The 82651-nt window shown below is 64.5% G+C and carries 79 protein-coding genes and 2 tRNA genes; 9 read left to right on the top strand and 72 right to left on the bottom strand.

Translation table 11 applies throughout. The features are described from left to right. The coding region (locus HMPREF1316_RS08755) for an ISL3 family transposase (protein ID WP_021726604.1) at positions 1–679 on the top strand (679 nt) is incomplete at its 5' end. A gap of 39 nt (positions 680–718) precedes the next feature. Here the strand turns inward: HMPREF1316_RS08755 and holA are convergent. The 18 genes from holA to HMPREF1316_RS08665 form a co-directional block, all read right to left on the bottom strand. Further along, on the bottom strand, positions 719–1675 hold the full coding sequence (gene holA / locus HMPREF1316_RS08750) for a DNA polymerase III subunit delta (protein WP_021726583.1): 957 nt from the start codon (positions 1673–1675) through the stop codon (positions 719–721). A gap of 28 nt (positions 1676–1703) precedes the next feature. Beyond that, a complete protein-coding gene (locus HMPREF1316_RS08745; protein ID WP_040651954.1) occupies positions 1704–4094 on the bottom strand; it encodes a ComEC/Rec2 family competence protein in 2391 nt (796 codons plus the stop codon). A gap of 1 nt (position 4095) precedes the next feature. After that, entirely contained in the window at positions 4096–4737 is a 642-nt protein-coding gene (locus HMPREF1316_RS08740) for a helix-hairpin-helix domain-containing protein (protein ID WP_051332980.1), read from the bottom strand. A 110-nt stretch (positions 4738–4847) separates the two neighbouring features. After that, positions 4848–6125, bottom strand: a complete 1278-nt coding sequence (thiI, locus tag HMPREF1316_RS08735) for a tRNA uracil 4-sulfurtransferase ThiI (RefSeq protein ID WP_021726561.1) — start codon at positions 6123–6125, stop codon at positions 4848–4850. After that, positions 6125–6418: a DNA-directed RNA polymerase subunit omega gene (locus tag HMPREF1316_RS08730; protein ID WP_021726614.1), complete on the bottom strand. Its 294-nt coding sequence runs from the start codon at positions 6416–6418 to the stop codon at positions 6125–6127. Before HMPREF1316_RS08730 ends, thiI begins: the two co-directional genes overlap by 1 nt. A gap of 9 nt (positions 6419–6427) precedes the next feature. Continuing rightward, the gene (gene gmk / locus HMPREF1316_RS08725; RefSeq protein WP_021726599.1) at positions 6428–6991 is read right to left on the bottom strand and encodes a guanylate kinase; all 564 of its coding nucleotides are present in this window, start codon (positions 6989–6991) and stop codon (positions 6428–6430) included. Further along, positions 6992–7300, bottom strand: a complete 309-nt coding sequence (gene mihF, locus HMPREF1316_RS08720) for an integration host factor, actinobacterial type (protein WP_040651952.1) — start codon at positions 7298–7300, stop codon at positions 6992–6994. A 199-nt stretch (positions 7301–7499) separates the two neighbouring features. Next, positions 7500–8225 carry an orotidine-5'-phosphate decarboxylase gene (gene pyrF / locus HMPREF1316_RS08715; RefSeq protein ID WP_021726571.1) on the bottom strand — a complete coding sequence of 242 codons (726 nt, stop codon included), beginning with the start codon at positions 8223–8225 and terminating at the stop codon, positions 7500–7502. Next, complete coding sequence (locus HMPREF1316_RS08710) at positions 8219–9127, bottom strand: dihydroorotate dehydrogenase (protein ID WP_040651973.1); 909 nt, start codon at positions 9125–9127, stop codon at positions 8219–8221. The genes pyrF and HMPREF1316_RS08710 overlap by 7 nt, the downstream gene beginning before the upstream one ends. Positions 9128–9138: 11 nt before the next feature. Continuing rightward, on the bottom strand, positions 9139–9933 hold the full coding sequence (locus tag HMPREF1316_RS08705) for a dihydroorotate dehydrogenase electron transfer subunit (protein ID WP_021726624.1): 795 nt from the start codon (positions 9931–9933) through the stop codon (positions 9139–9141). Further along, positions 9927–11219: a dihydroorotase gene (locus HMPREF1316_RS08700; protein ID WP_021726632.1), complete on the bottom strand. Its 1293-nt coding sequence runs from the start codon at positions 11217–11219 to the stop codon at positions 9927–9929. The genes HMPREF1316_RS08705 and HMPREF1316_RS08700 overlap by 7 nt, the downstream gene beginning before the upstream one ends. Further along, the gene (locus tag HMPREF1316_RS08695; protein WP_021726595.1) at positions 11203–12138 is read right to left on the bottom strand and encodes an aspartate carbamoyltransferase catalytic subunit; all 936 of its coding nucleotides are present in this window, start codon (positions 12136–12138) and stop codon (positions 11203–11205) included. Before HMPREF1316_RS08695 ends, HMPREF1316_RS08700 begins: the two co-directional genes overlap by 17 nt. Before the next feature lies 1 nt (position 12139). After that, complete coding sequence (pyrR, locus tag HMPREF1316_RS08690) at positions 12140–12721, bottom strand: bifunctional pyr operon transcriptional regulator/uracil phosphoribosyltransferase PyrR (RefSeq protein ID WP_021726612.1); 582 nt, start codon at positions 12719–12721, stop codon at positions 12140–12142. A gap of 213 nt (positions 12722–12934) precedes the next feature. Next, positions 12935–14008 (bottom strand): glycosyltransferase family 2 protein, encoded by a 1074-nt coding sequence (locus tag HMPREF1316_RS13325; RefSeq protein WP_021726606.1) that lies wholly within the window; start codon positions 14006–14008, stop codon positions 12935–12937. Continuing rightward, entirely contained in the window at positions 14005–15075 is a 1071-nt protein-coding gene (locus HMPREF1316_RS08680; RefSeq protein ID WP_021726629.1) for a glycosyltransferase family 2 protein, read from the bottom strand. Before HMPREF1316_RS08680 ends, HMPREF1316_RS13325 begins: the two co-directional genes overlap by 4 nt. 3 nt (positions 15076–15078) lie before the next feature. Next, entirely contained in the window at positions 15079–15864 is a 786-nt protein-coding gene (locus tag HMPREF1316_RS08675) for an ABC transporter ATP-binding protein (protein ID WP_021726572.1), read from the bottom strand. A gap of 17 nt (positions 15865–15881) precedes the next feature. Beyond that, positions 15882–16694, bottom strand: a complete 813-nt coding sequence (locus tag HMPREF1316_RS08670) for an ABC transporter permease (protein WP_021726623.1) — start codon at positions 16692–16694, stop codon at positions 15882–15884. 108 nt (positions 16695–16802) lie between these two features. After that, positions 16803–17450: a hypothetical protein gene (locus HMPREF1316_RS08665; RefSeq protein ID WP_040651950.1), complete on the bottom strand. Its 648-nt coding sequence runs from the start codon at positions 17448–17450 to the stop codon at positions 16803–16805. 239 nt (positions 17451–17689) lie between these two features. Between HMPREF1316_RS08665 and HMPREF1316_RS08660 the strand changes: the two genes are divergently transcribed. Beyond that, a tRNA-Asn gene (locus HMPREF1316_RS08660) sits at positions 17690–17764 on the top strand. A gap of 239 nt (positions 17765–18003) precedes the next feature. Here HMPREF1316_RS08660 and rpoD read toward each other — a convergent pair. The 9 genes from rpoD to HMPREF1316_RS08615 form a co-directional block, all read right to left on the bottom strand. Next, on the bottom strand, positions 18004–19368 hold the full coding sequence (gene rpoD, locus HMPREF1316_RS08655) for an RNA polymerase sigma factor RpoD (RefSeq protein WP_021726586.1): 1365 nt from the start codon (positions 19366–19368) through the stop codon (positions 18004–18006). A gap of 52 nt (positions 19369–19420) precedes the next feature. Further along, positions 19421–21331: a DNA primase gene (gene dnaG, locus HMPREF1316_RS08650; protein ID WP_021726596.1), complete on the bottom strand. Its 1911-nt coding sequence runs from the start codon at positions 21329–21331 to the stop codon at positions 19421–19423. Then, positions 21328–22395 (bottom strand): riboflavin biosynthesis protein RibF, encoded by a 1068-nt coding sequence (ribF, locus tag HMPREF1316_RS08645; protein WP_021726635.1) that lies wholly within the window; start codon positions 22393–22395, stop codon positions 21328–21330. Before ribF ends, dnaG begins: the two co-directional genes overlap by 4 nt. 3 nt (positions 22396–22398) lie before the next feature. After that, positions 22399–23346: a tRNA pseudouridine(55) synthase TruB gene (gene truB, locus HMPREF1316_RS08640; RefSeq protein ID WP_232204492.1), complete on the bottom strand. Its 948-nt coding sequence runs from the start codon at positions 23344–23346 to the stop codon at positions 22399–22401. Then, positions 23324–24361, bottom strand: a complete 1038-nt coding sequence (locus tag HMPREF1316_RS08635) for a DHH family phosphoesterase (protein ID WP_021726577.1) — start codon at positions 24359–24361, stop codon at positions 23324–23326. Before HMPREF1316_RS08635 ends, truB begins: the two co-directional genes overlap by 23 nt. Further along, a complete protein-coding gene (gene rbfA / locus HMPREF1316_RS08630) occupies positions 24358–24807 on the bottom strand; it encodes a 30S ribosome-binding factor RbfA (RefSeq protein ID WP_021726584.1) in 450 nt (149 codons plus the stop codon). Before rbfA ends, HMPREF1316_RS08635 begins: the two co-directional genes overlap by 4 nt. A gap of 2 nt (positions 24808–24809) precedes the next feature. Then, positions 24810–27440 carry a translation initiation factor IF-2 gene (infB, locus tag HMPREF1316_RS08625; protein ID WP_021726582.1) on the bottom strand — a complete coding sequence of 877 codons (2631 nt, stop codon included), beginning with the start codon at positions 27438–27440 and terminating at the stop codon, positions 24810–24812. 49 nt (positions 27441–27489) lie between these two features. After that, positions 27490–28734: a transcription termination factor NusA gene (nusA, locus tag HMPREF1316_RS08620; protein ID WP_021726626.1), complete on the bottom strand. Its 1245-nt coding sequence runs from the start codon at positions 28732–28734 to the stop codon at positions 27490–27492. A 61-nt stretch (positions 28735–28795) separates the two neighbouring features. After that, positions 28796–29269 carry a ribosome maturation factor RimP gene (locus HMPREF1316_RS08615; RefSeq protein ID WP_021726617.1) on the bottom strand — a complete coding sequence of 158 codons (474 nt, stop codon included), beginning with the start codon at positions 29267–29269 and terminating at the stop codon, positions 28796–28798. 815 nt (positions 29270–30084) lie between these two features. Between HMPREF1316_RS08615 and HMPREF1316_RS08610 the strand changes: the two genes are divergently transcribed. After that, positions 30085–30321 (top strand): RDAC family protein, encoded by a 237-nt coding sequence (locus HMPREF1316_RS08610; protein WP_021726556.1) that lies wholly within the window; start codon positions 30085–30087, stop codon positions 30319–30321. Positions 30322–30358: 37 nt separating this feature from the next. Here the strand turns inward: HMPREF1316_RS08610 and HMPREF1316_RS08605 are convergent, their stop codons facing one another. The 3 genes from HMPREF1316_RS08605 to HMPREF1316_RS08595 all read right to left on the bottom strand — a co-directional run bounded on the left by HMPREF1316_RS08605 (position 30359) and on the right by HMPREF1316_RS08595 (position 32657). Continuing rightward, on the bottom strand, positions 30359–31264 hold the full coding sequence (locus HMPREF1316_RS08605; RefSeq protein WP_021726567.1) for a selenium metabolism-associated LysR family transcriptional regulator: 906 nt from the start codon (positions 31262–31264) through the stop codon (positions 30359–30361). Between the two features lie 153 nt (positions 31265–31417). Beyond that, on the bottom strand, positions 31418–32068 hold the full coding sequence (locus HMPREF1316_RS08600; protein WP_021726633.1) for a DUF3841 domain-containing protein: 651 nt from the start codon (positions 32066–32068) through the stop codon (positions 31418–31420). Further along, the gene (locus HMPREF1316_RS08595; protein WP_021726622.1) at positions 32046–32657 is read right to left on the bottom strand and encodes a DUF3841 domain-containing protein; all 612 of its coding nucleotides are present in this window, start codon (positions 32655–32657) and stop codon (positions 32046–32048) included. The genes HMPREF1316_RS08600 and HMPREF1316_RS08595 overlap by 23 nt, the downstream gene beginning before the upstream one ends. A gap of 266 nt (positions 32658–32923) precedes the next feature. Here HMPREF1316_RS08595 and HMPREF1316_RS08590 point away from each other — a divergent pair, with 266 nt between their 5' ends. After that, the gene (locus HMPREF1316_RS08590) at positions 32924–33598 is read left to right on the top strand and encodes a TetR/AcrR family transcriptional regulator (protein WP_021726598.1); all 675 of its coding nucleotides are present in this window, start codon (positions 32924–32926) and stop codon (positions 33596–33598) included. Positions 33599–33622: 24 nt separating this feature from the next. Here HMPREF1316_RS08590 and HMPREF1316_RS08585 read toward each other — a convergent pair whose 3' ends face one another. The 13 genes from HMPREF1316_RS08585 to HMPREF1316_RS08525 all read right to left on the bottom strand — a co-directional run bounded on the left by HMPREF1316_RS08585 (position 33623) and on the right by HMPREF1316_RS08525 (position 47332). Then, positions 33623–34768 (bottom strand): aminotransferase class V-fold PLP-dependent enzyme, encoded by a 1146-nt coding sequence (locus HMPREF1316_RS08585; protein ID WP_021726558.1) that lies wholly within the window; start codon positions 34766–34768, stop codon positions 33623–33625. A gap of 103 nt (positions 34769–34871) precedes the next feature. Further along, positions 34872–35111 carry a DUF3343 domain-containing protein gene (locus tag HMPREF1316_RS08580; protein ID WP_021726553.1) on the bottom strand — a complete coding sequence of 80 codons (240 nt, stop codon included), beginning with the start codon at positions 35109–35111 and terminating at the stop codon, positions 34872–34874. Between the two features lie 11 nt (positions 35112–35122). Next, positions 35123–35740, bottom strand: a complete 618-nt coding sequence (gene yedF, locus HMPREF1316_RS08575) for a sulfurtransferase-like selenium metabolism protein YedF (RefSeq protein WP_021726616.1) — start codon at positions 35738–35740, stop codon at positions 35123–35125. Positions 35741–35792: 52 nt separating this feature from the next. Next, complete coding sequence (gene selB / locus HMPREF1316_RS08570) at positions 35793–37688, bottom strand: selenocysteine-specific translation elongation factor (protein ID WP_021726631.1); 1896 nt, start codon at positions 37686–37688, stop codon at positions 35793–35795. Continuing rightward, positions 37685–39094, bottom strand: a complete 1410-nt coding sequence (gene selA, locus HMPREF1316_RS08565) for an L-seryl-tRNA(Sec) selenium transferase (RefSeq protein ID WP_021726628.1) — start codon at positions 39092–39094, stop codon at positions 37685–37687. Before selA ends, selB begins: the two co-directional genes overlap by 4 nt. An 84-nt stretch (positions 39095–39178) precedes the next feature. Further along, positions 39179–39273: transfer RNA gene (locus tag HMPREF1316_RS08560), tRNA-Sec, on the bottom strand. Between the two features lie 197 nt (positions 39274–39470). Then, positions 39471–40580, bottom strand: coding sequence for an ABC transporter substrate-binding protein (locus HMPREF1316_RS08555; protein ID WP_021726568.1), 1110 nt, complete (start codon positions 40578–40580; stop codon positions 39471–39473). Continuing rightward, on the bottom strand, positions 40570–41529 hold the full coding sequence (locus tag HMPREF1316_RS08550) for an ABC transporter ATP-binding protein (protein WP_021726564.1): 960 nt from the start codon (positions 41527–41529) through the stop codon (positions 40570–40572). The genes HMPREF1316_RS08555 and HMPREF1316_RS08550 overlap by 11 nt, the downstream gene beginning before the upstream one ends. 1 nt (position 41530) lies before the next feature. Then, on the bottom strand, positions 41531–43156 hold the full coding sequence (locus HMPREF1316_RS08545; RefSeq protein WP_021726559.1) for an ABC transporter permease: 1626 nt from the start codon (positions 43154–43156) through the stop codon (positions 41531–41533). After that, on the bottom strand, positions 43153–44394 hold the full coding sequence (locus HMPREF1316_RS08540) for a glycosyltransferase family 4 protein (RefSeq protein WP_021726578.1): 1242 nt from the start codon (positions 44392–44394) through the stop codon (positions 43153–43155). The genes HMPREF1316_RS08545 and HMPREF1316_RS08540 overlap by 4 nt, the downstream gene beginning before the upstream one ends. A gap of 7 nt (positions 44395–44401) precedes the next feature. After that, complete coding sequence (locus HMPREF1316_RS08535) at positions 44402–44872, bottom strand: HAD family hydrolase (RefSeq protein ID WP_021726562.1); 471 nt, start codon at positions 44870–44872, stop codon at positions 44402–44404. Positions 44873–44998: 126 nt separating this feature from the next. Next, a complete protein-coding gene (gene selD / locus HMPREF1316_RS08530) occupies positions 44999–46051 on the bottom strand; it encodes a selenide, water dikinase SelD (RefSeq protein ID WP_084620918.1) in 1053 nt (350 codons plus the stop codon). Between the two features lie 114 nt (positions 46052–46165). Next, complete coding sequence (locus HMPREF1316_RS08525) at positions 46166–47332, bottom strand: aminotransferase class V-fold PLP-dependent enzyme (RefSeq protein WP_021726613.1); 1167 nt, start codon at positions 47330–47332, stop codon at positions 46166–46168. 95 nt (positions 47333–47427) lie between these two features. On the opposite strand from HMPREF1316_RS08525, the gene yedE reads away from it, so the two are divergent. From yedE to HMPREF1316_RS08510, 3 genes are read left to right on the top strand one after another with little or no spacing between them, the layout of a single operon-like run. Then, complete coding sequence (gene yedE, locus HMPREF1316_RS08520; protein ID WP_332248194.1) at positions 47428–48543, top strand: YedE family putative selenium transporter; 1116 nt, start codon at positions 47428–47430, stop codon at positions 48541–48543. A 4-nt stretch (positions 48544–48547) separates the two neighbouring features. Beyond that, a complete protein-coding gene (locus HMPREF1316_RS08515; RefSeq protein WP_021726603.1) occupies positions 48548–48754 on the top strand; it encodes a sulfurtransferase TusA family protein in 207 nt (68 codons plus the stop codon). Between the two features lie 5 nt (positions 48755–48759). After that, the gene (locus tag HMPREF1316_RS08510; protein ID WP_021726607.1) at positions 48760–49002 is read left to right on the top strand and encodes a DUF3343 domain-containing protein; all 243 of its coding nucleotides are present in this window, start codon (positions 48760–48762) and stop codon (positions 49000–49002) included. A gap of 140 nt (positions 49003–49142) precedes the next feature. Here the strand turns inward: HMPREF1316_RS08510 and grdD are convergent, their stop codons facing one another. The 21 genes from grdD to HMPREF1316_RS08395 all read right to left on the bottom strand — a co-directional run bounded on the left by grdD (position 49143) and on the right by HMPREF1316_RS08395 (position 72323). Then, the gene (grdD, locus tag HMPREF1316_RS08505) at positions 49143–50294 is read right to left on the bottom strand and encodes a glycine/sarcosine/betaine reductase complex component C subunit alpha (protein WP_021726611.1); all 1152 of its coding nucleotides are present in this window, start codon (positions 50292–50294) and stop codon (positions 49143–49145) included. A gap of 8 nt (positions 50295–50302) precedes the next feature. Next, positions 50303–51850, bottom strand: a complete 1548-nt coding sequence (gene grdC / locus HMPREF1316_RS08500) for a glycine/sarcosine/betaine reductase complex component C subunit beta (RefSeq protein ID WP_021726590.1) — start codon at positions 51848–51850, stop codon at positions 50303–50305. A 215-nt stretch (positions 51851–52065) separates the two neighbouring features. Next, positions 52066–52545 carry a glycine/sarcosine/betaine reductase complex selenoprotein A gene (gene grdA / locus HMPREF1316_RS08495; RefSeq protein WP_084620917.1) on the bottom strand — a complete coding sequence of 160 codons (480 nt, stop codon included), beginning with the start codon at positions 52543–52545 and terminating at the stop codon, positions 52066–52068. A 283-nt stretch (positions 52546–52828) separates the two neighbouring features. Beyond that, positions 52829–54193 (bottom strand): alanine/glycine:cation symporter family protein, encoded by a 1365-nt coding sequence (locus HMPREF1316_RS08490; protein ID WP_021726593.1) that lies wholly within the window; start codon positions 54191–54193, stop codon positions 52829–52831. 128 nt (positions 54194–54321) lie between these two features. Continuing rightward, positions 54322–55635: a glycine reductase complex selenoprotein B gene (gene grdB, locus HMPREF1316_RS08480; protein ID WP_084620916.1), complete on the bottom strand. Its 1314-nt coding sequence runs from the start codon at positions 55633–55635 to the stop codon at positions 54322–54324. Positions 55636–55644: 9 nt separating this feature from the next. Continuing rightward, a complete protein-coding gene (locus HMPREF1316_RS08475; protein WP_021726581.1) occupies positions 55645–56925 on the bottom strand; it encodes a glycine/sarcosine/betaine reductase component B subunit in 1281 nt (426 codons plus the stop codon). A 105-nt stretch (positions 56926–57030) separates the two neighbouring features. Further along, a complete protein-coding gene (locus HMPREF1316_RS08470) occupies positions 57031–57408 on the bottom strand; it encodes a GrdX family protein (RefSeq protein WP_021726569.1) in 378 nt (125 codons plus the stop codon). A gap of 234 nt (positions 57409–57642) precedes the next feature. Next, positions 57643–58302, bottom strand: a complete 660-nt coding sequence (locus tag HMPREF1316_RS08465; RefSeq protein WP_021726621.1) for a V-type ATP synthase subunit D — start codon at positions 58300–58302, stop codon at positions 57643–57645. Positions 58303–58376: 74 nt separating this feature from the next. Continuing rightward, a complete protein-coding gene (locus tag HMPREF1316_RS08460) occupies positions 58377–59750 on the bottom strand; it encodes a V-type ATP synthase subunit B (RefSeq protein ID WP_021726627.1) in 1374 nt (457 codons plus the stop codon). A gap of 2 nt (positions 59751–59752) precedes the next feature. Further along, positions 59753–61525: a V-type ATP synthase subunit A gene (locus HMPREF1316_RS08455; RefSeq protein WP_021726579.1), complete on the bottom strand. Its 1773-nt coding sequence runs from the start codon at positions 61523–61525 to the stop codon at positions 59753–59755. Between the two features lie 18 nt (positions 61526–61543). After that, the gene (locus HMPREF1316_RS08450; protein ID WP_021726601.1) at positions 61544–61867 is read right to left on the bottom strand and encodes a V-type ATP synthase subunit F; all 324 of its coding nucleotides are present in this window, start codon (positions 61865–61867) and stop codon (positions 61544–61546) included. Then, positions 61860–62831: a V-type ATPase subunit gene (locus tag HMPREF1316_RS08445; RefSeq protein ID WP_021726634.1), complete on the bottom strand. Its 972-nt coding sequence runs from the start codon at positions 62829–62831 to the stop codon at positions 61860–61862. The genes HMPREF1316_RS08450 and HMPREF1316_RS08445 overlap by 8 nt, the downstream gene beginning before the upstream one ends. Before the next feature lie 4 nt (positions 62832–62835). Continuing rightward, the gene (locus HMPREF1316_RS08440) at positions 62836–63432 is read right to left on the bottom strand and encodes a V-type ATP synthase subunit E (protein WP_021726625.1); all 597 of its coding nucleotides are present in this window, start codon (positions 63430–63432) and stop codon (positions 62836–62838) included. An 80-nt stretch (positions 63433–63512) separates the two neighbouring features. After that, positions 63513–63986: a V-type ATP synthase subunit K gene (locus HMPREF1316_RS08435; protein ID WP_021726609.1), complete on the bottom strand. Its 474-nt coding sequence runs from the start codon at positions 63984–63986 to the stop codon at positions 63513–63515. Between the two features lies 1 nt (position 63987). Then, entirely contained in the window at positions 63988–66006 is a 2019-nt protein-coding gene (locus HMPREF1316_RS08430; protein ID WP_021726618.1) for a V-type ATP synthase subunit I, read from the bottom strand. A gap of 51 nt (positions 66007–66057) precedes the next feature. Further along, positions 66058–66369: a hypothetical protein gene (locus tag HMPREF1316_RS08425; RefSeq protein WP_040651948.1), complete on the bottom strand. Its 312-nt coding sequence runs from the start codon at positions 66367–66369 to the stop codon at positions 66058–66060. Between the two features lie 190 nt (positions 66370–66559). Continuing rightward, positions 66560–68185, bottom strand: coding sequence for a BCCT family transporter (locus HMPREF1316_RS08420; RefSeq protein ID WP_156901040.1), 1626 nt, complete (start codon positions 68183–68185; stop codon positions 66560–66562). Positions 68186–68330: 145 nt separating this feature from the next. After that, positions 68331–68651, bottom strand: coding sequence for a thioredoxin TrxA (gene trxA / locus HMPREF1316_RS08415; RefSeq protein WP_021726566.1), 321 nt, complete (start codon positions 68649–68651; stop codon positions 68331–68333). 11 nt (positions 68652–68662) lie between these two features. Then, the gene (gene trxB, locus HMPREF1316_RS08410; RefSeq protein WP_021726585.1) at positions 68663–69607 is read right to left on the bottom strand and encodes a thioredoxin-disulfide reductase; all 945 of its coding nucleotides are present in this window, start codon (positions 69605–69607) and stop codon (positions 68663–68665) included. Positions 69608–69635: 28 nt separating this feature from the next. Then, on the bottom strand, positions 69636–70964 hold the full coding sequence (grdH, locus tag HMPREF1316_RS08400) for a betaine reductase selenoprotein B (RefSeq protein ID WP_084620915.1): 1329 nt from the start codon (positions 70962–70964) through the stop codon (positions 69636–69638). A gap of 30 nt (positions 70965–70994) precedes the next feature. After that, entirely contained in the window at positions 70995–72323 is a 1329-nt protein-coding gene (locus HMPREF1316_RS08395; RefSeq protein ID WP_021726589.1) for a glycine/sarcosine/betaine reductase component B subunit, read from the bottom strand. Positions 72324–72759: 436 nt separating this feature from the next. Here HMPREF1316_RS08395 and HMPREF1316_RS08390 point away from each other — a divergent pair, with 436 nt between their 5' ends. Further along, positions 72760–73500, top strand: coding sequence for a DUF5714 domain-containing protein (locus HMPREF1316_RS08390; protein WP_021726630.1), 741 nt, complete (start codon positions 72760–72762; stop codon positions 73498–73500). Positions 73501–73547: 47 nt separating this feature from the next. Here the strand turns inward: HMPREF1316_RS08390 and HMPREF1316_RS08385 are convergent, their stop codons facing one another. After that, a complete protein-coding gene (locus HMPREF1316_RS08385) occupies positions 73548–74465 on the bottom strand; it encodes a TDT family transporter (RefSeq protein ID WP_021726565.1) in 918 nt (305 codons plus the stop codon). Between the two features lie 76 nt (positions 74466–74541). After that, positions 74542–75057, bottom strand: a complete 516-nt coding sequence (locus HMPREF1316_RS08380; RefSeq protein WP_021726560.1) for a C-GCAxxG-C-C family protein — start codon at positions 75055–75057, stop codon at positions 74542–74544. 188 nt (positions 75058–75245) lie between these two features. On the opposite strand from HMPREF1316_RS08380, the gene HMPREF1316_RS08375 reads away from it, so the two are divergent. Further along, positions 75246–76028 carry an acyl-CoA dehydratase activase gene (locus HMPREF1316_RS08375; RefSeq protein WP_021726575.1) on the top strand — a complete coding sequence of 261 codons (783 nt, stop codon included), beginning with the start codon at positions 75246–75248 and terminating at the stop codon, positions 76026–76028. Between the two features lie 109 nt (positions 76029–76137). Here HMPREF1316_RS08375 and HMPREF1316_RS08370 read toward each other — a convergent pair whose 3' ends face one another. The 6 genes from HMPREF1316_RS08370 to HMPREF1316_RS08340 all read right to left on the bottom strand — a co-directional run bounded on the left by HMPREF1316_RS08370 (position 76138) and on the right by HMPREF1316_RS08340 (position 82516). Then, positions 76138–76941 (bottom strand): 2Fe-2S iron-sulfur cluster-binding protein, encoded by an 804-nt coding sequence (locus HMPREF1316_RS08370; protein ID WP_021726580.1) that lies wholly within the window; start codon positions 76939–76941, stop codon positions 76138–76140. Positions 76942–77244: 303 nt separating this feature from the next. Further along, positions 77245–78405, bottom strand: a complete 1161-nt coding sequence (locus HMPREF1316_RS08360; protein ID WP_198009634.1) for a mandelate racemase/muconate lactonizing enzyme family protein — start codon at positions 78403–78405, stop codon at positions 77245–77247. A gap of 52 nt (positions 78406–78457) precedes the next feature. Continuing rightward, positions 78458–79219: an ABC transporter permease gene (locus HMPREF1316_RS08355; RefSeq protein WP_021726619.1), complete on the bottom strand. Its 762-nt coding sequence runs from the start codon at positions 79217–79219 to the stop codon at positions 78458–78460. Between the two features lie 36 nt (positions 79220–79255). Beyond that, the gene (locus tag HMPREF1316_RS08350) at positions 79256–80362 is read right to left on the bottom strand and encodes an ABC transporter substrate-binding protein (protein WP_021726563.1); all 1107 of its coding nucleotides are present in this window, start codon (positions 80360–80362) and stop codon (positions 79256–79258) included. Between the two features lie 81 nt (positions 80363–80443). Beyond that, entirely contained in the window at positions 80444–81226 is a 783-nt protein-coding gene (locus HMPREF1316_RS08345; protein WP_021726620.1) for an ABC transporter ATP-binding protein, read from the bottom strand. Positions 81227–81358: 132 nt separating this feature from the next. Beyond that, positions 81359–82516, bottom strand: coding sequence for a double-cubane-cluster-containing anaerobic reductase (locus tag HMPREF1316_RS08340; protein ID WP_021726594.1), 1158 nt, complete (start codon positions 82514–82516; stop codon positions 81359–81361). Positions 82517–82651 lie beyond the last annotated feature (135 nt).

The raw sequence follows: 82651 nt of genomic DNA, 5'->3' as shown, positions 1-82651 counted from the left end.
CCAGGCGGCGGGGTGCCCCGTGTGCCACGGGAGGTGCGGCGCCTGCGACACGTGCGAGAGGGCCTGGAGGCACCCCGGCGTCTGGCAGCACGGGACGATCGCGCGCCGCGCCGCGCCCCGGGCCGCCCAGGCCGCGGGCAGGTCCCACGCGGTGCAGCTCCCGAACAGGGCGATCGACCACGTGAGGTGCCAGGGGAGGCGCGAGTCCGCCGAGAGGCGCCGGCAGCTCGCGGGGACGAAGTGCGTCTGGCCCGAGCGGAGGGAGAGCCTCACGGAGCGCCAGCTCGCGACGGGGGAGGAGCCCGACCCCGCGAGGACCCGCCCCAGGACGGCGAGGGCCTGCCAGATGGGAGAGGCGCTGCAGGACGTCTACCCGTGCCCCGACAGGGGGTCGGCGGCCAGGGCCCTGGAGCGCCTCTGCTCGTGGATGATGCACTCCAATGTCCGAAAGATGAAGACCGTGGCGAGGACGCTCGGGAAGGAGCGCGAGGGCATCCCCGACTGGTGGAAGAGGGGCTCGACCGACTCGTTCCTGGAAGGCCTCAGTTTTGTCGTCCAGTCGGTCCGCAGCGCCGCCAGGGGCTTCAGGAGCATCGCCCACTTCAGGACGATGATCCTCCTCAGGCTGGGCCGTCTGGACCTCACGGCCCAGAAGAAGCTGGCATGTGCTACCCACTAGAAACCGTAAAGAGCCTCTTTTTAGTGTCGAGGAACGTCGTCAGGCACAGACGACTGCCATGAGCTCCAGGAAGGCCGTCTTCTGGTCGAGCCCCCCCTTGAGGCGCCGTTCGCAGGCGGCGCATGCGGCAAGCGCCTGCTCGAGCTCGCCGGCACCAAAGCGACGCGACCAACCAAGGTGGTGCTTCACCATCCAGGGCGCGCGGCCCAGGGCCGTTGCCAGCGAGCCGCCCTCGCCGCGCCGGTCCAGGCTCCGGGCGCATATCAGCTCGCGCAGGCGCCCCTCCACGAGTGAGGTGAGTGCGACCTCGGAGGGATTGTCCATGAGCCCGTAGAGCTCGAGGGCGCGGGGAAGGTCGCGCTGGGAGAGCGCATCCAGGAAGTCCCAGGGCTTGACCTCGGCCACGCGCGCCACGTGGGCGCGCACGTCCTCAAGCGTGATCTCGCCGGCATCCCCCTTGAGGGCTGCAAGGCTCCTCACCTGCGTGTCCAACAGGGTAGTGGACTCCCCCACCCTGCCCACGAGCTCGCCTGCCGCAGCCTCGCCCATCCGCATGCCATGTGCGCGGGCGAGGCTCTGCACCAGGGGGGCCAGCTCCCAGCGTCTCTTGGGCGTGCAGTCTATGATGGCCTGCCTGCCCACGGCCGCGACGGCCTTGTAGAGGCGCGTGTTCTTGGCAAGTTTCGAGGCCACCAGGCACAGCACGCAGCCCTCGTTGGGATTCTTCAGATACGCGACGAGCGCCTCGCTCACGGACTTGGAAAGCCGCTCCGCGCGCTCGATGACCACGAGGCGAAAGCCATCTCCCACAGGCAGCGTGTTGAGCGAGATGAGCACGGCCTGCGCCTCGAGGGTTCCCGAAGCCGCATGCTCGTCCAGGTTGAAGGCGGCAAGCCCCTCGTCGAGCCTGCCCTTGAGCCGCGTGAGGGCGGTGCGGCTCTTGAGCTCGTCCTCGCCCACGATGAGGTATGCGGGAAGCAACGTGAGCTGTGCCATGGATCTCTCCTCTCCTCTCACCCGTCCACTATGACACATCGCCGCCCCTCTCCGCACCTCGCTCCGTGCGCACGAGGCAGCCCCTCTCCCGAGGCAGGAGCGTGACCGTGCCCACATCCTTGGTGCAGTAGAAGCTCGCCCCAGCCCTCTTGAGCAACGAGACACAGGTGGGGTCGGGATGCCCATACTCGTTACCCTCCCCGGCCGATGCCACGGCGACGCCAGGTGAAAGGCGCGATGCCAGCTCCTGCGAGAGCGAGACGCGTGAGCCGTGGTGGCCCACCTTGAGGAAGTCCAAGCTGCCCAGGTGCGCCGCCTGCAGGGCTGCGGCCGTCTCGTCCCGTTCCGCGTCCCCCGTGAGGAGTCCCGTGAAATCGATGACGCCATCGCGGTCCGCATCGTATGAAAGCGCAAGCTCGAGAGAGTCCCGGTTCTCGTTGCCCGAGACCCGCCCCCGTGGCCAGATGGCCACGAGCGTGAACCGTCCCACGTGGATGGCATCCCCCCAAGACACCTCGACGGGGTCGGCACCGCTGACGACATGCACGGCCTCCCGCAGCTCAGCCCCCATGGAGGGTGCCACACCGCGGGCGACCAGAACCTCAGGCCTCCCAAGCGGCACCGCAAGCTCGTCCAGCCCTCCCACATGGTCATCGTGCAGGTGGGTGAGGAGCACGCCATCGAGCCTGAGGACGCCCAGCCTCGCAAGGCCATGGGCGGCCGAGGCGTCGGGTCCCGTATCCACCAGCAGCGCATGGGGGCCGTCCTGGATCAGGATGGCATCGCCCTGCCCCACGTCGAGCACACAGATGCGTGCGGGGGCCAACAGGCTGCCCTGCACCACGACGAACGTTGGGATGGCAAGCCCAAGCGCGAGTGCCCGAGCCACTGCGCGCCTCCTGACATGCGGCCAGGTGAGGTAGAGCCCCAATGCGCACGTCGCGACAACCACCGTGACTGCCAACGGATGAGGGGCCGCTGGGATGCTCGCACAGGGCATGCCCGCCAGCAGGCGTACGGCTCGCAGCACAGCCCGTGACACCCATCGCGCGGGAGCGAACGCCACCCCTTCCAGCGGGGGAACCGTCGCGGCGGCATATCCCAGGACGCCCGACCCGATCATGAGTGCAAAGGGTGGGCCCAGCACCAGGTTCGCAAGGGGCGCCACCAGCGAGACCTGGCCGAATGCCTGGATGGTGAGCGGCAGCGTGGCCACCTGGCAGCAGAGCGTCGCCGCCACCGTGTCACGCACGGCCTCGCCAGCTGTCGTGAGCGGAGCCCTCGCCGCACGGGGGAGATGGGCCACGGTTCGGCGCAACGCTCGGGGTACCAGCAGCTCCTCGAGCGCATAGGCCCCATAGCGCGCGAAGAGGCAGAGCGCGAGGACGGAGGCGAGCGACAGGAGGAAGGAGAGCTGGCCGGAGACGGCGGGGTCGAGCAGGGCGAGCGCCAGGCCCGCAAGGGCCGCGGCAGAGGTGCCATGCGACCTGCGTCCCACAAGCTGCGCCGCCCCGGCCACGCCACACATGGCCCAGGACCTCACCGCAGAGACGGGCAGCCCACAGAAGAGCACGAAGAGGCCGCAGGCAACCTGCAACAGCGCGATGCGCGGCGCAGGCTGCAGCCGGGTGTGCGAGAGCGCTGCCATGATCAGCCACGTGAGGATGACGAGATGACCGCCGGACACTGCAACAAGGTGCGATACGCCCGCACGGGCACAGTCCCCATCGATCCCAAAGGATGACAGTGCCGCAGCGTAGCCGCCCACGCTGCCCGCGACGAGCGCCCCCTCCCCACTCTCGCCTGCGCCCATCGCCCGCACCATCCGCTGCCTGAGACGCAGGATGAGGCCATAGGGTCCCGAGGGCATCTGGACGGATCGCACGCTCACGACGCGCACGCGGCCAATGATGCCCTGGGCTGCGGACGTCATGCCCCATGCGTCATCCTCATTGGGCGCAAAGCGTCCCACGCACGAGAGCGTGCTGCCACGCTGAGCCTCCTCGGGAAGGCCCAGCCACACGTCAGCGGTGGCGCCATCGGGCAGGTGCACCCTTCCGCGGGAGCTCAGGCCACCCGCGGCGCTGATGCGTGGGTCGCCGATGACCTCTATGCGACAGCTCGATATCGGAATGTCCCCAAGGCGCCTGGCCACCATGGCATCGGCCTCGGCCCGCATGCCGCCCAGCGCGCAGCCCATAACAAGAGCCCCCGTCAATGCGACCGCGCTGCGTGCCGTCCGCACCGCCGTCCCTCGGCGCCAGCCCCACAGCACGCATGCGCCGGCCGCCGGCAGCGCAAGGAGGCACAGCCCGAACGCAGGGACGACCATGTCCCGCAGCAGGAGCTGCTCGCCCGCGAGCACGCACGCGAGGGCTCCCAGGGCTGGTGGCACGGAGGGCCTGACGGGGCGTTCCATGCTAGACGCAGATGCGTGGACGGAGCTTCTCGAGCTTCTTCTGCCCTATGCCCGAGACGCGCATGAGATCATCGACGGATGCGAAGCGCCCGTGCTCCCGCCGATCCCTGACGATGGCCGCCGCCGTGGCATCCCCCACGCCGGGGAGCTGCTTGAGCTCCTCTTCGCCTGCCGTGTTGATGTTGATCGGGGCGGTCGAACCTGACGAGCCGGAGGGGGCGGCGTTCGTCCGGCCTGCAGTGTCCGTGGTCGGGCTCGCAGACGGCGCCTCCCCCATGCGGGGGACATGCACCTTCTGGCCATCCTGGAGCAGGGTCGCGAGGTTGAGCTGTGTGGTGTCCGCGTCCTCTGCCAGGCCCCCGGCGGCCGCTATCGCATCGCGCACGCGGGCTCCCTCGGCAGCAAGTTCGTAGACGCCGGGCGACATGACGGCACCATCAACATCAACCACCAGCGTGGCGGGATCCTGTGTGGCACCGTTGTCGGTGCCCACCGGTGCGTCACGTGGCACCGTCGCCGCTTCCGCGTCGTCGAAAGACGCCTCGGCCCGGTGCTCGACAAGCTCTGCGCCATCCGTCATGCCACCCGCACGCCAGATGACGACCGCACCCACTGCCACGGCGGCGGCTACGGCGAGTGCCACCCCCGCACGCCATCCCCTTCGACGTGACCTTCCTCGTGTCCTCTGGGCCATACGAACACCTCCTCACACCATGGTGAGGCGAGAACACATCGAGATTCTCAGGTGGCGGCTTAAAATCGGGCCGATTCTGCGCCAGTCTGCGGCGTTCTGCCCTGCCATGGGCGCGGCGCAAGCGCAGGGTGGCGCTCCTTGAGCTCCTGTGGTGGCTTGTAGCTGGGGCATTGGTCAAAGTCGACATACTCTGTGGAGGCCACCAGACCGTCGATCATAGCATCGTGATCGAAGGAGTCCCACGCCTCGTGCACCTCGCGCAGGCGCGCGTGCGTCTCGGGGCGACGCGGCATGAAGAGCGTGCAGCAGTCATCCACCGACTGCGAGCTCAGCTCAAAGGTCCCGATCTCCTGGGCACGGCGCATGATCTCCTGCTTGTCGGAGCCGATGAGCGGGCGGAGCACGGGCAGGGAGACCGTCTCGTTGACCGCGGCGATGTTGTCGAGCGTCTGCGAGGCGACCTGGCCCAACGACTCGCCCGTCACAAGTGCCTTTGCCCCCTCGAGCCGGGCGACGCGCTCGCCTACGGCAAACATCACGCGCCGATAGGTGATGATGCGCAGGCTCTGGGGCACGGCCAGGGATATCTGGCGCTGACGCTCGCCAAAGGGCACCACATAGAGACGACCGATCATACCGGAGGGCGCCAGTGCATTGATGATGTCCTGGCAGAGCCACTCACTCGTGTCGGGCGTCATGGGACGACCCGAGAAGTGGACGGGCACGCACACGGCGCCGCGGCGTCCCACCATCCAGGTGGCAACCGGAGAGTCGAAGCCACTGGAGAGCAGCGTGACCACCTTGCCGGCCGTGCCCACGGGAAGGCCGCCCACGCCCGGGCCGCTCGCGGCATATACGTACACGCTCGCGTTGATCACGTTCACGCAGACCGTGACGTCGGGCTTGTGCATCTGGACCCGCTTGGTGGGAAACTCCTGGCAGAGCACGTCTCCCACCAGTCGGTTGATCTCAAGCGTATGGCGGCCGTATGCGGTGGAGGAGCGACGGGCGTGGACCTTGAACGAGTCGAACTCCCCCGCCTCGTGCAGTGCCGTGACGGCCGCGGCGCAGTACTCCTCCTCGTCCAACGTGCATAGGTAGGCCAGAGAGACGCGCGCGACGCCGGGCACGCGGGATATCACGTGCGCCATCTCGGGCGTCGCCTGCCCCCCGTCGACGCTCACGAGCACATGGCCCGAGATGCGTCTGACGGCGCGTACAGGATGGTCTCTGAGCGCCCGGTGCAGGTTGGTGACGAGCCGACGCTCGAAGGTCGAACGGTTCTTTCCCTTGAGCCCGATCTCATGGTAGTGGACGAGGCAGACCCTGTCGCTCATCAGAGGTTGTGCTCGACACGCTCGTTGGAGCCCTTGATGTCACGGTCGAAGTCCTCGCGCACGAAGCTCAGCGTCCCCTCCTCGATCTCCTCCATGGCGACGGAGACGGTATCCTTGCCGGAGACGATCGGAGTGATGTCGTCGAATTCCTGAACGGCAGTCACCCGGAGGTGCTGGCCACGAATCATGCTGTTGATGTCACAGGCGCGCTTGGAGGCAATGGAGCAGAGAAGAAAGGGATTGTGCTCCGTATGCTCGAGAAGGTTGTCAATTTCAGGCTTGGTAACGGCCATGGGAGTCCCCTATCCTTCGTATGAGCGGATTATTTGAAGCAGCCTATCGGAGGCGGCATCGACGTCATCGTTCACGATACGTTCGTCGTACTTGTCGGCAAGCTCAAGCTCGCTGCGGGCGTTCCTGAGCCGAAGCCGCAGCTGGCCCTCGTCTTCGGTGCCGCGCTGGCGCAGCCGTCGCTCCAGCTCCTCGAGCGACGGCGGCTCGATGAAGATGAGGACCGCATCGGGCATGAGGCGCAGCACGTTGAGGGCGCCTTGGACATCGATCTCGAGGATGACCGACGTACCCGAGGCGAGCAGGGCGTCCACGTCGCCCTTGAGCGTACCATAGCGATGACCGTGCACGTTGGCCCACTCGAGGAACTCACCCGCGCGCACGCGACGGGAGAACTCCTCCTCGTCCAGGAAGTGGTACGAGACACCATCCACCTCGCCTGGGCGCGGCTCCCTCGTAGTAGCCGAAACCGCCAGGCCCAGGTTGGGATGACGCTTGCGCACGCGCGCAAGAAGCGTGCCCTTCCCGGCGCCTGACGGCCCAGAGATGACAAAGAGTCGAGGCGTCTGGCCCACTTACTTGGAGAGAACCCCAAGGAGCTGCTCGCGCTGGCGGGCGCCCAGACCCTTGACGCGACGCGTAGCAGAGATACCCAGCTCGTCCATGACCTTGGTGGCCTTGGCCTTGCCATAGCCAGGCAGGGACTCGATGAGGGCGGAAACCTTCATGCGGGCAGCAATGGGGTCATCGGAGTCGAGGACGTCCTCGAGGGAGGTCTCACCCTTCTTGATCTTCTCGCGAAGCTCAGCGCGAGCGTGACGCGCGGCCGCGGCCTTCTCGAGGGCTGCCTTACGCTGCTCATCAGTAAGCTGAGGTAGTGCCATGGTTCCTCCAAACATCGGGTTACACATACGCAGTTGCGCGTATCTGCCGTGACGAGAATAGCAGGTCAAGGCAGTACAAGCAAGCATTGTGCGTATTGACGGGCGCTTTTTCAATCGCCAGGCCCAAAAAGCCCGATGTGGGGCCCTAACTTCACAAAAATACCCTTAAAGTAAAATAAAAGGTCGGGACCTGAAGGTCCTATGCCACCCCCAGGAGCTCCTCGACGATGGCGCCAATGGCGCGGACGGGGTCCGCGCTCCGTGTGATGGGCCTGCCGATGACGAGCTTCGATGCCCCCGCCTCGATGGCGGCCGCCGGCGTCGCCACGCGCCGCTGGTCGCCCGTCGCAGCGCCCGCTGGCCTCACGCCCGGTGTCACGATGAGCGCCTCGGGGCCCAGGAGCGTGCGCATCGCCGCGGCCTCCTGCGGCGAGCAGACGATGCCATCGGACCCCGCCCCCACGGAGAGGCGTGCGAGACGTGCCACCTCCTCCTCGACCGAGCAGGCGATGCCTATCTCGGCCAGCGCCTGCGCACTCATGCTCGTGAGCACGGATATGGCCACGAGACGGGTGCGCTCCGCTCGCCCGGACGCCTCCTCCTCCACGCCCGCGCGCGCCTCGCTGACCATCGCAGGGCCGCCCAGGCCATGGATGGAGAGGAGGTCCGCGCCGGCACGCGAGGCGGCGCAGGCCGCACCATGGACCTGGAACGGGATGTCATGCAGCTTGAGGTCCAGGAAGACCTTGAACCCCACCTCGTGCAGGGCGGCGACGATGGAGGGCCCCTCGGCGTAGTAGAGGGTCATGCCCACCTTGACCCAGCCCACCCTGCCCGAAAGGCGCCCAGCGAGCTCTCGCGCCTCCTGGGCCCCACAATCAAGGGCGACGATGATGCTGTCGCGTGCCTGCCTCTCGTCTAGCATTCGAAGGCTCCAACCAGCTCGTTGATGTCACGGACGCCCTGCGAGGCCGCCCACTCCCTCAGCTCGTCCAGGATGCGGGGGGCGCACGTGGGGTCATAGAGGTTGGCGGTGCCCACCGAGACGGCCGTGGCGCCGGCCAGGATGAACTCGGCGGCATCCTCGCCCGACGCCACGCCACCGATGCCGCAGAGCGGTATGCTGACGGCACGGGAGGCCTCCCATACCATGCGCACGGCGATGGGGTGGACGCAGGGGCCCGAGAGCCCCGCCGTGGGACGTGCGAGCCTGCTTCTGCGCGTGTGGACGTCAATGGCCATGGCGGGGATGGTGTTGATGAGCGAGAGGGCGTCAGCACCGGCATCCTCGAGGGCACGGCCTATCTCGGCCACGTCGTGCGGGGCCATCTTGACGATGACGGGGCGTCTGGTGTGCGGCCGCACCGCGCGCATGGCCTCGGCCGCCGACCGGGGGGTCGACCCCATGGCGGCACCGCCCGCCGAGACGTTGGGACAGCTGATGTTGAGCTCGAGCGCACTGGCAAAGGGGGCGAACTCCTCGTACAGCTCCACAGCCCGCACATACTCCTCGATGGAGTGGCCGATCACCTGGCAGATGACCTGCGTGCCTCTGGAACGGAGCTCGGAGAGGTAGGCTGCGCCCTCGTGCGCGAGGGCCGCTATGCCGGGGTTGGCGAGGCCGACGGAGTTCATCATGCCGCTCGGCACCTCGGCGAGGCGAGGCGCGGGATTGCCCTCCCACGGTACGGCCGAGCATCCCTTGCAGGTGATGGCCCCCAGGCACGAGACATCATAGAACCCCTCGAACTGATTGCCGAAGCCATAGGTGCCCGAGGCCGTGTTGAGGGGGTTTTTCATCCTGACACCGCCCAGGTTGACGGCCATGCTCACCGCACTCACAGCACCACCTCCCGGGCATCGAAGACGGGGCCGTCCGTGCAGCACGACTTGTAGCCGCCGTGCGCCGCACGCACGTTGCAGCAGGCACAGACCCCAAAGCCACAGCCCATGAGCTGTTCGCAGGAGACCTGGCAGGCAATGTCATGCACTGCCGCCAACCGTGCAACGCCCGCCATCATGGGGGCAGGGCCGCAGGTGTAGACCTGGGCATACGTCCTGGCCGCCAGCAGCTGCGCCATGGCGTCGGTCGTGAGGCCCCTGAGCCCCGCGGTGCCATCATCGGTGGTTGTCGTCACGGTGCCGGCACCCAGCTCCAGCAGGCACTCCCGTCCCCAGAGCCTGGAGGCGCTCTGGGCGCCCAGGATGGCATCAAATGCCGCGCCCTCCTTGGCAAGCATGCCCGCCGCCGCCACGAGGGGCGGTGCGCCCACACCTCCGGCAACGAGCAGGGCGCGGCCTGAGGCGCCCCCGCGCCAGCCGGTGCCGGCAGGGCCGATGAGGTCGGAGCGCTTGCCTGCGCGCATGAGGGACAGGCGCCCCGTGCCCTCCCCCACGACGGCGTAGACCACCTCCACCGTTCCCGCCTGCGCGTCCGCATGGGAGAACGAGAGCGGGATGCGCAGGATGTGGGATGCGTCTCCCGGCACCCTGAGGTTCATGAACTGCCCCGGCACGATGGAGCGCGCCACATCCGGGGACCGAAGGACGAGACGGAACACGCCCTCGGCCACCTCGCCGTTGGAGACGACCTCGAAGCCGTGGAGGCCAACGGCCGCGCTCCCTACTAACATACGGCACCGTCCGCCAGCGTGCGCCTACCGTCCACGAAGACGTCCGTCGCAACACCCATGAGCTCCCGCCCCAGGAAGGCGGAGTTCTTGGACTTGCTCTGGAAGTAGCCCGCCGTGATCGTGACCTTCCTCGTGGGATCGATGAGCGTGAGGTCCGCAGCGGAGCCGCGCTGCGCCTTGACCTCGTCCAGACGCAGGATGCGACGGGGATTGACCGCCATGACCTCGATGAGACGCTGCCAGCTCATGCGCCTGGGACCCACGAGGTGCGTGAGCATGAGGGGCAGCGAGGTCTCCAGGCCGATGATGCCGAAGGAGGCGATCTCCCACTCGCACTCCTTCTCGTGGCGGGCATGGGGCGCGTGGTCACTCACCAGGCAGTCGATGGAACCGTCGACGATGCCCTCGAGCAGGGCGTCCATGTCCTCGCACGTGCGCAGGGGCGGGTTCATCTTGAGATTGGTGTCGTAGCGATCCGTGATGTCGTCCTCGTTGAGGAAGAGATGGTGGGGCGTGACCTCGCAGGTTATGGCGAGGCCCTCCTCCTTGGCGCGCCGCACCGCCTCGAGCCCGCGGGCCGTGGAGATGTGGCACACATGGAAGGGGCAGCCCGTGAGGCGGGCCAGCTCGATGTCGCGCTCGATCTCCAGCTCCTCGCCCAGGGCCGGCCAGCCGAACATGCCGAGGCGCGTGGAGGCGCGCCCCTCGTTGACGACGCCGTTGGCGGTGAGCGAGTTGACCTCGCAGTGCGCCAGCACCGCGCGGTCGAACTGCGAGACGTACTCCATGCAGGTGCGCATCATGCCCGCACTCTGCACGCCATGGCCGTCATCGGAGAAGGCACAGGCGCCCTCCATGACCATGTCGCCGATCTCGGCCAGCGCCTCGCCCCGCTCCCCCACGGTGAGGGCGCCGATGGGGCGCACGTGGCAGAGGCCGGCCTGGCGGGCATGGTCCTTCTGATAGCGGACCTCGGCCCCGGAGTCGGTGACGGGGTCGGTGTTGGGCATCGTGGCGACATCGGTGAAGCCACCGTGCGTCGCCGCACGGCTGCCCGTCTCGATGGTCTCCTTGTACTCGAAGCCGGGGTCGCGGAAGTGCACGTGCATGTCCACGAGGCCCGGTACGAGGTACCGGCCCGCACAGTCCATGACCTCGGCGTCGGCGGGCGGCTCGAGGCCCTCGCCCACCTCCGCGATCCTGGTGCCGTCGATGAGGACGTCACAGGTGCCATCGAGGTCGAGCTGTGGGTCGACCACATGGGCACCCCTAAGCAGATACGCCACTGCCCTCTCCTCCCAGAAGCAGGTACATCTCGGCCATGCGCGTGAGGACGCCCGCGTTCACCTGCTCGAGGATGCGCGAGCGCGCACAGTCGGCGACATCGGCATTGATCTCCATCCCACGGTTGAGCGGGCCGGGATGGCAGATGATCGCGTCATCCCTCATGCGACCCACGCGCCTCATGTCCAAGCCATAGAGGCGGTTGTACTCGCGCTTGGAGGGAATCGTTGCGCCCTCCATGCGCTCGAGCTGCACGCGCAGCATATAGACCACGTCCATCCCCTCGATGACGCCATCGAGGCTGGCGGTCTGAGGGCAGTCGAACCAGTCTGGATCATCCACCTGAAACGCGGGGGGGCCGACGAGCGTGACCTCGGCGCCCATGGTCTTGAGTGCCGGGGCGAGCGAGCCACACACGCGGCTGTGCGCGAGGTCGCCCACGATGGCCACCTTCAGGCCATCCAGGTGGCCGAAGTGCTTGCGCATGGTGTAGAGGTCGAGCATGGCCTGCGTGGGATGCTGGTGCTTGCCGTCGCCGGCATTGATGACCACGGCGTCCGTGTTCTCGGTGATCTTCTGCGGCGTGCCCGCCAGGCGCGCACGGCACACGAACATGTCCACGCTCATGGCGTCGATGGTCTGGATGGTGTCGGCGAGGCTCTCGCCCTTCACCACGGAGCTCGTGGGGCCGCCCATGGAGAGGCTGTCTGCCGACAGGCGCTTCTCGGCCAGCTCGAAGGAGCTCTTGGTACGCGTGGAGGGCTCGAGGAAGAGGTTCACGATGGTGCGCCCGCGCAGTGCCGGCACCTTCTTGATGGCCCGGCTGTTGATGGATTCGAACGAGGCGGCCGTGTCCAGGATCTGCGTGATGTCATCGGCCGTGAGGCTGTAGGTGTCGACGAGGTTCCTGACGGAGAGCATCCTATGCCTCGCCCCCCTCGGCGCGCGCGCCACCCGTGACGTCGCCGGTCCAGATCTCGACGGCATCTCGACCGTCCAGCTCCCTCACGAGCACGCGCACGTCCTCCTCGTGTGAGGAGGGCACGTTCTTGCCCACGTAGTCGGCACGTATGGGCAGCTCGCGATGGCCCCGATCCACCATCACGGCCAGCTGCACGCTCTGGGGGCGGCCATAGTCCATGAGGGCGTTGAGGGCGGAGCGCACGGTGCGCCCCGTGAAGAGCACGTCATCCACGAGGATGATGTCGCGCTTGTCTATGTCGAAGGGGATGTTGGTGGCATGCAGCACCGGCGCGATGGCGCGCTGCACGTCATCGCGGTAGAAGCTGATGTCCAGGGAGCCGATGGGGGGACGTGCGCCCTCGATGCGCTCGATGTCATCCGCCAGGCGGCGCGCGAGGGTCTCCCCCCTGCGGATGATGCCGACCAGGGCGATGGTGGAGGAGCCCTCGTTGCGCTCTATCACCTCATGGGCGATGCGCACCTCCACGCGAGCCATGGTGGCCCCGTCCATGATGGTTGCCTTACACCTGCCGTGTTCCATGAGCGTCCCCTCTCAAGAAGAAGTGCCCAGCCGCGCGATGACGCGATACCAGACACCGGCATGAGCGAGGGTTCGCTCTGTGAGGGGCAGTGCTCCTCTGGCCTTGCGGGCATCTCGTACCACGCTTAAAGGACACCACGACTATACACGAGCGGGAGCCTCGCGCGGCAAGAAATCGCATGTGGCGAAGAAACGTGGCTGGCGTGGGGGTGCCTAGGTGCGGACGCGCATCCAGACACGCTCGAGGCAGCGCACGAGCCCACGGCGCATGAGGTAGAAGACGGGCAGGTCAAGGCGGGAGAAGACGCGGGCGCTGGAGGCGGGGTCCACCGACGCCCGCTCGATGCGGCGGGCGCAGGTGCGCGACGGGGCCCGCACGAGGCACGAGGCGACGTCCTCGCGCCCGAGGTAGGACCTGAGGTCCTCCACGAGACGGGCGTAGGTGCGGTGCTGGTCGACGGGGGGGAGCTTGCTCACGTCCAGCATGAGCAGGTCCAAGATCCACTCCACGAGCTCCGCATCCCACCTGCCGGCAAGGCCGCGATCCGTCCACTCGCGCAGAATGGCCTCCACCATACGCAGGTGCTGGTCGAGCTTGGCCAGCAGACGTTCGCGCCCCGCCTGGGACTCGTGCGTCTTGGACCGCTCGTTCATGGTGTAGAGGTAGAGCTCGTCGGGCATGAGAACGGTCTTGGCGGACAGTGGGTAGGCCACGAAGTAGAAGACCTGGTCCTCGCCCAGGGCCAGCCCCGGCTCGAAGCCGATGCGGCACCTTCGCACGAACGAGGCGCTCACGGCCGTCCGGCACGCATAGGGACGCGCATGCTCCTTGAAGAGCAGGGCGGGCCCAAAGCCGTCGTACGTGATGGCGCGCGGGGAGAGCTCCCTGCGCAGGCTGAGCGGTGCCGCCTCTGCGGGCACACAGCGCAGGCCAAAGGTGAGCACCTCGGGACGCTCGCGGTCGAAGACGGCGCTCACGCGCGCACAGGCCTCGCTCACCAGCTCGTCATCCGCGTCGACGAACATCAGGATCTGGCCCCGTGCCAGCCGCATGCCCACGTTGCGCGCCACGGAGACACCAGCGTTCTCCTGGTGATGCACGCGCACGCGGCCCTCGCGCCTGGCACGGTCTCGCAGCAGCGCCAGCGAGGCGTCCTGCGAGCCATCGTCGACGCAGATGACCTCGATGTCCCCAAAGGTCTGCGCCAGCAGGGAGTCGAGGCAGCTCCCCAGCGTGCGCTCGGCGTTGTGGACGGGGACGATGATGGAGATGCGTGGCCCGCTCATGCGCCCCGCCTTGCCCTCAGGACCTCGACCAGGGCGGGAAGGCCCCCGAGGCGCAGGCAGAAGCGAAGCTTGTCCGCCGTCCCCGCATCCGTCGAGCGGTTGCGGACGGCAACATAGCCTGCGGGGTCGGCCATGAGGCGCTCGAGGTTGAGGCGCTTCCAGCCGTCGAGACGCGAGAGGTCGAGCGTGCCGTCCTTGCGGCTGCGCGCGAACTCCTGGGCGGCCTGCTCGGCAAACCCCACCCGCAGGCCGGCGTCAAGACGGTCGAGGTTCCAGAGGTAGGCGTTCAGGCGCGAGACCTGGAACTCGGTCCAGAGCGTGTCCGTATGCCCGTCAGCAGGCCGCTCGCCCAACCAGCGCTCGAGATGCGCGTACTCGCCGCAGATGGCGTAGGCCTTGCCCGTGGAGTTGACGGAGGACGCCTCACGGTCCTGGCGGTAGTGGATGATGGGCCGCTCTATGAACGTGGCGGCGTCCGCACAGCTCCACACCTTGAAGGCAAAGGATGTGTCCTGGAAGGACGCACCGGGGGACTCCTGGAAGCGGATGTCGTGCCCATCCAGGAAGTCACGCCGATAGAGGCCGCTCCAGATGGAGGCCTTCTGCCGGAAGATGCGCGTGTCGATGCGCGTGTCCACCAGCCTGTCGCACAGGTCGGACGGGATGCCATCCCAAGGGACATCCCTGCCGCCATCCTGGGACCAATAGAACGTGAAGCTCCCCTTGGCCACCTCGGCACCGTGACCATCGAGCGCACCCGTCAGCTCTCCCAGTGCCATGGGATACATGATGTCGTCGGACTCGAGGATGGCGATGAGCTCGCCGGCCGCCTCGGCAAGGCCTCGGTTCATGGAGGCACCATAGCCGGAGTTGGGCTTGTCCACCAGGCGGAAGCGCCGATCCTCCCCACAGAAGCGCTCGATGATGGCACGCGAGGAGTCGGTGGAGCCGTCGTTGATGCACAGCGCCTCGAAGTCGCCAAAGCTCTGCCTCCGGAGTGACCATAGGCACTCCTCAAGGTAGTCCTCGACGTTGTAGATGGGGATGAGGACGGAGATGCGCGGCATGGCCTACTCCCCTAGGCTCCGGTATGCCGCGCAGACCTCATCGGTGGGGCCGAGCATGCGCTCGTGGCCCTTCTCGATCCAGCAGACACGGTCGCACATGCGCTCCACGAGCTCGATGTCGTGGCTCACAAGCAGCACCGTCACGTTGTCGGCATCGACGAGCTCCTTGATGCGACGCTCGCACTTCTGTTGGAAGAGGAAGTCGCCCACCGAGAGCGTCTCGTCCACGATGAGGATGTCCGGCTCGGTGATGGTGGCGATGGCGAAGGCGATGCGGGCGACCATGCCGCTGGAGTAGTTCTTGAGCGGCATGTCCATGAAGTCCTGAAGCTCGGCGAAGTCCACGATGTCCTGGAAGTGCGCATCAATGAACTCCCTACGATAGCCCAGGAGCGCCCCGTTGAGGTAGATGTTCTCCTTGGCCGTGAGCTCCATGTCGAAGCCAGCGCCCAGCTCGATGAGTGGTGCGATGGTCCCCTTGACCGTGCAGCTGCCCCTTGAGGCCTCAAGCACCCCCGCGATGATCTTGAGCATGGTGGACTTGCCGGATCCGTTGGTGCCCACGAGGCCAAAGGCCTCTCCCCGCTTGACCTGGAAGCTGATGTGGTCAAGCGCGCGGAACTCCTTGAACTTGAGCTCGTGGCGCATGAGGGCGATGAAGTACTCCTTGAGGGAGTTGAACTGTTCGGAGGCGATGTTGAAGATCATCGAGACGCCGTCGACGTCGATGATGGTCTCGGCGCCGGGCGAGGGAATCTCTGGCTTGGGATGGACGCTCTGATCGGACACGAAGGCCCCCTTGGGCGCTAGATGAACAGGATGAACTTGTGCTCGTGGCGGTGGAACACCAGATAGCCGACGAGCAGGAAGAAGCCGGCGAACACGAGGCAGGCAAGATGCAGGCCGAGGGAGGGAACCCGCTGGTAGAGCACGGCCTCACGGATGTAGGTCACATAGACGTACATGGGGTTGAAGGTCTCCAGGCGCTGCAGCCAGTCGGGCAGGATGGTGATGGAGTAGAACAGCGGCGTGAGGTACATCCAGGCCGTGATGACCACGCCCCACAGATGGATGACATCACGGAAGAAGACCGACAGCGCGGAGAGGAGCAGTGAGACGCCGATGCTGAAGATCATGAGGGTAGCGAGCGCGAAGGGCCACAGCAGGACGGTGATGCCGATGGGCGTGCGCTCCACGACCATGACGAGCGCGATGGCGATGATGGAGAATGCGTAGTTGACGCCCGCGAAGAGGACCTTCTGCACGGGAAACACGTAGCGGTTGACCTTGACCTTCTTGAGCAGCGGTGCCGCCGTGATGATGGATGTCATGCCCTGTGTCGTGGAGTCGCTCATGAGCTGGAAGGCTGTGTTGCCCAGGATGAGGTAGACGGCGAAGTTACCGATGCCGGGGTCGCGGTTGGCCATGAAGGAGCCGAACACCGCCACGAGCACGAGCATCATGAGCAGCGGGTTGAGCACGCTCCACACGACGCCCAGGGCGCTGCGGCGATACTTGAGCTTGAAGTCCTTGGCAACGAGCTGCCTGAGGATGAACCAGTCCTTCTTACCCGACGAATACCAGGCATCCTTGGCGGAGATCTGCGCTGTAGCTTCCAAAGTCCCTCCGTGGGCCTCTCGGCGAGAACGCTCGCATGGTGAAACACTTCGAATCATGGTAGCACAGCGCCTCTTGCCCGCCCGTGCCCTCGCGTGCGGCCTGTGAAATCAGATGGTGGGAAAGAGGTCATTGACGCTGGACAGGCCACGTCTTAGCAACCATATCGTCGAGAGGGCGATCGCCATCGACAAGGGGATCGGCTTCATGCCTTGAGCGAAATATGTACAGAGCATCTGCATCAAACCAACAGCCGCCCCGCTGTACTTCCAAAAGGAATGTGATACCAACCCGGACCAGGAGATCATGAACAGCCCCAGCAGGATGTCGCACGCATGCCATAGTGCATAGATTTCGGCCAAAGTCGTTTTGAGACTGTCGCCTGTGACGACAGGCAGACCGTTGATGGGATAGACGAGCCTGCCGGTCTTCACCACTATGGCCAGCCATGCCATCGACAGGAGCGCAAGGCTCACCACGAGAAGCCCTGTCGGCACCCTTTCGTTCTGGAAATATAGTTTACGCACGTTGTAGAACGTGCATCCACAGAGAATGGTCGAAAGCATGAGCAACTCGCCCATGACCATCAGCAAGCTCCCATGGTGGTCTATGGTTTGCTGCACGGAGCCTGTCGACTCTAGTTGGAGACTGAGGCACAAAAAGTAAAACCGGACCATCATATACAATAAAATTCCGGTAAGAAGCATCCCCGAGATGAGGAGGCGCTTTCTGTTTTGCCTCGAGGCCTGATCTGCCATGCTTCTTCTCCCTCACTGTTGGGGCAATGGTAGCAATCGTCAGAGCAGGGGGCGGTGACTACGCGTGGGCCATGTGGCGCATGGAGACATAGAGACACCCGACATGACTGGCCACGGGTCCGTGCCCTCACATGCGACTCGTGGATGTTTTAAGGGCGCACGCTGGAGCCGAATTTCTCCTTGCAAGAATCCGGCGAACCGCTATAGTTATTGCTCGTGCGATGCACAACCACACACATTCCCCGGTGGCGCAGCGGTAGCGCAGCTGACTGTTAATCAGCGTGTCGCAGGTTCGAATCCTGCCCGGGGAGCCAGAGACTTCAAGACGGCTTCGGCCGTCTTTTTTCATTCCAAACGCTCCATGCATGTCTCTCACGTGGGTCTCCCGTATAAGTCGTTCGCATTATCTTGTTTGAATTCTAACGATATAATCATACGGATTTCTCTCAACAAGTCTTTTACCTGCACATTTGTAAAAAGGGAGTCGTATGCAATTGCATACGACTCCTCATGGTGTACGACTTCCTCGTGGCATCTGCATGTGAGGGCGGCACTAGTCCTCCATGAAGTCCTTGAGGCGGCCGGAGCGGGACGGGTGACGCAGCTTTGCGAGCGTCTTGCTCTCGATCTGGCGAATGCGCTCGCGCGTGACGCCAAACTCGCGACCGACCTCCTCGAGCGTGCGCGGATGGCCGTCCTCAAGCCCAAAGCGGAACCTGATGACCTTGCGCTCGCGATCCGCCAGGCCATCGAGCACCTGCTCAAGCTGTTCGCGCAGCATGGAGTCGCTCGCCGCCTCTGGGGGGGCCACGGCCGTGGAGTCCTCGATGAAGTCACCCAGCTGGGAGTCCTCCTCCTCGCCGATGGGCGTCTCGAGCGAGACGGGCTCTTGGCTGATCTTCTGGATCTCGCGCACGCGATCGGCCGTGATGCCCATCTCCTCACCGATCTCCTCGGGCGTGGGGTCGCGACCCAGCTCCTGGAGGAGCTGGCGCTGGACGCGCACGAGCTTGTTGATGGTCTCCACCATGTGCACGGGGATGCGGATGGTGCGTGCCTGGTCGGCGATGGCACGCGTGATGGCCTGGCGAATCCACCACGTGGCATACGTCGAGAACTTGAAGCCCTTGGTGTAGTCGAACTTCTCGACCGCGCGGATGAGACCGAGGTTGCCCTCTTGGATGAGGTCGAGGAAGAGCATGCCACGGCCAACATAGCGCTTGGCAATGGAGACGGTCAGACGCAGGTTGGCGCTGATGAGGGCCTGCTTGGCCTCGAGGCCCACCTGTTCGATGCGCATGAGGCGCCGCTGCTCGGCACGGGTGAGCTCGATCTCGCCATCCTCGGCGGCCTCGAGCTTGTCGGCGGCCTCGGTGCCCGCCTCGATCTTCATGGCCAGATGGACCTCCTCGGAGGCGGTCAGCAGGTCGACCTTGCCGATCTCCTTGAGGTACATGCGCACGGGGTCGCCCGTGAGCATGACGGTGGAGGCGTCCGTGCGACGGGCACGGGCACGGCTGGAGCGCTTGCGCTGCTTGTTCTTGGATGTGCTGCGCAGGATCTCGTTGGCCGCGCGGGCCTCCTCGCGCGCCTCGTTGCGACGGACGTCCTCCTCGTCGTCAGCGAGCCCCTGATCGTCATCGAGGTCGTCCGAACCTTCGAGGTCATCCTCGTCTGAGGGGCCTGTGGCATCGTCTTGGCTCTCGACCTCGCTGGTGATCTCCACGCCCTTGGCACGGACCTGGTCGTAGAGAGCGGACAGCTCCTCGTCATCGACATCGATGTCGGCAAGGGCGATCTGGATGTCATCCTCACTCACCTTGTGGCCGTTGGATGCGGATTGCTGTATCAGCGTATCGGCGACGCCCTGGAGCCTGTCGGGGAGGGTGGATGCTGCGGAGGCGGATTTCTTGGCCACGAGTTTCCTTTCTATGGGTCAGAGCCTATCCATGATACCCGTTTTCCCGACGTTACACACGCACGGGAAGCTGCGTCACGAGCTCGTTGATGCGCCGTTGGATCGTGGTGGCCTCGGCGAAGAGGTCGCGGGCCTCCTGTCTCGGCTCACCGGCACCCAGTGCCTTGAGCTGTGCCTGAATCTGCCGCACCCTGCGACGGTCCGCCCAGAGTTCGATGACGTCCACCAGAAAGGCGGCCTTCTGCTGGGTCGACATGTCAGACGTGACGTCGAGCGTCCCGGAGGAGAGTATCTGCGGGGCCTCCGGCACCACGCCCTCGGCGGCGCGCACCACGTCGTGCGGTGCGGCATCCATCGGCGTGGCAAGCATGGCCCAGGCCATGGACTCATGGCGCCCGTCCGCCCATGAGAGCGAGCCGATGCGTTCCCCCAGCGGTCGCACGACGGCAAGGTCCGTGGTCATGAGCGACAACAGCTCGCGCTCGGCATCGAGTTGGCGGCGCTCCTCATCGGAGAACGTGACGGCAGGCTCCATCGCGGGAGGGACACCGGCGGGGGCGGTCCCCTCTCCACCCAGCTCGTCCCCCTCGTAGACATACGGCCCATAGGCATTCGCCGGGGGCTCGTCCTCGGCGGACCGCCCCTGTCCCAGGGATGCCTGCGTGCGCGAGCGGGCCTTGGCACCCGCCGAGCGAATGCGACGGCGCGTCTCCTCCATATTGGCGCCTACGAGACCCGCGAGCTGCGTCGCATACTCGTTCAGGAGGATGGAGTCGGAAAGCGGGGACAGGAGCGCCGCAAGGTCATCCAGTGCCGCGACGCGCTGACCCGGTACCGAGAGGTCATACCGCTCGAGGTGCCGCTCGAAGACGAAGCTCATGAGCGGTCGTGCGGCATCCAGGCGCCCCCTGAGGGCGTCGGCGCCCTCGGCGGCAAGGTACTCCGCCGGATCCATGTTGCCCGGAAGCACCACGCACAGAAGCTCAAGGTTCGTCTTGTCCACATACTGCACGGTGCGCTCGGCCGCGCGCTGCCCCGCCGCATCGCCATCGAACATGCAGATGATGCGGCTCTTGGCGAAGCGCGAGATCATCTTCACGTGATCGAGCGTGAGCGCCGTGCCCAGCGCCGCCACCACGTTGGTGAGGCCCGCCTCGTGCATGGAGATGACGTCCGTATAGCCCTCGCAGACGATGGCCGTGCCCGTGGACACCATGGCGTCGCGCGCGCGATCGAAGGCAAAGAGGTGCTTGCCCTTATGGAACACGGCCGTGTCCTTGGTGTTGAGGTACTTGGGCTTGGCATCGGTGAGCACGCGCCCACCAAAGCCGATGCACTTGCCCTGCTCGTCGTGGATGGGAAACATCGCCCGGTCGAAGAAGCGGTCGCGCAGCCGTCCGGATCCTGAGAGGGCGAGGTCGGCTGCGAGGATCTCCTGGGGCGTGAAGCCCTGGGCCGTCAGGTGCGCCACGAGCATGCCATGCCCCGGCGCATAGCCCAGGCCCCAGCGCCTGCACACGGCAGAGCCAAAGCCCCTGCCCGCCAGGTAGTGCCGGGCGGCAGCGGCGCCCTCCCCCCTGCCTCGCATGAGGTAGGTGCCAAAGAAGCGCTCCGCATCGGCGAGACACTCCATGAGACGGTTGCGGCGGGGACCCCTGCGCTGGCTCCCCCGTTCCTCCGTGAGCTCGATGCCGGCACGCTCTGCCAGGTAGCGGATGGAATCGGGGAAGTCGAGGCTCTCGCGCTTCATGACATAGGCAAAGACGTCGCCCCCCGCGCCGCAGCCAAAGCACTTCCACAGGCCCGTCTGGGGGTTCACGTGAAAGGAGGGACTCTTCTCATGGTGGAAGGGGCAGCAGCCCCAGAAGTCCTGCCCACGCTGGCGCAGCTCCACCGTCTCGCCCACCAGCTGCAGGATGTCGGTGGCCTGGCGCACGCGCTCCTTGTCCTCGTCGGTTATCATCCGCGCACCTCCAGCCCATCATCACCTAGGTTGGTACGTACCCAATCGATGTTGGAGCGCACCGTACGTTCCAGCTTCACGGTGGAATCGAAGGGGCGAGAGGGCCGCAGCCACGAGACGAACGCCACATCCACCTCACGCCCATAGAGCTTACCCGCAAAGCCGATGAGGTTGGCCTCCAGAAATGACGCCCGCGGTGTCGAGAACGTGGGCGACGCGCCCACGTTGATGGCGGCGGGCCATGCCGTGGGACCGCAGATGACGAAGCCCGCATACACCCCCTCGACCGGCAGGCACAGTCGGGCATCGACATGCACGTTCGCCGTGGGAAAGCCAAGGGTGGTCCCCTCCCCCCGTCCGTGCTCGACGACCCCATGCACGACATGGGGGCGACCCAACAGGCGTGCGGCATCCTCGACGCTACCCTGGGCGAGCAGTGCGCGCGTACGCGTGGACGAGACGGGTGCTGCACCCTGCGCCAGCAGGTCGTGGATGTGGACGGAGAACCCCCGCGCCTGGCCCAGCCGCGCGAGCGCCGCTGGCGTGCCCGCCCCCTCGAAGCCGAAGCGAAAGTTGGCGCCCACGTGAAGGGACTCGACATGGGCAACCTTCGGCAGCAGGCCATCGACGAAGTCGGCATAGGGGGTATGCGCAAGGGTCTTGTCAAACGCCAGCACGCAGACGGCATCCATGCCCGCATCCAGCAGGAGCCGGACACGCCGCTCGGTGGAGAGCAGGCAGTGTCCATGCGCCCGCCCCTCGAGGACGAGCGAGGGCAAAGGGTCAAAGGTGATGGCGAGCGCGATGACGCCCCTCAGCCGCGCCTCGTCATGACAGGCGCGCACAAGCTCCCTGTGCCCCCGATGGACGCCATCGAAGCCCCCCATGCACGCGCAGACTGGTGCCTGAGGCCCGACTTCCGTCCCCCCGCGCCCATAGAGCGTATAGAAGCCATGGTCATGCCGTAGGCATGCGTCCGCCAAGGGGGACGGGATCGCACGCGCAGCCAACTCGCGCACATCCGCGCAGCCAAGGTCGACCAGAAGCCTCCGGACGTCAGCCATGGTCTACCGAACCCCTTCGATGCCCTGGGGGAAGTTGAGCCGTGGGCGCAGCCTGCCGTCCCTTATCTCGGCCAGGCCGACCAGCAGCCCCCCATGAACGAGGGCGCATGTCGCGCCCGAGGCGGCGTCGGACGACGCCGCAAGCGCCTGGCCGCATGATGCCAGGCGCGCCTCCGCCTCCGTGACGTCACGGCGCAACGCCCCCAGGACGCTGATGGGGTCGACCGTACACGCATCGAGCGCCGACAGGCCGCCCGTCTCGAGGGCGGGGAGCGCCCCGCACTGCGAGAGCGCCACCACACCCGCGCTCGTCCTCCTCAGGCCAGCGAGATGTGCGGCGCTGCCCACGGCGCGCCCGAGGTCACGCGCGAGGCTCCGCACGTAGGTGCCCTTCGAGACCTCGAAGTGGACGTCCCACGCGACACCCTGCGACCCGTCAATGCCCAGAAGCGTCGCCTCGAAGACCTCGATGCCGCGAGGCGCGAGGTCGACGTGTCCGCCGCTGCGCGCCACCTCGTAGGCGCGCCTGCCCCTGACGGAGATGGCCGAGTATGCGGGAGGCACCTGGCTCTGGGGTCCCACCATGCGGTCGAGCGCCGAGCGGGCGCACGCCTCGTCGCGCAGCTCGTCTGGGACGGGCGCCGTATGCGTGACCTCCCCTTCGGCATCCTCCGTCGCAGTCTCCGACCCAAAGAGGATGCGGGCGTCATACCCCTTGCGGTCGAGCGCCAGCCTGCCCAGGAGGCGCGTGGCCTGACCGATGCCCACCACAAGCACGCCCGTGGCAGCGGGGTCGAGCGTGCCCGCATGGCCCACGCGGCGCTCTCCCACGGCACGGCGCACGCGTGCCACGACGTCGTGGCTGGTCATGCCCAGGGGCTTGTCGAGCGCAATGATGCGGTTGATCTTCGCGGGACCTCTGCGCACCCTATGCCTCGACCTTCGTGGCACGGGAGGGCCCCTCGTCATCGAAGAGCGAGCGCAGTAGCGGCAGCACGGCCGAGAGGGCCTCCCCCAACTCGCCGTCGAAGGTGAAGCCCGCGGCGGCCTTGTGACCGCCACCGCCCAGCTCGGCGGCAACGAGCGAGACGTCGAGGTCGTTCTTGGAGCGGAGGTTGCCGCGCACATGGCCGCCCGGCACCTCCTTGAGGAAGAGCGCCACCTCGCCCCCGGCAACGCTCCGCACGACGTCAATGAGGCCGTCGCACTCGTCCAGCTGGGCGTTCGTGCGCTCGAAGTCCTCCTCCGTGGCATAGCTGTAGGCGATGCGACCCTGGGCGAACGTCGTGATGCGCGCCATGACAGCGGCCTCGAGGTGCAGGTAGGACAGGGAGAAGCTCTGATACACGTTGAGCGACACCTCGGACGGGCGGGCACCGGCGTCCACCAGGAGCGATGCCACCTGAAAGGCCTCGGGGTCGGCGTTCTGGTACTGGAAGCGCCCCGTATCCGTCGTGATGGCACAGAAGAGGCACTGCGCCATGGCGGGGGTGAGCGTCACGCCCAGTTGCTGCGCGAACTCCGTCACCAGGACGCCTGCGGCGGCGGCATCCGGACGGATGAGGGCGACATCCCCCGTATGCGATGTGCAGGGATGATGGTCGATGATGGCGTGGTGGGCGGAGCGCCCGAGGACGACCTCCGCCTCGTTCAGGCGGCTGTCCCTGGAGAGGTCCACACTGATGAAGAGGTCGGGGTCCTCGTGGTAGTCCCGGGCGCGCACGAAGCCGTCCGCGCCCGGCAGGAAGCGGTAGATGCGCGGCACCGGCGCATCATCGGCCAGGAGGTTGGTCACCTGGGAGTGGGGGCAGTGCGCGCGGATGATCATCGCAAGCGCAAGCCCCGACCCTATGGCATCGCCATCGGGCGAGGTGTGTGCGCAGATGGCGATGGTCGGGCTGTCCTCGATGAGGGCGGCCATGCGTCCGAGCACCTTCGTCTGCCGCGGGGTGACGCGAAGTGTCATACGGGCTGCTCATCCCCCTTCGGGTTCCCGTCCGCCTCACCCGAGGGCACAGGCTCGTCCCTATGGGTGGTGATGGGGTAGCCCGCCTCGTCCTTCTCCACCGCCAGCGTGGCGGGGGCATGCTCGAGCGCACGGGCGATGCGCTCCGCCTCGTCCGCCGTCGTGTCGATCTCGAAGATGAGCTCGGGCGTCACGCGCCACCCCAAGGCATGGCCCAACAGGCTGCGGACGCGGCCCCGGGCTCGCTCGAGCGCCTGCCTGACGGGCTCGTAGCGGTCGTGGTCGCAGCTGACGTACGCCTTGAGCACGCTCTTGTCGACCGAGACCTCCACGCCCGTGAGCGTCACGAGCGCGAGGTCGGGGTCTGACACCTCAAGGAGGAGGATGCTGGCGAGCTTCTCGCGGGCGATCTGGTTGACCCTGCGCGAGTTCCTGTTCTGTTTCATGGCTACTCCGTACGGGCTACCTCTTCGATGCGGTAGGTCTCGATGACGTCACCCACGTGGATGTCCTGGAAGCTCTCGAGGCCGATGCCGCATTCGAAGCCGGCCTTGACGCTCTTGACATCGTCCTTGTAGCGCCTGAGGGAGGCGAGCCTGCCCTCGAAGACCACGATGCCGTCGCGCACGAGGCGGCAGAGGTCGTCACGGGAGACCTCGCCATCCTGCACCATGCAGCCGGCGGCGATGCCCACCTTGGGCACCTTGAAGGTGTTGCGCACCTCCACGGTGGCCGTCTGGTGCTCCTCCTCGGTGGGCTTGAGCATGCCGATGCGGGCGGCGTCGATGTCCTCGATGGCCTTGTAGATGACGCTGTAGGTGCGGATCTCCACGCCCTGGCGCTCGGCTGCGGCACGGGCCTTGGCCTCGGGACGCACGCCGAAGCCGATGATGATGGCGTTGGAGGCATCGGCGAGGGTGACGTCGGTCTCGGTGATGGCGCCCACGGCGGAGTGGATGGTGTTGATGCGCACCTCGCTCTGGTCCATCTTGTCCAGCGAGTCCTTGAGGGCCTCGATGGAGCCCTGGACGTCGGCCTTGATGATGAGGTTGAGCTCCTTGACGTCGGCATCCGCCATCGTGGAGAAGAGGTTCTCGAGCGTGACGTGCCTGACCTTGTTCTGCTCCTCGATGCGGGCCTTGAGGGCTCGCTCGTCGGCGAGCGAGCGGGCGTCGCGCTCGTCCTGGAACACGCGGAACTCGTCGCCCGCCATGGGGACGCTCGAGAGGCCCAGCACCTCGACGGGGTCGGAGGGCTTGGCCTCGCTCACGCTGGCACCGTGTGGGTCGACCATGGCACGGACCTTGCCAAAGCACATGCCGGCCACGATGGCATCGCCCACGTGTAGCGTGCCGCGGTTCACGAGCAGCGTCGCCACGGAGCCACGACCCCGGTCGAGCTTGGCCTCGAGGACGTTGCCCGAGGCGAAGGTGTCGGGGTTGGCCTTGAGCTCGAGCACGTCGGCCTCGAGCAGGACGGCCTCGAGCAGGGCATCGATGTTCTGATGCTTCTTGGCTGAGATATCGACGAACATGTTCTGTCCGCCCCACTCCTCGGGGATGACGCCGTGTCCGGTGAGCTCCTGGCGCACGCGGGTGGGGTCCGCGCCGGGCTTGTCGATCTTGTTGACGGCCACGATGATGGGCACGTCGGCGGCCTTGGCATGGTTGATGGACTCGATGGTCTGGGGCATCACGCCGTCATCCGCCGCCACGATCAGGATGACGATGTCGGTCACCCTGGCGCCGCGGGCGCGCATGGCCGTGAAGGTCTCATGGCCGGGGGTGTCAATGAACGTGATGGTGCGGCCGTTGATCTGGACCTGGGAGGCGCCGATGGCCTGCGTGATGCCACCGGCCTCGCCCTCCGCCACGCCGGTGTGGCGGATGGCATCCAGAAGCGACGTCTTGCCGTGGTCGACGTGGCCCATGACGGTAACCACGGGTGGGCGGGGCTTGAGGTCGGCCGGGTCATCGTAGAAGGTGAAGGAGTTCTCCTCCTCCTTGCTCATGATCTTGACGTTCGCGCCGAGGTCATCGGCCACGAGCTCGATGAGCTCGTCGGACATGGACTCCGTGACGGTGAGCGGGGTGCCCAGCAGGAACAGCCGCTTGATGATGTCGTTGGCGGGCACGCCCAACAGCTTGGCGAGATCGGCGACCGTGGCACCCTGGGGAACCTTCGCCGTGTCGAGCTGCGAGAGGTCCTGGTCGTTCTTGAGGGCCTCTTGGATGCGCTCCTCCTCGCGGGCCTCCTCCTGCTGCCTCTGGCGGCGCTCCTTGCGCTTCCTACGCCTGCCGGTGGACTCGCGCGACGCCTCCTCGACGGCCTCGCGGGCCTCCTCGAAGACATGACGCTGCTCGCGCGTGTACTCCTCGGCCTCACGGGCCATACGGCTGTAGCGATCCTCGCCCTTGCCGCGCTTGCCCCCCTTGCGACCGCGACCGCGACCCTCGCCGTCGCCATCGGACGGGGGGGTGGGGATGGCCTCGCCGGAACCATGGGAGCGGTAGTTGTCCGACCTGCCGCGACGTCTGCCCCTGCCCTCGCGCGCAGGCCGCTCCCTCTTCTTGGCCGACTTCTCAGCAGCCTGCTCCTTGAGGACCTTCTCCTGCTGGGCGATCTGATCGAGGAGGCTCGAGAACGAGGGGGCGGAGGTCGGCGCGTTGTCATGCACGCGGTTACGCTCCTCTTCCCCCTTGCGCAGGCGCTCCTCCTCGGCGCGCTTGGCCTCGGCCTCCCTGCGGACGCGCTCGGCCTCCAGGCGGCGGCGCTCCTCCTCGGCACGCTCGGCCTCGCGGCGACGCTCGGCCTCCAGGCGCTCGGCCTCGGCCTTCTTGCGGGCGGCCTCCTCCTCGGCGCGTCTGGCCTCCTCGGCCGCCTTCTTCTGGGCCTCGATCTCTGCGGCGCGCGCCTCGAGGATGGGCTTGAGCTTCTTGCGCACGATGGAGACGTAGGCATCCTCGAGGGTGGATGATGCCGACTTGGCCGGGATCATCATGTCGGAGAGGTGCGCGAGCATCTCCTTGCTCGTCATGCCATATTCCTTGGCGAGGTCATGTACACGGGTCTTTGCCATGTGGTTTTGCCTTTCCCTAGCTTCTCTGCGGATACGCTCAGTCGAAGCTCTAGATCAGAGAGTCGGGGTCGCTGGAGACGGGGGCGTCTCCCATCTGTGCAAGCTTCTCGTGGATGCCGCAGAAGCGAGAGCCGGGGCGTGCCATGTTGCGGCACTGGATGCCCGTGGGCCCCACGTACTCACAGCGCTGCTCGCCCTCCTCGCCCTCCTCGACGACCTCCTGGGGCATCTCACGCAGGATGTCGGCCGCGAGGGTCTCGTTCTTGATGTCGATGTGCATGCCCGTGAGACGGGCGGCCAGGCGGGCGTTCTGGCCCTCCTTGCCGATGGCCAGGGAGAGCTGGTCGTCCGGTACGATGACCGTGGCATGATTGTCCTCGTCGCTCACGATGACGCGACTCACCCTCGCCGGGGAGAGGGCATTGGCGACGCACGTGGCGAGGTCGTCGCTCCACAGGACGACGTCCACACGCTCGCCACGCAGCTCGGAGACCACGGTGCGCACGCGGCTGCCCTTGGGTCCCACGCAGGCGCCCACGGGGTCCAGGCGATCGTCAATGGAGGAGACGGCCACCTTGGAGCGGACGCCCGGCTCGCGGGCGATGGAGCGAATCTCCACGACGCCCCCGTAGACCTCCGGGACCTCGAGCTCGAAGAGCCTGCGGATGAGGTCGGGATGCGTGCGCGACACCACGATCGTGGGGCGCTGACGCGAGCCCGAGACGGGCTGCTCCTTGCTGTTGGGGTCGCGCACGTCGATGATGATGGCGCGAATGCGCTGGTTGTGCATGTAGCGCTCACCCTGGGGGCGCTCGTTGCGCTCGTTGGGGAAGCGGTTGAGGTCGAAGTAGGGCAGCTCGGCCTCCACGCCCTCACGGATCTTGATGATGGCGAAGTCGGGCGTGGTCTGCAGCACGGTGCCGGTGATGATGTCTCCGATGCGCTCGGAGAACTCCTCGAAGATCTGCTCGCGGGCTGAGTTGCGCACCATCTCGCTGATGACGTTCTTGGCGTGCTGGGCGGCGATGCGGCTCGTGTCCCGAGGTGTCACGTCCTTCTCGAAGAAGTGGGTGTAGTTGCCCTCCTCGTCCATGGAGTCGTCATCGGGCTCGAGCTCGTAGACGTAGACCTTGCCCGTGGCGCGGTCGATGGTGACGCGCGCGCCAAAGGGAAGCTTGAGCACCTTGGCATAGCTCTCGGCGAGCGAGGCCTCGAGGCGATCGATGAGCTCGAGCTGGTCGATGTGCTTCTCTTCGCAGAGCGCCATGAGCGCTTCCATCATCTCTGATGCCATATGTGTTCCTTTCCCTGGGGCCGACCTGCGACCCCGCTCTCTGTGCGACATGCCGTGCGGGCTATTCGAAGCTCGGCTTGATCTTGCAGGACCTCACCTCGGCAAAGGGGATGGCGACCTCGTCACCATCCACCGTGAGGATGACGCTGCCGTCGCGCATCCCTCCGAGCATGCCCGTAAAGCGGCGCCGCCCCTCGGTGGCCGTGGTGGTGAGGCTCACGGTCTGGCCGGCAAAGCGCGCGAAGTCGCGCTCCTTGCGCAGCGGGCGAGCCATGCCGGGAGAGGAGACCTCGAGCGTGAAGGGCCCCTCGATGGGATCCACCTCGTCGATGGCGTCCGAGATCCAGCTGGTCTCGGCCGAGATCTCGTCCAGCGTGATCGTGGGGGCATCCTCGTCGGCATGGTCGATGCGCACGCGCACGACCGGCGCCCTCCTGGATCCCACGACCTCGAGGTCGACGATGTCCACGCCATGCTCGGGCGCTCTCTTCTCGAGGACGCCGAGCAGCTCTCTCACGAGCGATTCTGGTGCCACAGTCCCTCCAACACGCGCTTCATACAAAAGGAAGCGGGGCAAGCGTTCTGCCCCACTTCCTACGACTACGATCCTGCTATGTGACTACTGTAGCATCCGCCCAGCTCAAGTCAAGCGCTCACAGCTTGCACACGACCCGGTGCGTCACGTGCCCCTCCTGGCCACCCCCGCTCGTACCGACATATTCGGCGAACAGGTGCCCTGAGCTCTCCCACCGGGCACTGCCTCCTGATGATGTGCGCTTCGATCTCGCCGCCAAAGAGGTCCAGCGCCTGCAGGGGCCACCCAGCGCTCAGGACCCCGCAAGGGGTCCCAGGCCAACGGGACGGAGGTTGACGATGGGCATCCCAAGCGCGCCACGTGACAGGTCGCCCTCATCTCCTCGCACGCGCCCACATGCCTCCCATCGTCCTGTTCCAAGCACCCCCTAGCGTACACGGCAAGGCCGCTGACGAAAGCGCGTGAGCCGCCCCATGAGAACCATGACAGGACCATGACTCATCTGCCAGAACCCACCCGCGCCCGCGCAAAGGCCACCCCATGGGAGCGATAAGGCCCGAAGTGCGCGGTGTCTTCGCCCTGAGCACCAGGATTCCGCGCCTCACAAACCAAAAAACCGGTCAATGGCACCCTAGACAAGGGCATGAGCGGTACGGACGCCACAGGACGAGTCGAGGCAGCACGCACTTGGGGCCCAAACGCGCACCCAGACGCGCACGGGACGGACGGGGACGGTGGCATCGGATCCGTCACCAGCTTAGCAGGCATCGCGAACGGGTAGAACCCCCACATCCCAACCCACGAGAAGGAGGGTCATGCGTAGAGTCATTCCCCTCGACGACGTCATCGATCTCAAGAAGTCCCTGGCGGGAACGTTTCCTGCCGTTACCGTGCACCTGCATGATGCCTGTGGTGGGCAGACCTTCTCCCTCGAGGCTGGCCCCGAGGACCTCTCAGGGGCAAAGGAGAGGATCAAGGCGTTCTTTGCCGCACGTCACGTGCAGGTGGCCTTCGATACGCTGGGCACGACGTTCTGGGTGATGGACCCATAAGACCTGGCGAGAGGCGCACGGGACGCCCCACGGCCCCTCAGCCCTCGCTGGCATAGTGGAGACGCAGGAAGGTCACGAAGTCCTGGGCGTGCTCGTCAAAGAGCGAGTTCTTGCGATAGGCCAGATAGAGCATGCGCTCCGCGGCGGGACACGGAATCTCGAACTGGAGGAGCCGCCCTGCGGCCACACGGTCGCGCACGGCGCGCGACGATACCACGGTGATGCCAAAGCCGCTCTCGACCAGGTTCTTGATGGTCTCCTGGTCGTTCACGCGCGCCACGATGTCGAGCGCCTCGTCTGTGATGCCCATGCCGTCGAGGATGCTGTCCATGGTTGCGCGGCTGCCGCTCCCCTCATTGCGAATGACCATGTGTTCCGTGGTCAGAAGCCTCTGGGCGACTTCCATCGGGGCGCCCTGCGACGCTGAGAAGCGCTCGTCGGGAGGGGTGACGATGACCATGTGATCCTTGCAGAAGGCGACGCATTCGAGCGATGGCTCGTCCGCTGGCATGCCCGTGAGGCCCACGTCGTACACGCCCTCGGTCAGCCCACTGACGATGTCCTGGCTGTCATGCTGGTATATCAGGAAGCGGATCTCTGGGTGCAGGCGCGCGTACTCCGGCAGCGCCTCCGGCAGGATGTATGCCGAGGGAATGGAGGAGGTGCCCAGATAGATGGCATTGCGCTCGCGGCTCTGCATGACCTCGAGCATGCGGTCGCGCATGGCGAGCATCGTGACGGCCTGCTCGAACACGCGATTGCCCTGGGGGGTAAGCTCCACATGCTTGGCCGTCCGAAGCACCAAGGGGGTTCCCAGCTCCTCCTCAAGGGCACGGACATGGGTGGAGATGGTGGGTTGCGAGATGGAGAGGCTTTCCGCCGCCTTCGTAAAGCTCCCGTACCGGATGACCGTCACGAAGGACTGGAGCTGCTTGAAATCCATGGATGCCTATACCCTTCCGCCGACGGTTATGGGGGCCCAGGCCATGCAGGGCCGTCAATCAACTGGATATGGATAAGTATAGACACAGCTCGTCCGATATGCTGCCATCGTTGTGGCACCACCTGAGAACCAGCCCCTCCACGCGCTTCGCACCTATGCTCCATGCCCCTGGGCATAGGGGGTGAAGTCTCCCCCAAAGCCCACCCTGAGCACGATCCACTCGGGGCGAAGCTCCCACAGCCCCGCCTGGAGGTACTCGTCCTCACAGTGCTGCGCGGACGTGAAGAGGCGCTCCCAGCTGGATTCGACCTTGCGCCTGAGGAACGGGTACATGGGCGTCTGGAACACCTTGTTCATGTTGGTGATGCCCTGCTCCTTGAGCTCATGCCGCCAGCGGTGCTCGTCCTCGCCGTCCAGGGGGATGTACTGAAGGTTGAGGATCCGGTTCCAGCTCCTGAGGTCGAAGAGCACCACCTGGTCACGTGGGACCTCAAGCTGCAGGAGCGTGCAGTTTTCGTCCATCGTCGCCCAACGCGCGTTGCGGTAGCACCAGATAGCCGACTCGCTGCCCTCGGGACGCGGCACGAGTCGCTCTGCGCCATGCACGTAGAACTGGTACGCCTTCCTGAAGATCCACGCCGTGTCGCCGAACTTCTGGTCCACGAAGCGCATCTTCACGCGATAGACGCCCTCGCGCTCGAGCGTGTCAAGCACGACCTGCGCCTGGGCGGTCCAGAGGCGTATGGTGTCAGCCTTCGTGGCAGAGGCGCCATGCGCCTCGCTACCCATGCCATCGCTCGACATCGATGACCCACTCCTTCCGTATCTCCCAGATCGTTCCCACGTTCTTTTCCATGTCCTCGTTCGCGGAGGAGAACACCCGCTGCCAGCTTGCCTCGATCTTCCGCTTGAGCGCAGGATAGAAGTTGCCCTTGTCGCTGGTGAAGAGCAGCGACTCGTTGGTGACGCCCACGCGGGCGAGCTCCTCGTTGTGGCGCTGCTCGTCGGCTTCGTCCAACGGCACGTACCAGTCGTTCACACGATAGCCCCACTTGTCATAGTCCAGGACGAAGAGGTGGTCGCGTGGCACCGCAAGCGTAAGGGACACGGTTCCCTCCACCATGCCCAGACGTCCCGATGGGGTGAGCGCCAGCCAGATGGGGAGGTCCGCGTCGGCGGGAATGTCGACGAGGCGCCGGCACCCGTGGGTGTACCACCGATATAGCCCCAGGTAATAGTCGGATATGGTGTCGTTCTTGGCACGCACGTACTCCTCGCGCACCACATAGCGGCCCGTCCTCTCGATCTCCTCCACCACCTGGGGCACCTGACGCGTCCAGCAGGTGACGACGTCCGGAGTCTGGTGTGAGGACATCGTTGGGGTCGTAGTCATAGGCCAGCTCCCTCTTGCTCACGCGCCACCAGAGCGGTGGGCGCCCAATCGCGCTCTCACGGACCACAAACATGCTTATGATATAGAGTGGCCGGCAGTTCGTGGCATCAAAGTGTGTGGATGGTCGAAACGGAGAGGTCATGAGCCCCGGTTGCATTATATTTTTCTATAACGATTACAATTAACATACATGACGACATAAGAAGCTAGCGAAGTACCTTGAACCTACGACCGGACATCCCGAGAAACGTACAGGCAGACGAATCATGGGCAGAACAAGCTACACCGAAGAGGAGCGTCGCGCCATCATTGCGTCGTTCATCAGCGCGACGCGCAAGGCCATAGACCAAGACGGCATCGCCAACGTCTCCATACGGAAGATCTCCAATGGCACCGGCTATAGCAGCGCCACGCTCTACCTCTATTTCCAGAACCTGGACGAGCTCGTGCAGCTCTCGCTCGTGGGATATCTCGAGAGCTACTGCCGGTCGCTGGTTGACAACGACATCCCCCATGACACGCCCCTCGAGACCTACCTCTGGAGCTGGCGCCAGTTCTGCCTCTTCACCTTCCGCAAGCCTGAGATCTTCAACAGCCTCTTCTTCGGGGCCAGCAGCTCGATGTTGGACGAGGTGGTCAAGCGCTACTACTCCATCTATCCCAACCAGCTCGACCACCTCAGCGGAGCCGTCCTCTCAATGGTCCTCTTGGGGAACCTCCATGAGCGCAACCTGAGCGTGCTCGAGCCCTGCGCGAGCGATCTGGGCATCAGCCAGGAGCGCATCGAGCTCATGAACGACATCACGGTGAGCTACTACCATGATGTCCTCACGGGCCTGATGGGGACAGAGCCAACCGACCAGCGCATCCAGAGCCTCACGGAGCGAGTCCTGGATGCGGTCGTGCTCATCCTGGGGCTGGACCGGCGCCCGGCATCCTGACGTAGGGCGCCTCCGCCTGCGGGCCTATCCCGCGATCTCCGCGACCGCCTGCACGGCCGCCTCGACCTCGTCGGAGGAGTTGAACCAGGAGAAGCTGAAGCGCACGATGCCCTGCTCCACGGTACCGAGGGCCTCGTGCATGAGGGGGGCGCAGTGTGCGCCGGGGCGCGTGGCGATGTCATAGTCCTGGGCCAGGGCGTCCGAGACCTCGCCGGACTCGTAGTCGCCCACGTTGAGGGCCACCACGGCACAGCGCGGCCCATGGTCGGGCAGCACGATGTCCCCGTACACCCGGACGCCCTCGATGGCGCGCACGCCCTCATAGAACGACTCCGCAAGGGCGCGCTCGTGGCGCGCGATGGTGTCGGGCCCCACCTCCTCGAGGTAGTCCAGGGCTGCCGAGAGGCCCGCCAACCCATGGCTGTTGAGGGTGCCGGCCTCCAGGCGGGTGGGATACTCCCTGGGCTGGATCTTGGAGTAGGACTGCACGCCCGTGCCACCCACCTTGAGGGGTTCGATCTCCACGCCCTCCCTCACGCAGAGGCCACCGGTGCCCTGGGGGCCCATGAGCCCCTTGTGGCCCGTGAAGCAGAGGATGTCGATGCCGATGGCATCCATGTCGATGGGGATGACGCCGGCCGTCTGGGAGGCGTCGACGATGAGGAGGAGTCCGTGCTCGCGGGCCACCCGGCCCACGGGTGCGAGGTCGAGCAGGTTACCCGTCACGTTGGAGGCGTGATTGCACACGATGGCGCGCGTGTTGGGACGCACGAGCCGCTCGAACTCCTCCAGCCGCACCCGCCCCAACTCGTCGACGCCCACAAAGGAGAGCTCGACCGCGCGCTCCGCCTGCAGGCGGTAGAGGGGCCTCAGGACCGAGTTGTGCTCCGTCACCGTGGTGATCACGTGATCGCCCGGCCTCAGCGTGCCCATGAGCGCCACGTTGAGGGCCTCGGTGGAGTTGGGGGCGAAGGCCACGTGGTCGGGACGGGGACAGCCGAACAGGCGCGCAAGCTGCTGGCGGCAGGCAAAGTCAACCCGCGAGGCGGCGAGGGCCTCGCCGTGCGACCCGCGCGAAGCATTTCCCATGGTGGTGAGCGCCCTGGTCACGGCCTCAACCACGCAATCGGGCTTGCGCATCGTGGTCGCGGCGTTGTCGAGATAGATCATGGGATCCACCTTTCAGGTTGGGTGAGAGCACCAGCGCGCCCGATGGCACGAGGGACGTGCCGGCTGCCTGCAAAGACCGCAGGCAGCCGGCACCATGGGCGAGCTAGATGGTGACGTGGTGCACGCCGGAGAAGGCGATGCCCGCAACGTCGAGCGCCTCGGTGAGCGTGGCCTCGTCGGCGAGGTCGGCCTTCCAGGAGAGGCCACAGCCTGCGGACACCTCGCGGGGAAGCGGGATGATCCGCCCCGGCAGCCCCTGCTCCTTGAAGTACGCCTCGGCGGCCATGGCGGCCGTCGTGGTCGCGAACGAGATCACCAGCTGGGGCCTTCTCCGTATCGCCATGCGGCGGCCGCCTAGGGGCGGATGATGAGGCTCGCCTGGGCGAGCTTCTCGGTGATGGTGTACATGTTGGTCACGCCACCCACCTTGAGCTTGTCCGCGATGCCGTAGTGGTCGAGGCAGGTGCCGCAGGTGAGGATCTCGGTACCACGATCCTCGAGGGCCTTGAGGTCCTCGAGGGAGTCGGAGCCCTCGCAGGAGACGTGAGCGCCGCCGTTGTACAGCAGGACGGTCGCGGGAGGATCATCGAGCTGGGCGAGGGCGTAGATGAAGCCCTTGAGCAGCTGCTTGCCCAGGTCATCGGCGCCGATGCCCATGGTGTCGGAGGCGATCTGCACCACGACGTTCTTGCGTTGGGGGGTGCAGGAGGCCACGAAGGCCTGGTCGTCGCCCTCGCTGATGCCGCCCTCGGGCACCTCGATGCTCACGGTGAAGGCGCCATCGTCCCCCTCGACCGAGCAGGTGCAGCCCTTCTCCTCGGCGAGGCGCTGCAGGTTCCCCACCGCCGTCCTGTTGTCGACCATCGTCTCGACCGTCGTGGCCTCGGTGAGCCCCTTCATGGCCTTGAGGGTCATGACGACGGGAATCGGGCACTCCTTCCCCATCGCGTCAACCGAAATCTTCTGTGCCATACCATTCTCCTCTCGTTATGCTGCCCGCAGGCAGCCTATGACACGCTAGCACCTATGAGCCCAACAGGACGCGGGCGTCCCCCACGAGCTTGGAGATGCGCGCCTTGTCGAAGGAGTCCAAGAGCAGCTGCGCGAACTTGCGCGAGATGCCCAGGCGATCCCTGAACTGGGCGATGGTGACCCGATCATCGGACTCGAACATCGAGCGGAACGTCTGGAGCGCCCGGCGATAGGCATCGCCACCCACCGAGGAGTCGCTCGTCACGGCAACGATGGCCCCATCGGCCAGCAACCGGGCGAACACCTCGGCAAAGGGCTGCGCGTCAACGCCCAGCGCGACCCTGACCTCGTCGTTGCCCCGCGCCTCGTACCCCGTCTCGTCAAAGGCCGCCTTCACACGCTCGTAGAGCCTGCTCTGCTCCGCACTGAAGCTCGGCGCGAAGCCCGCCAGCCACACGCAGCCACCGCCCATCTCGATGAGGCCCTCGTCCCTGAACCGGGCGATGAGGGCATCCGCGGATTCGGGACAGCTCGAGAACGCACGCTCGCGCAGCTCGCCCAGGCGGATGCCCCTCTCGAGGGTGTGGGCGGCATGGTAGCCACGCAGGACGTCGAGCACGTTGTCCCTCAGGCGATCGAACCAGACGGCCGAGATGAGCCCCTCTCCCACCGCAAGGATGCGGCCCTCGTCGAGCAGGGGCGAAAGGACCTGGTCGGTCTCGGCCGCAGAGAGGTTCTCCATCACCGACAGCGCCTGCCGTGGCAGGGGCGCGAGACGGGCGTCGATCACCCGCTGTTCGACCCGCTGCGTGGCGCTTCCCGCAAGGGAGCGCAGGCGTGCGATGACATCCTCGTTGTTGCGCTTCAGCCTCCCGGAGGCCATGTCCAGGATGCTGCCGCCTCCCACGGTCACCATGGGCGAGAAGAAGCGCACGATGAAGCGGTCATGGTTGCGAGCCGAGACGTCCTCGTCGAACGAGAGCTGGGCAAAGCCCGTCTCACCCGGTTGCATCTCGTCCGTCTCCAGCAGGCGCACCCTGCCCACGACCTCCTGCGTGCCCGTGAAGAAGTGCAGGGACGAGGAGTTCTTGACCGAGAAGGGGGCATCGCTCGTAAGCTGCAGCTGGACGGTGACACGCCTGGTGACCTCAACGGTGCCAGGCTGTGCGATGATGCGTCCGCGACGCACGTCGGCACGCTCGACCCCCGTGAGGTTTGCCGCGACGCGCATCCCCGCATACATCTCTCGGGCGGACTCGTTGTGGTTCTGCAGGTCGCGCACGCGCGTCATCACATGGGTGGGATAGACCTCGAGCTTGTCGCCAACCCGCAGCGTGCCATCCACGAGCGTGCCCGTCACGACCGTACCGAAGCCCTTCTTCGAGAAGCTCCGGTCGATGGGCAGGCGGTAGGCGCGCTCCGTGTTTTTGGGGACGGCGTGCTCCACCATCTGGGCGATGAGCTGCCTGAGGTCATCGATGCCTTCCCCCGTGAGCGCGGAGACGCGGGCGATGGGCGCCCCCTCAAGGAAGGTCCCCTCGACATGGTCGCGAACGTCGGCCTCCACGACCTCGAGCCACTCCCCGTCCACGGCGTCGCACTTCGTGAGCACGACGATGCCCGTCTCCACGCCAAGGAGCTGCAGGATCTCCAGGTGTTCCTGCGTCTGGGGCATGAAGCCCTCGTCGGCGGCCACCACGAGGAGCACAAGGTCCATGCCCGTGGCGCCCACGATCATGTTGCGCACGAGTCCCTCGTGCCCCGGCACGTCGATGATGCTTGCGCTCTGGTTGTTGGGGAGCATGAGCTGGGCAAAGCCGATGTCGATGGTGATGCCCCGCTCCTGCTCCTCCTTGAGCCTGTCGGTGTTGGTGCCCGTCAGCGCCTTCGTGAGCCAGGTCTTGCCGTGGTCCACGTGGCCCGCCGTGCCGATGATGACGTGCTTCATGGCCGCTCCACCCCCTGGGCGATGTCGGCGAGCACGGGGATGACCTCCTCCACGTCGCCCGAAAGGAGGGTGCGCGCCGACAGGCACACGCGCCCATCCTTCACGCGTACGATGATGGGCGTGGCGCTCCCGCGCAGACGCAGCTCGAGCTCGCGGGCGGAGAGGCCCGGGAGGCTCACGGCCACACCAGCCCCGGGCAGCTCCACGCCCGGGAGCGACCCGCCACCCGCCTCGTCCTCGAGCTCGACCTCCTCTACCTCGGCGGTAGGGACCCCCGTCTCAAGCGCCTCGGCGAGGGCGCGCGCCCGCCGGTGACAGTCCTCGCGCGTCATCGCGAGCATCCTGAGGGTGGGCACCTGCTCCTTGGCGCTGCGCTCGCTGCGGCTCAGCTGCAGCGTCATCTCAAGCGCGGCCAGCGAGAGCTTGTCGATCCTGAGCATGCGCGTGAGGGGGTTTTTCTTGATCCTCTCGATGAGCGCGCGGCGGCCGACGATGAGGCCGCCCTGGGCAGAGCCCAACAGCTTGTCGCCCGAGAAGCTCACCAGGTCGGCCCCCTCGGAGAGGGCGCCGCGCACCGTCTGGGCGCCCGGGATGCCGAAGGCCTCGCCCGGGAAGAGGAAGGTGGACCCCACGTCGTAGAGGACGAGGGCGCCGGAGGGCCGTGCCAGGTCCGCGAGCTCGGTCACGGAGACGCTCTCGGTGAAGCCACGCATCACGAAGTTCGAGGTGTGAACCTTGAGCAGGGTGGTGACGCCCTGCTCGGCCATCGCGCGCTCGTAGTCCGTCGGGTGCGTCTTGTTGGTGGTGCCCACCTCCACGAGACGGGCGCCACTGCGAGCCATGATGTCGGGCACGCGGAAGGAGCCGCCGATCTCCACGAGCTCGCCCCTGGAGACGGCCACGCCCTCCCCCTTGCAGAGGGTGTCGAGCATGAGGAAGACGCCACCGGCGTTGTTGTTGACGACCATCGCATCCTCGGCACCTGTGAGCTCGCAGATGAGGCGCTCGAGGTGGGCGTAGCGCGAGCCGCGCTCGCCGGCGTCGAGGTCGTACTCGAGGTTTGAGTAGCCCGAGGCGACATCCGCCACGTGCTCGGCCACCTCGCGGCCGAGGGGAGCGCGACCGAGGTTGGTGTGCAGCACGATGCCGGTGGCGTTGATGACGCGACGCAGGTGATAGGGTCCCCTGCGCTTGAAGTCACGGGCGATGACCTCGCAGAGGTCGTCGGGCTCGGACACGGAGGTGACCTCACCTGCGAGCACTCGCCTGCGCAGACCCTCGAGCTCGTCACGTACGAAGGCCTTGACCTGCTCCGGGGAGGCCTCCGTAAGGAGCTGGGCGATGCACTCCTGCCCCAACACCACGTCCATCTTGGGAATCCTGCGCAATAGGTTGTGGTCCACCATCCGTGTACCCCTCATCTCGTGACGGACGTGTCGGGATAGAGCAAGGGACGCCGAACCCCAGGCGTTCAGCGTCCCCTTCGCATATGGCGGGAGCATGTGGGAATCGAACCCACCCGAGCAGTTTCCTGCCCATACTGGTTTTGAAGACCAGAGGGCACACCAGTCACCCATCTACTCCCAAACGGCACTGCAAGCATAGGGCACTGCCGAATGATAATCATGTTCATCAATACTGTCAATCTACCAGCGGGCATGGGGGGAACCGTCACGCCTTCGTACGGCGTGCATCGGCCGTCATCCCCTCCCGCGAGCCGCCGCCCTGGAGCATGGCCGCACCACGGCTCGCACACGGGAAGAGGCCTGGGTGGCCCTCCCCCTACGTGTCGCTCCTGACCTCCTTGCCCGAGGTCATCTCGGACCACTTGGCCAGGATGTCGTCGCGCTGTGACCCAAAGAGCGAGAGGTCCTCCCGCATGAGCTGCTCGGAGCTGTAGTCCGCCTCGATGCCCGAGGTCTTGGGCAGCACCGAGAGGATGGTGCTCTTCTGGTCGATCGCCACGAGGGCCTGGAGGTTCTCGTCGCTCGAGAAGAGCCACTCGATGAAGAGCCTGGCATCGTCCAGGTCGTCGGCACCCGCGAAGGCCGCCACGCCGTCGGGCATGTATGGGAGCCCCTCGCTGGGATAGACGAGCTCGAGGCTGCCGCTCGCAAGGGTCTCATCGAGCGTGTGATCGATATAGGTGATGCCCACCGCGGCCTCGCCGGCAGCGACGCGCGTGGAGGGATCGGAGCCACGCTTGGTGTAGTAGGGGATGTTCTCGTTGAGGGCAGCGAGATACCTCCAGCCCGCATCCTCGCCCATGTTCTGCAGGAGGGCGTTGACCGCCGCGTAGTTGGTGCCCGAGACGGCCGGGGTGGACATGAGGATCTCATCCTTGAGGCTCGTGTCGGTGAGGTCCGCCCATGAGCTGGGCTTGTCCATGCCCTTCTCGGCGAGGATGTCATCGTTCACGATGAAGCCTACGATGGTGAGGCCCTTGGAGAACCAATGGTTGCCCTCGTCCTTGAAGCCCGTGGCGAAGTCGGCTGCCGCGTCGAAGTCCACCTTCTCGAGAAGGTCCTGGTCCTTGGCACTCATGAAGGAGTCGATGCCACCGCCAAACCAGAGGTCGGCCGTGGGAGCGCCGCCTTCGGCCTTGATCTTGGAGAGCACCTCGCCCGAGGACATGGAGACGAACTCCACGGCCGGGCCCACCTCGGCGGTGAACTTGTCGAAGAGCTTCTTGTACGTCTCGTTGGTGCAAACCACCTTGAGGGTCTTGCCCGAGTCGGAATGCAGACCGAGGGGGTTGCCACCCGTATCCTCGCTGCCCTGCTCCCCCTTGGGGCTTGTCGTCGTGGCGCCACCGCAGGCAGCCAGTCCCAGGGTGGGGACAAGCGCCACGGCACCAGCAACGAGCGCCCTCCTGGAGATGTCAGTCCTCATGCGTCCCATCCTTCCATGTCGTTTCCCGTACTATGTCGAAGGAGATGCCATTTCCCACAACAGGCGCTAGGTCCTTGTCCGTACGCAGCATGACGAGAGATCCCGCCACGTCCACCGTGCACTCGCGCCGGTCGCCCAGAAAGACGCTGGAGACGACCGTCCCCGTAAGGGAGCCACCCGTCCGCACGCACACGTCCTCGGGGCGGAAGTGGACGGCCTCTCCCTGCCATACCAGCGAGTTGAGCGCTCCGAGGAAGCGGGCGCAGTACTCGGTGGCTGGATGATTGTAGACCTCCTCGGGAGGCGCGACCTGCTCGAGCCTACCATCGTGCAGGATGGCCACCCTATCTCCCAAGGTCATGGCCTCCTTTTGGTCATGGGTCACGAAGAGCATGGCCACGCCGAAGGAGCGCTGGATGCCCTTGATCTCGGCGCGCATGCGGGTGCGCAGGGCGGCATCCAGGTTGGAGAGGGGCTCATCCAAAAGGAGGAGCTTGGGGTTGAGCACCAGGGAGCGAGCCAGGGCCACGCGCTGCTGCTGACCGCCGGAGATCTCGCTCACGCGCGCCTCGGCATAGGCTGCCATGTCCACCGCCTCGAGCATCCCGAGGGCACGCTCGCGCGCCGCCGCCCTCCCCACCCCTAGGAACTTGAGGCCATAGGCCACATTCTCCACCACGTTGAGGTGGGGGAAGAGCGCATAGGACTGGAAGACGGTGGACACCGGGCGCGCCTCCGGGGGCAGACGGGTGATGTCCTGCCCCTCGAGGCGGATGGACCCCGCGTCCGCGTCCAGGTAGCCTCCCACCATGCGAAGGATGGTCGTCTTGCCGCACCCCGACGAGCCCAACAGGCATACGAGCTCGCCCGACGCCACGGAGAGGTCCAGGTCCCTGATGACGGTCCGCTTGCCGAAGCCCTTCCTGAGGCCGCGTATCTCCAGGAGCATGCTAGTTCCTCTTTGTGCCGACGGAAAGCGCGAAAGTCGCGTTCACGGCAAGGGTCACGGCCAAGATGGCCACCGACATCATGGCCGCAGTTCCGTACTTGCCCCCGCTCAAGGCGTCAAAGAGTTCGAACACGGCGATCTTGTGGCCGGCGCTCACCAGGAAGAGCACCGCCCCGTAGGCGACCATGGACGAGGAGAACACGTTCACGAGGCTCACCAGGGTGGCACTGCTCAGGTTGGGGACGATCACGTCTGCGAAGACCCCCAGGCGCGAGGCCCCCAGGTCGCGTGCGGCCATGTCGAGCTCGGGGCTGATCTGCGCCATGGACTGGGAGAAGGTCTGCTCCGAGATGGCGAGCCGCTTGAAGACGAGCACGAGCACGACGATGGCCGCCGTACCCGTGAGCTTGAGCGGCAGCGAGTTGAAGGCGAGCAGGTAACCTAGGCCAAAGCAGGTTCCCGGGATGAGGTAGGGCAGGGTGACGAGGAACTCCAGCACGCCTCCGCCCACCACCTTGCGGCGGTGCACGAAGTAGGCGATCACCATGGCGAGCAGGGTGGCAAGGGCGGCCGCGAGGCCCGCATAGGCGAGGCTGCGCAACAGGGTCGCGAGGTTGAAGCTCGCAAGGTACTCCAGATTGACCAGGGAGGGCTGGGCCGTCCAGCCTATGCCGCTCGAGAAGGCGGTGCGGACGATCGTCGCATAGAGCACGGCCATGAAGGCGAGGAAGAGGAGGGCCAGCGCGTAGGCGAGGACGCCCAGGGGGCCATCCAGGCGCACGGGCCGCCCCTCCCCTGCCGATGGGGCACCGGCGGACACGACCAGCCGCTCGGAGCGCGCGCCCAGCCTGCCGTAGCCCATGAAGACGATGATGGCGATGACCATGAGCAGGAGGTTGAGCAGAGCCGAGGTGCCGAGGTCGGAGTAGCCCACGACCTGCAGGTAGATCTCGGACGAGATCATCTCGAAGCTGCCACCGATGACCACCGGGGTGCCGTAGTCCGAGAGCGACCGCACGAAGGTGAGCAGGGCGCAGGAGAGCATCGTGGGAGCCAGAAGCGGCAGCACGACGTCCATCAGCACTCGTCCCGCCGACGCACCGAGGTCGCGGGCGGCATCGAGCAGGCGGCCGTCGAGGCGCCGCAGGACGCTCGCCAGCATGAGGACGTTGATCGCCGAGAAGAAGAGCACCTGCATGACGACGACGCCCTGCCAGCCATAGGGGGAGACGTCGAGGCCGAGGATGCCGTGGGTGATGAGACCCCGACGCCCGAAGAGCATGATGTAGGCGAGCGATGCCACGAAGGGCGGTGAGATGATGCTCATGGTGGCAACGCCCACCATGAGGCGGCCGAGCATGCGGTTGCCAAAGGCAATGACCAGGGCGATTGCCAAGGCAAGCACCGTGGAGGCACAGGCGGCAAGCGCCGCCACGCCCACGCTCCCCCCTATCACGCCTAACTGGGAGGAGAGGACCTCGCCACAGTCCGCAAGGCTGAGGCCCCCCGCAAACACCTGCGCAACCATGCGCAGGAGCGGGTAGGCGACGAAGAGGAGCACGCTGCCGACGGCCGCCAGGTAGACGAGGGCCGAGAGCAGATGCGAGGGAATCCGTCGCCCCCTCATGAGGACGACCCCTCTCCCACGATGCCCAGCAGGCGCTCGCAGACGCTCTCCCACGAGAGGGCCGTGGTGTCACAGGGCGTGGATGGTGTCGCCAGAGCCGCGAGGAGCGCTGCCTTGAGCCTTCCCGCAAAGGCAGGAAGGTCCTCGGGCACGGGCTCGTCCACGCTGGCCATGCGCGGCGGCTTCACCCACCAGACTGGTGCATCCACAAGGTTCTCCTCGACCCAGGTCCTGATGCCGGCAAGGTCGGTCATGACCACCTTGCAACCGCAGGCCAGAGCCTCGATGGTCACCAGGGGCAGACCCTCGAAGAAGGAGGGTAGCACGAAGGCCTCGGCCTCACGATAGCGCTGGGCCAGGTCCCGCTGGCTCAGCCGTCCTACGAGCTCGATGGGCCAGGGCGCCGCCGCGGCGGCGCGTGCGATGCCCTCGTACTCCTCCTCGTTGTTGCTGCGGCCACCGCAGAGCGTCAGCGAGAGCGGTGCCGCAAGCTCGTGGGGACCGATGTGGGAGCAGGCCTCGATCAGGGAGGCCACACCTTTCTTCCGCCAGATCTTGCCCGCATACACCACGGCACCGGGGCGGCGCTCGACGGAGGCGGCCGGCGAGAACACATGGGCGTTGTAGCCCGTGCCGATCACGCGCACCTGGCCCGTGCCACAGCCGAAGGTGGCCTGGATCTGGGCCGCCTGTTCCCGGTGCAGGGCAAGGACGGCATCGAGCGCGGCGACGTCATGGCGGATGCGCTCCTCGAGCGCCTCGCCCCAGGGGCCCCGTGAGGCGAGGGCGTGGTGGGCCAGCTGCCTGAGGTCCGTGGAGTGACAGATGCCCACCACCGGGCAGGAGCGCACCTCCTCGCGCACGAGCGAGGTCACGAGGAAGAGGTGGTGGCAGATGACGAGGTCCGGCTGGAAGGAGCCCACGACCTCGTGGATCGCCCTGCGAAACGCTCGCACGAGGCACTCGGCCTGCCCCTTGGTGAGGTCGCAGTAGCGCGTCGAGGGATAGGGCATGGTGTCCGACATGCCGCAGACGGGAAAGGGCAGCGCCTCGGTCTCGAAGCGCACACCGTAGAGCTTGGTCTCCCCTGGCAGCGTGGTCACCTTGTCTGTGGCGGCGATGCCGCAGAGCACGGCCGTCTCGTGGCCCAGGGCCGCCTCTGCCCTCACCAGCTCGGCGAGATAGATGCCGCTTCCCGTGCTGTCCGGCTTCTGGGCCGTCACGTTGAGTATGCGCATGGGCCTCCTACCCCCTGAGCGTCGCCCGCATCCTGTCGACGTTGAGCAGAAGATCGAGCGCTTCCGCTGCGCTGCGCGCCAGGATGTCGGCATGGGGCAGAAGCGCCGCAGACGTCCCCTCCGCATCCATGACGGCAATCGAGAGCGCCGCCGCGTCGAACATGAGCCTGTCATTATAGCCATTGCCCATGCAGCAGACTTCGCCGCCCAGGGATTGCACGATGCGAGCCTTCTCGCCCGCAGCCTCCCCAGATGGGAAGGTGACGACGCGTACCGGGAGCTCCGCACATACGCGCGCAACCGTACCATAGGTGTCAGCGGTCACGACGACGATGTCCCCAATGGCACGAGACAGGCGATGGATCCTCTCGCTCACGCCACGCGCAAGGGCACCATCCATGGCAATCGTGCCGTTGTAATCGAGGACCAGCTTGGAAATCCTCAGCGTCCCTCGTGCGGGGACCTCTATCGTGATCACTCCCTCACCTTCCTAGCCACGTCCCCCCGAAATAGGAAGCGTCACGGGTCCCCGGGCGTTGTCAGCGCCCGGGGACCCCCATGCAACGCAAGCAGGCCTTTCCACCTGCTCAAGACATGCTACGCGCTACCGCACCACACGCACGAAGGGAGCGCCCTCCTCGCGCGGCGCGAACTCGCCCACGATGGCGCCGCGGATGCCTTGCAGGCCCAGGCGGTCCACCAGCAGGTTGGCATCGATCTCGGGAAGGGCGAAGAGCAGGCCACCCGAGGTCTGCGGGTCGTACATGAGGTCCGCACGCGCCTGGTCGACACCCTCGTCGAACGTCACGCGGTCCATGAAGTAGCCACGGTTGTTATAGGTGCCCTGGGGGTGCATGCCCATACGCGACATGTCGAGGGCACGCGGCAGCAGGGGCACCCTGTTCGCATGGAGCGTGGCCGTGAGCCCCGCTCCCTCGGCCATCTCACAGAGGTGACCGGCCAGGCCAAAGCCCGTGATGTCCGTGCAGGCGTGGAGCTTGAGCCCACGAGCCGCCTCCGCACCGTACTTGTTGAGTGTGCGCATGTTGTCGACCACGTGGCGCTCCAGGCGCTCGTCGGTGATCTCGCCGCCCTTGATGGCCGTCGTGAGGACGCCCGTACCGATCTCCTTGGTGAGCACGAGGAGGTCACCCTCATGGGCGCCGGCGTTGGCGAGGATCTCCTCGGGCTTGGCGAAGCCCGTGACGCACATGCCATACTTGGGCTCGTCATCCGATATGGTGTGCCCTCCGGCGATGGTGCAGCCCGCCTCCATGGCCTTGTCGGAGCCGCCAGCGAGGATCTCGCCCGCCACCTCCACGTCAAGGCAGTTGGGGAAGCAGAGGAGGTTCATGGCCATGGTGGGCGTGCCGCCCATGGCCCACACGTCGGAGAGGGCGTTGGCCGCCGCGATCTGGCCGAAGGTGAACGGGTCATCCACCATGGGCGGGAAGAAGTCGACGGTGTTGATGAGGACGAGGTCATCGCTCACCTGATACACACAGGCGTCATCCGCCGTGTCGTAGCCGATGAGCATGCGGTCATCACGCAGGTTGGGCAGGTTGCGCAAAACTTGCGCAAGGGCACCAGGTGCCAGCTTGGCGGCTCAACCGGCCGCCTTGGTCAGCTCGGTGAGCCTGACTTCCTTTGTGGACATACCTGTCCCCACCTCCCTCTATAAATACTACTAATCACATTTATAATACCCGATACATTCTGAACCCTACCCCTACCCCCAATCCCACACAGCTCCCCCACGAGGGGCCACCGTCTACCTGCCCTGATCCCGACAGCACGCCTCGAGCGCAGCGAGGGCGGCATCCACGTCGTCCTCGTCGTTGGCGAAGCCGAAGGAGAAGCGGATGGTCCCCGCGGGGTAGGTGCCACAGGTCCTGTGCGCCGAAGGGGCGCAGTGGAGACCCACCCGCGTGAGGATGCCAAAGCGCTCCTCCATGAGACCCGCCACCTCGGCCGCGTCCGCCTGGGGCGTCGCCACGGAGACGACGCCCACCCTGCCCTCGCAGTCGTGCCTGCCCACAAGACGCACGAGGCCCTTCGCCTCAAGTGCCCGGACGCCCTCGAGGAAGCGTCCCACCAGCGCAAGCTCGTGCCCGCGCACGGAGTCGATGCCCCGCGTGCGCAGCCAGCCCAGCGAGGCGTGCAGGCCGGCGATGCCCGGGAGGTTGGGTGTGCCGGCCTCCATGCGATCGGGCATGAAGCTGGGTGTCTCCTCCCTGTGGCTCATGCTCCCCGTGCCACCCGTCACGAGCGGCTCGAGCTGGCCCACCAGGTCCTCGGCGAGCACGAGGCCGCCTATCCCCTGGGGACCCAGCAGCGCCTTGTGGCCCGTGAAGGCAACGGCATCGACGCCCATGGAGCCCATGTCCACGGGAATGACCCCCGCCGACTGTGCCGTATCCAGGAAGAAGCGCAGCCCATGGGCATGGCAGAAGGCGCCCACCTCGGCGGCGGGCATGACCGTGCCCGTCACGTTGCTCGCGTGCAGCATGATGACGGCCACGGTGTTGGGACGCAGGCAGCCCTCCAGCTCATCCAGGATGAGGGCACCCGTCCCGTCACAGGGCGCCCGTGTGAACGAGACGCCCCAGCGCCCCACCTGGACGAGGGGCCTCATGACGGCGTTGTGCTCCATGGAGGAGACGATCACGTGATCCCCCGCGTGGAGATAGCCCTTGATGAGGGCGTTGAGGCCCTCCGTCACGTTGCGCGTGAAGGCCACGTTGCGACAGTCGGACGCGTCAAAGAGCCCTGCGATGAGCTCGCGCGTCTCGTAGACCATCGACTCGACCCTATAGGCCTCCCCATATGACCCGCGTCCCACGTTGGCGCCCATCCGCGTCATGTAGTCCACGACCGCCTGGGGCACCACCTCGGGCTTGGGAAATGTTGTGCTAGCATTGTCAAGATAGATGCTCATGGGCACTCCACCCCCGCTTCTCCCCCACTCACCGCCTGCGGACACGAAAAGTAATCATATCCATAATAAAGGTATAGAATTGATACAATGTTGAAATTCTTCGATCGAAGGAGGGAACGGTGGAAACGGCAAAGAGGGAGAGGTATGCGATCGTCGGCGCGGGCATCGTGATTGGCATCATCGCGGCGCTGCTCGTCCTGTTCGGGAACCCCCGCAACATGGGCTTCTGCATCGCCTGCTTCCTGCGCGACACGGCAGGTGCGGTGGGCCTGCACCAGGCTGCCGCCGTGCAGTACATCCGGCCCGAGATCATCGGCCTCATCCTGGGCAGCCTGGCCATGGCCTGCGCGCACAGGGAGTTCGCCCCGCGCGGCGGCTCCGCGCCCATCACGAGGTTCGCGCTTGGCTTCTTCGCCATGGTGGGCTGCCTGATGTTCCTTGGCTGCCCCTTCCGCATGATCCTGCGCCTCGCAGGTGGCGACCTCAACGCCATCCTCGGCCTCGTCGGCTTCGTCTGCGGCATCCTCTGTGGCGTGTTCTTCCTCAACAAGGGGTACTCGCTCGGACGCAGCCACAGGATGCCCCAGCTGGAGGGCGGTCTTCTGCCGATCGCCGTCATCGCCCTCCTCGTCCTGCTCGTGGTTGCCCCCGACTTCATCCACTTCACCGCGACCGGTGAGGGCCCGGGTGCCCTCCACGCCGCCATCGCCATCAGCCTCGTCGCCGGCCTCGTCGTGGGCGCGCTCGCGCAGCGTACGCGCCTGTGCATGGTGGGCGGCATCAGGGACCTCGTCCTCTTCCGCGAGACCAAGCTCATCCTCGGCTTCGTGGCCATCCTCGTGAGCGCCCTCGTGTGCAACCTCATCATCGGCGCTGCGACGGGAACGCCCCTCTTCAACCCCGGCTTTGCCGACCAGCCCGTCGCCCACACCGACGGTCTCTGGAACGCCCTCGGCATGTTCCTCGCCGGCTTCGCCTGCGTCCTGCTCGGCGGCTGCCCCCTGCGCCAGCTCGTCCTCTCCGGCGAGGGCAACACCGACAGCGCCACGGCGATCCTCGGCCTCTTCGTGGGCGCCGCCTTCGCGCACAACTTTGGCCTCGCCGCCAGCGGCAAGGGTCCCACCCCCAACGGCATGGTGGCGGTCATCATCGGAATCGTCGTCGTCGCGCTCATCAGCGTGGCGAACACCTACGGCAAAGCCAAGGAGTAGCCCCATGGATGTCATCGATGCACGCGGCCTGTCCTGCCCCGAGCCCGTCGTCCTCACGAGGAACGCCCTCAAGTCCTCCCCCGCCCAGCTCACCGTCCTGGTCGATGCCGTGGCGGCCAAGGAGAACGTGACACGCTTCGCCACGAGCCAGGGCTATGCGGTCGAGGCCACCGAGGAGGACGGCTCGACCACCCTCACCCTCACCAAGTAGCGCCCATGCGCTACGTCGCCCTCTTCTACTCCCACTTCGGGGCAATCCGCTTTCATGGCCTGTGCCAGAAGGCTGGGTGGTCGGCGAGGATGGGCCCCGTCCCTCGGGCGCTCAGCAGCAGCTGTGGCACCTGCGTGCGCTATGAGGGGGAGAGGCCCTGTCCCGTGCCCACCATGCCCGAGGAGGTGGAGGGCATCTTCGAGGAGGAAGAGGAGGGCTACCGCAAGGTCTTCGCCCGCGAGGACTAGCAAGGCCCAGCCCCCGCAAGGACCCACGAGCGCCGCTCCTGGAGGCATCCGAAAGCGGCGCCTCTGGTCACCAACGGACAGAGGGAGCCCCCGCCATCGAGTGATGACGGGGGCTCCAAGCGAACTGCGATACGGTGAGCCTAGCCCACGTAGCCCGCCTGCTTCAGCAGGTCATAGGCCTTGTCGTGGTTGGCCTCGGCCATCATGACCACCGGACCGGTGCAGCCCATGCCGCTCTCGGCATAGATGCCGTTCTTCCAGAGGACCTTGACGGCATCCTCGAGATCCATGACCTCGACGCCCAGGATGGAGGCGCCGCAGGGCTCCTTCTCGGGGGCCTTGACCTCCTCTTCCTCGGCCTTGGGCTTGGCGGCCTCGCGGCGCTTGGCAAGGATGTCGTTGAGGCCCGCCTTGTCAGCCGCCTCGAACTCCTTTGCCACCACGCTGAAGACCTTGTTGCGCACGAGCTGCGCGGCGAAGACCAGGGCGTTGGCGAGAACGGGGGCACCGGATGCACGCGAGACGATCATCACGAGCTTGTCGTAGCCGCGGCCGATGCCCGGGCCATAGCCATAGCCCGTGGACTCGAACGAGCCACCTGTCGTGAAGGCGGAGATCATCTTGTTGAGGACGTTGCCCGTGAGAGAGTCCGTCACCATGATGTCGGGGGTACCACGCAGGACGTCGTTGCCGCGCATCACGGCACCGCCGTCGGCGCGGGAGGACTCGGCGAAGGTGATGCCATAGCCCCCGTCCCGGAGCTCCTTGAGCGCCATCTCGGTCTGGCGGGCACCGTCCACGTTGAGGATGCCCACGGTGGGATCCTCGATGCCGGTCGCCTTGGCGGTCGCGATGCCGGCGATGGCGTTGAGGATCATGCCCTCGATGCGGTCGGCGCTCGAGGTGCCTGTGGTGTTGGCCACGAACATCTCCTTGCCGAAGCCCGGGGTCACGACACGGCCGACGGTGGACACGCCGATGGGGAACGGGTAGTGCATGGTGACGCCACCATCCACCTCGCCAGAGGCGAGCAGCTCGTCCATCTTCTCGTGGCCCTCGTCGTCGTTGGCCACGTGCACGGTGGTGACGCCCTCGTGCTCGAGGCTCCCGATGTAGTACACGTCCACGCCCTTGCCCGCGGCCTCGACGGCGGCGGCCATGGCGTTCTCTTCGCCGTGCTCGCTGCCCATGCCGGTCAGGGCGATCTTTGGCCTCTTGCCGAACTGGCCGCTCTCGAGGCCATTGGCCATCTCGAGGAAGGCCTCGGCGACCTGCTTCTCAAGCTTGCTCATCTGATCACCTACTCAGCATCGGAGGCGGCCATGAGCTGGGCGGCGAAGTCCTTCATGGCCTTCGCGACGAGCTGCTTGACCTCGTCCTCGGAGACGGCACCGCTCTCCTCGGCCTGGCCGTCGTTGGCACAGATCATGTAGGAGACGCCATCGAAGAGGTTGGTCAGACGACCGAGGAACAGCGAGCCCTTGCCGATGAGCATGAGGCGCTTCCAGTTGCCGGCCATGATCTCGTCGCGGGCGACGCCGATGGCGGGCACGCCGGAGGGGATGTGACCCTGCGTGGGGGCCCAGCCGATGAAGCCGTGATCGGTGGCAAAGTTGGGGATGTCCTTGCGCTCGAGCTGCTGCTTCTTGACGCCCAGGGCCGCGATCATCTTGTAGTTGGCCAGGGGCACGTCACCCGCGCCACCAGCCTTGGTGATGTCGGGGTTCTGCATCTCGGGCGCGTACTTGTCCACGTCCGTGACGGAGAGGCCGGCAGCATCCAGGGGGTCGTAGACCAGGGACTGCATGACGCTCTGGGGGGCGGAGCCGGTGCCCACGGTGTGGCGGCCGAGGTGCTCGAGGTCGATGTAGGGGCTCACGCCATCGTCCTGGGTGAGGACGACCGCAAAGCCACCGAGCATGTCCTCGAGGATGGGCAGGCCCTTCTCGACGTGTGCCTTGCCGTTCATGCCGAGCTTGGCGGTGCAGCCACCGGCGGAGACCATGACGGTCTTGTAGGCACCGGAGGCAACGAGGGCGGCAGCCTCGATCATGGCGTGGGTGGGACCAGCGCAGAAGCCACGGGCGTCGGAGCCGGTGGCATTGTTGAACTCGCAGATCTCGGCCGCGGCCTTGGCGAAGTTGCCACCGCCGCGCTGGTTCTCGTCGCCGCAGGCCTCCTCGCAGCAGTCGACGACGTACTCGACGTCATCCTTGGAGATGCCGGCGTTCTTGACGGCGGTGAGCATGGCGAGGACGTCGCTGGCCTTGGCGGCGAGGTTCTCGAGCATGTACTCGGCGGAGAGGTTGTTGTCGATGTCGTGGGCGCGCTTCACGACGCCGACGAGCGTGTCGTCGATGTAGAGGCCCTCGCCCTCGCCGTTGTCCACGACCTCCTGGACCTTGGTGAGCTCGACGCCCTCCTTGACGCGCTTCATGACGCCCTCGTCGATGACCTGGTTGGCAGCGAGCTCGTCCTTGTGGGCGGCAACGAAGTCGCGGTCGAGCTCGACGAGGTCGAACACGTCCACGGCCTGCATGAGGAGGTAGAACTCGGCTTCGGGCATCATCTGGCCGTACTTGCCGTAGCGGTCCGTGACGTCGCAGCGCTTGTCATAGTAGGGGAACTCGACGCCTTCGAGCTCCTTGGGGTTCTTGTTGCCGATGTAGACCTGATTGGGCCAGTAACTCAGATTGTCCTCGAAGGATCGCAGGTGGCTGGGTAGCTCCTTGAGATACTCACCCTCCGGGTTGACCACACGCTCGGTCGTCTGCGTGGTGCCGTTGTGGACAACCATGCCCGGCGTGTGAGCCAGGATATAGCTCACTCCCTTGATGACGCTCTTCATCTACTCCTCCGCTCCCCTCTCCCGCTGTGGGCCCCATGCCCGCACGCGAGACTCAGGACTTGACTTCCAATGCGAACAGAACCGTCGTGCCAAACGTGTAAAGGCCCCCGCGTCGTGCGAGCCCTGGGGAGCCTGAAACACCTAATACGAGGGGGCGGCGGCACGCACCGCCACCCCCCTCAGACCTCGGATGACAAGCACACGCCCATCCCTGCTTAATCCAGAGGATACTTGCAGAACTCAGAGCGAATGTCGGTCATCTCGCTGACGATATCGTCAACATCGAGGACCATCTCCATCATGGAGACCTGTTCGTCGTAGACATCGGCGTCAAACCATGCCTTGACGTTCGGCTCAACCACGTGGTAGCAAGCGAGTCCCAACTGGACTCCCGTCAATGGACCTGCGAACGTGGGGTCGCCATTCTCAACCGTCTCTGCGGCGAGTCCGGCAGCTTCGCCATCTGCGGCACCAACGAGAACGACAACGTTCTCGGGACCGTACTTCTCTGCGAACTCCTTGACCCTCTTCTGGTTCTCAAGATCCATTGCGCCAGCGGAAGTTCAAACGAAGCACTCCGTCGAGGAAAACACAATCTCGCCACCAGCGGTCTCGGCGCAGGCAGAAATTGCCTCGCCGGGAACGCCATCGCGATCGCCAATGACAACGACCTTCTTACCATCGAGTTTGCCCATCTTTTCCTCCTCTCATAGACTAAGCCTGCTGTTAACTATGCCTAAGCCAGCCCAGGCAGACCGGCTAGAGCCCAAACTGAGCGGAGAACCTGCCCATCTTGGACACAAATCGCAGTCCTCTGGCACATGTGTCCGTCCCGTTGTCTCATGCGCCCCATGCACCAAAAAACCTGCGAAAACTCCCCCTCCTCTGCTTTGCGCACATTCTATCCCAAAAAATACCTATCGCGATTATAAAACCTTTTGCCACCGGCTCAAGAAACATGATTGGCGGCGAACGGTACTACGGCTTTGCGTCCCTGTCGTGGGCGATCTTCGTCACGATTCCCGAAAGCGCAAGCAGGGCCAGGAGGTTGGGGAAGACCATGAGGCCATTGAAGAGGTCCGCGAGGTTCCACACCAGCTCAACCTTGAGCAGCGAGCCCACAAAGATGAGGACGGTGACGATGGCGGCATAGATCTTGACCATCTTGTTACCAAACAGCCACCTGATGTTCTGCTCGCCGAAGAAGTACCAGCCGATGATCGTCGAGAAGGCAAAGAAGAAGAGGCACACCGCAATGAAGATGTTGCCAAAGCTCCCGAAGGTGTTGTCGAAGGCGCCCTGCGCCACGGCGACGCCAGTCACGCCGCTTGCGATCATGGAGTCGAGTACGCCGGACGACAGGATGACAAGCGCCGTGAGGGTAAGGACCACGAAGGTGTCGATGAACACGCCGACCATGGCGACCTCGCCCTGGTCTTGTGGCCTGTCAACCTTTGCGATGGCGTGCGAGTGAGGGGTGGAGCCCATGCCGGCCTCGTTGGAGAAGAGGCCGCGTGCGACGCCGTAGCGGATGGCCTGGCGAACCGTGATGCCCGCAACGGCACCGCCGGCGGCCTGGGGGTCAAAGGCACAGACGAATATGGAACCAAAGGCACCGGGCAGGGCCTGCCAGTTGAGGGCCAGGACCACGACGCAACCCAGAATGTAGAGTCCCGCCATGAGGGGGACTGCCTTCTCGGTGAACGACGCGATGCGGCCGATGCCGCCGACGAAGATGAACGCGGCGATGGCGGCCACGATGACGCCCACGATCCACGTGGGGACGTCGAGCGCGGAGTTGAACGCCGCGCTGATGGAGTTGGACTGAACCATGTTGCCCATGAAGCCAAGAGCAAGGATGATGGCCACCGCAAAGAACGTCGCAAGGAACTTTCCGAACCCGCCCTTGAAGGCCTTCTCTATGTAATAGACCGGTCCGCCGATGACGCTTCCGCTGGCATCGCGCGTCTTGGTCCTTTGTGCGAGGACCGCCTCACCAAAGATCGTCGCCATGCCAAAGAACGCGGCAATCCACATCCAGAAGATGGCGCCTGGGCCGCCGGAGACGAGCGCCGTGGCGCATCCCGCTATGTTGCCAGTCCCCACCTGGGCGGCAATGGCCGTCGCAAGCGCCTGGAACGAGCTCATGCCCTCGCTTCCCGCCTTCTCGCCGTGGAGGTTGAGGTCGCCAAACGCCCTCTTCATGGAGGCCCCAAAGCGCCGCACCTGGACGAACCTGGTGCGGATGGAGTAGAAGACGCCCGTTCCGACAAGTAGCCAGAGCAGAAGGCCGTTCCAGATCACATCGGAAATCTGAAGCACCGTGCTGTTAAGTGCATCCATGTGGGTTCCTTCCTAGGTCTGTGCCTCCCATGCCAGGACATGGCTGAGCTTTGGGGGCACGCGTCAGGGTCAGCCCAGAGCTTGCGGGCGGTGCACCAGGCTGTCCGATGCGCCGCCCGTAGGCCCTGTTAGTCCTCGAAGATCGTCTGCTTGTCGATGGGGGTCCCAAGCGCCCCCAGGGCCTTCTCGACGAGCTCGCGACGGAGCTTCTTCTCGTCGTCGGCATCCAGGGAGGGGTCGCCCAAAGGATGGGGAATCGCAATCGTCGGAACGATGCGATTTGCCCCAACCGTCATCGAGATTGGCGTGACCGTGCACATATGAGCCACGGGGAAGCCCGCACGCTCGATTTCCTTGACCATCGTTGCGCCGCAACGAGTGCAGGTGCCTCAAGTGCTGGTGAGTATGACGGCCTGGACACCGTCCTCCTTGAGCCTCTGGGCTATCTCCCCACCAAACTTCTTTGCGGATGCGACGGCGGTGCCGTTACCGACCGTAGTGTAGAACTTGTTGTGAAGAGAGCCGATGACCCCCTCGCGCTCGAGGTCGCGCATGACGTCGACAGGCAAGACGCGGTCGGCGTCCTCGTTGGCGCAGACCGGATCGTATCCGCCGTGGGCGGTCTCGTAGGCATCGGACGTGAGGTCCATGACACCCGTGATGTCGTATTCACCAAAGTGGGAGGCGTTTGAGCTCTCGATGTGGTCGGGGTTGCCCTTGGGCACGATGCCACCCGAGGTCACGAGGGCCACCTTTGTGTGCGAGAGGTCCGTGACGGGAGAGACAGGATTCACCCTGTCAAAGGAGGGCATGGGATACTCCGTGACGAACGGACGCCCGTCCAGCTTCTTGATGAGCATGTCGACAGCGCGCCTTGCGCCACGCTCCCTCTCGAAGAAGTTGACGCGTTGCCCGCGGGGGATGTAGCCCTCCTCCACCGAGGCGCCGATCCTCTCGTGACGGGCAAGCTTGAGCGCGAGCGGCGCCATGACCTTGACGGCGCCACGCATGCCGGCGGCACTATTCTTGGTAGAGACGATGTAGATCTTGTCGCGGAACATGTCGACGCCAGGGTTCTCCACGTAGAGGCCCGTGAGCGTGGGGATGCCCAGCCGCTCTTCGACGGCGGCGCAGGCCGTGGCGCAGGCTACGCCGTAGCGTCCGGCATTGAAGCCGGGACCAGCCAGAAACAGGTCGGGCTTGGCCTTTCTGACGATCTCCACGACCTCGGACGTCGCCTTGTCGATGTTCTCGCCGAAGTAGCTGTCGCCACATACGATGGTGCCGACGATCTGGGCCTCGTTACCCCATGCCTGCATGAACGCCAGTCCCGGACCCACGTACTTGCCATCGCGGTATTCCAGGGGGTAGTCAGCCTTCTCCTCACCGCCAATCTGGGCAAAGAACTGGTTGATGTAGTGAACTATCCTCAACTTTGCCATGCCTACCTCCTATCGGGCGCTCAGGTAGCCGAAGCCCGTCTCGTTGGTTGCGCCGGTGATGACCTGTAGTTCGACCTCAAGGCTCCCATCCTCGCGCAGCGTGCTCTCCGAGGCGCCGGCGATCTTGTTGATGTAAGCGAGGGTCCCGATGACCTTGTCCATCTTTGGCAGGACGATCACCTCGTTGGCGTTTCCGCCCGTCACCACAGCGTCAGCCGCCGGGTCGGCGTCGGCAAGGGACTGTGACTTGCCGTCGCGGCCTGCGTACTCGTCGGTGATGATGACGGTCTTGATGCCCTCGGCCTCGATCTTCTTGCAGTTCATGATGAGGTCGGTGTCGGGATTGCCGAAACCCTCCTGCGAGATGACCACACCATCCAGGCCCAGCATGTGGCACAGTTTGGCGGTCTGGTTGGACGAGCGCTCCTTGTCGGCAAGGTAGACGTTCTCGTTCGTGACGATCTGGCACACGAAGTTGATGGTCTTGCCGTGCTGCTTGTAAAGCTCCTCCACGACGCCGTTGTTCTCGTGGACATAGGTGGGGTTCTTGTCGCACGCGCTCACGCAGTTGCCCGAGACGATGGCACCATCCATGACCTCGGTGGGATACAGCATGGTGGGAAGGACCTTCTTGGCGTCCACCCCATAGACATAGGTGTCGTGGAGGAGACCCTGGCTCTGGAGCATCTGGACGTAGCCGACGCGTGGGAGATCCGGGTAGGCCTTCATGCCCTCCACGATGTCGGGCGTCTCGTAGGTCTCGGTCTCGTCGGGCGTGAGCTCGCGCGCAAGCTCACCGATGAAGGTGGCCACCCTGAGGCCGGCAAAGCGCACTGCCTGCTCGTACTCGTGCCGCTCGATGTTCTTGACCGGCTGGCAGACCATGACCAGGTTGAACGTCTTGGAGAACGGTGTGTAGTCGGCACCAGGGCCGCTCATGTCGATGACGCCCTCCTGGAATCCTACGATGGGGCCTGCCGTCACGACCGCCATGCCCTTGAGGGCGTAGGTCTTGCCACTTCCCACGGTGTCGACCTTTGCGATGACCCCAGGGAAGATACCACCGGAACCTTCGACCTTGACGCGAGGCTCGATGACGTCCTTTACGGGAGTGACGCGCACGGACTCGCCGGGCTTTGCTATGTCGAACTCGACGGCCTCAAGGTGCTCGTCCGAAAGCACGATAGGCGTAAGCTCATCCTTCGAGACGTACAGCACACCCGCGTCAATCCTTGACTTGTCTGCGAAGACCACGTCTTCGACGTGTATCCTTCCCAACTCTAACTTCACTCTGACTACCTCCTCCTTTATGGGAGCCTATGGGCACATGCGAAAAAAGGTGGGCCGGTTGGCTCGTGGCCGCGCGAGCGGGTGGGATGGCCAGGCGCACGCTTCCTACATGGCATCGGCCGACTCGATTCCGCTTCTGATGAGCGCAAGGTCAACAACCTGGAAATCCCTGCTCACGCCCTCCTTGTAGAGTGGCGTCTTGTTCTGGAACTTGCGCGTCGCGGCTATGGCCGACTCGATCAGCTTGAGCGAGTCCACATCCACCGGGCCATGCACCGGTTGGACAAGGATGGAGCGATACGGGGTCTCTCCGGACTGAACGCCTCCCGCCTGGGGATGGCTCAGGATCCTTGAGCCCTCGTGCACCATGCTACGTACCCGCTCAAGCAGCTCGAGGTAGGTCTGCTCAGCAAAGTCAACCGTATGGTCTCCCGAAAGCTCCAACAAGACCAGTGGATTGTTCGTGACCACGACATATCCCATCTGCCTGCAGTGCGCTCCTTGGATATTAGAAATCTTCACTGTCATTAGAATAGAAAATGTATAGAAACATTTCTAATCGATTGCCACCATATTTCCATTTGAGTCGACGAGCGGTAGCGCCGCATAGCCGAGTGGGCGCGCAAACCCCCGCCAAAGCGGGGGCCACACGACAGGGCACGAAGTCGGGCACGGTGGCAGGCCTTGCACATCTCACGCCGTCACGAAGCCGACCCGTCAGGCAACGTGCTTGTCGCCGCGTGCATCCTTGATCACCATGTCCTTGACCTTCATGAGGCGCACCTGGGTGCTGCGCTCGCTCTCATCGAGGTGCATGCCGATCGTGCGAATGTTCTTTTGCGCCTCTGGGATGATGACGTGCTCCAAGGCGTTCACGCGACGGCGCGTCTTCTCGATCTCGGCAGCCATGAGCTGGCACGACTTCTCCACCTCGGCGAGCTTGAGCAGGTCGGGCAGGATCTCTGCGAGCATGCGCACCGAGCCGTCAAGGTCGCTCGAGGTGAACGCATAACCGTACGAGTAGATGTCATTCTCGTCCGAGGTCCTCGTCTGCACCGAGAACACCGGCACGTTCACACTCATGATGTTGCGTGTGCTCGACGTGAGATAGACCTCCTGTCTAGGGGCCATCAAGGCCTCCTTGAGGACCTCCTCCGACATGGTGCACTTGGCCAAGGCGAGATTGCGGTTGGCATCGGCGATCTTGTCCTCCACCCTCCGCCGCAGCTCCATGTTCACACGCACCAGATCGAGGAATTCGCGCATCAGCTCGTCACGCTTGTCCTTGAGCAGACGATGGCCCTTGACGGCCGTCGCCAGTCGCCCCTTCTGGCGCGAGAGCTCCATGCGCGTCTGGTTGACCTGTGCTCCGGGCATCCTCCACCTCCTTCATGCCTCGTGAGACTCCCGGTACCGCCCCTCGGTGGTCGGTACGCGAGGGCCTAGTCCTTCTAGTCCTTCTCGTAGTACTCGTCGAGCATGGCATCGGGAATGCGCTTGAGCTCGGAGCGAGGAAGTATGCGCAGGAGATCCCAGCCGAGGTCGAGGGTCTCCTGGATGCCGCGATCCGTCTCGTTGCCCTGCGAGACGTAGCGCGCCTCGAACTCCTCGGAGAACTTGGCATAGATGAGGTCGATGTCGGTCAGGGCGGCCTCACCCAGGATTACCATGAGCTCCTTGGCCTCCTTGCCGCGCGCATAGGCGGCGAAGAGCTGGTTCATGGTCGCAGCATGATCGGCACGGGTCTTCCCCCCGCCGATGCCCTTGTCCTTCAGGCGCGAGAGCGAGGGCAGGACGTCGATGGGCGGCGTCACGCCCGAGCGGTAGAGCTCGCGGCTCAGGATGATCTGACCCTCGGTGATATAGCCCGTCAGATCGGGAATCGGGTGCGTCTTGTCATCCTCGGGCATGGACAGGATGGGGATCATCGTGATTGACCCCCTCTTGCCATGCTGACGTCCCGCCCGCTCATACATCTGCGCAAGGTCAGTGTACATATAGCCGGGATAGCCACGCCTTCCCGGAACCTCCTTGCGCGCCGCGGAGATCTCACGCAGGGCGTCGGCATAGTTCGTGATGTCGGTCATGATGACCAAGACGTGCATGTCCTTCTCGAACGCAAGGTACTCCGCGGCCGTCAGGGCCATGCGCGGCGTGGAGATGCGCTCGACCGCGGGGTCGTTGGCAAGGTTCACGAACAGGACCGTGCGATCGATGGCGCCCGTCTCCTTGAAGGACTCCTCGAAGTAGTGTGCCTCCTCGTAGGTGATGCCCATGGCGGCAAAGACGACGGCGAATTCCTCTTCGGTGCCAAGTACCTTGGCCTGTCGCGCGATCTGTGCGGCAAGCTGCGCATGGGGCAGACCCGAGGCCGAGAAGATCGGCAGCTTCTGGCCACGGACCAGCGTGTTCAAGCCATCGATGGCAGAGATGCCCGTCTGGATGAACTCGGAGGGATACGAGCGCGCATAGGGGTTCATGGGTCGACCATTGATATCCATGCGTGTCTCCGGAAGGATCTCCGGACCCCCGTCGATGACCCCGCCCACGCCATCGAAGACGCGTCCGAGCATGTCGCCGGAGACGCCCAACTCCATTGCCCTGCCCAGGAAGTGCACCTTGCTGTCGGAGAGGTTGATGCCCGTAGAAGACTCGAAGAGCTGCACGAGAACGTTCGTGCCATCGACCTCAAGGACCTTGCAACGGCGCGTCTGGCCGTCGGCGAGCGTGATCTCGCCCAGCTCGTTGTAGGTGACGCCCTCGACGCCGCTCACCAGGACGAGTGGGCCGGCAACCTCTTGGATGGTGCGATACTCCGTGGCCATGGCTAATCCTCCTGCTCGTTGGCGATGCTCTGAATCTCCGTGGAGAGGGCATCCCTGACGGCCTCGAACTCCGGCTCGCAATCCTTCTCGGGCGTGTACTTGTAGCGCCCGATGCGTTCGCGCACATCCATGTGCACCAGCCGCTCGATGTCCATGCCACCCTCAAGGGCACGAACGCCCTCCTCGTAGAATGCCAGGACCAGCTTCATCATGTAGTACTGCTTCGGAAGCGAGGTGTAGGTGTCGACCTCGTCAAAGGAGTTCTGGTGCAGGAAGTCCTCGCGCGTGCTGCGGGCGGCCTCCATCTTGAGGCGGTCCTGGGGTGACAGGGCATCCATGCCCACCATCTTGACGATCTCGTTGAGGGAGGACTCGTCCTGCAGCAGGCTCATGAGCCTCTGCCGGATGTCCATCCAGTCCTCCGCGATGTTCTTCGAGAACCAGGGTCCGATGTTGTCAAGGTAGAGGCTGTAGCTGCTCAGCCAGTTGATGGCCGGAAAGTGGCGCTGATAGGCAAGCTCGCTGTCGAGGCACCAGAACACCTTGACGATGCGCAGGGTGGCCTGGGAGACGGGTTCGGAGATGTCACCGCCCGGGGGCGAGACGGCGCCGATGATAGAGAGCTGCCCCTCACGTCCCTCGGAACCGAGCGAGATGACACGGCCGGCGCGCTCATAGAACTGTGCCAGGCGACTGCCCAGGTAGGCGGGATAGCCTTCCTCGCCTGGCATCTCCTCGAGGCGGCCACTCATCTCGCGCAGGGCCTCGGCCCAACGCGAGGTGGAGTCGGCCATGAGGGCAACGGAGTAGCCCATGTCACGAAAGTACTCGGCGATGGTGACGCCCGTGTAGACGCTCGCCTCGCGCGCCGCCACGGGCATGTCCGAGGTGTTGGCGATGAGCACGGTGCGCTCCATGAGCGACTCGCCCGTCTTGGGATCCTTGAGCTCGGGAAACTCGTTGAGGACGTCCGTCATCTCGTTGCCGCGCTCCCCGCAGCCGATGTAGACGACGATGTCCGCCTCGGCCCACTTTGCCAGCTGGTGCTGGATGACCGTCTTGCCCGACCCGAAGGGGCCGGGAACCGCGGCCACGCCGCCCTTGGCGATGGGAAAGAACGCGTCAATGACGCGCTGGCCGGTAATGAGGGGCATGTTCGGCGGGAGCTTCGTGGCGTAGGGCCTCCCCTGCCTCACAGGCCAGTGTTGGGCCATCGTCAGGCCCTCCTGCACGCCATCGCGCGAAAGGGTGCAAACGACGTCACGCACGGTGAACGATCCAGCCTGGATCTCGGTAACCGTGCCCCGCCTTCCAGTAGGGACCATTATCTTATGAGAGACCACCTTGGTCTCCTGGACGGTGCCGATGACGTCGCCCTCCTGAACCTCATCGCCCACCTTGGCGGTGGGCACGAACTCCCAGAGCCTCTCCTCGTCGATGGCCGGCACGCTCACGCCACGTCCCAGGAGGTTGCTGCCGGTGGTCTCCATGAGCTTGTCCAAGGGGCGCTGGATGCCGTCGTAGATGGAGCCGATGAGCCCGGGACCGAGCTCGACGGAGAGTGGGCGCTCCGTCGAGACGACGGGCTCGCCGGGACCCAGCCCCTGCGTCTCCTCATACACCTGGATGGACGCCTCGTCGCCGTGCATCTCGATGACCTCGCCGATGAGCTTCTCCTCGCTCACGCGCACGACATCGAACATGTTCGCGTCGCGCATGCCCGACGCGACGACGAGGGGGCCCGCAACCTTCTTGATTACACCCGTGCTACTCATAGGGTGGCCGCCTTCCTCTTACTTGCTGCCAAACAGAATGTCACTGCCAACCGACTGCTCGACGCTGTGCCGAACGGCCTCGACGCCGCTGCCGGTATTGTTCTTGATGCCAGGAATGGACACGATTGCCGGGAGCGGCCGCTCCCGATAGGCCGCGATCGTCGAAGACAGCACCTGTGCCAGTTCCTCGGTCACATAGATGATGCCGTAGCCAGCCTCCACGAGGCCCTCGAGCTTCGATGAGGCGTCAGGGTCGTCCGGAGAGACGGGAATGACCTCCAGCCCAAGGGCGCCGAAGCCATAGATGCTGTCGTAGTCACCCAGCACGGCAATCCTATCCATTCGCTATGCACATCCTCTCGAGAACCGCGTCATCCCCAAAGCCATTCGCCTTCGCCGTCAACAGGATGCGCACGTTGCGAATCTCCGCATGTCTCCTCAGGACGAACGCGAGGATGGGACCGGGCGACATGATGTTGGAGCCTTGCCCTTTCAGCACGTCCAGGAGGCGCGACTCGCACCACTGCTCGAACGAGGCCGAGGATTTCCTGATGGCCGATGCGGCGGCGTCAAGATCGGAATCGTCGAGATAGTCCAACAGCTCCTGCTCCCCTGCCAGGGCATGGCGGATGAGGGCGCTCGTGTCCATGCCCTCGACGGGACAGGTCGCCTCCTCGAGGAAGCGCCGCCCCTTGCCGGTGCGTGCCCCCCTCAGGACGATCTTGAGGTCTGCGTTCTGCACAAACATCCGCACATATGAGACGAGCAGATCGCTTCCCGAGGAGGCCGCGGCGGCAGCCATCGCCTGGAGGCAGGCCTTGTCCAGGATGACGTCACACCACTGGGCGTCCGATGACGCAGCCATGACATCCAGGGCCCGGCGCGCAGCGCGCGCCATGTCATCCGGCAGCAGCGAGAACTCCTGCGCGGAGATCGCATGCGTGAGCTCGCCCCTCCCAAACCCGTCGAGGGAATAGTAGGCCTCCGGGACGACGGTGCCAAACGAGAGCTCCTTGATGGCAACCTTGAGGTTGTGGTAGCGCTCGGGCAGGTCGAGGACCTCCAGAAGGCGCTGGTCGAGACCGAGGTCTTGTATAGAGGCGTCCACCTTGGCCTCCTCGGTCCTCAGCATGTGGGCGCCATCGGCATCCTGTGAGCCGTCCCCCCAGCCGCGGCCCCTCAGGAACGAGAGCACCGCGCTCGTGTCCTTGAGTGCCACCAGCTGCCGGATGTCCTCCGGAGACAGCAGCCCCTTCTCCAGGACGCGAATCCTGGCGACCGCGAATATGTAGTCAGAGTCCCTCATGGCCTCACTCCTGAAAGAGCAGCTGCGCCACACGATCGCGTAGCTCGTCCGCACGCTCGGCAAAGAGGGCGTCCAGCGTGCAGCTCACGTCGACGAGTCCGTAGCGCAGTATGAATCCGCCGCCAAGGTCCTCGTCCACGCCCTCCACCTTGAGGGAGCCGCCCCTCTCACGCACGAGGGCGTTCGCGCGCTCCTCGAAGTCGGGTGGCATGCGCGCCTCATCGGCGGCCGAGAGCAGCAGCGTGCCGGTCCCCGACGTCGCATAGCGCCCAACCAACTGCAACAGCATGGGAAAGTAGGCGTCTGGTTCCAGGGAGCGCAGCTCGTCCTTGGCCCTCTCCAGAACAGACTGGACGAGGGCCTGCTTGTTGGCAAGGCGACGCTGCCCCACGATCATGTCGCACTTGGACTTCGTCCTTCGCCGTGCCAGCTCGGCATCATCGGCAAGCCTGGCACGCTCGGCCTCCAGCTCCCCCTTGGCAGAGGCATGGGCGGCATCGAGCGTCTTTTGCGCGGCATCCTCGGCGTCAGCCACGATGTGCAGAGCGGACTCATCCGCCTCTTGGGCGATAGCCGCGACAATCGCTTCAATTCCTGCCATGTATAAACCTTCTTCTCCTGCGTAGGCCTTGTCAGAAACCACGGATGGGGACGCCGTGCCGGCGCGCTCCAGCACGCTGGCTAGATGACGGCAATGTTCGAGATCGCGAGGATGCTCACGAGGAGGGCCAGGATGGCGTACGTCTCGACCATGGCGGGGAACAGCATGGCCTTACCGAACTGGTCGGGGCGCTTGGCCACGATGCCGATGGCGGCGACGGAGGTCCTGCCCTGGTGATAGGCGGAGATGAGGCCCACGATGGCGATGGGCAGGCAGGCCAGCATGAGCAGCAGGCCCGTGTTGGTGTCGGTGACGGCAGTGCCACCCAGGACGCCGATCTTGGTGAGCGTCACGAACGTGATGAGCAGGCCGTAGATGCCCTGGGTGCCCGGCAGCAGCTGCAGGATCAGGACCTTGGCGAACTGCTCGGGATCCTCCGCCGTCACGCCCGAGGCGGCCTGTCCGGCCAGCCCGACGCCCCAAGCGGAGCCGATGCCGCCTCCCACCGTCGCCAGCACGGCGCCAAGCAAAGCGAGAACCATTCCCAGACTCATGTTATGACTCCTCTCGAATCTCTACATACCTATGGCTGGTGCCGAAGGGCGCGAACGCCTCACCGCCACCGTCATAGAACTTGCCAAAGAACTCGACGAACTGCAGTCGGTTGGTGTGCACGTACGCACCGAGCATGTTGATGCCGATGTTGAGCGTGTGCCCCAGGACGAAGATGAGCACGAAGGCCACGATGCCCAGGGGGGTGGGCCCCATCATCGCCGCCATCATGTTGACGACGTTGGCGATGACGCCCGTCGCAAGGCCCAGGGCCAGAAGGCGCGAGTAGGACAGCAGGTCGGAGAGCCAGCCGGTGACCCCATAGAGGTCGTAGAGGCCCGACGCGATCCTCACGCCCCAGTTGGCAGAGTCGCGGCTGCCCAGGAGGACCACCAGGATGGCACCCACGGCCGCACACGCGTTGGACAGCGTGGCCACCCAGCCGGGAAGTGCCACCGAGAACCCCGCGATCGAGGCAAAGAGGTCGGTGGGCAGCAGCATGAAGATGAGGCCGACGAGCAGGAGGTACCACGAGAGGACCTCGCCCACGAACCCCAGCCCGTCCCCATCCTTGAGCAGTTCGTACCCCTTGATGCCCAGGCCCACAAACAGGTGGATGACACCAAAGAGCAGGCACCACATGAGCAGCGCCATGGGGTTGGCCATGGGCTCGAACCAGAGGGGCCTGACGATCTGGGGGCCCTCATAGCCAAAGAACGTGGTCGCGATGGTGTCTATGGCATTGCCGAAGATGCCGCCATACATCAACCCCCAGAAGGTGGTCGACAGGCCACACCAGAAGAAGAGGCGCAACATGCGGTTGGTTCCCTCGCTCATGTCGTGGTGACGCGCCAGGACGATGCCGCACCCCAAGGCCACGACGATGCCATAGCCCGCATCGGAGAGCATCATGCCAAAGAAGATCACGTAGAAGATGGACATGATGAACGAGGGATCCACCTTGCCGTGGCGCGGCAGTCCATAGGACTCAAGGACGGGCTCGACGGCGGCAGAAAAGCGGTTGTTGTGGAGCAGTGTAGGCTCCTGTTCTCCTTCGCGGGCCTCCTCGAACTCCACGCAGGCCCCATAGCGCTCCTCGAGCAGCCCCTTGACCGCCGGGGCCTGCTGGGCCGTCACCCAACCCTCAAGAAAGAAGACGCTCTTCGTCTCGGGCACGGAGGCCAGAAGCTCGTAGCGCGCGGCCCGGTCACGGAAGTAGTCGGCACAGGTCTCGAGACGCGAGCGCAGGGGGGCATAGGAGCCGATTGTGCGCTCCGCCTCATCGATCCGGTCGTGCTGGCGCTCGATGTCCGTCTCGTAGCCAGCCATGAGTTTGGCGGGCGTGCCATCGAGCGAGGACGACGGCCGCGCAAAGCCCAGCCTGCGCAGGTTCTCCTTGACCTTCTCGGACACACTGCGCAGGTACAGCACGCACGCATAGGTGAGGCCCGCCTCGCGCGTGAGGACCCGCACCTCGACGGGGGGGTTGTCCCCCAGACCGTCCGTCAGTTCCTGCACAAGCTCCTCGGCCGTGGCGTCGCCCTGGAAGGTGCCGGCGACGAACGCCATGTCGCGGGTTCCCGTGTAGTCGAAGGGGACATCGAGGCCCATCCAGGGCCTAAGGGCCGCCTGCGCCACCTCGTCCCTGCCGATGGTGTTCTGGGCCTCACGGATGTCGTGCTCCAAGTCGACGATGTCACGCCCGGCATCCAGAAGCTCGTCCGCCTCGGCCTTGCTCCTGTCAAACTCCTTGCGCGTGACCCTTTGCTTGCCCTCGAACAGCGAGAGCCCGCGGTGTCCCTCGGGAGCGTACAGCGAAAGCACCTTGACGGCGCCGTCGAGCTGCGCCGCATAGCGATTGAACTGCACGGCGGTGTCGTGGGTGTCGGGAAACGCCATGTCCTGAGCATCAAAGCCCTGCTCCACCTGCATGACGCCCATGGACTGGAGGATGCCCAGTATGTCGCCACGACGGTTGGTCATGGCGCAGATGCCAAGCTTCTGCATCTTTACCACCGCCATGTGACCACTCCCCTCTCTCTTCGCAACCTATGATGAACTACGATGCCGCACCTAGGACAGCGCAAGCTCCTTGGCCGCGTCGACCGCAGCTGACATGCGCTCGTCGGAGGGCTTGCCGGTTCCATCCGCATCCTCGAGCGAGGTGGCCTGCGCGGCGCTGAGCGCCTCCGCCTCGTCGCGGCGCCACTGCTGCTCGGCCGCAGCACGTAGGGAGCGAGCCTCATCGTGCGCCCGCGCCTTGATGTCCTTCGCCTGCAGCTCGGCCTCGTGCCTGATCCGCTTCGCACGCTCCTGTGCCTCGGCGACAACGGTCGCGGCATGCGACTCGGCCTCCTGCACCACGCCTATGCTTTCCTCAATCATCCCATCACCCCGACTCATCAGGTGCGCGGACGCTCCCACGCCTCACGTACGGCAGACGACAGACCGAGAAACGATCTCTCCCGAGACGGGCACGCATTGGATGCGTCCCTGTGGGAGGGGTGCCACCGTCCATGGTCTGAGCGATGACACCCAAGAACCAACCTATCAAGTCACCAGAGGAAGAGCGGACTTACGCGACTCCCTTCGTGGGCTCTACCTCAGTGCGGTGATCATCGTACCAGGCCTGGTCGATAGCGATCGTCTCCTTGAGCGAGCGCCGCGAGCCCGATTCTGGGTCAAACTCGTTCTTGAGGGCCTTCACCACCGCCACGATGACACCCAGGCAAATGAAGCCGAAGGGGAAGGCGCCGATGACGGAGATGGTCTGGACCGAGGAGAGGCCACCGGCAAGCAGCAGGCCCATGGCAGTCGCACCGAGGACGAGGGACCAGAAGACGATGATGCGCTTGGGAGGGTTCTGCACACCACGAGAGGTCATCATCGAGCATACGAGCGTGGCTCCATTGGCCGAGGTGATGAAGAAGACGAGCAGCAGCACCATGCAGAGCACGGACAGCAGACCGGAGAGCGGCATCTGGTTGAGCATCGCGAAGAGGCCCAGGGAGACGTCCTTCGTGATCGCCTCGGAGATTGCCGTGACCCCACCGTTGAGCGTCAGGTCGATGGCGTTGCCACCCAGGACGGTCATGAAGAAGAACGACAGAATGCTGGGGAAGATCAGGGCACCGATGACGAACTCGCGGATGGTGCGACCCTTGGAGATGCGCGCAATGAAGCCGCCCACGAAGGGTGCCCACGCAATCCACCAGGCCCAGAAGAAGATGGTCCACCCGTCAATCCAGCCATTGGTCTGGGAGAACGCGTCGACCCAGAAGCTGTCCTTCACGATGTTGGTGAGGTAGTTGCCCAGGCTCTCGGTGAAGTAGTCCATGAGGAACGTGGTGTTGCCCGCAATGAACAGGAACACCATGACGCCGATCATGATCCACAGGTTGACGTTGGCGCAGAGGCTGATGCCCTTGTCGACGCCGGAGACGGAGGCGACGGTATAGATGATGGTCGCGATGACGACCACGGCGAGCATCGTGGGGATGCCCGAGGGCAGGCCAAACTCATAGCCCAGGCCACCGGAGATCTGAATGGCGCCCATGCCCAGTGAGGTCGTCACGCCAAACACCGTCACGATGACCGCGAGGGCGTCGACGATCTTGCCAAACAGGCCGTTGCAGGCCTTCTCGCCAAAGAGTGGGACGAACACGGAGCTCAGCAGGGCCGGCTTGCCCATGCGATGCTGGAAGTAGCCAAGCCCCGCACCAATCACCACGTACGCCGCCCACGGGTGGAGGCCCCAGTGCAGGAACGTATAGTGCATGGCGTCCTGTGCCGCCTGGATGGTGCCCGGCTTGGCGGTGGGCGGCTGAATGAAGAAGCTCATGGGGGCGGCAACGGAGTAGAAGACCAGACCGATGCCCATGCCCGCAGAGAAGAGCATGAAGAACCACGAGGCGAAGGAGAACTCGGGCTTGTCGTCATCCTTGCCCAGCTTGACGTTGCCATAGCGACTGAAGGCAAGGAACAGCGCAAACGCCACGAATATCGCCATGAGCAGCATATAGAACCAGCCAAAGTTCGTCGTCATGCCTGAGAACAGGCCGGCGATGACGTCGGCGGCCTGGGCAGGGAAAAGAAGCGTCGAGATGATGACGAGAAGGCAGACGACGCCGGCGATGGCAAAGACCTGCTTGTCGACCATTTCCCAACCACTCCGCTTTTCGGACGTACTCGAATCAGCCATGCTTCTCTCCTTTCTCTTCACGAAAACACACGTTGTATATGTAGCCAGAAGGGCGTGCCGCGCGAGTACGCGGCGACACGCCCCAGACAGAGCCGCATCAAGGACACAGCACCAGGCAGTGCGTTTGGAACAAGGGATCCAGAAGCTAGGCGATGGCCTTCTTGATCATGGCCTCGATGCTCTCGACGGTGGCGTCGTCCTTGACGACCTCGTCGACGATCTCGCCGTTCTCGTAGATGCGCATGACGGGAAGACCGAGGATCTTCTGTGCGATAGCCAGGCGACGGGCCTTGGTGGTGTTGAGCGCGCAGAACTTCAGCTTGTCACCGTACTGCTCGGCGTACTCCTCCACATGCGGCTTCAGCGCGGCGCACGGCACGCAGCCGTCACCATAGAAGTCGACGAACACCTTGCCATCGGCCTTGAGAACCTCGTCATCAAACGTCTTCTTGTCCAGCTCCAGCATTGTCGCTCTCCTCACTTCATCTCACTGATGTAACCGTTGGCCTGCATGGCAGCGATAGCACCGTCCGCGCAGGCCGTAACTACCTGTTTCAAACTCTTGTGGCGGAGGTCACCGGCGGCATAGACGCCCTCGATGTTGGTGTGCATGTCATCATCGGTCACGATGTAGCCACGCTCATCCATGTCCACCTGACCAGCAAAGAGATCTGTCGTCGGAATCATGCCGATGAATCCGAACAGGCCGAAGATGCCATCGTCGGGATCAGCCTCAACGGTGGTGAGCTCACCGGTCTTGACGTTGCGGACGACCATCTTCTGAAGGATGTCGTCGCCATCGACCTCGTCGACGACGCTATCCCACATGAAGTCGAGGCCCTTGCACCTGAAGGCACGTTCCTGGATGGACTTGACAGCACGGAGCTCGTTGCGACGGTGGATAAGCGTGACGCTACGAGCGAACTTCGTGAGGTACATGGCCTCCTCGACAGCCGCGTCACCGCCGCCGACCACATACACGGGAAGGTCCTCGAAGAAGTCGGCGTCGCAGGTGGCGCAGAAGGAGATGCCCCTGCCCACGAACCTCTCCTCGTTCTTGCAGCCGATGGGACGATGGTTGGCACCGGTCGCCAGAATGACGACCTTTGCGTGATACTCGCCGTTGGCACAGACGACCTTCTTGGGCTGACCCTCCAGCTCGACGCTCTTCACAAGATCGCTCACGCGTTCGCAGCCAAACTTCTCCGCCTGCTTGGTCATACGAGCAACCAGGGACGGGCCACTCTCTCCCTCGAGCTGCTGCCCAGGATAGTTCTCAATCTCATCCGTGATGGCAATCTGGCCACCATCCTGCGCTTTCTCGATGATGAGCGTAGAGAGGCGCGCACGGCCGGAATACAGACCCGCTGCCAGGCCCGCAGGGCCAGCGCCAAGAATGATTACGTCGTATACCTTGTCCATAACTGCCAAGTCCTCCGATCCTTTGCCCTTAGATCTTTACCTTGAACACGGTCTGCTCGGTAATCGGAGTCGCCAAGGCATCAAGCGCTACGCCGACTCGGTGATACCGGAGCTTCCACTGCTCTTCCTTCGGCGTAGAGGGATCGCCGAGAGGATACGGAATGGAGATGGTCGGCACGATGCGATTGGCGCCCACCGTCGTGGAGACGGGGACGAGGTTGCACATGTGCACGACAGGGAAACCAGCGCGCTCGAAGACCTTTACCATCGTTGCACCGCAACGAGTGCAGGTGCCTCAAGTGCTGCCGACGATGATGCCGTTGACGCCATCCTCCTTGAGGAAGGGGATCATCTCGGACGCCATGCGGGCAGCCTCGGACTCGGTGGTACCGGTGCCGACGGTGGAGTAGAAGTACGGGTGGAGCTTGCCGATCTTGCCTTCCTTCTCATAGGCGCGCATGGCGTCCACGGGGACGCAGACGTTGGGGTCTGCATCGGCGGCGGCAGGGTCGTAGCCGGCGTGGATGGTCTTGTAGCCATTGGACGCACGGTTGGGAAGGGCATCCAAGCTCGAGATGTCGTAGCGACCCCAGCGCGTCGCGGAGGCGGACTGGATGCGGTCGGGGTTGTCCACGGGCACGATGCCGCCGCTGGTCACCAGGGCGATGTTGGCCTTGGAGAGGTCGACGATGGGATCGGCGATGGGCACGACGTCCTTCTTGGGGATGACCAGCTCCGTCTGATAGGGCTGACCCTTGATCTTCTTGATGAGCATGTCCACGCCGCGGAAGGCCGCAGTGTTCTCGTACTTGTCCTCAAGGAAGATCTCGTGACGGATGCCACGGGGGAAATACCCCTCGGCCACGGCACCCATGAGGGGCGCACCGGACAGGACCTTGTTGGCAAAGCCGATCATCTTCTTGAGGTCCTTGCGCATCTTGGCGGCCGCATTGGCACCGCTCATGATGTAGCAGTCCTTCTTGAACATGTCGACGCCCGGGTTCTCCACGTTCATGGACGTGATCGTGGGAACCCCGAACTTCTCATGCACGGCCTTGCAGACGTTGCCACAGGCGACGCCATAGCGGCCAGCCTGGAAGGCGGGGCCGGCGATGAGCATGTCAAACTCGAGGCCATCGAGGAAGCCCAGAATCCGGGAGATCGCCTCATCGGTGTTGGAACCCATGAAGTTGTCGCCGCAGATGATGGTGTGCGTGACCTCGGCATCAACCAGCTGCTGGTTGGCGGCCATGGCCGGACCGACGACGCCCTCGCGAATCTCGGGCTCGAAGTCGGCCTTGTCCTCGCCGCCGATGCCGCCGAAGAACTGGTTGACGTAGTAGATGACTTTCTTCATTTGCTTACCTCCTTTACCTGTATCGAATGCCTACACTTCTGCCATGGTCTTGACGGAGAATCCAGAGATGTGGTCCCCGCAGAACCAGTTGTTGTCCTCCATGATGATGGAGCCATCGTCACGGGCGGACTTGCCCAGGATCTCATCGTAGCCCCAGGAACCGGACATGCCATCGCGATTCATGGCCTCAAGGTTGCCGATGACGGTCTTGCAGGCGGGAAGCTCGGTAAGCTCGCCCACGTTGCCCGTAGAGACCAGGGCGGTAAGCTTCTCGTTGAGCACGACGAGCGGCTGGCCCTCGCCATCGCGGCCATCGGACTCGTTGGAGACGCCCACGACGGGGATGCCGGCATCCTCCAGGATGACCTGGCAGCGCACGTAGTCGGTGTCGGGGTTGCCGTAGCCCTCCTCGGTGACGAGCGCGTAGTCAACGCCCAGGTTGAGGGCGATGTTGCGCACCATGACCGCCGAGCGCTCCTTCTGGTTGAGGGCGACGTTCAGGTTGGACATGATGACGCCCACGAAGTTGTAGTCGATCCCGTCGTGCTTGAAGAGCTCCTTGATAAGCGGGAAGTTCTGGAACTCGTACGTCGACCACTTGGAGGAGGCGGGCATGAACGAGCCAGAGATGATGCACCCATCAAACACCTCGGTGGGGCTCAAGAAGGTCGGCAGGAAGTGGTTCATGTCCCAGCCATACAGCAGGTCGTTGTAGCCCATGGCCTCCATCTGGGACTGGGGCTGCAGGACGATGGCGACGTTCGGGAGGTCCTTGCGAGCCTCGTCGCGCTTCAGCACGGGGTCGAACACGTAGGTCTCGGTTTCGTCTGCGTCGACGTCCTTGATGATCTTGCCCACGTACTCGGCCAGGCGGTGTCCAGCCCAGCGAAGGGCGTGGTTGCACTTCTGCTGCTCGTGACGCTCGAACTCCTCGTCGGTATCGCCTACGAGGCAGATGTTGATGAGCTTTGACCAATAGGTGTGCTTGGCTCCCTCGCCACCCATGTCGATGACGCCGTCGCCGAACGAACCCCACTCCTTGCCAACGACCGTGACGCACGTGCCCTTCGCGGCCTTGAGCTCGCCATCACCGGCCGGCACGACCTCGTCGGTCACACCGGGGAACACGCAACGGCCATCCATGCGGACACGCGGCTCGATCGTCTCGATGACGGGGACGATGCGGGTGTCGTCGCCAGGATGCGCGATGACGATGTCAAGCTCGGTGATGTGATCGTCCTCGCCCTTGAGGTAATCGATCGCGCCCTGCTTGTCGATCGTCAGGATGCCGTCCTTGAACGAGTTCTCGCTGCCGAGAAGCACGTCCTTGACGTTGACGTTTCCAATCTCCAGTTTCATACGGCTCTTGCTCCTTTCTTCTTCCTTTGCTGTTCTTCCTACAGATGCCTTACCGTAGAGCGCCGACAGGCTGTGGACGCACACAGCCCGCTGTGGCCAAGGTTTAGGATACATAATCGCGATTATGTATCCTAATGACCAGAGGCCAGTCCAAAGCTGAGTCATGGCCGTCGGTGAAGGGTAGCCTCTCGGCTCCCAACGGGCGCGGCCACACTCGGCTCACGGCCAAGCAGGCAGGACCATCAAGCGTTTGGTGCACAGGTAAAACGAGCCGCAAAAGAGGAATCGTAAGACATGGAGTAGGGCCGCACCTCCCTTCCGGCTGGAAATGGCTTCGCTAGGACTGACTCCATATATAATAGTAATCGCAGTAAGTCAAATTCAATAGCAAACGGTCAACGGTAGTAATTCCTAGCGAACGAAAGGGTGATGCTCCATGGGAAGGCGCGGGCATGACGTCGACGAGTGCCTGATCTGCCATGCGGAGCTCGAGTACCTCGAGCACGAGGAAGCCATGGAGTGCGCGATCTGCCACCGCACCTTCCCCAGCAACACCCGTTGCGTCCATGGGCACTTCGTATGCGACGACTGCCACCGTCGGGGCCTGGACGCCATCGTGGGCGTGTGCAGGGCCGAGACCACAAGCGATCCCATCGCCATCATGGAGGACCTCATGGGCCAGCCCTTCTGCCACATGAACGGTCCCGAGCACCACACGATGGTGGGTGCGGCACTCCTTACCGCCTACCATAACGCCGGCGGTGAGCTGGACCTCGGGGAGGCGCTCAAGGAGATGCTCTCCCGCGGCAAGCAGGTGCCGGGTGGGATCTGTGGCATGTGGGGCTGCTGCGGGGCTGCGGTGAGCTGTGGCATCTTCATGTCCATCGTCACCGGCACCAACCCCTTCTCGGAGCGGACCTTTGGCCTGTGCAACCACATGACCTCGGAGGCCCTCGCCGCCGTGGCCAAGGTCGGAGGCCCGCGCTGCTGCAAGCGGGAGTCCTACCTCTGTCTGCTCGTCGCCGCGCGCATCGTGCGCGAGGAGCTGGGCGTGACGCTCACCCCCTCGCGCCCCGTGTGCACCCGGGCCGCCCAAAACCGCCTGTGCACGGGACTCGACTGCCCCTTCAGCCCCCTCCATGCCCAGAAGGAGGCCGGCGCCACCCTTCAGGGATGACGCCGGCCGGGGGCTGCGTTCTCTGTGAGGCAGGGCCCAGGCGGGGCCTAGGCCTCCTTCCGGGCGAGCGATGCGCAGAAGCGGACGTACACGTACACGCAGAGCACCACGGCGATGACCGTCTCGACGAGCACCACGGGCCCCAGCCATGGCAGGGGCGCACCCATCTTGGCCGCCATGGCCATGACCTGCTTGGAGGCGATGGCGCTGATGACGAAGGGGAAGGTGAAGGACGCCCAGCTGGGGAAGAACTTGGCACCCAGGAGCGGGATGGCCCTCACGAGCGAGATGACGTAGATGATGGTCGCGATGGCGAGCAGCGCCAGGGCGAAGGGCAGGGACTTGGGCTGGCCGGACTGGACGTAGCCGGCCACGCAGAGGCTCGTAGGCGCCGCGTAGATGCAGAACACCGGACGGGCGGGCTCGGGCACCTCGGGCAGGCGCACGTAGCGCACCGTCACCAGCACGAGCAGGGCGACGAGGCACACCAGGCCGAACCAGAAGGCGATGTTGCCGAAGGCCTCCATGCCGAAGGCGGGGGCCGTCACCGAGGCCACCACGATGCCCACGTAGACGATGTAGTAGCTCGCAAAGACGGTCTTGAGCTCCAGCTTGCGGAGGAACTTGAGGCTGAACCACACGATGAGCACCAGGTGCAGGGCCACGGCGCAGACCCACAGCGCGAAGGCGAAGCCGTGAACGAGCGGCGCGATGTAGGTGCTCAGGAGCATGAGGGCCATGGGGAAGGTGCCCGCGACGCTGGCCTGGATGGGGTTGTCGAGCGCCTTGCGCACGCCGGCGGCATCGACGACGAGCTTGCCGACGAGCAGCACGATGAAGACGAGGGAGAGCACGCCGCAGATGCCGCGTAGCACCTCGGAGTAGCTCTGAAGCAGGTTGCCGAGGGCAGCAAAGCCCAGGGCCACGCCCGCGAAGGGGATGGAGACACGCTTGAGCAGGCTCATGGAGGCCTATCCTTTCGTCGTGAAAAGGGCCACCACACCTTAGCGCGTGGTGGCCCCGCAGGGACGCTATGAGGTGCTAGGCGGCAGCCTGCTCGTCGAGGTTGGTGAGCTCCATCTCACGGCAGATGATCTCGGCCGTCTTCCTGGCGCAGAGGCCGGTGAAGTGGATGCACTGGGCCTTGTGCTCGCCGGAGGCCATGTCCATGCCACGGGTGAGGACGCGGCAGCACAGGGCATGCTTGCCGTTGTTGTCACGGAACCAGTCGTGCAGCTCATGGGTGAGCTCCATGACCTTGACGGAGCGCGGGTCCTTGGGACCGTTCTGCTCGTGGCGACCGAAGAACATGCCCAGAGCCATGACGCCGCCGTTGGCAGCCCCGCACATGCAGCCCGAGCGGCCGACGCCCACGGCCATGCCGGAGGACATCTCGATGATGGAATCGGGCAGATCCAGGCCAAAGCCGTCGCGTATGGCGGACATGACAGCCTCGCAGCAGTAGAAGCCACCGGCGTAGAGCTCCTCGGCGGCCTTGCCGATCGCGGATGGGCTGATCTCGTTCTTGGTCACCTTCACGTTGCTCTCAAGTGCCATCTCTCTCCCTCTCCTCTCGGACGGACCCCGCCCTCATGGGCTTCCGTGGACGGGGTTGCCAGCAGACCCAAAAAGCCTGCATAATACATGTGTATTATAGTATTTGATTTCATTTGAAAAAGAAAGTGAAATAGGTGGGAAGCTGCTCCCGTAGGCGAGCGGGAGCAGCGCGAGAAAGGCGACGAGACATGGCCCAATGGTTCGTAGGCGTGGACATCGGCTCGACGGCCACCAAGGTGGCGGTGTTGGACGAGGCGCTGGACACCCACAGGCTCCTGCTCATGCCCACCGGCTACAGCAGCAGAGAGACGGCCGAAATCGTGCAGGAACAGCTCCGTGAGGCGCACGTCGACGTCGAGTCCCCAGATGTCACCACCGTGGCAACCGGCTACGGACGCATTGCCGTCCCCTATGCGAAGACGACAATCACGGAGATCACCTGCCATGGCCGGGGCGCCACGCGCCTCTTTGGCGAGGAGGGCACCGTCATCGACGTGGGTGGCCAGGACACCAAGGTCATCTGCCTCAAGCATGGGCGCGTGACGAAGTTCGCCATGAACGACAAGTGCGCCGCGGGAACGGGGCGCTTCCTCGAGGTGATGGCCAACCGCCTGGGCGTCACGCAGCAGGAGATGTCCGACATGGCGCGCACGGGGAGCGACACGAAGATCAGCAGCATGTGCACCGTCTTCGCGGAGTCGGAGGTCATCTCCCTGGTGGGGCGTGGCGAGCCGCGCGAGAACATCGCCCGTGGCGTCATCGACTCCGTAGTGGGTCGCATCGCCACGCTGGCGGCACAGGGCCAGGGCGCCCCCTACTTCCTCACGGGCGGCCTCTGCGAGAACGCATACATCATCGAGGTCCTCTCGCACAAGCTGGACTCCCCCGTCTCCAGCTGCCCCGAGGCGCGCTACGCCGGTGCGCTGGGTGCGGCTCTGGAGGCGGAGCGCCACGCCACCGTGGGCGCGTAGTGCAAGGGGCCGAATGCCGTCGCTTGCAGGGCGGCCATGGCCAAGACAGGGCCAGGATGCGACGGATGGAGTGTTGTCGCCAGGCGCGGCCCCGATCCATGCGAGGGCGTCATGCACCTGTGTGGACGTCGCCTCGGCTATGAAGCGCGAGGAGCAAGCGCTCGCCCGCCAGGCAGAGGCAGCGGACGGCAGACTCGAGGCGATCCTTCCCTCCCCGTGCAGGCAGCAAGCTCAACCGTGCCTTCCCCGCATGGGAGAGGCCGAGTTCCGCTGCAGTCCCAGGAACACCCGAGTCACCCTGGAGGAGCAGATCGAGGGTTACCTCATCCGCAGAGATGACCATGACCCGAACCCTTCCGGGAGCCACGTGCAGACGATAGGTCAGGGAGGGCACGAAGAGATCCAGCGCATCCACGAGCAGACGGCGCAGGAGGAGCCGCCTGTGCGCTAGGTCCTCGGACGGGCAGGCGAGACGCTCCTCGGGGCCACCACCATAGGCAAGCAACGGGTCAGGCAGTGCCGCCACGTGCAGGGCACGCCCATGCGAAAGATCGACGAGGGCGCAGAGCAGCTCCGCGGCACCCAGGGCGAAGGCACACCCGTACGTGCCCGCCGGGGCAGGGTCGTGCTCGACGTCGTTAAGCTGGAGGTCGACGCCCTTGGGACGCTCGACGAGATGCGTCAGGACCTCGATGTCACCAGCGACCTCCTGTTGGCAGGCGAGCACGTCCCGCCCCGCTTCGTCCGCCAGGCTCGTCCCCTGCGCCGCGACGGTGACCGCACACTTGCCGCAGGCGCCTCGACCCCGGCAGGGCGCATCCATAAGCCCATGCCCAGAGAGCAGCTCGTAGAGGTTCTCCCCCTCTGCGCACTCGAGCACCCTGTTCTCGCGAACCAGACGGACGCGCGCCATCTCTCCCCCTTCTTGACATGCGAAGTCACCCTACCATTCGGCAAGGCCACAAGCGGCTCTCGTCGGAAAAAGAGCACGGTATGGGAGAACTGCTCGGGATCGGAGAACCAGCCGCCCTTGAGGACGGTCTTGAGGACGTCGGGGGTCGGCAGGACAGCTTGACGCGGCAACAGCCGACCAACGACGAGAATAACAGCCGCAGCCAAGCAGTGGTGGGTGCAGAGGAGGAGTCTCCCCTCACTCACGGCAGCTGTCAGGGAGTCCTGGCGGCTGCCGTGAGCGAAGCATGCGTTGGTTGACGTGCTACCCGACCGTAGCCACGTCCGCATGTTCGAACACATAGGGGCTGAGCTCGTTGCCCAGGCCCGGCAGGTCCGGGATCGAGCAGTAACTGCCCTCAGGCTGGTAGTCGTGGACGCACAGACGACGGTTGTAGTCGTAGCGGTTGTACACGTGGTGCTCGTGGATGGCGAAGTTGGGCAGCGTGCACTCGAGCTGCAGCGCCGCGGCGGTGAGCAGGGGGCTGGAGCACACGTGCACCTGGACGCCCACATCGTAGGTCTCGGCCATGTCCGCGACCTTCTTGACCTCGGTGATGCCACCGCAGTTGCCCAGGTCCGGCTGAATGAGCTGCACCGAGCCGTCCTCGAGGTACGGTGCATACTGCCAGCGCGTGTACACGCGCTCGCCCTGGGCTACGGGGATGTCGAGCTTGTCGCCGATGAGCTTGGTGATCTTGGGGGTTGGCGTGCAGGGCTCCTCGAAGTAGTAGATGCCGTAGGGCTTCACTGCCTCACCCAGCTGGACGGCGGACTGTGCATCGACGTTGGAGTGGTTCTCCATGATGATGTCCACGTCCGGCCCCACCTCCTCACGCACGGCGGCAACACGGTCGCGCACAAGGTTCACGTAGCGCGGGCTCAAAAGGCGCGTGGTGTCCTCGTAGCCGAAGCGGTGGCCGTCCACGTCATCGAAGGTGAGGAAGTCGATCTTGATGGCGTCGTAGCCCTCGTCGAGCGCCTTGCGGGCGTTGCGGCGGTAGTCCTCGAGGGAGACGGCCGGCGTCTTCCTGTCATCCCAGCCAAACTGCAGCTGGCTCGCGTAGCAGCGCAGGCGGTCACGCATCTTGCCGCCCAGCAGCTGGTACACGGGGACGCCGAAGTGCTTGCCCTTGATGTCCCAGAGCGCCACGTCGATGGCGGACATGGCGGCGAAGATCACGGGGCCGCCGTTCTGTCCCCAGAAGCTGGTGCGGTAGAGGTCCTGCCAGATGAGCTGGCTCTGGAGCGGATCACGGCCGATGATGAGGCGGGAGAACTCCTCGAGGGCCGCGCGAGCCGCGGTGGAGGGACAGCCGTAGGCCATGCCACACTCGCCGTCCCCAAAGATGCCCGCATCGGTGTGGATGCGGCACAGCACCGGAGACCATGCGGGGTTGTCGGTGGGCCTCTCCTGCAAATGCATGATGTCTATCTTGGTGATTCGCATAACGCCTCCAATGAGCTCAGAGTTCCACCTAGTCCATGGACCACTCGAGCGCACGATTCTTGAGATGCTCGAAAATCTGCATGACGATCACGAGAACAACAACCAGGAAAATGAAGCCGGCCCACGTTTCGGGGTAGAGGCCGTAGTCCGCATACTTCTTGACAAAGAAACCCATACCGTACTTTGCACCGTACATCTCTGCATAAACAAGCATGACAAACGAGCCACGCAGAGAGGTGACGAAGCCAGAGAGAATGGAAGGACTGGCTGCTGGGAGAATCACCTTGAAGAATTTCTTGACTCCCCGCAACTCGAGGGCAGCAGCATTATCGAGATAGGTCTTGTTGATGGTCTGGATACCTGTGATGGTTGCAAAGAGCGTCGCCCATATGGCCTGATAAATAATTAAGAAGAGCGACGCACTCCAAAAGTTAGGGGCTAGCAACAGGGCAAAGGGAGAGAGCAGAATCGAGGGAACCACGCTGATAGTGTAGATAACCGGATGAAGCACCTCGCGGGCGCGTCTGTTCATACCTAGAATCGACCCAACTGTCAAGGCGATGGTGCTAGCGATGACTAGGGCCGGAACGAGAAGGCCAAACGAGGAGAACATGTTGATGACCATCGTTTGGCTATATTCTTTGAACGCCTCCGCAACCTGCCCCGCAGGCGGGAAAAGGAAGGCATTGATGAGCTTGTTGTTTGCTATGAAGACATACAGGGCGACGAGCCCAGCAAAGATCAAAAAGGTAATCCAATATTTCTTGATGAAAGCGCCGACCCTGTCCATGCTACGCCCTCTCTGTCCTCTTCCGTCGCCAGTGTTCTACTTGTTTTGATTCTCAAAGAACTCCTTGCGGCTCGCCCACCACTCGGGATACTCATCCGCATGCTCCTCGGAGATCTCCTTAAGGGCGTTCTCATAGAAGCTCGTGTCGATATGATCCTCAAGTTTGAAGTTGGCCGCTTCCTCGTCACTGACAAGGTCAATCTTCTGCATGACCTCGTAGGTATCCTCAATCTTGTGCTTGACTGGGTCGATATCGGGTCTGTAGTGCTCGTTCTTGAGATAGGCAGCCACATACTCCTCGTTGGTGTTGAGCTCCTTGGCAAGAATGGTGACACACTCGTCAATATTGGCCTGGAAGTAGGCATTGGCACGTACCATGGCGCGCATGAGAGCGCGCATGGTCTTGGGATTGCTCTTGACGAAGTCGGTACGCATATCCATACGGCAGCAACCGTACTCGGACATGAGTTCATCCGCATACACGACGATGTCCACGTCATCAGAATTGTTAACGGTGTAGAGCATATCGCCCGACATATAGCCATAGTCGGCCTCACCCGCAACGACGGCAGCCAAGCGATCAGCAGAGGTGTTGGTACTTACCCAGGTAACCACCTCGTTGGGATCGTAGCCAGCCTGGATTAGGGCGTAGCAGACAGGAATCTGGGGGGCTTTGTGAGCAACGCGCTTGCCCACGAGGTCATCGATTCCGTTCCACGTGGTACCCTTCTTGGCAATGAGGTACATGCCCTGCAACATGTAGCCGCCCACGAAAGTGAAGTCCTGGCCAGTCACCATCTGCTTCAAGGGGCCGGAGGTACCCTGGTTCGACGTAATATCAATGGCACCGGAACCCAAAGCGGTCATGGCATCGGTATCGTTCTGCACGGGATCTTCAACGACGGTCAAGCCCTCGTCAGCGAAGTACCCCTTCTGCTGGGCAAGGGTCACGAAGATGTTGCCAGAGTTGGCGCGGCCCCAGTGAATAGTATCCACTTCAAGGTCGTGCGCAGCCGAGTTCGCAGGAGTTGGCGCATTGGCCTCGGAGTTGTTGCAGGCACCGAGAGCCAGACCAGCTCCAACGGCGGCGAGGTCGCCAAAGAAGGACCTACGAGTAAGGCTTCCAGAGAGATCGTGCGGCATGCTCTTTCCTTTCTTCGTACTGGTCGCGTAATCCATTGCAGGCCATAGAGGACCACGGGAGCGTGATTGGACAACCCCACCTCATTCGACGTGAGCGGTGATATCCATGTTCATGCGCTTCACGAGGTCGTTCCTGAGGCTGAGGATCCACGGATCATCGAACTGCGTCTCGCGAGCCGGACGATGCTCCGATGGAATCGAAACATCGAGGATGACTTGGCTCGGAGATTGCCCCAGCATGCAGATGCGCGTGGCAAGTAGCAGGGCCTCATCGACGTCATGGGTCACAAAGAAAACAGTCTTTTTCTCCTCCTCCTTCTGCCAGAGATCCATGACAAGATCTTGCAGACGGACCCGTGTGACGGCATCAAGCGCACCAAATGGCTCGTCCATAAGAAGTGTCGGGGGATCAATGCCAAAGGCGCGAGCTATCGCACAACGCTGCTTCATGCCACCAGATAACTCCCTCGGGAGCTTCCGATAGATGGAAGGATCCAGTCCCACCTCTATGAGCAGCTGTTCCACGCGCTCCCTAAGTGCGGCCTTGCCTATCTCTGGAAACTTTTGATGAAGACCTAAAGAGATGTTCTCCCCTGCGCTCATCCAAGGAAAGAGACCATAGTCCTGAAAGACGATTCCCCTGCTTAGGCTCGCTTCCGAAATCGGCTGGCCGCCGGAGAGAATCTCACCTGTGCTTGGCGTCTCCAAGCCAGCAATGAGCCTGAGGAGTGTAGACTTTCCACAACCGGACTGCCCCAAAAGACAAACGAACTCACCGTCTTGAACATCCAGATCAAGATGCTCGAGGATTAGTCGGTCAGTACCCTTGTACGCAAACGACAGGTCCTTGATGTGGACTCCCATGACTTCCCCTCGACCTTGACTGCTGCAAAGATTCCCGCACCCCACTACATAGAGGACAGTTCATCTGACAAATGAGGCTCAACTATAAAGAGGCACCCTCAACAGTGAGAGCGTCGAGCAAATAAGCCCGTGCTATAGCATCTCGATGAAGGCGGCGATACGCGTGGAGAGCTGGCCCGAGTCGCCATCGGAGTAGTCGGTCTCGAGCTTCATGTAGGGCATGCCCATCCCATCGCAGAGGCGCTCGACGAGCGAACCCTCCACGTTGAAGGGGTGGCAGCCTGTGAGCACGTTGTCGATCACACCGACCACGTGGTACTTGTCACAGAGGTCGCGGATGGAGTCGAGGCGGCCCTGGTTGGGCGTCATGACGGCGCAGTTGATCTTGAGGTAGTGGTCGGAGATGGCACGCAGGATGTCCGGCGCCTCCGGATCAATCATCATGCGACTCGTGCGCTCGCCGTTGCAGGAGTCGTTGCAGACGATGACGCCACCGCTCTTCTCGATGACCTCGCCAATCTTCTTGATGACGCCACCGGTGGGGCAGCCCGTGATCATGATGCGCTTGGCGGTAGAGGGCACGGGGCGCTCGCCCGCCTCATAGGCGGCCTTGTGCTCGGCCACGCTGCGCTCAAGGCTCGCGGCGTACTCCCCGCAGTCAAAGTAGAAGGTGCCAGCAAGGGCGGAGCTCATGATCTCGCAGCCCCAGGTCATCGGAGGCTCGCTCACCTGAAGCTCCGCTTGATCGATGACGGCCTGCCGCAGGCGGTTGCGCTTGCGGGCGGCGTCGCGCAGCTTCTCCTCCGTCACCTCCACGCCCAGCAGCTCCTCGATGTGCTCCTTGAAGAGCTTGACCTCGTCGTACCATGCGTCGAACTCGTAGGCACGGTCGTGACCATTGGGTAGGCGCAGCACGTAGGTGTGCTTGATGTCATCCAGAAGCTCGTACATCTTCTTCTTGCCGTCGCAGGTGGTCTCGCCAATGATGAGGTCGGAGAAGTAGGTGTAGGGGCACTTGTCCGTGAGGGCGAAGCCGTAGGTGGACTTGATGAGCGGGCAGAGGCCACGCGGGAGCACCGTCTCGGCGGCCTCCACCGTCTCGTCACTGGTGCCACAGAGTCCCACGCTGGAGACGCCCGCCGCGTCCAGCACCTCGAGTGGTGCGTAGGAGCAGAGGTAGCCCGCGAGGCGACCACCACCCTCCTTGAACTCCTTCACGCGCATGAAGTTTGCCTTGCGCGTGTCGTTGTACTCATCGAAGGTCTTGGGCAGCGTGACGGTATCCGGCATGGCCTGCGCTTCCTCTCCCGCACCGTACCTCGTACAAGCTGGGGTGTGGCACGATCCCGTGCATCTGTCTATTTGGACAATAGTATAATATTAATCGCGATTAATTTACACGATTCTACCGTACGTATTTGTCGT

It is taken from the genome of Olsenella profusa F0195, assembly GCF_000468755.1.
Taxonomy (GTDB): Bacteria; Actinomycetota; Coriobacteriia; order Coriobacteriales; family Atopobiaceae; genus Olsenella_F; species Olsenella_F profusa.
Note: the sequence above shows the minus strand (reverse complement) of the source record. Positions and strands in the feature narration are given on the sequence as shown.

Excerpts from the sequence above, each read along its gene's own strand:
- holA (WP_021726583.1), bottom strand. The coding sequence starts at position 1,675 with ATGGCACAGCTCACGTTGCTTCCCGCATACCTCATCGTGGGCGAGGAC.
- HMPREF1316_RS08745 (WP_040651954.1), bottom strand. The coding sequence starts at position 4,094 with ATGGAACGCCCCGTCAGGCCCTCCGTGCCACCAGCCCTGGGAGCCCTC.
- thiI (WP_021726561.1), bottom strand. The coding sequence starts at position 6,125 with ATGAGCGACAGGGTCTGCCTCGTCCACTACCATGAGATCGGGCTCAAG.
- HMPREF1316_RS08730 (WP_021726614.1), bottom strand. The coding sequence starts at position 6,418 with ATGGCCGTTACCAAGCCTGAAATTGACAACCTTCTCGAGCATACGGAG.
- mihF (WP_040651952.1), bottom strand. The coding sequence starts at position 7,300 with ATGGCACTACCTCAGCTTACTGATGAGCAGCGTAAGGCAGCCCTCGAG.
- pyrF (WP_021726571.1), bottom strand. The coding sequence starts at position 8,225 with ATGCTAGACGAGAGGCAGGCACGCGACAGCATCATCGTCGCCCTTGAT.
- HMPREF1316_RS08710 (WP_040651973.1), bottom strand. The coding sequence starts at position 9,127 with ATGGCCGTCAACCTGGGCGGTGTCAGGATGAAAAACCCCCTCAACACG.
- HMPREF1316_RS08705 (WP_021726624.1), bottom strand. The coding sequence starts at position 9,933 with ATGTTAGTAGGGAGCGCGGCCGTTGGCCTCCACGGCTTCGAGGTCGTC.
- HMPREF1316_RS08695 (WP_021726595.1), bottom strand. The coding sequence starts at position 12,138 with ATGCTCTCCGTCAGGAACCTCGTCGACACCTACAGCCTCACGGCCGAT.
- pyrR (WP_021726612.1), bottom strand. The coding sequence starts at position 12,721 with ATGGAACACGGCAGGTGTAAGGCAACCATCATGGACGGGGCCACCATG.
- HMPREF1316_RS13325 (WP_021726606.1), bottom strand. The coding sequence starts at position 14,008 with ATGAGCGGGCCACGCATCTCCATCATCGTCCCCGTCCACAACGCCGAG.
- HMPREF1316_RS08680 (WP_021726629.1), bottom strand. The coding sequence starts at position 15,075 with ATGCCGCGCATCTCCGTCCTCATCCCCATCTACAACGTCGAGGACTAC.
- HMPREF1316_RS08665 (WP_040651950.1), bottom strand. The coding sequence starts at position 17,450 with ATGGCAGATCAGGCCTCGAGGCAAAACAGAAAGCGCCTCCTCATCTCG.
- dnaG (WP_021726596.1), bottom strand. The coding sequence starts at position 21,331 with ATGATAACCGACGAGGACAAGGAGCGCGTGCGCCAGGCCACCGACATC.
- ribF (WP_021726635.1), bottom strand. The coding sequence starts at position 22,395 with ATGGCTGACGTCCGGAGGCTTCTGGTCGACCTTGGCTGCGCGGATGTG.
- HMPREF1316_RS08635 (WP_021726577.1), bottom strand. The coding sequence starts at position 24,361 with ATGACACTTCGCGTCACCCCGCGGCAGACGAAGGTGCTCGGACGCATG.
- rbfA (WP_021726584.1), bottom strand. The coding sequence starts at position 24,807 with ATGAAACAGAACAGGAACTCGCGCAGGGTCAACCAGATCGCCCGCGAG.
- infB (WP_021726582.1), bottom strand. The coding sequence starts at position 27,440 with ATGGCAAAGACCCGTGTACATGACCTCGCCAAGGAATATGGCATGACG.
- nusA (WP_021726626.1), bottom strand. The coding sequence starts at position 28,734 with ATGGCATCAGAGATGATGGAAGCGCTCATGGCGCTCTGCGAAGAGAAG.
- HMPREF1316_RS08610 (WP_021726556.1), top strand. The coding sequence starts at position 30,085 with ATGCGTAGAGTCATTCCCCTCGACGACGTCATCGATCTCAAGAAGTCC.
- HMPREF1316_RS08605 (WP_021726567.1), bottom strand. The coding sequence starts at position 31,264 with ATGGATTTCAAGCAGCTCCAGTCCTTCGTGACGGTCATCCGGTACGGG.
- HMPREF1316_RS08600 (WP_021726633.1), bottom strand. The coding sequence starts at position 32,068 with ATGTCGAGCGATGGCATGGGTAGCGAGGCGCATGGCGCCTCTGCCACG.
- HMPREF1316_RS08595 (WP_021726622.1), bottom strand. The coding sequence starts at position 32,657 with ATGACTACGACCCCAACGATGTCCTCACACCAGACTCCGGACGTCGTC.
- HMPREF1316_RS08590 (WP_021726598.1), top strand. The coding sequence starts at position 32,924 with ATGGGCAGAACAAGCTACACCGAAGAGGAGCGTCGCGCCATCATTGCG.
- HMPREF1316_RS08585 (WP_021726558.1), bottom strand. The coding sequence starts at position 34,768 with ATGATCTATCTCGACAACGCCGCGACCACGATGCGCAAGCCCGATTGC.
- HMPREF1316_RS08580 (WP_021726553.1), bottom strand. The coding sequence starts at position 35,111 with ATGGCGATACGGAGAAGGCCCCAGCTGGTGATCTCGTTCGCGACCACG.
- yedF (WP_021726616.1), bottom strand. The coding sequence starts at position 35,740 with ATGGCACAGAAGATTTCGGTTGACGCGATGGGGAAGGAGTGCCCGATT.
- selB (WP_021726631.1), bottom strand. The coding sequence starts at position 37,688 with ATGAAGCACGTCATCATCGGCACGGCGGGCCACGTGGACCACGGCAAG.
- selA (WP_021726628.1), bottom strand. The coding sequence starts at position 39,094 with ATGGTGGACCACAACCTATTGCGCAGGATTCCCAAGATGGACGTGGTG.
- HMPREF1316_RS08555 (WP_021726568.1), bottom strand. The coding sequence starts at position 40,580 with ATGAGGACTGACATCTCCAGGAGGGCGCTCGTTGCTGGTGCCGTGGCG.
- HMPREF1316_RS08550 (WP_021726564.1), bottom strand. The coding sequence starts at position 41,529 with ATGCTCCTGGAGATACGCGGCCTCAGGAAGGGCTTCGGCAAGCGGACC.
- HMPREF1316_RS08545 (WP_021726559.1), bottom strand. The coding sequence starts at position 43,156 with ATGAGGGGGCGACGGATTCCCTCGCATCTGCTCTCGGCCCTCGTCTAC.
- HMPREF1316_RS08540 (WP_021726578.1), bottom strand. The coding sequence starts at position 44,394 with ATGCGCATACTCAACGTGACGGCCCAGAAGCCGGACAGCACGGGAAGC.
- HMPREF1316_RS08525 (WP_021726613.1), bottom strand. The coding sequence starts at position 47,332 with ATGAGCATCTATCTTGACAATGCTAGCACAACATTTCCCAAGCCCGAG.
- HMPREF1316_RS08515 (WP_021726603.1), top strand. The coding sequence starts at position 48,548 with ATGGATGTCATCGATGCACGCGGCCTGTCCTGCCCCGAGCCCGTCGTC.
- HMPREF1316_RS08510 (WP_021726607.1), top strand. The coding sequence starts at position 48,760 with ATGCGCTACGTCGCCCTCTTCTACTCCCACTTCGGGGCAATCCGCTTT.
- grdD (WP_021726611.1), bottom strand. The coding sequence starts at position 50,294 with ATGAGCAAGCTTGAGAAGCAGGTCGCCGAGGCCTTCCTCGAGATGGCC.
- grdC (WP_021726590.1), bottom strand. The coding sequence starts at position 51,850 with ATGAAGAGCGTCATCAAGGGAGTGAGCTATATCCTGGCTCACACGCCG.
- HMPREF1316_RS08490 (WP_021726593.1), bottom strand. The coding sequence starts at position 54,193 with ATGGATGCACTTAACAGCACGGTGCTTCAGATTTCCGATGTGATCTGG.
- HMPREF1316_RS08470 (WP_021726569.1), bottom strand. The coding sequence starts at position 57,408 with ATGGGATATGTCGTGGTCACGAACAATCCACTGGTCTTGTTGGAGCTT.
- HMPREF1316_RS08465 (WP_021726621.1), bottom strand. The coding sequence starts at position 58,302 with ATGCCCGGAGCACAGGTCAACCAGACGCGCATGGAGCTCTCGCGCCAG.
- HMPREF1316_RS08460 (WP_021726627.1), bottom strand. The coding sequence starts at position 59,750 with ATGGCCACGGAGTATCGCACCATCCAAGAGGTTGCCGGCCCACTCGTC.
- HMPREF1316_RS08455 (WP_021726579.1), bottom strand. The coding sequence starts at position 61,525 with ATGAGTAGCACGGGTGTAATCAAGAAGGTTGCGGGCCCCCTCGTCGTC.
- HMPREF1316_RS08450 (WP_021726601.1), bottom strand. The coding sequence starts at position 61,867 with ATGGATAGGATTGCCGTGCTGGGTGACTACGACAGCATCTATGGCTTC.
- HMPREF1316_RS08445 (WP_021726634.1), bottom strand. The coding sequence starts at position 62,831 with ATGAGGGACTCTGACTACATATTCGCGGTCGCCAGGATTCGCGTCCTG.
- HMPREF1316_RS08440 (WP_021726625.1), bottom strand. The coding sequence starts at position 63,432 with ATGGCAGGAATTGAAGCGATTGTCGCGGCTATCGCCCAAGAGGCGGAT.
- HMPREF1316_RS08435 (WP_021726609.1), bottom strand. The coding sequence starts at position 63,986 with ATGAGTCTGGGAATGGTTCTCGCTTTGCTTGGCGCCGTGCTGGCGACG.
- HMPREF1316_RS08430 (WP_021726618.1), bottom strand. The coding sequence starts at position 66,006 with ATGGCGGTGGTAAAGATGCAGAAGCTTGGCATCTGCGCCATGACCAAC.
- HMPREF1316_RS08425 (WP_040651948.1), bottom strand. The coding sequence starts at position 66,369 with ATGATTGAGGAAAGCATAGGCGTGGTGCAGGAGGCCGAGTCGCATGCC.
- HMPREF1316_RS08420 (WP_156901040.1), bottom strand. The coding sequence starts at position 68,185 with ATGGCTGATTCGAGTACGTCCGAAAAGCGGAGTGGTTGGGAAATGGTC.
- trxA (WP_021726566.1), bottom strand. The coding sequence starts at position 68,651 with ATGCTGGAGCTGGACAAGAAGACGTTTGATGACGAGGTTCTCAAGGCC.
- trxB (WP_021726585.1), bottom strand. The coding sequence starts at position 69,607 with ATGGACAAGGTATACGACGTAATCATTCTTGGCGCTGGCCCTGCGGGC.
- HMPREF1316_RS08395 (WP_021726589.1), bottom strand. The coding sequence starts at position 72,323 with ATGAAACTGGAGATTGGAAACGTCAACGTCAAGGACGTGCTTCTCGGC.
- HMPREF1316_RS08390 (WP_021726630.1), top strand. The coding sequence starts at position 72,760 with ATGGGAAGGCGCGGGCATGACGTCGACGAGTGCCTGATCTGCCATGCG.
- HMPREF1316_RS08385 (WP_021726565.1), bottom strand. The coding sequence starts at position 74,465 with ATGAGCCTGCTCAAGCGTGTCTCCATCCCCTTCGCGGGCGTGGCCCTG.
- HMPREF1316_RS08380 (WP_021726560.1), bottom strand. The coding sequence starts at position 75,057 with ATGGCACTTGAGAGCAACGTGAAGGTGACCAAGAACGAGATCAGCCCA.
- HMPREF1316_RS08375 (WP_021726575.1), top strand. The coding sequence starts at position 75,246 with ATGGCCCAATGGTTCGTAGGCGTGGACATCGGCTCGACGGCCACCAAG.
- HMPREF1316_RS08370 (WP_021726580.1), bottom strand. The coding sequence starts at position 76,941 with ATGGCGCGCGTCCGTCTGGTTCGCGAGAACAGGGTGCTCGAGTGCGCA.
- HMPREF1316_RS08360 (WP_198009634.1), bottom strand. The coding sequence starts at position 78,405 with ATGCATTTGCAGGAGAGGCCCACCGACAACCCCGCATGGTCTCCGGTG.
- HMPREF1316_RS08355 (WP_021726619.1), bottom strand. The coding sequence starts at position 79,219 with ATGGACAGGGTCGGCGCTTTCATCAAGAAATATTGGATTACCTTTTTG.
- HMPREF1316_RS08350 (WP_021726563.1), bottom strand. The coding sequence starts at position 80,362 with ATGCCGCACGATCTCTCTGGAAGCCTTACTCGTAGGTCCTTCTTTGGC.
- HMPREF1316_RS08345 (WP_021726620.1), bottom strand. The coding sequence starts at position 81,226 with ATGGGAGTCCACATCAAGGACCTGTCGTTTGCGTACAAGGGTACTGAC.
- HMPREF1316_RS08340 (WP_021726594.1), bottom strand. The coding sequence starts at position 82,516 with ATGCCGGATACCGTCACGCTGCCCAAGACCTTCGATGAGTACAACGAC.